The sequence below is a fragment of the Nocardia rosealba genome, assembly GCF_020216065.1.
Classification (GTDB): Bacteria; Actinomycetota; Actinomycetes; order Mycobacteriales; family Mycobacteriaceae; genus Nocardia; species Nocardia rosealba.
In genome coordinates this window covers 55,609-170,494 of record NZ_JAIWNA010000002.1, presented here as the reverse complement: position 1 = coordinate 170,494, position 114,886 = coordinate 55,609, and the positions used below count along the sequence as shown (strand labels likewise).

Genomic DNA, 114,886 nt, shown 5'->3' with positions numbered 1-114,886 from the left:
GCTGATCGGTGCCCATATTGCGCTTGAAGAACATCGCGGGCGGTGAACCGGGATGGCGCGCTTTGCGTTTCGCGAGCGCACCGACCAGCACGGTGCCGTCCGGTGAGATCCAGATCGCCGACGGTGTGGTCAGCGACAGGTCGGGATTGGCGACGATCAGCGCTGACCCGAACTGCCGCAACCGGCGGCGGTCGATCAGCGCTTGTTTGTTCGGGATGTCGGCATCGGCCGGAATGGCCACGCAGCAGTTCGTCGTGCCGAGGTCGATTCCGGCGACCAGCGTCATTCGGTGTTCTCCTGTTTCAGCGCAGTGCGTGCAGTTCGGGGCCGAGAGCGGGTGGCAGCAGCTTGGGCAGGACCTGGTAGTTCAGCCCCGGCACGGCGCCGGGTACCGCCTCGGCTGCGGCCTCGGCCTCACGGGCGACCGCTGCGTCCAGTTCGTCCGCGAGCTGCTGTAGTTCGGCGAGCTCGGCCACCTCGGATTCGGCGGGCACGGGCCGGTGGGTGAGCAATTCCGCCGCCAGCCGGGTTTCCGGCAACCCCAGTTGCTCATCGGCGGCATTGACCTGCGCCACGGTGAGCACCGTGCCGAACAGGGGAAACCTGCCCGCGTCGAAGGCGATCCGCTTGCGCCGCGCCGCGATACGGGCACGGGCCGCCGACGGGCCCGCTGTGGGGTCGAGATCCAGGATCTGAAAAGCCGTGGAGTAGTAGGGGTTCGACCCGGTCCATTGCCATGGATTCGTCATTGCCGTCGCTCTCCGGTGAGTTCCATCGTCAACGCTCCCCGATCGACGCGGTCGCCAGCAGTTCACGCACCGAGTCGTAGGGCGGTAGGTCGGGCAGCCCGAGGCCGATAGCCCACCGGAAGTGCCCGGCCGCTTCACCGCACAGCCGAAGCGCCGACATCTGGTGGCGCTGGTCGAAGGCGATGAACATCAGGCAAGTGCCGAACCAGAATTCGTGTCGAGCCAGCTTCGCCGCGTAGGCCGAGCGGTCCGCCGCCGATACCGTCCCCGACCACTGCTGGGTGGTGGGGGTGGTCCGGGAACGGGTGAGTCCGAGCGTGTCGTTGATCGGGGCGGTCATCTCCGTGATCCGCTCCAGCAACAACCGAGCCGGGTACAGCTGCGACGACATGTTCTGTCTGGCTTGAATATGGTCGATACCGATATCGAGGGCGGCTTCGGCCAATTGGACGCTGTCCGGATCGACGCGCAACCACGCGGCGACCAGATCCAGGGCTTGCCCTTCACTTCCCGCCTTGGCCAGGCGCCGCACCGCCACCTCGGCCTCGTAGCCCACTCTCGATCGCGTGGCCGACTTGACCGTCTCCGGGAACGGCGCCGTGCGGATCGTCTGCATATGCGCTCGCGCCCGCGCAGGCTGCCGCTGCCACAGCGTTCGGATCCGCGTGGCATGCGGTTCGAGCAGCTGTTCGGGCAGGTCCGCGCGGACTCGATCGATTGCCCGCTCCAGTTCCTGCGGTGTCACATCCGACATCACCTCGCCGAGATGTCGGCGCATCGATTCCCAGAACTCGGCGCTGTCGTACAGCGTCGCCCAGTGCCGCAGCGCGGCGTCCCAATGGAGGAAGGCGGTGTGATCGCCCTCGAGTTCGAGGGAGTAGGCCTTGGCGTGCTCGGCGATCGCGCGATGATGGACCGATACCAGATCGCCGGGATCGTATTTCTCCCACAGTCGCATGGCAGGCTGCGTCCACGGCAGGATCCCGCCGTCCCCCCGTAAGGCGGTCAGCGCCAGCCGGACCGACGGCGGCGGTGCGGACGGGTCGCTGCCTGCCGCGATGTCGCCGATCCGGTCGGCGACGCGCGCCAACTCCGCGGCCTGCCCACCGCGGGCGACCCCGATGACCCGGCGGACCCGCTCGAGCGAAGCGTCTACTTCCTCCGCTCGCGAAATCAGTGCCGCCCGTGCGGCTTCGGCGAGATTCACGCAGGCGTGCCGGAGCTGGACAGGATCGAGGTCGGCGGCTTCGGGCGCGATCGTCTCCGCGGCCTCCCTCGCGGCGGCTCGGGCGCGCACGGTCGATATCGCCTCCTGATCGACCATCGACACGCTCACCCATCGGTCGCCGTGCCGATCGCGAAGCTGTCGTACCCCCGCCGCCAACAGCCGCGAATCCTGCAAGCGGAGCCCGAGTACGAGATGGGCGTTCGCGTGCATGTCCTCGTCGGTCGGTAATTCGGCGGGTTCGCGGATGATTTCGCGCAATTCGGCCTCGGCGGCGGCCTGGTCGCCCTCGCGCAGCCGGGACAACGCGGTGACGAACCGAACCGCCATCCGCAGCGGCTGCTCGACCGACTGCGGCGGGCTGTCAGCCAATCGTGGTGCGCCCGAACGGCCGTGCATGACATCCGACGCCGCCAGCAGGAGTTTCCTGCTCACGTCGACAGGGGTCTGGCGCGAGGGTGTCGGCGAAGCCGCGGGCTCAGGGGCGGGCGGTCGCGCGGAAGTCGGCGGTTCCTTGCGCGGCGGCGAGACCGTCACCGGAGCGGAACCCATCTCGAATCCGAGCCGCGCCGGTGTTGCCTGCGGCGGCTGGTGATCCACCCGCCGGGTCGGTGTCGAGTGCCCCGGACGGGTCTGCGACCGCGACGGCTGCGCAGCGCTGTCGCCACCGAACCGTTCCGCGAGCGCGTAGCGTCGTCGGGCACCTGCCTTGTCGCCACGCGCGGTGGCGCGATCACCGAATCGGCGATACCACTCCGCGCGCGTGCCCGGGCCGAGCGCGTACATCACCTGCCACTCCACGCTGGAACCACCGCTGAATGCGTACTTTTCGAACTGCGCGTCGACCAGTTCGGTCAGGTGCGCGGTGGCAAGGGCACGAAACTCCGGTGACACGTCGGGATCTTCGGCTCGCACAGCGTTTCCGAACCACACGCACAGCGACGACGGCTGCGACACTCCGGTGACTGCCTTCATCAATCCGGCGGCAACGGACCAGGTTTCGGCGAAGACATCGGCATCAGGTCGACGTAGCCAGGCACGGAATATCAGTTGCACCGTGTTGTCGGTGAGCCCGCAACGCTTCTCGACGGTAGGCAGCAGGCGGATCGTCGCATCGGGCAAGGTCGAGGCGGCTTCGACGAGGTCGTCATGCAGTCGCTGCCGCAGCTCCGGAGTGATGGGCGTGCCGGGGTGACCGAGGAATGTTTCGATCATCGTCAGCCGGGCTCGCGCCTGATCGGCGATGCTCAGTGGCTCGCCGACGGGCGGTTGTGCGGGGCCGGCCGGTTGTGCGGGGCCGGCCGGCGCGTGCTTGTCCGCGTTGCCGCGCTCCTTGTCACCCGACGACCAGGGCCATTTCACCGCGAAGCACTCCGGTCGGCCGCCCCTGATCGATCCGCAGCCACGGCGATCCCCTCTCCCGAACGAGCCCCGGCATCCTCCCGATACCGGGCAACTCGGAAGACAATGCTCAACCATGTTGCGGCCGAACAGCCTTCAGCTTTCACGATCGACGACGCGAGGAACTTCGTCAAGCCCGAGCCGGGCGCTGCCTCCGAAGAAAGAACGAAAGCCCCGGACGACGCGGTCTGATTCAGTGGGCGAGTTCGAGCCCGACGACACCCGTCACGATCATCGTGAGAAACACGAGCTTGAATATCGTCACCGGCTCTTCACCGGTGGCCATGGCGAAGGCGACGGTGAGGACCGCGCCGATACCTACCCAGACCGCGTACGCCGTACCTACCGGAAGTTCGCGCATCGCGATCGCCAATCCGGCCATACTCGCCAGCAGGGCGGTGAAGAACAGTAGCGACGGCACGAGCCGGGTGAAGCCTTCGGATTTGCCCAGTGCGGTCGCCCACACAGCTTCCAGGAATCCCGACACGACAAGCAGAATCCACGACATCGCAGCCCTCCTCGGGCCGTCTTGTCGCACTCCGGGTACGGCACCCCTCGTCCGGAAGCCCGATCGCCGGGCTCACTTCCACCATGGCACGCCGGCTATCGGCCGGCAAGCGATGGTGGTTCGCCTCACCAGCAATGATGTCGGTGGGTAGCCGTAAACTTCGGCGGGTGGGGAGGATTCGGGAAACGGCCGGTGGGCTTGCGCTGACGCTGCCGAGCGTGGGGCTCAACGTTGCCCTGGTCTACGTCGTGATCGTCGGCTTCGACCTTTGGGCGGCGATCATCGTGCTCGTGTTGTGGGCCGGGATCGGGTGCGGCCTGGCCAGTGCCTTGTGGTTCCATCCGAATCGGGGCAAAGCGGCGGCGGCCTACGGATTCCGCAAGCCCGTCGGAGCGGAACCCGATCTGCTCGCGACCGCCTGGGCCGACGTCACCCGGACGGCGGGGGTGGATGGTTGGCCCTACTCGCTGTGGGTGCAGCAGTCGGCCGCGCTCAACGCGTTCGCGGCGCCCGCCCGTATGGTCGCGGTGACGAGCTGGGCGATCGAATCGCTGCGCCCACGGCAGCTGGCCGCGGTGCTCGCCCACGAACTCGGCCACCACCTCATGCTCGATCCGCGTGTGCGATTACTCGACGCCTGGTTCTCGGTCCCGGCCCGCATGGTCCGGGGTATCGGCAAGGTCCCGGTCCGCCTGGCACGTGGTCCCGGCACTCTCCGATGTCTCGCGCGAGCGGCGATCGCGGCGGCACTCCTGGTGGCCGTGGCGTTCTTCCTGACACCACGAATCGGTGAGCCCGCTGTCGCGGTCTTGATCGCACTACTCGTCCTGGAACCCCTGACCGTAGCGGCGCGCGCACGGCGCGGAGAGTTCGCCGCGGACCGAATGGCTGTTCACCTCGGATACGGCCGCGATCTCCACGGCGCGCTACGCAGGTGGCTTCCGCACGAGACAGCTCACACCTCCGCACTGCTCGCGGCCCGCGCCCGATGGCTCGACACGCATCCGCCGATCAGGCAACGGCTGCAAGCTATTCGACGAACCGCCGCGACCTGATCGCTCCGAGCGCCGGGGCGCATTCACCAGAGGTATTCATCGCCGTGCCGCGATGCGGGCCCATACCTGCGGGTCGGTGCGGCGACCGCCCGGTGTGTCGGCGCTGTACCGCGCGATTTGGGCGTCGAGGTCCAAGGGTGCGGTCAGCGAGGTTCCGGGGGCGAGAGCGTCCTCGACGTGTTCGTCGGGCACCAGCCAGCACACCTCGAACTCGATGCCGTCGGGGTCGCGCGCGTAGAGCGCTTTGGTCGACCCGTGGTCGCTCGCACCGGTCAGTGCGTCCGCAGCGAGCAGGCGACCGCGGATATCGGCGAGCTCGCGCAACGTGTCGACCTCCCAGGCGACGTGGTAGAGCCCGACCGATCCCGGCGGTCCCGCCGCGGGCCGCCTGGCCTGGAACAGCCCGAGGTCGTGATCGTTGGCCGAGCCGGGGTGACGCAGGAAGGCGCCGCCCGGAAATCCCTCGGCGAGTGGCTCGAAGCCGAGGACGTCTTCGTAGAAGGCGATGCTGCGTTCCAGCTGCGCGACGAACAAGACGATGTGGTTGATTCCCCGCATGGCGATGACCTCCTGGCCTACGACTGTGGGCGGTCATCGGCGTCGACACGCAGATCCCGGCCCGTGACCTCCACCGTAGCGACCAGGGCGGCCAGACTGAGGGCGGCGGTGACCACGATGATCCCGCTCAGCGCGACGCTCGACCCGTCGAAGGCGACCAGCAGGCTGCTCGCGATCAGCGGGGTGAAGCCCGCGCCGACCAGCGCCGCGGTCTGATAGGCGATGGACACACCGGTGTATCGCACACCGGTGGGGAACATTTCCGACAGCATCGGGGTCAGCGGCGCGTACATCAGGTTCTGCAACAGCTGCGCGAACATCAGTGCGCCCGTCATGATCCACCACGAATCACTGTTGATCAGGCTGTACAGGGGGAAGGCGTAGATGATGGCGCCGATCGCGCCCGTCATCATCGTCCGCCGCCTGCCCAACCGATCCGACAGGGCCGCACTCGCGGGAATGGCGACGATCGAGACGACAACCACCAGCAGCAGCGATCGCATCACCTCGCCGACCGCGTAACCGATGCCGGTCGCGTAGGCGATGATGTGCGAACTCGTCAGGGCGGTCAGCGCGAACGGCGCGAGACCGGCGAACACGGCGGGGACGAGCAGGCGTGGGCGGCGCAGCACCTGCGCCGCGGGAATCGAGTCCCGCAGTGGCGCGGCGGCGGCGAAAACCGGACTCTCGGCGACCCGCAGCCGCACATACATCCCGAGCACCAGCAGGGCCGCGCTCAGCAGGAACGGCACCCGCCACCCCCAGGTCGAGAACTGTGGTTCGGGAAGCTGGGTCACCGCGGCCACCGCCCCGGTGGACAGGAGGAAACCGAGAGGTGTTCCCAGCTGCATGATTCCGGTCCAGCGACCGCGATTGCCCGCGTCGGCATGCTCGACGACCATCAGCGCGGCGCCACCCCATTCCCCGCCGACAGCCACCCCTTGCACCACGCGCAGCAGCACCAGCAGGATCGGCGCCGCGACGCCGATGGTGTGATAGGTCGGCAGCAGGCCGATCGCCGCGCTGGCGATACCCATCATCAGCATGGTGATCAGCAACATCGACTTGCGGCCCACACGGTCACCGAAATGGCCGAAGATCACGCCACCGAGCGGACGTGCGACATACCCGGCGGCGAGGGTGCCGAACGAGGCGATCGTGCTCAACGCCGGATTCGAGCCAGGAAAGAACAGCGGCCCGAACACCACCGCAGCCATCGTCCCGTACAGCAAGAAGTCGTAGTACTCGATCGTCGTACCGAGCAGGCTCGACAACGCCGTACGGCGGCGAGCCCTCGCGTCGGTCGGGGCGAACGCCTGTGGCGCAGACGGATTCGCCTTCTCGGGTGGCAGCGTGGTCACCGCGGCTCCTTCGGTTCGGCCGCGAGATCATCGTTCGACATCGCGGTCGCCGCGACGTTTCCAGCGCGACCCGACCCCGGCAATACCACCGACCGCTGAGCGGAATCTTCGACGACTCCGGCGGCGCAAAGGCATTGCGCGCGTTATCGTCCGACGCGCCCCTGCGGGAATTGTGCGACAGCCTCTTCGATCAACCCGCCGAGCTGGTCGGCCGTGATCATGCCGCAGTTGACCAGCCCTGCCAGCCCTTGCAGGGTGGCGAAGAAGATCAGTGCGGTCCGCTGCGGGCTCGTGTCCTCCAGTTCGTCGGCCAGGCCGCGTTCGAAAACCAGCAACATCGGCGCGAAGGCCGCCTCCGCAGCCGCACTTACGGCCTCGCCACCTTCGCCGTGTTTGTGGGCGAACATCAGCTCGGCCAGGTTCGCCTCGGACGTCACGAAGTCGAGGTAGGCCCGGGCGAGCGAGTGGATCTGCGCGCGGTAGTCGGGCGCGGCATCGACCGCGTCCCGCAGTCGTGTGCCGAGCAGTGCGAACCCTTCGACGGCCAGTGCGTCGTGAAGCTGCCGGCGGTCGGGGAAGTGCCGGCGCACAGCGGCGTGCGAAACGCCGACGGCGGCGGCGAGCTCGCGCAGCGACAGCTCCGAGGCTCCCCGGTCACGCACCACCGGCGTGGCTTGTTCCAGTACGGCCTGGCGCAGGTTGCCGTGGTGGTAGGGGCGGTCGGGCGTCATTCGGGCAGCCTATCAAGGATGTTTCCGTTGACTAGATTGTTTCCAGTGGATACATTCGCTTCATGATCACACTTTCCTCTCCTTCCCAGATTCCGGATCAGACCGGCCGCACTGTCGTAGTCACCGGCGCCACCAGCGGGATCGGCCGTGCCGCGGCGGCTGTCCTGGCCGCCAAGGGCGCACGGCTCATACTCGCTGTCCGCGACCAGGAAAAGGGCCGTGCCGTCGCCGCCGAGATGAGTGGCACGGTCGAAGTTCGTCCGCTCGACTTCAGCTCGCTGACATCGGTCCGGCAGTTCGCGGACGGCATCGACAGCACAGTGGACGTGCTCATCAACAACGCCGGGACGATGACCGCCTCGCTACAGCACACCGCCGACGGTTTCGAACTCCAGTTCGGGGTCAACCACCTGGCGCCCTTCGCGTTGACGAACCTGTTGCTCGACCGGATCACCGACCGCATCGTGTCCACCTCGTCGACCGCCTACCGCTCCGCACAGCTCGATTTCGACGACTTGCAGTGGGCACAACGCCCCTACAAGCCGTTCGGCGCCTACGGTGCGTCGAAGTTGTCGGTCCTGCTGTTCACCGCCGAACTACAACGCCGCCTGAGTGCGGCCGGATCGCCGGTCGTCGCGACCACCGCGCACCCCGGCTGGGCTTCCACCGGCTTCCGGATCACCAGCGGCAGCAAGCTCCTGGACGCCCTGTCTGCAGTGTTCACGCCCTTGCTCGCCCAAGGCCCCGATGCCGGTGCGCTGCCCACCCTGCTGGCTGCCGTCGGCAACGTCCCAGGCGGCAGTTTCGTCGGCCCGAGCCGCTTCGGCGGTGTTCGCGGTCCGGCAACAGTGGGCGAAATATCCCCCGTGGCCAAGGATCCGGACTCCGCCGCGCGGCTCTGGCGTGTCTCCGAACACCTCACCGGCACGCGCTTCCCCTTCACCTCCGCGTCGCCGGCACCCGCCCCGATCACAGACGTCTCTGGAGCATGACGATGGACAGTGCCCGCACGACGGTGTCTCGTGCCGGACGGGGGTGTCGGTGGGCCGGCGCTGTTACGGGCTCAGCGCCGCTGCAGGCGCACGAGGTTGCCGCGCTTGTGAGCAGCGATGAGCATGGGCACGGCGAGTAGCAGGCTCACGACGACGGGAATGATCGACCCCTCGATGCCGAACTGGCCGCCGGTCAGCAACTCCGGGCCGGTCGGTTCGGCAATCAGCAAACCCGGGGACGCATGCCCCGATACCGGGATGCCGAGCAGCCCGACGGTGGTGTTCCAGGCGAAGTGCAGGCCAACCGCCACCCAGATACTGCGCAGCCACAGGAAAGCGGCGCCCAACAGCACGCCGGCCTCGACGGCGATCGCGAACCCGGTCCACAGCGTGGCGCCGGGGTTGGCCATATGGATGGCACCGAACAGCGCGGCGGTGATCGCCAGCGCCGCCCAACTGCCACACAGCCGTTCCAGTCCTTGCAACAACAAGCCGCGGAAGAGTAGTTCTTCGGTCACCGCCGCACCGAGTTGCACGGCAACGATGCTCACGACCGTCGCGACGGCGCTACCGGACACCCGAGTGAACGAGAACTCGGTGATCACCATGAGCATCGACACGGCGATGAACGTGAAGCCGAGCCCGATGCCGAGCAACACCCGGATCCCGGCCCGTGCCCTCGCTATCTCCGGCGTGCTTCGCCGCGCGACGTAGCGCATGACCGCCCAGTAGACGGCAACCGCGGCAACCGCGCCAACGACCGCAGGCACCGGCGACCCACCCGAGGACAGCGCAGACACCCCACCGACACCGACTGTCCCGACCGACATCCACACGATCGGCAACCGCAAGATGCGGCCCGCTCGCCCGGATTCGTGATCCGTAGGTGCGATCGACCTTGTGTGCACAGTGACCTCCAGTTGACCACGGCCGCACCGCGGCCCGCTGGAACACACCAGCGAATTCACCAACGAGCGGGCGGTCCGATTAGTTCTCAGAGCACACTCGTAGTGCCGAGCATGCCGCAGGCATCACGAGGCAATCCATCCGGGCTCAGGCAGTGTGAGGGCTGTGTGGGCCGGTCGACCGGTAGTCGGGGGTGTCATGGTGAGGTCGCGGAGTCGATGGTTGCGGGCTTGCAGCGCTTCGTCCGTGGTGGGAAAGAGTGCCGCTTCGCCGGTGGAGATCTGCGATTGGTTGAGTTCGATGAATGGGCGGCTGGCACGTTCGTAGGCGGTGAAGGCCGTGGTGTGGTCGTCGTGCGCGGCCAGGGATTCGGCGAGCATGTAGGCGCCGACGAGCGCGAGGCTCGACCCCTGCCCGGTCAGGAACGACGGTGCGTAGGCGGCATCGCCGACGAGTGCCACGCGCCCGGTGGACCATTGCGGCATGTGGACCTGACTTACCGTGTCGAAGAAGGGATCTGGGGAATCGCACATGGCCTCGACGATTTCCGGCACCTTCCATCCGTCGTCGCCGAAGAGTGTGGATATCAGTGCACGTCGAGTCTCGCTGTCGCGGAGGGTTTCGTGGGATGGTTCGGGGTGGGCGAAGGTCAGGAGGGCGTGTACGTCGTTGCTGTTTCCCACGGCGTAGAGAGCGGCGGCTCGTCCGGGGGTGTTCCAGATGAGCGCTTCGTGTGAGAGCCCGAATGTGTTGGGCATGGTGCAGATCGAGAAGCAGTAGCCGAGGTAGCGCAGGTAGTTCTGTTCGGGGCCGAAGGCGAGAGTCCTGGTGCGTGAGTGCAATCCGTCGGCGCCGACGACAAGACCGAAACCGCGTTGGGCGCCGCTGTGGAAAGTGACGTCCACAGCGTGCTCGTGTTCGGCGAGCGCGTCGACGGAATCGTCGAAGACGAACTCCACGTCGTCACGGACTGCCGTGTACAGGACGTTCGTCAGCGTCTCCCTGGGGACTTCGAGGTCATGTCCGTCGACTCCCCCGACCACCGCCTGCGGATGAACGACAGCGGCCCGACTGCCGTCGGCTTCGAGGAAAGTGACCCGCTGTGTGTCGATATGGGCTCGCTGGAGCTGCGGCAGAATGCCCATCCGGTGCGCGACCTCGACGGCGGTGCCACGCAGGTCGATCGGGTAACCGCCGCCGCGCACACCGGCGGACTTCTCGACCACCGTCACCTCGAATCCATACTTGTGCAACCAGAACGCCAACGCGGGACCCGCGATACTCGCGCCGGAAATCAGCACAGTTCCTCTGGATTTCATGTCGACTCCTCTGTTTCCGATGGAAGGCTCACGCGTGCGTTTCGACAGCCTGGCGCTCGGGTTTCGGCGCGGGCATCCGACGCTGCGGGCGCGTGGTTCGAACAAGAAGGACGACCACGACGGCGGCGATCGCGAAGGCCGCGGTGGCAATCGCGATATAGCTGAATACGCCGGTCGCCGAGTTCACCGTCTCACCGTCCGCGACGACAGTGGTCGATGCGAGAACGGCCGCGCCGACGAAGTCGAACACCACGGCCCCGGTCGAGACCATCACCATGACCAGGCTGGACACGACGCCCTGCCGTTGCGCCGATGCCAAGTCGCCCGCCATGTTGAAGCCCGACGCACCCAACGCCGCGACCGTGACCCCGAGCAGGAATGCGAAGCACAGCGCCGCCACCAACTGGGACGCACCGAGGAACATTCCGATGGTGGCAACGGTTCCGAGCATGACCGCCCCGGCCAGAGTTCGGGCAGGCCCGATTCGCGTACCCAACCAGCCGGCCACCGGCCCGCCGAGCATGACGCCGACAGCGGGTGCCGCGAGAAGCAACGCCACCGACCCGCGTCCACCGAGTCCGTAGCCCAAGTTCTGGTCCGCCGAGATATCACTGATGAGCGGGATGAGTTGAAGCATGCTCTGGTAGGAACCCGCACCGAGGAAGACCACCAGAAGTGTGAGAAGCAGTGGCTTGCCGAGGTTTGCGATGTCGATCAGCGGATCAGCCTTTCGACTGGAGACTGTGAACCATCTGACCAACGCCACGACCCCGCCGAGGAGTAGGGCAAGCGGTCCGACAGCGGACCACCCGAGATCGGGACCCATGCTGATGTAACCGAGCACTCCGAGCAGACCGCCGCCGAGCAGCAACGCACCCGAGATGTCGAGCCGGCCCGGGGTCTTCACGAGCGATTCGGGAACCAGGAAACGCACGCAGACAGCCATCGCCACCGCGACAGCGGCCGAGATGAGAAACAGAATCTGAAAGCCGAACTCCGTCGCCAGCTTCTCGACGAGAAAACGGGAGGCGACATTGAGGATCGCAGTGCCGGTGGTCACGATGCCGACGATGATCATGGCCAGGCGTGGCGTGCAGACGGTTCGCACGATCGCGACCGAAAGGAACATGGCGGCCAACGCGGCTCCCTGCAGCATGCGACCGATCACGAATATCCACATCGTCGGGGCAACCGCGCAGATCAGCGCACCGACACAACTGATGAGCAGAGTCAGCACGAGGACTCGGCGTTTTCCGTATATGTCCGCGCTCTTACCGAGCAATGGGGCCCACATCACGCCCGCCAGCATCGCGGTGGCATTGAGCCACGCCGCCTGGTCGGTGCCGAAATGGTCGAGCATCTCGGGCAGGACGATCAGCGGTGCGCCGATCGCCGAATCCACCACGAAGTTCACCAGGGCCAGGATCGCCACGAGGCCGAGAAGTCGCCGACTCCACCTCGTGTGAAGACCGACGTTCGCACCGTCGGTTGTGTTCTGCTGCATCGACTTCGGCTCCTCACCAGACTTTGATTCCCCGACTCGGCGGGATTCGCGCCGGCCAGGGGCCTTCTGGTTACAACCGTTCCAGCGGAGCCGTCGGCGGGCATCGTCCCTCGTCACCGATTGCCGCTGGTGCTGTCGCACCAGCCGACTGCGCACTCCCTGGTGCGTAGGAACCGGGTCGAGCGCCTTGCGGTCGCGGGACGCTCGCCACGCGTATCTTGGGCGAGGTGTTGCCGAACCAGCAGCGTCCCCCGATCCGGTGATGGTCACCCAGCAGGTGGCACGACGACCGGTGTGGTGGCGCGAGGCGCTCGTCCTCGCGACGGCGTTCCTGCTGTGCCTGTCCGGCGGGATCTTTCACCCCGACAACACCTTCGGATGGCCGCCGATCGCCACCTATGTCGTCGCGGTTGTGTCGTGCGCGGCGCTGGTCGTGCGGCATCGGGCGCCGGTAGCCGTGGTCGCGGTAACCACCGCGTGCGGGATGCTGGTCGCCCCGTTGGGCCTGCTGTCGACCCCGCTGATCGTGGTGCCCGTCGCGATCGCCGCCTACGCGCTGGCGCTGCACACCGAGCTGAGGGTGACGATCGCGGTCCTGCTTCCCGCCGTGGCATTGCTGGTCGCGGCTACCCCGCTTCTCGACGGGCTGTCCTGGCAGGACGCCGGCAGGCTGCTGTCGGTGGCGGCGCTCCCGCTGATCGCCGGGGCGCTCGGCACTGCGACGCAGAGCAGGCGCGCCTACCTGGCCGCGATGGAAGAGCGGGCACTGCGTGCCGAGGAGAGCCGGGAGAGCGAAGCGCGGCGCAGCGTCGCCGAGGAACGGGTGCGCATCGCCCGCGAACTCCACGATGTCGTCGCACACCAGATCACCCTCGCCAATGCCCAGGCTGTTGTTGCCGCGCACGTGTTCGACTCCCAGCCGGAACAGACCCGCTCCAACCTGAACAACATCATCGAGACCACGAGAAACGCCCTCGACGACCTGCGCGCCACGGTCGGACTGCTGCGCCAGGCCGGGGACGCGAACACTCCCGCCGAACCGTCACCCGGCCTGGCCCAGCTCCCCCGGCTGCTCGAGTCGTTCGACCGTGCGGGGCTGCGAGTGACGATGGACAACGACGGCACGCCCAAACCGCTACCGCCAGGCGTGGATCTCACTGCCTTCCGGATCATCCAGGAGGCCCTGACCAACGTAGGCAAACACGCCGGAACCGGCCACGCTCGAATCCGCCTGTCCTGGAGCCACGACCTGCTCGGCATCACCGTCGCCGACGACGGACCCGATTCGCGAGCAGCGAAAAGGCCGAGCTTCACGAGGTCGGACCGGCCATCGGGCTACGGGCTCATCGGTATGCGAGAACGCGCCAAGGCGGTCGGGGGTCAGCTCTCCACCGAAAACAGCCCGGCGGGTGGCTTAATCGTCGCCGCCCACTTGCCAATCACATCGGCGAACCCAACCGGTGACACGGAGAACGGTAGTCCCCCATGACAATTCGAGTGCTACTTGCCGACGACCAGGCCCTGCTCCGACAAGCGTTCCGTACGCTCCTCGACACAGCCGACGACATCAGCGTGGTCGGCGAGGCCGCCGACGGCGCGCAAGCGGTGCGGCTCACCCGTGAACTGCGCCCCGATGTGATCATCATGGACATCCGGATGCCCGAGACCGACGGCATCACCGCCACCACACAGATCTGCGCGGACCCGCACTTGCGCGACAGCCGAGTCCTCGTCCTCACCACCTACGAGACCGACGAATATGTCGCGCAGGCACTACGCGCGGGCGCGAGCGGCTTCATCGGAAAGGGCATCGGCGCGGCGGATCTGCTCGCTGCCGTGCGCACCATCGCGGACGGCGAAACCCTCCTCTCCCCCGCCGCGACGCGAGCCTTGATCGCCCGCTTCCTCGCAACCCCATCCGGCGACGGTGCTACGCACGCCTCCGAGAAACTCGACGTACTCACCCCGCGCGAACGCGAAATGACGATGCTTGTCGCACAAGGCCTTTCCAACAAAGAGATCGCCGAACAACTGTTCGTCAGCCCGTTCACCGTCCGCGCCCACGTACAGCGCGCCATGAACAAACTGCACGCTCGCGATCGTGCACAACTCGTCGTCATAGCCCACCAGACCGGGCTGGTCAACCACGCCGACGACGGCACCCGCCCGCCGTGACCTCCCGGTTGCCGGGAGCTTCGAAGGATGGGTCGGGGCGTCAGCGCCGATCATCATCGCCAGCGAGTTCGCGGGAAACGCTGCTATGCGGTTCGACCGCCCAGCCCGAGTGTATGGGCGATCCGTGCCATCAGCTGAGACATCTTGGACGGGAACGAATTCGGTTCCGGCACCGTGACCGGGCGGACCCGGGCATTGTGAATTGCTGTTATTTTCCAGCCATTTTCGGTGCGCAGCAGCACGATGGTCTGCCGCGAGAGCCGCCGCTTCGGCAGGCGTGAGCGCCACGGCATCAATACCGAGGCGGTGCCGTACACGATCGCCACATCCGGGCTGATGTAGCGGATGGACTCCAGTTCACCGATCAGGGCTGATCCGGCCAGGACTCCCCGGAACAGTCGGTCGTGGTTGCGCTGATGCTGTTCACGGCCGATGGCACGGGTGCCGTCGTAGGAGACGTAATCGGAGTCCTCGGTGAAGAGTGCGCCGAAGGCTTCGGCGTCATTGGCGGTCCAGGTCCGCTGGAGTTGCCGGAACACCTCCCCGATGGCGATGTCGTCGGTGATGGGCCGGGTCTGGTTCATGGATCGAGCCTCTCGGTGCTATCATTTCGATCGTCGAAATAAACGATAACAGGAAGTTTCGAATGTCGAAAGATGCTGAATTCATCGCCGAGATCGGACAGCAGCTGCGGCTGCTACAGCGCAGCTTCGACACCTTCGACGAGGCGGTCGCCGCGCACTTGCGGCTCAATCGCACCGACATGCGGTGTCTCGACATCGTGTTGGGACGCGGCCCCCTCCCCGCGGGTGAGCTGAGTACCGCGCTGCGGCTCAGCCCGGCCGCCACCACCACGGTCATCGACCGGCTCGAACGGGCCGGATACGTCTCGCGCGCACAGGATCCGGACAATCGGCGGCGCGTGCTCATCGAGCCGACCGCGGACGCGCGGCGTATGGCGGAGCTCCTCTTCGAACCCGTGGGTCGGGCCGGAGCGACCGCGCTCGAACGCTACGACAGCGACCAACTGCGGCTGATTCTCGACTTCCTCGCCACGGCCCTGCGCGTCCACCAGGAGCAGACTGACCTGGTCGCAGAACGCACCCGGAACGAAGGATCCGCGCCCAGTTAGTGGCCGAAACCCTCAGTCAGGGCGGGGTGGATCCTCGGGCTGCGGATGGCCGGCCGTGGTGGCGAGGATGGTTCCCGCGACCAGTTCGGGATCGTCGATCATCGGGACGTGACCGACGCCTCGGAGGACCCGGAAGTGAGTTTGTTCGGGGAGGCGTAGCCGGGCGATGGGGGTGTTCACCGCGAGCGGCAGGAGGCGATCGTCCTCGGCCCAGGCCACCGTCATGGGGCACGGGAGATCCGGCAGAGGTGCGATGTACTCGTCGGTGCTGAGCAGGTCGGTGGTGACCGGGCATTCGGTCAGGTCATGGACGATATCGAGAGCTTGCGCACTGCTGATTCGGTCGCCACGAGTCGCGATGTTGCGCAGTGCGAGCCGCCGGATCAGGGGTGATCGCAAGCCGAGCGGCGCCAAGGGCCTGCCGAGACGAGCGGTTGCCGCCTCGCGAGCGATGATCGAGGTCCCGTGAGTTTGACTGGCGCGGCGCGGTTCCCAGAACCCGGCCGGAGACAGGGCACATACGCTGCGGGCCCGGCCTCGGCGTGCCAGTTCGATCGCGATCCATCCGCCGAGGGAGTTCCCGGCCAGATGCACCTGGTGAAGGCCGAGGGTATCCAGCAGCGCTTCGATGTCATCCACCAGATGACTCACCCGGGTCGGCCGCTGTGTCGGCTTCGGTCCGTCGCGATGGCCCAGCAGCGTAGGGGCGATGACGTGGTGGTGCGGCGCCAACAGCGGAACAACGTCGGCCCAGGCGCGTTCCGACATCGTGAGGCCGTGCAGCAAAACCAGCGGTGGTCGGTTTGCGTTCATGATCGTCCTTCGGGAAGCGTCGGCCCGTATCCGGCTGGTGCGGAATGTGGAGAGCGGCGAGCTGATTCAGCTGAGGATGAGGCAGGTCGTGGTGGCGTGCGCGACCAGATGCCCCTTGTCGTCGTGGACGCGTCCTTCGGCGGTGGCGGTCGTGCGTCCGGCGTGGATCACCGAACCGGTGGCAGTGAGGGGACCTGCGTCGGTGGACACGGTCCGCAGGTAGTTGACCTTGAGTTCGAGGGTTGTGTAGCCGACGCCGGGGGCCAGCATGGTGTGCACCGCGCATCCCATGACAGCGTCGAGAAGTGTCGCGCAGATCCCGCCGTGCACGGTTCCGAGGGCGTTGGCGAAATCCGGTTGGGGAGTGACCGATCCGGTGACTTCGCCGCTGTCGACGGTATGGATCGTGATGCCCATCAACCGGGCGATCGAGGGGCGTTCGTCGGTGACGGCAGCCAAGGCACGCACGACCTCGAGGCCGGTCATGGTGGACAGGTCGGTTGGGTGGCTCATCAGGTTCGATCCTTCATCGCGGCGGGACGTGTGTCGATCAGCGGGCTCGGTCAGCGGCGTCGGTCGGAGTATTCGAGGTAGGCGAGGCCGTCCACGCGGTGGTCGGCGATGTGGCCGTGGTAGCGGAATCCGCCGATATAGCCCATGCCCGCGTAGAGCCATTCGGTGTCGACGGTGCCGGTGATCTCGACGGCGGTGTTCCCTTTGCCGTCGGTGGCGGTCCACCGGAACGTGTCGGGCATGGTCATGGCCGGGGTGGCGTTGGCGACCTGCGGAACCGGCTGTGTCGACAAGACTTCGAATGTCACTTGATTGCCGAGTGCGCAGACTCCGCCCGCTTCGCTGCGCCAATAGGCGGCCAGCCAACCCGGTCGACCGGCTACGCCGGTGGCAACCAGGATCAGCCGAGTGTCTTCGTCTACAGGAATGATGTGGTAGGTGAAGAAGTCGAGGGGAATCTTGCGGGACGGCGGAAGCGGCTGGGCGCGCAGCATCTGGGGTGAGCGGATCACCGCGTACTCGTAGGTGCAGAGTCCGGAGACTCGCGTGGTTTGCCCGGCGTGCGTGATTGTGCCCGCGTAGTGGGCGAACAGGGCCACATGCCGGTAGAGCGGATTGTCGATGAACCAGAGCGTCTCGCCGGTGGCCGTCAGCTCCAGATCCACGGCCAGGTCATCGAACCGGGACCGCAGACGAAAGTTCGGGAAGGCATGGTGGTTCGATTTTCAAACCACACTAGGATCTTGTGGATGAGTGACGCAAGAGTCCCCCGCCCCGGAGTCGCGGTTCGGGGTTCTGCTACGGGCCAGCCCCTCATGGCCGCGTTCGATCTTCTCGGCCGCCGCTGGGCGATCCTGGTGCTGTGGCAACTGCGAACCGAGCCGCTCGGATTTCGCGACCTCCGCCGCGCGCTGCCCGACATTTCCTCGAGCGTGCTGAGCACCAGACTGCGCGAACTCGTCACCGTCGAAGTCGTGTACACCACCGAAGCGGGCAAATACGCTCTCACCCCGATCGGCGTGGAACTGCTCTACGCGCTCGCCCCACTGAAGGCATGGTCACACAGCTGGGCCCGTCGGCTCGGTGCCGAGGAATTCGAATTGGGCCAACCACCCAGCCACGACGGGTTGCTCTGATCGCTGTCGGCGGTGGCCACCGGCCGGGTCGAGCCCGGCGGTCAGGGGCGTGGTCGAGTGCGGCGCATCGCTTCGAGGCGGTCGAGTAGCGCCTCGAGAGCTTCTTCGAACTCATCGGCCGCGCGGTCGGCCGCCAGGTGACTCTGTAGGCGATGCACGTTCGGGTAGTCGGCCAGATCCGAGGATTCGTGCTGCCCGGGCTCGGCGGTGGTGACCGGGCTCAGCTCGACTCCCCTGGTCGCCACCTCGAGCAGGAGGTGGCCCAGCAGGAACGTGGCGAAGGAACGGTAGGCCTGAACCGCCTGACGGTCGTCGAACCCATAGCGGAGCATGGTGCCGAGGAAGGACTCCATCCAGTTCAGGCTGCGCAACGGCGGGCACAGCCAGGGCGCCTGCGGCGGGCTCGATGCCATCAACGGGAACACCTCGGGGTGCTCGATGGCGACGCGGCGCACGCCGTGCGCGAGGCGCTGCAGATAACCCTGCCAGCTGCCGCCCGCACCGTCGGGCTCCATCAGGTTCTGCTCGTAGAGCTGGTCGACGAGGTGATCGACCACCCCGGCCAGCAGATCGTCACGCCCGGACACGTATCGGTACAGGGCCATGGCTTCCACGCCGAGCCATGAACCGAGGCGGCGCATCGTGAGGTGGGCCAGGCCTTCCTCGTCGATCAGTGCGATCGCGGATTCCAGGATCAGCACCCGATCCAGTCGCGGGGCGCGACGGGTGCCTCCGTCGCGTGGACTGCTGTCGCGCAGCTCGGCGCCCGAGTCGATCGTGTCCTCGCTCAGGGCGGAGCTCCTGTCAAAATCCTCGGGCCCTGGTCTTCCAGCACGCCACCATAACCCCAGGATACCGGGATGTTCCGGCTGGACTCAACATACCCCGTCACACGGTCGTCAACACACAGGTTTACAAGATAAACGGCCATATGTTTATCTTGTAAACGGCGGCCGCCGAGCCCGGCCGATGCCGAGCAGGCACGGCTCGCGGCCTCGGCAGTCGAAACTCGCGCAGAGGTCGTGGTCACGGGCCACTCGGTTCGGGAAATTGAGGAGTGACGTGATGGACAAGCCCGTGATGCTGCGGATGGACAGTACTGCGCGGACGACGCCCGGTTACTCCGATCGGCAGTGGGCGGTGCGCGAGGCGGTGCTGAAATGGGCGCACAACGAAGAACTTTCCGACAACGCCGGCCGAGTCCTCGGCGCCTTCGCCGTCGGGGCGTCGGTCGGTTGGCCGGGCGAATCCCTCACCGAGAACGAAGTAGTCCGTGCGTCGCAGTGGTTGACGAGGATGGGACTGTTCGACTCCGTCGATCTCGACCCGGCATTCGGTCACCGGACAACCATCTATCGCCCTCGGATCACCACCGAAGGCATCCGCGTCGCTCGCGGCCCGGGTGGGGTACGCGGAATTTCCTGGCCGGGCATGGCAATTCGACCATCCACTCCACCGAGCGACCTCGCTCCTCCGCCGCAGCAGACCGGGTAGTCGATCCGGTTGTCAGGTCGGCGAGAGTCGGACCTTCGCCGTTGCTCGTCCGAAGATCTTCCGACCCCGACAGGTGGCGACGATTGCCACGACCGCTGTCCGCTGCTGCGGATCGACCGACCTCACGGTCCCCGAGAACTCGACACTCGCGCCGGCGCTGGTGACATAGACCGGGCTGGTGAACCGGACCGCATACTCGAGGACAGCGCCGGGATCGCCCAGCCACGAGGTGAGATAACCCGCGCCGAGGCCCACGGTCAGCATGCCGTGAGCAACCGGAGCGTCCAGGTTCACCGCTTGCGCGGCTTGCGGGTGCCAGTGGATCGGATTCGGGTCACCGGCCACACCGGCATAGTTGACCAGGTCCCCCAGGGTGAGAGAGAAGACCCGCCGGGGTAGTTGCTCGCCCTCCGTGACGGACTCGAAGCGACGCGTATGGCCACCGTGTGCGCCCGGCTCCGATCTCGGACGTGGATCTGATCCATTGCGAGCCCGTGGGCGGAGTCCAGCACCCGACGGCCAGTCGTGAAAACCGCGCATCACAAGGTGATCGGCCGAGTGAGACCTGGTGGCGCCGCCCTCCGCTCGACCGACGAAACTAGTCCGCGAAGTGATCAGCGGGCAATCGTGCTGGTCTGTGATCTCTGTTTTGAATTCGAAGAGTTCGCTCCCGAAAGCACCGCGAAACGACTCGAAGCCGACATCGCAGGTCAGTGCGTCACCAGGACGAATCGGCTTGTGGTAGTTGACAACCTGATCGGTTTGCATGATCCGACTCAGATCGTATCCACCGGCCACGGTGTCGAACATAGCTCTTTGCGCCCGAAACGCGGGGATCGCGAAGAAGGTGAGCGGCGCGATCAGCCCTCCGTAGCCGAACTCCACACCGGCAGATTCCGACCGGTGCACCGGATGACTGTCCTGGACCGCCCGCGCGAACTGACGGATCTCCTCTCGCCCCACGACATACCGGTCGTCGCAGCGATAGGTGCACCCCACCATGGTCGACGGGTGGAGGGCAACGACCGCCGCTCCCCCGATCTTCGTGCTGGTCATCGCCATAGCGAGCAAGAGTAGTGTCCGTTGCCGTGTCGGCGGTGTCACCGGAGCCCGGAGTGTCGAGAGCGAATGCCGAGTCCCGCTCACAGTCCGGCTTCGAGCTCCGCGATCCGTCGACGCGCATCACCGAGCTCCGCCCCACCGGTCCCGAGTCCTCTGGCGCGAGCCAGCAGTTCCCGCGCCAGAGCCGGATCGTCTTGGCGCACAGCTACATCCGCCCGAACCACCAACAGCTTGATCAACTGGACCGCCGTCGGCTCCTCATCGGTGCGACTGAGGGCCCGATCCAGGACCTTGACCGCCAGCTCCAGATCCTGCTTGGAATCGGCGAAGAGCGACCCCATGTGGACAGCCCGATCGAATGTCTCCTTCGGCAACGGCCGGTGCCGCTGATCCGGGCTGATCGGCTGCGCGACCTGGATCGTGTTCCCACCCGGATCGGTCACCAGGAACTCGCGCACCCCGTAGCTCCTGTCCGTCAACGCACCGACCCGCGGCACACCGTGTACGGGCACCGACCCGTACGCCTCGCGCAGCCCCTCGGTGAAAACCCCGTACAGGTAATCGACGTCGTCGGTGTCGACCAGGCAACCGTGCGTCGAGGAAGTCGGATCGAAATCCTTGTCTCCGTAGAAGTTCAGCTCGATCCCCCCACGTTTCACACTCAGAAACTGGTAGGGCGCCGTCTGTTCGAACGTGATCTCGAATCCGATTGCGGTATAGAACTCACCCACCGACTCGATCGACCGTGCCATCAATCTGGGAATCGTCTTTTCTGTCATGCCCTCGACGCTAGGAGTTGGGCTCGACCGGTCGCACATAGAAGTGAGAACCCCGACATTCGCTGGTCATCGAACGTCCGGATCTATCTCGATTCAAAATCCCTGTGGCGGAATTCGTTTCGGCCGGCATCCGTTTCGCAACGGCTCAGCCGGGTAGCCGTGCTGTAACAAGCCACGAGGCAGGAGGGAAGGGTCATGACGAGACCGATACTGGAAGCCCGGAGCCGCAACACGGTCCACAACGAGGGCATGGAGGTCGACTTGGACTCCCTCACGCCCGCGAGTACGCGGGTCATGGTGCGTGATTTCCTCGCCCCGTTGCCCGAAACCGCGGTCGCGGACACGATCCAGGTGTTCGACGAGCTCGCGAGCAACGCCCGCCGCCACGGGCTCCCACCACGAAGTGCCCGCATCTCGCTGAACCACGTCCGCGACCGGGTACGCATCGAAGTAGACGACACCGGCCCCGGTGAACCACACCCACGCGCCCCCGACCACACCGGCGGTCTCGGGCTGCTCGTGGTCGACAACCTCGCCAACACCTGGTCTTGTAGCCGGCACAACGGGCACAAAACCATCCAGGCCGAACTCACCTTCGCCCACGACGTCCGTCCCGCGGCGTGATCGGCACATCGAGCAGTTGCTCGTACAAGCCTCTCATCTGGGCAGCGGGATGTCGGCCTTGAAGCGGTCGCCGGGTGGCAGTCCGCGTAGTACGGCGCTGGTCCAGGCCACCGCCGGTGGCCAGCCGGCCGTGGCGTTGACGAGGTGTTCGGGGAGGGGCATGGTGTAGAACCGCAGGTCGGCGCCGCGGTTCCAGTAGTCCTGGACCGTCGGTAGAACGACGTCGGCGGGGATCAGTTCGTCCCAGATGCCGTGCCACCAGAAGATCGGGCTGTCCGGGATGTGGTGGCCGAGACTCTGTTCCGCGAGAATCCGCATGACGTCGGGGGTGGTTTCGAGCGATTTGCCCGGCTTGAAGTAGGCACTGATCGGCCGGTACGCGCCGGCCGCCGCGATCGTGTAGACACAGCGTTTGCCCATGTCCGCGACAATCGCCTGGCCTTCCGGGGTCAGCAGTTCCTCGGCGTCGAACTCGTCGGGGAATTCGCGTGACAGCGCGGCGAATCCGAGCCACATGGTGAAGTTGCTGATTCCGGTGAGCCCCGGCTGCGCGGCCACGGCGAAGCGGGCCTGGGCCTGCAGATCAGCGGGGAAACCGCCGACCGCGGTGCCGAGCAATCGCACGTCGGGCGCATAGGTCTGGCGCAGTTCGGCGGCGCGGATCGACCCCGAGCCGCCGCCGGAATAGCCGTAGAGTGCGATGCCGGAATCGACCAGCCCCAGCGCCGAATTCTTCATGGCGCGCAGGCTGTCGAGCACCATCTTGCCTTCGTCGTAGGTGTTGAAGGTGTTGAACTTGCCGTCGAAGTCCGCGACATTGATTGCGAAACCCTGGGCCAGCCAATAGACCGCGAGCGCGGCCTCTTTCATCGTTCCGGTCCGCAGGGTGTAGGACGGATTGCACGACGAGTCGGTCGAGTCGATCGCCTCCTGGAACGACACCACCGGCCGCGGGCTGCCCGACCAGGGGATGCCGGGAATGATCACCGAGGTCGCCGTGGCGATCGGATTGTCGTGCACATCGTTGCTGCGGTACAGCAGCTGTTCGGTGTGAACAGGGAAGGGTAGCCCGAGCAGCCGGGTCTGCACCGTGCGGGAACGGATGATCTGCCCGGGGGCGTAGGAACCCAGGTCGGCCGGGTCGTCGTACCACGGGTCCTCAGCGGGAACCGGAATCGGCAACAGATCGTAGAGCTGAGGCTCGGTGGGCAATTGCGGCAGTTGATTCTGATCCGGCGGAAAGCTCGGATACGGATCTGCCGCGGCGACCGTGGTGCCCGATATCGCCAGACACATCGCTGCCAGCGGGGCGAGCGCCCATCTCCGCGCAACTCTCGGGTTCTTCATCGAATCCTCACTTCGGTAGGTGACGCCGATTACAGCACGCCACCTTGTTGTTAACAAGAGCTCTTGTTGCTATTTCGTATTAGCTACGCTGATCTGCGTGACATCGATCGAAAAGCGCCCACGGCGAATCCAGGGCCTCGACGCCGAGCAGCGCCGAGCCCGTCGGCGCGAGCAGATCCTGCACGCCGCGTTCGAGCTGATCGCCGCCAACGGATACCCCAACACCTCCATCGAGCAGATCTGCCAGACCGCACTGGTCGGCAACAAGGCGTTCTACGAGTTGTTCGACAGCAAGGAGGCCTGCTACCTCGCCCTGTTGCAGCAGGTCAGCGAGCGATTGCAAGCCGACGTCGCCGCCGCGCTCGCGCGCGCACAGGGCGACCGCGATGCCGTCGTCGTCGAGACCCTCAGCGCCTTCGCACACGCCCTGGTCGACGACCCCCGCGTCGCCATCGTCACCTTCGGCGAGGCGAGCGCCATCTCGGCCACGGTCGAACAGCAGCGCCGCACCAACCGGAGATGGGCGGCCGAATTCCTTGAAACACTCTGGCGCGATTACGGATTCGTGCCCGCCACCGGTTCGCGCGTCGACCTGCACGCCCTGGCTGTCGCCACCATCGGCGGGCTGTTCGACACCGTCTCGGACTGGCTGCACCACACCACCCGCGGCACCTCGGGCGACATCGACACCCTCATCCGCGACCTCACGGCATTCACCCAGATCGTCCACCTCGGCCTGAGCGCAGCCGCGCGGACACCTGACCCGAGCAACTAAAAACAAGAGCCCTTGTTCAAAACAAGAGCTCATGTTGTAATCGGCTGCACCTACCGAAGGAGCAGCCATGCAGTGCCGCATGCATTCCGTTGCCACCACCGCACGTCAGATCGGTGCGCTCCAACGATCCGGGGTCATCGACCTTCGACGACCACTCCAGGTCGCGCGCACCGCACGCACGATGCGCACCTACGGCCCGATCGCCGGTGGCGTACGCAGCTCCGCACAACGGACGCCGGACCGGATCGCGCTCATCGACGGCGACCGGCGGATCACCTACCGCGAACTCGACGAACGCACCGACGCCATCGCCGCCCGCTGGTACCGGGACGGGTTCGGTACCGACCACACCATCGGCGTCCTCTACCCGGACGGCGCACCACTGGTCGAAACCATGGTCGCCGCAGGCAAACTCGGCGCGCGGCTGGTTCTGCTCAACACAGGTTTCGGCGCCACCCAGCTCACCGATGTACTGGCCCGCGAGCAAGTCGACGCACTCGTCCTCGACCCGAGCCTGCCCGTCGCGGCCACTCCCCTACCCGACACCATCACCGCGCTCACCCTCGATGGCAGCGGTTCCCAGCGGCCACCAACGCCGGCCCGGCAGGGCGGCTTCGTCCTGCTCACCGGCGGCACGACCGGAACACCGAAAGGTGCGCCACGCCGGGTCGAATCACCCTTGGCGGCAGCACAATTCGTCGACCGGGTACCGCTGCGACGCGAGCAGATCGTGCTGTTGTGCGCACCGTTGTTCCACGGAACGGCCCTGTCACAGTTCATCCTGGCGCTCAATCTCGGTTCCACGATCGTGCTGCACGGAAGATTCGACGCCGCCCGCGCGCTGGCCCAGATCGCCGAACACCGTGTCGAGATGGTCGTGCTGGTTCCGACCATGCTGCGGCGCATCCTCGATCTGAGCCCAGAAGTGTTGGCACACACCGACACCACCTCGCTGCGCATCGTGTTCACCGCAGGCGCGGCGCTACCCTCGGCGCTCGGCACCAAGGCGATCCAGACGTTCGGACCCGTGCTCTACAACTTCTACGGCTGCACCGAAACCGGCACCGCCACCATCGCGACCCCACAGAACTGGACAGCCGCACCCGGCACCGTCGGCAAGGCCCCGGTGGGCATCACCGTCGCGCTCTACCACGCCGACGGCACCCGCATCACCGAACCCGACGTCGTCGGGACCGTCTACGTCGGCAACTCGATCGCCTTCGCCGGATACTCCGGCGGCGGCTCCAAACAGACCCGCGACGGCCTGATGAGCACCGGCGACCTCGGCCACTTCGATTCCAGCGGAAGGCTTTTCATCGACGGCCGCGACGACGACATGATCGTCTCCGGCGGCGAGAACGTCTTCCCTGGCGAAATCGAAGATCTCCTCTACACCCACCCCGCGATCACCGAAGCAGCCGTCATCGGCGTCCCCGACGAAGAATTCGGCCAACGCCTCGCCGCCTTCATCGTCCCCACCGGCAACCTCGACGCCGACACCGTCCGCACCTACGTGAAAACCCACCTCGCCCGCTTCAAAGCCCCACGCGACGTCACCTTCGTCGACGACCTCCCCCGCACGCCCACCGGCAAGATAGACCGCCGGACCCTCCGCACCCTCCACTGACCGACGCTGCCGTTCAGGCCCCCAGGCCGGGAACCCTGTGCGTGCACCGATGCGGCGAGCACGTCACGTCATTCTCGCCGAAATCAGCGTGATTGCCGAGATCAGTGCTGATATGGCGAAAGCGACCAGGAGAACGATCGACAACGGCTCATACGTCATGCCGAAATCCCAAAACGCGGACAGCACAATGTAGGAGCCCACCGACGCGACGAGCAGGGCCACAGCACAGGCCGTTAGCAGAATCGCTCGACCGAGGGGGCGTCGCATGAGCAACAACACCACGCCGAGCAGCAGCCCCAAGCCGACAAGTCCCATGGCGACAGCGCCGAACCGCAAGAGACGAACAACCGATGGCTCGACCCATGGGTTGAGGGTTCCATCGGGGAAATACGGTACGACAACGGAGCTTTCGTACAGTCCGACCAGGAGGCCGGCCAACAGAACGAACGAAACCACCGCATCGAGTATCGCGAAGATCGCCGCCGCTGTCGTGGTGGTGCGCTTCGGAGACCGCTCCCTCTGATCCTGGAAACTGTCTCCTCTAGGCCCCTGCGCTGGCTGCGGATGCAGGCTTTTCCTTTGATGGTCCGCGTACGTCACCGCACTCCCCTTTTTTACCAAGCCATGCCGCCATAAAGCCGCGCAAATCTTGATCCGCCTGGATCACTTTGGACGACAACGCAAATCGTAGTCCGTATAACGACCAGTGCGCTCGGCAGCAGATTGCGTTCGGGCCGATGGACAGCTCGTAAGCGCCGCACCGACTGCCCTCCCCACCACAACTGCCGCGGGCGACGACCGTGCGGTCGGCCCGCGGCGTGGTCGGGTGTCAGCTTTCGATGGCGGCGTGGAAGGCGACGGTGTCGAAGATGTCTTCCATTCGGGTGGCTTTGCCGTCGCGCATGGTCCAGGAATGCAGGAAGGGCAAGGTGGTCGAGGTTCCGCTGCGGGCGATGACCTGGCGGGTGCCAAGGACGATGACGCGGTCGTTCTGTTCGATGAATTCGACCGGGTGAAGCACCATGCCGCCGAGCACCGACGGGACGCGAGCGAGGAACTCCTTGATCCCCTCGTGGCCGATCTTGGTTCCGCCCAGGCCGTATTTGTGCATGCCGTCGGGGTGCACCCACTCGACGTCGTCGTGCATGGCGGCGAGGATCTTGCCGACATCGCGGGTCGCGAAACCCTCGTACGCGGTGCGGATTGCCGCGATGTTCGGCGTCGTCACCTGAGTGTGGTTCATCGCGGCGTCACCTCACGGACGTGTGCGGGGTAGTGCGCGGCGAGGGTGCGCCGGATTCCCTCGCGCCAGTCGACGGTGCAGGGGCCGGTGATGGAGCGACGCGTTTCGGGGTCGAATTGGTAGGTCTCGCGGGTGATCTCGGACGGGACGAGTTTCGCCTCGATGCCACTGAGTTCTTCGAGGTAACGGACGCAATCGGTGATCCCGACCGACTCGTCACCACCCCAGTTGACCACCCGGGCGGGTACCGACGCCGCGTCCCACAGCGCGGGTACCTGGGCGACGAGGTCGTCGGTGTAGAGCAGCGAACACCAATTCTGGCCCTCGAGCGGAACCGGGATCGGCTCGCCGGCTAGCATCCGCTTGAAGTACAGCATGGGCACCCCGCCGTATCCGCCGGGGCCGTAGGCGATATTGAGGCGGGCGATCGTGGTCGGCAGTTCAAGGGTGTTCGCCAACGCTCGCACGGTGCCTTCAGCCGCGATCTTGCCGACCGGATAGGTGGGCAGCCAGTCGGCGACACCGTCGATCGGGTCGGATTCGCGATAGGCGTGGTCGAGGGTCTGCCGCTTGTACAGCGCGCCGGTCGACACGAACAGAAACGCCTCGGCGGTGCGGCAGTGGGTCATCAGCCGCGCGCACGCGGTGGAGTTGACGGTGAGCGCGTCTTCGAAATCGGTGCCGTCACCACGGTGAACCGCCGAGTGCAGCACATGGGTGAAATCGGTCGGCAGCTGCGCGTAACCCGCGGCCGTCGTCTCGTTCATGTCCCAGTGCTCGGTGATCACGCCGGAGGCGCGCAGTTCGTCCTCGACACCCGGCGTTCCGAAGCGGCCGAGGCACCAGACCTCGTTGTGGGCGGCGAGCGCCTCGGCGACCGGTCTGGCGACCTGCCCCGTGCCGCCGGTGATCAGAATCTTCTTGCCCTGCAACGTATTTCTCCCTATCGGTCGGCGTCGGCCTGTGCCAGCGCGCGGTCGAGTTCTTTGCGCAGAATGGACTGGAACGCGGTGACGTGCCGTGGTCCCATCAATGTGTAGTGCTCACCGGGCACATCGATGTAGCGGTTCGCCTCGGTGGTGAATTCGTCCCACCTGCGCAGTTCGTTGTCGATCCAGTCCTGTTTGGTGCCGCGCAACGGGACCGCGCAGAACACACTCATCGAGCGAACGGCGCCGCTCGGCGTGTACGTGCGGCCGAGGCCGGTGAGCCCGTCGGCGAGTTCGGCCCACGCCGTGAACTTCGTCAGATCCAGGTCGAGTTCGGCGACGCGGTCGGGCGGGGCGAGTTCGATCAGGCGCGCGAGCTGGTTCCCCTTGGACAGCGCTCGCAGTTCGGCGGGCAGTTCGACGGCCTGCCGCTTGGTGACCAGGTCGAGGAACATCGCGAGATTCGTCGCGGTCTCGGTGAAATCGAGCTCGTCCATGCGGTATTTGATGTGCGGTGGCAGGTTGAAGCTGCCGAGGAAATCGACCCGTTCCCCGTCGGCTTCGAGCCGCTTGGCGATCTCGAACGCTACCGCGGCGCCGAAGGAATAACCGGCCAGGGCATACGGACCGTGCGGTTGCCGCCGTCGAATGGCGCTCGTATAGACGTCGACCATCTCCTCGAACGTGTGGAACGGCTCCTCCCCCTTGTTGAAACCGCGGGCACGCAGCGCGTAGAACGGACGGTCTCCGACGAAGTACTTGGCAAGATTGACGAACACCAGCACCTCACCGACACCGGGGTGCACACAGAACAGCGGCGTCTTCGTACCACTGGTCTGCAACCCCACGATCGGATCGTAACGGCGCGGCCCGCCACCGCCCTCGTCCACGACAGCTGCCAGCTCCCGCACCGACGGTGCGGTCAGGATGGCGATGATCGGCAGGTCCGATACGCCGAAGCGGCGGGCGATCTGCTGCTGCAGCCGAAGAATGTCCAGCGAGGTGCCACCGAGGTCGAAAAAGCTGGCCGTGGCGCTGATTTCGGTTGCCGGAACATCGAAGAGCTCCGCGTAGACAGCGGTCAGGATCGACTCGGTACCCCCCTGCGGTGCCGAGTATCCGCCGAGCTGGCGGGTCGTGAGTGCCGCGGTGTCGGCGATGACGCGGTCGTAGCCGCCTGATTCGAGCTGTTGGCGCATGCGCGGCCGCAAGGTCTTGCCCAGGCTCGTCTTCGGGAAGTCCGCTTTGCTCAGGGGCAGAATGAATCCGGGGCGGAACCCGCACAGCAACACCACCGTGGAACGGACGGCCGTCAGTAGGCGATGCAGGTCGGCTTCGTCGGCGGTCTCGGCGTGCAGGGCGATCACGAGCTGTTCGGTGTCACTGCCGGGGCGACGCGTCGGGAACGCGGCCACATAGCCACGGGCGATGCCGTCGAGTTCTTCGACGGCCGTTTCGATCTCGTGGCTGAAGTAGTTCACGCCGTTGACGATGATGCTGTCCTTGCTGCGACCGACCAGCGTGAGCCGGCCGTCGGCCAACCGCCCGAGGTCGCCCGTGCGGAACCAGCCGTCGGCGGTGAACGCTGCGCGGGTGGCCTCGTCGTTATTGAAATAGCCGCCGGTGACCATGGGGCCGCGCAGCTGCACCTCCCCCGCGGCGCCCGCGGGCAGCGGTCGCCCGTCCTGGTCGGCCACCCGCAACTGTAATCCGGGCACCGGATGTCCGACGGCGGCGAACTCCTGCCCGGTGTCGGCCCCGGGGAAGTCGCGATTGTAGATACTTCCCGCACATGTCTCGGTCATCCCGAACGCCGGCCACAGCGCGGTCTCGCGTAGACCATAGGCGGCAAAGGTTTCGAGGAACCGTGTTCCGGTCGCGACCACATTGGCTTCGCCGCCGCTCACGATATGCCGCAAGCAGCTCAGGTCGAGACGGGCGCCGTCGACGTCGGGCTCGAACAACGTATTCAGTTGTCCGAGTAGGAAATTGGGTGTGAAAGTCATGGTCACCCGGTGGCGGGAGACGATCCGCAGGAATTCCATCGGATCGTCGGCCACGACCTCACTCGGCGCATGGATCTGTCGCGCACCGCAATACAGCGGCAGCAGATGCGTTTCGAGCAGGGCCGCGACGTGATCGAAAGAGATCCAGTTGAAGGTGATGTCGTCGGGATTCAGCTGCTGGACGGCGGCTTTGGCTGCCATGGAGCTGAGCAGATTGCCGTGGGTGAGTGCCACCGCTTTGGCGTTTCCGGTGGATCCGGAAGTGAGGACCAGCAGCGCGAGGTCGTCGGCGGAGGCGAGGTACGGGGTGGGCTCGTGTTCGCCGGTGCGCAACGATTCCACCGTCACCGTCGCCAACCCGGGAACCGCGGGCATGGTGTCGTCGATCGACTGCGACGTCACCACGAGTGGGCGTTCCAGCAATTCGTCGACATGACGCAACGCGCTCGCCCAGCGGGTCGGATCGGTGGGCTGGGCGACCATGGGACACGGCACGAACCCGCCGAGGAAACACGCCCACAGCACGGTGACGAAGTCTTCGTGATCATCGAGCAGGAGAGCGACTTTCGACTGTGGACGCAACCCGCGGTCGCGCAACGTGCCGGTGAGCGACAAGGCCTCGTCGAGCAGTTGGGGATATGAACGGTGCACCCGCACGGTCGGTCCGTCGCCGGTGCGCTGCAGGTAGGTCGTGCCGCTCGTGGGATGGTGCCGGGCGGCGTGCAGGAGAATCTGAGCCACCGACCCGGCGTCGTTGACCGCGTGGGGTACAGGAATGGTCGAAATATTCGATGTAGCAGTCATTGTGCCTATCCACTGATCAGAGTTGCGCCGCGGCGCGATATTCAGGCGGTGGCGAAGACCTCGTCGTACTCCAGCCGTGGCAGCCGTCCCATCCAGGCGTCCGGGCCCGGCTTGCCGATGTTGATGACGCACAGCGGGACATGCCTGCCGTCGGGGAAGAACTCGCGTCGCACGGCGTCGCCGTCGAAGCCGACCATCGGGCCCGCGGCCAGACCCGCCGCGCGAATGCCGACGATGAGGTAGGCCACCTGCAACGCGGCGTTGAACGTGGCCGAGGGCTCACGGACCGCCGGATCGGCGAAGACGTTCTGCGGGTTCTCCATGAACGGAACCAGTTTGGGCAGCTCGTCGTGGAAGTCGAGGTCGGCCGCGACCACGACCGTCAGCGGCGCCCGCGCGGTCTTGTCCTTGTTGCGGTCTGTCATCGCCTCGACCAGCTTCGACTTGGCTCCGTCCGACCGCACGAGGACACCGCGCAGCGGTTGCTGGTTCATCGAGGTCGGCCCGAACTTCACGAGTTCGTAGACAGCCCGGAATTGCTCGTCGGTCACCGGTTCGTCGGTGAACGTGTTGGCGGTGCGGGCAGTGCGGAACAACATGTCCTGCGCCGCCGCGTCGAGCGCCAGTAGATCGGTTGATGTCGCCGTCATGAATCCTCCGCGGCTCGAGTTACTTAGACTAGTCAGTCCAGTCCAGTAAATAGTAGATAGACTGGCTCGTCCACCCGTAATCTTGGTGACCCAGGCCACTCATCCGTGAAAGGCGCCGACGGACATGTCGACATCGGCAACGCGATCGACCGGACCCGGCGGCCGCCCCCCAGGGGGCGATCCGGGTAAGCGTCGAGCCATCCTCGACGCCGCGATCGACACATTCCTGCGCGACGGCTACGAGCGGGCAACCCTCGACGTGATCGCCGAACGGGCCGGCGTGGCAAAACAGACCGCCTACAACCACTTCGGCGACAAACAGACCCTGTTCCTGGCCGCGGTCGAGCACGAGCGCGCCCAGGTGGCAGCGACCTTCGGTACCGCGATCGCCGGGCCGGATCGCACCGACGTCACCGCCGCGCTCGTCGAGATCGGCCACCGCGTCCTGCGGGTGCTGCTCGACGAGCGGGCGTCCGCACTGCGCCGTCTCATCATCAGCGAGGTGGCCCGGATCCCGTCACTGCGCCCCGCCTGCGCCGACGGCGAACCGAAACAGCTGGTGGCCCAGATCGCCGACCTGCTGCGTTCCCGCAGCGAACTCGACGTCGAGGATCCCTCGACCGCGGCCCGTCAGTTCGTCTCGCTTCTCGTCCAGCAGGGTCTGCACGCGTCGATGTACGGCACGATCGCGCTCCCCCGCACCGAGGCCGACACCATCTGCACCGAGGCCGCCAACCTGATCGTGCGCGCTTTCCGCACCGATCTGTGACCCTCCCGATCCTCGCCGACAGCATGGTGACCCACGACGCGAAACGCGGCTGCCACGGCCGCCCCATTTCGAGCGCGTCGACCTGGTGTCGAGGAGTAGCGTATTCAATCGATACAGTCGTCGGATCCGCCTGAGTCGGTTCCGGAATCGGAAGTCGGTAAGCCCCATGGTCTCCGCATCGGAGTTGGAAGAACTGGCCCGCCAAGTCGAGGTCGACGGCACCGCTCCTAGAGTCGGTGTGATCATCGAACGCGACGGAACAGTCCTACTCCTGGAGCGTCACGACAGTGGTCCGGTCAAGGTCCCGCTGAAGCTTCCCGGGGCCACGGTGAAGCCGGGCGAAACCCTCGCCGCGGCGGTGACGCGTGGGGTGCGCGAGGAAACAGGGCTTGTCGTCACCGGGATCCGCCATCACGTCGGCGATTTCGACTACCTGTCCCCCGACGCACACCGCGTCCGCCGACTGCATTTCGCCGTGGATGTCGCGGCGTTCGAACCGATTCAGCTCACCGCCCATGCGCGGTACGCCTGGACGCCACTCGACGGCCACCTCCCGGTGACATCCTCCATCCGCGGCATCCTCGGTATGTACCGCGAACTCCGGGGACGCGCCGCAATGTCGTGAGATGGATCCCGACTCCGGCACCCAGCCCGGCACCGAATCCGCGGCCCCTCGTGGGACGCCCCTCGACGAATGGCTCCTACGTCCGCGCCGGTGTTCATCGCGGAATGGCAAAGCGACTGTGCCTGACCAGCGATTCGAATCGCCGGTCGGCACGAACCTCTCCCCACCGCACGACGCGCGACGCCCGTCCTGCGGTGATTAGGCCGCTGAAGCGTTCGGGGTGTGCCTGCCGGCGCGGGCCTGCAGGTCCTTGTCGATCTGCGCGAAGTCGCGATCCTTGGTCTCGGGGACCCGGCGGTAGACGAATATCAAGGCCACCAGGCAGATCACGGCGAAGATCAGGAAGACGGGTCCTGATCCGATCGCCCCGGTGAGGGGCAGGAAGGCCGTCGACATGATGAAGTTCGACAACCAGCTCACCGCTGAGCCCGCGCCCGAGCCCTGCGCCTGCACGTCGGGTGGGAAGACCTCCGCGAGGATCACCCAGAACACCGGGCCCATCCCGATGGCGAAGGACGACACGAACACCAGCATGCACACCAGCAGGATCACCGAACCGAGATCGACGATGAACGAGACACCGAGCAGTGCCACCGAGATTCCCATTCCGACCAGGGAGATCAGTAGCAGCGGTCGGCGTCCGAGCCGGTCGATCAAGCGCAGCGAGACGAATGTCATCGCGAGATTGACGATGCCGATGATGACCGAATACACGATCGAGTTCGAGGCGCTGAGACCGGTCTCCTCCATGATCGTCGGCGCGTAGTAGAGCACGGTGTTGATGCCGACGAACTGCTGCAGGACGGCGAGTCCGAGCGCGACGATCAGCGCGGGGCGGACCCGGGGCGCCAGCAGCACGCGCCAGCCCTTCTGCTCGGGACTGTTGTCCTGTTTCCGAAGCCGCTGGCGTTCGGCTTCCTGGTGGCGGTAGTGCTCGATCACCTTCTCGGCGCCCGCCGCACCGACGACCGAGCCGATGGTGGTTCGTGCTTCGTCGATACGCCCCTGCGCGATCAGCCAGGTGGGCGTTTCCGGCAGCCGTTTCACGATCAGCACCAGCAAGACCGCCGGAATCGCGCCGACCCAGAACATCGCACGCCAGTCGCCGCTACCGCTGAAGGCGAGGTTCACGAGGTAGGCGACCAGCATGCCGACCGTCTGCAGCAGCTGATTGAGCGTGAGCATTCGACCGCGGATCTGCGGCGGCGAGATCTCACCCAGATAGGTGGGAACCAGTGCCGAGGCGATGCCGACGCCGAAGCCCATGACCAGGCGGCCGAGGACGAGCAGGGGGAATCCCGTCGCCAGCGCCGACACGATGAAGCCGACCGCGAACAGCAGCCCGGCACCGCCGAGCACCATTTTGCGGCCGAATCGATCCGCGAGCCCGCCGGTGAACATGGCCGCGACCAGCGCGCCGAGCAGCAGAATACTTGTCACCAGGCCCTGTTGGGCGTCGTGGAGGTCGAGGTCGCCTCGGATGTAGAGCAACGCACCGGAAATGACGCCCGTGGCGTAGCCGATCATGAAGGTGGCGAGGTTGATCCACAGTCCCCACCGAGCGACCATGCGCAATCCCGCGCTGGGAACGTCGAGTTGCGAATTCTCCGAACTCGTCATCTCATTCCCCCTGGCCGGGGAGCCCGGTCGGAGCCCAGCCCTCGGGGCCGGTGCTGCCCGCCGCGTATTCCCCTATCGGCACCCGGTTTTCGCGCCAAGCCTGGCGGACCGGCTCGATGATGCGCCAGCACTGGACGGCCATGTCGCCACGGACCGACAGCGGTGGGATGCCCTCGATCACGCCCCGGAGAACTTGGCCGTAGGGCGGCAGCATGCCCGCGCCGAACTCTCCGGCCAAGCTCACCGGGTCGATCTCGAACGAGTCGCCCGGTCCACTGATGTTCACGTCGAGCCCGAAGGTGTTGGCGCCGAGGGGTATTCCGATGTGGAGCCGGTTGGGTTGCGGGCTGCCGGTCATGCCGACCGGTACTTGTTGCGGCGGCTTGAAGGTGACCGTCACCTCGGTGCGCGGTGAGCCGAGCGCTTTGCCCGAGCGCACCCGGAACGGCACCCCCGCCCAGCGCCAGGTATCGACCGCGAGCACCAGTTCGGCGAAGGTCTCGGTATTGCGGGAACCGTCGATGCCGTCCTCGTCCACGAAGGAGGGCACCTGACGGCCGTCGATCTCACCCGCGGTGTAGCGGGCGCGGCGGCTGTATTCGATCGGGTTGTCGTCCCAGACCCGGGTGGCCCGCAAGATTTGAGCCTTCCCGTCGCGTACGGCGTCTCCGTGCAGGGACGGCACGGGCTCCATCGCGAACAGCGACAGCACCTCGAGCAGGTGGCTCTGGATCATGTCCGCCAGCGCGCCGGTGCCGTCGTAGAAGGCGGCCCGGCCTTCCAGCGTCAGGCTCTCGTCGAAGACCACGTCCACGCTGTGCACGTGCTGGTTGTTGAGCAGGGGTTCGATCATGCGGTTGGCGAACCGCACGCCCAGGATATTGAGGACGGTCGACATGGCGACGAAGTGGTCGATCCGGTGCACATGGTCTTCCGGAACCAGCTGTGTCACCAGTTCGTTGAGCGCGGCGGCGCTCTCGGCGTCACTGCCGAACGGCTTCTCGATCGCCAGCCGGGTGCCTTCGGGCAGGTCCAATCCGGTGAGCACGCGGCAGACCTTCTCGGTGACGGCGGGCGGCAGCGCGAAATAGATGATCAGCTGACCCGAGCACGAGTCGAGCAACGCGCGCAGATCGTTCTCGTTGGTGGCATCGGCCCTGACATAGCGGGTGGTCGCGACGACGGCTTCCACCTGCGGCCCACGCGCGTCCACCGTCGCGAAGGACTCGGTGACCTGCGTCCGCCAGCGGTCGTCGTCCCAGCTTTCCACCGCGCTGCCGACGAGCTGAAGCTTGTCCACACTGCCGGTGGTCAACAGCGCACCGAGCCCCGGCAGCAGCAGCCGCGCGGTCAGATCGCCGCTCGCACCGAGAATCACCAGCGTCTGATCACGTGAACCGTTCGCACCAGTTGTCGAGTCCGAGGTCATAGTCCTTCGCTCCTGTCGTGCGTATTGCGACGAGCAACGCGGCCTGCAATGCCGATCCGACCCTGCGCCCACAGCGGAGCGCCTCCTGCTTGAACTTGCGCGGGACAACTCTATGTTGCCGATGGACCCGGCGCCGGGAGGTCGTGAGCAGCGCGTCACCGGGTGCACGAAACGGCGTGAAGCCGATCAGCGCGACCCGGGTTCCGTTGACCGCGACCATTCATACTCGCGTTCGACATGGCATATCCGCGCCCGATAGCCGAGATAGAACCGCTCGCGTCCCTGGCGCTGCACTGCGACATGTGCGACGTTCTCACGCCAGCTCCGTAGGGCATCCAGGTCACGCCAATACGACACGGTGATGCCACAGCCCGCGTCTCGGGCGAACTCCATGCCCAGGTAGCCGTCGACCTGTGCTGCGAGGTCCGCCATTTCCGCTGCTGCTTCGACGTATCCAGCCAAGTCCGCGGTATCGGTCGACAGGGCCGTGGTCAAAATTGCTGCATAGTAGGGCGGGGCGGTGGTGCGGACGAATGGCAAGTCGCCATGCCACGACGTCATGACCTCTTCCTTTCAACGGCTCTGCGCCGGTAGACAACACAACCGGTGGTCGCTGGGTGACGATCCACCCGCGACGGTGCAACGGCGACACGCGGCCATCTGCGGTGGGGGTGCGCCAGAATCGAAGACATGAGTACCGCATCGGCAGTTGCTGTCGCCGTCGTGTTCGTCTGGCTCGGCATGGTGCTGGCCATCTCGTTTCTCGAGGCGCCGCTCAAGTTTCGCGCACCGAACGTCACCCTCGCGATCGGGCTCGGTATCGGCAGGATCGTTTTCCGTGCGCTCAATATCGTCGAAACCTGTTGGGCGGCAGTTCTTGTGGTTACGTTGGCGCTCGGCCTTCCCGGCGTCGCGGCCGGTTGCGCTGTCGCTGTCGCGGTGATCGCCCTCGCCGTCCAGATGATCGCCGTCCGTCCGCGACTGAGCCGTCGCAGCGACGCGGTGCTGGCCGGGCTCGACGCACCTCGCTCACTCGGCCATTACGGCTATATCGCGCTGGAAGTGGTGAAGACGATCGCACTGGTCGTGGCGGGTATCACCCTGCTGATCTCCGCCTGACACCTCGCGGAGGGACCGCCTCGAAGCCGCGAGCACCTGCATTGGTTCCCGGCTACTTCTCGGGGGCCGAGGGCCACCAGACCTTGTCACCCAGGAGTTCGAACAGGGCCGGAACCACCAGGGTTCTGACCACGAAAGTGTCGAGCAGGATGCCGATGCCGACGACGATGCCGAGCTGGGTGAGGGTGATCAACGGAAGTACGCCCAGGACGCAGAACACCGCGGCCAGAACCGCGCCCGCGCTGGTGATCACCGCGCCGGTGGATGCGACGGCGCGGACCATGCCCTGGGTGGTGCCGTGGGCCGCTGCCTCCTCACGCGCTCTGGTCACCAGGAAGATCGTGTAGTCCACGCCGAGTGCGACCAGGAACAAGAAACCGAACAGTGGCACGTTGGTGTCCAAAGCCGGGAAGCCGAACACGGTGCCGCTGATCCAGCTGCCGGCACCGAGGGCGGCGAGCGCGCTCAGGACCGTGACGCCGACGAGCAGCACCGCCGCCGGAACCGCGCGCAAAAGGGCCAGCAACACCAGCAGAACGACGACCAGGATCAGCGGGATGACCAGTCCCTGGTCCCGGCGCGCGGCGTCGCGGATATCGAGGGCCTCGGCATCGGAGCCGCCGACGAGCGCTGCACCGTTGGGGATCGCGCCGAGTGCCGACCGCATCGCCTCGACGGTGGTGAACGCGTCGGCCGAGCCGGGCGGCGCATCGAGGACCACCGACCACCGCGTCGTACCGGTGTCGGAGTTTCCGGTTCGGGTCGCCCGTGAAATCCCTGGCACCGTATCGAGCTCGGCCTGCACCGACGGTGCGGCCGCCGTGCGGGCGATCACGACGGCGGGGTCGGCGGAGCCGGAGGGGAAGTGTTCGGCCAAGGTCTGTAGTCCATCGACGGATTCGGCTTCGACCCGGAACTGCTCGGTGCGTGACAGGCCGATGTCGGTGGTCGCGAGACCTGCGGCGAAGACCACAAGGACCGCCGACGCGACACCGGCGACGAGGGCCGGGCGGCGCACCACACGCATGGCGACGTTCGCCCAGATGCCGTGCTCGGCCGGGTCGCGACCGTCGGCGTGCGGCACGAACGGCCAGAAGATCTTTCGCCCGCACAGCGCCAAGGCCGGGGGCAGGGCGAAGAGGACGAAGATCAACGCGACGAAGAGTCCGGCCGCCGCGAACGCACCGAGGCTGCGCGTGTTCGGCAGCGCGGCCAGCAGCAGAGTCAGCAGTGCGAGCACAACGGTGACATTGCTGGCCAGGATGGCGGGCGCGGCATGGCGCACGGCGGCGCGCAGAGCGTCGCGATGGTCGTCGTGGCGATGCAGTTCGTCGCGGTACCGGGAGACGAGCAACAGTGCGTAGTTCGTGCCTGCGCCGAAGACCAGCACGCTGGTGATACCGGAGGTCGAGCCGTCGAAGGTGAGACCGGTGAGCTGGGCCAGTGCGGTGCCGACGCTGGTGGCGACGCGGTCGGCCAGGCCGACGACCGTCAACGGGACGAGCCAGAGCACCGGTGAGCGGTAGGTGAGGATCAGCAACACCATCACCACGAGCGCTGTGACGATCAGCAACAGGGTGTTGGCACCGGAGAAGGAGTCGGCGATGTCGGCGCCGAAGGCGGGACCGCCGGTCACTTGCACGCGCAGCGGTTCGGGCAAGTCCGTGGTGAGGGTAGTGCGCAGCTCGTCGACGCGATCGGTCAGCGCGAACCCGTTGAGGTCCGCAGGCACCGGGATCTGAGCGATGGCGGCGCGGCCGTCGGGCGCCGGGACGACGCGCGGACCGCCCGACGCGGAGACCTCGGCCCGAGTGAGCGCGGCCTCGAGTGCGGCAAGGTCGGTCGAGGTGAGCACGCCGTCATCGGTGCGGGTCGCCACCAAGATCGCGGCGGCTTCGTCCGCGCCAGGGAAGTCGTCGGCGGCAGCGGCGGCCCGAGCGGATTCCGCCGAGGACGGCAACGACACCGGCGCCTGCCCGGCGCTCTGGTTGCTGCCCGCCGACGCGATAACAGCCACCGCGGCCACGAACACCGCGAGTAGCAGCGCCCACGATCGCCGCCCGGTCACCATCCGGGCGAATCGATCCCATCCCTGCCCGTCGCTGAGTCGCATCACGCGGACAACTATTTCAGAAACTTAACTATCTGACAATGTCGGCCCGCGGAAGCGACTAAGCTCGCAACCGGATCGAGAGGAGACATGCGTTGGATGACCAGACCACCGAGGACACCGATCCGGCTCGCGACAGGTCGGAGCTGGAAACCGAGATCGCCCGCGATCTGCGCGCGCTGACCGCGGTCTCCGAACAGATCGGTCATGTCTTCGCGCGGTCGAACGATCTGCGCCCCAACGACTTCCGTGCCCTGATGCATGTGGCAACCGCACAGGCCGAAGGCGCACCGGTGACCGCGGGTCGGCTGAGCACACTGATGGGTATTTCCGCGCCCGCGGTCACCTACCTCGTCGAGCGGATGATCGAATCCGGCCATCTCGAGCGAGTACCCGACGCCACAGACCGCCGACGAGTGCACCTCGGCTACACCGACCACGGCATGTCCGTGGCGGCCGGATTCTTCGAGCCACTCAGCACCCGCACCCGAGCTGCGATGGCCGAGCTGCCCGCTGCCGATCTCGAGGCGGCCCACCGAGTGTTCGTCGCGATCACCGGCGCGCTGCGCGATTTCCACAGCGAGTTACCGGCGCAGACCGATCGCTGAGCCCGTCGCCGACGTCGGTCTCGGCTCGCCGACCGCGCCTCCACCGCTCGTCCGCCGCCCACAGCATCGTTGGGCTCGATCCGCGCACCGCCGTGCCACATGCCTGCCGTGGCCGATGTCGGTGGCAGACTCGAACGGTGGTGACAAAGCAGTGGGGTGACACCGAGAATCGGCAGTGGATTCTTCGGCGCAGGCCGGGAAACACGTTGAGCGACAACGACTTCGAATTGCGGCGTGCGCCAGTACCCGAACCCGGTCCCATGGAGGCGCTGGTGCGGGTGCGGTGGCTGGGGATCGACGCTACTCAGCGGGGTTGGCTCAACGAGGAAGCCGGGTATATCGAGCCGGTGCCGCTGGACACGGTGATGCGTGGCAGCGGTGCCGGTGAGGTTGTGGCCTCGAACAACCCTGACTATCCCGTCGGGTCCTGGGTGGTGGGAATGGTCGGGTGGCAGGACCACGTCATCGCCGGTGGGCAGGGATTGTTCGGCTTGAACGTGGTTCCCGACGGTATCGACCCGAAACTGATGCTGAGTGCGTTCGGGGTGAACGGGCTCACCGCCTACTTCGGGATGGTCGATATCGGCAAACCCGAAGTCGGCGATACCGTCGTGGTTTCCGCGGCTGCCGGTTCCACCGGGTCACTGGCCGGGCAGATCGCCAAGGCCCTGGGTTGTCGGGTGATCGGGATAGCCGGGGGTCCGGCCAAATGTGCCTGGCTGACCGAGACTGCGAAGCTCGACGTCGCCATCGACTACAAGCACGACAACGTGGCCGAGCGGCTGGCCGAGGCTGCGCCGGACGGTATCGATGTCTTCTTCGACGGTGTCGGCGGCACCATCCTGGAGGCCGGCCTGGCCAACCTGGCGAGGAATGCGCGGGTGGTGCTGTGTGGCGGCATCGCCTCCGGCTATACCGCGACCGCTCCGGCGGCCGGGCCCCGCAACTACATGGAGCTGGCCATGCGTCGCGCGCGCATGGAGGGCTTCATCTTCCTCGACTACGTCCAGCGTTTCCCCGAGGCGTTCGAGCGGCTGACGACCTGGCATGCCGACGGTGCGCTCGTGGTCGCCGAGAACATCGTCGACGGTCTCGAATCCGCGCCGAGCGCGCTGCGCGGCCTGTTCGGCGGAGCCAATATCGGCAAGCAACTCGTGCGCATCGATACATAGGGAGATCGCCGGAATCGGCAGGAACGAGGTGGCTATGCCGTCGGGTCCAAGGGTGAGTCGATGAGTGGCGGTACGACGCTGCGGTCCTGGTGGAAGGACCCGGTCGACTACCGCTGGCTGGTGCGCACCCTCGCCGCTCGCTCGGCGTTGCTGCCGCTGAAGGTGCTGATGGGCACCGCCGGTGCGGGGATCGCGGTCATGGGTCTGGTGATCGCGGGCACGCCCGCGGGGCCGCCCGTCGGGGCGTCCGTTGTCGGAGTTCTGGCGGGCGTGCTGTGGGCCGCGCGCTGGTGGCTGCTGCCCTGGCCCGGCAGAACGGAGTCGCTGGTCCTGATCGCCTGCGCCGATCTGCTGTTCACGATCGAGTTCCTCCAGGTGCACAACCGCCTGTTCGGCGCCATGGGTGCCGTACTACTGCTGGCGACCGGCAGTTATCTGAGTTTCTTCCACAGCGCACGGGCGGTGGCCGCGCATTCGGCCTGGTCGGTGCTGTCGGTGGTGGTGCTGTCCGTGCGGATCGCGACGGGCGGGGACGGCGTCACCCTCGCGGTCGCGGTGGGTCTGCTGCTGGCGACGGTGATCACCGCGGTGCCCGCGTTCCAGCTGCTCTACTGGCTGCTGCGCATCGAGTCGCTCTCGGACCCCCTCACCGAACTGCTCAACCGGCGGGGCCTCGAGAACCGGCTCCCCCGACTCGTCGAGGACCATCGCGCCGTCTGCGTCATCTCCTTCGACCTGGACCGGTTCAAGAGCGTCAACGACACCTGGGGTCACCGCATCGGCGACATCGTGCTGATGCGAACCGCCCGGCGTCTGCGCGAAGCCACCCCGGATTCGTCGGTGGTGGCGCGGACCGGCGGCGAGGAGTTCGTCGTGGCCGCCCCGATCGCGGCGGCCGACGCCCGCGAGGTCGCCGAACACCTCTGCCGGGTGGTCGCCGCGCCCTCGGGTAGCGAGGTGGGCGTGACGGCCAGCATCGGCGTCGCGGTCTTCGACGCGACGGCCTGCCCGCACTGCCCACGCCCCACCCCCGACCGCTTGCTGCAGTGCGCCGACGCGGCGATGTACCAGGCGAAACAGTCCGGTGGAAACCTGGTCGTGCTCGACGACCTCACCCGGCCGCCCGGGCACTCCCACACCCCGGACGGGGAATGAACCGGGAATTTCCGCACTGCCGAGGGCGGTGCGCACCACGGCGATCAGCCGGAAAGCGCTGGGATGCAGGCGATCTCGCGGCCGATCCGGGTGAGAAGTCGGCTGGTCAGGTCCGGGTCTTCGGCGGTGTTCGAGTCGGTGTAGTCGCCGAGAGAGTAGACGGCCGTGAAACCGGCTCGGTGCCAATGGTCGCGGGGCAGGCTGTTGCGGCCGGCGACCGCGACGACGGGGGTGGGGTAGGCGCGGCCGGCCAGAACCGCGGGGAGTTTTCCGTGGGCGGTCTGCTCATCGATGCTGCCCTCGCCGGTGATCACCAGGTCGACATCGGGCAGGTGGCGGTCGAATCCGAGCAGTTCGAGAAAGAACTCGGCACCGGAGACCATGGTGCCGCCGAGCAGCAGGGCGGCGAAGCCGATCCCGCCCGCGCTGCCCGCACCAGGCGCGACCGCGACAGCCGCCGCGTCCGGATAGCCGCTGCGGACGAAAGCGCGGACCAGGTTGCCCAGTCCGTCGTCGAGAAACCGGACGTCGGACTCGGTGGCGCCCTTCTGCGGGCCGTACACGGCGGCCGCACCGTCCGGTCCGAGCAATGGGTTGGTGACATCGCTCGCGACCACGATGTCCACCTCGCTCAACCGGACCGCCCGCGACGAGTCGACCGTGTGGACGCGAGCGAGACTCCGCCCACACGCGCGCAATCGCTGTCCACTCGCGTCGGCGAAGGTGAAGCCGAGCGCGGTGAGCATCCCCATCCCACCGTCGGTGCAGGCGCTGCCGCCGAGTGCGAGGACCAGGCGTTGCGGCCGGTGCCGCAGCGCCTGCGAGATCGCTTGTCCCACACCGAGACTGCTCGCGTCCAGCGGCAGCTTCCGGCCGTTCGGCAGGGTGGCGAGGCCGCAGGTGCTCGCGACCTCGACGACGGCGGTGCCGTCGCCGACGGCGATCCGCGCGTACGTCGGGGTTCCCGACGCCCCGGCCACCGTCACCGGATGCGGCGTGAAACCGGCCGCGACCGCCGCGTCGACGCTTCCGTCGCCGCCGTCGGCCATCGGCATCCGCAGGCTGTCGATCCCCGCCTCCGCCAAGCCGTCGGCCAGGCGGTCGGCGACCTCGGCCGCGGTGAGGCTGCCTTTGAATTTGTCCGGGGCGACCAGAACCCTCACGTGGTCGACGTCCTCTCTGCGGTCCGGATCTCAGTCCGCTTGCGCTACCGCGCCGAGCAGTTCCCGGACCCGGTTGGCGACGGTGATGAATTCCGGCGTCTCCATCGTCGTGGCGTAGTCGCGGTGCGCGGGCAGGTCGACATCGAGCAATTCGATGATCTTGCCCGGCCGTGGACTCATCACGACCACCCGATTGGCGAGATAGACGGCCTCGGCCACCGAATGCGTGACCAGCAGGACCGTGGTACCCGTCTCCCGCCAGATGCGGTGCAGTTCGACGTTCATCCGTTCCCGGGTGAGCGCGTCGAGTGCGCCGAACGGCTCGTCCATCAGCAGCACTTCCGGTCGGTGCAGCAGGGCTCGGCACAGCGAAACCCGTTGCTGCATACCACCGGAGAGTTCGTGCGGCAGGGCGTTCTCGAAGCCGCCGAGGCCGGTCATCTCGATGAGCCGATCACATTCGGCGGCCGCTGCCCGCTTGTCCATGCCGCGCATCTCTGCCTGCAGCAGGATGTTCTTGCGTACGGTTCGCCATTCCAGCAGCGCGGCACGCTGGAATACGTAACCGATATCGCGCTGCGGCCCCCGCACGGAGGCTCCGCCGAGTTCGACGCTGCCCCCGCTCGGGTCGGTGAGGCCCGCGACGACTTTCAGTAGCGTCGATTTGCCGCAACCGGACGGGCCGACGATCGACACGAATTCGCCGCGACGGACGTGGAGGTCGACATTGTGCAGGGCGGTGACCTCACCGCGGGTGGAGGAGAACCTTACGGTCAGCCCGTCTACGGCGACCGCGGTGCCGGTGCGGGTGTCGGTGGGTGTGCTCATTTCGTCACCTGTTCCGTCACGGCCGGCTGGTCGGGGTGAATTTGGAGTCCCAGTACTTGGCCGGGTCCTCGGCCTGCTCGAGGAGCTCGGCGTTGCTGAGCACCTCGACGGTGGCGCGCCAGTTCGCCTCGGCATTGGTTCCCGGCGCCTTGCCGACGGTTTCCGGGGTGGTGAGCAGCGGGATGGTCTGCTGCCACTGCTGCAGCAGCACCGGCTGCGGCGGCAGTTGCGGGTCCTTGCCTTCCATCGCGGCGACCGCGGCCTCGGGTTTTGCTGCCGCGGCGGCGAAGGCCTCGCTGGTCGCGTCGACCATGGCCTGCACCAGTTTGGGCGAGGAGTCGATGGTGGCCTGGTTCGCGATCAGGCCGTTGCTGAAGAAGTTGAGTCCCTGCTCCGAATACCGCAGGTAGCGCACCTCTTTGCCGCTCTTGTTCGCGATGGTGGGACCTTGGTCGTGCGCGAAGCCGATCAGCCCGTCGACGCGGCCCGAGAGCATCGCCGACATCTTGCCCGCGGAGTCGAGGCTCTGCTGGGTGACCTGATCGGCGGGTACGCCTGCCTTGTCGAGATAGACCGGGAAGGTGGTGGTCGGTGCGTCGCCCGCGGAGACGGCGATGGTCTTGCCCACCAGGTCGGCCGGCGTCCGGATATTCGAATCGGCGAACACCTGCACCGCCGACGGCGTGGTCTGCAGGAAGACGCCGACGCTCTTGACCTTGACGCCCTTGTCGATATTGCTGAGGACGGCGGGCGTATCGGCCCAGCCGAAATCGGTCTGCTCGGAACCGGTGGCCTGCGTGGTCTTCGTCGACCCCTGGCCGGCCGAGATCTTCAGATCGATGCCGTGCTTGGCGAAAATACCTTCCTGCACTCCGTAATAGAACGGGGCGTGCTCGCCGTAGGGGTACCAGTTGAGCATCAGCGACACCGGGGTGGTCTTGCCGTCGGTGCCGGGCTCCTTGGCTTCGGTGGCGCCGCCGCCGCAGCCGGTCAACACCAGCACCGATGCCACCGCGGCGGCCCCGATGGACGTGAGTGTGCGTGTTCGGAATTTCATGCGAGTTCTCCAGCTGTGGCGCGAATACGGTGGTTCGGCATGCTCAAGCCGCCCCGACGACCGAGGCCGTGGATCGACGGGAGGCGTGCCAGGGAATGAGGAACTGTTCGGCGATCTCGATGATCGCGAACAGGATGATGCCGAGCAGCGACATGATGATCAGGGCCGCGAACAGCATTGCGGTGTCGATGTTTCCGTTGGCCTGCAGAATCACATAGCCCAGACCTTCGTTGGCGCCGACGAATTCCCCGACGACGGCACCGGTGACGGCGAGGGTGGCGGCGATCTTGAGTCCGGACATCAATTGCGGCAGCGACGCCGGAAAACGCACTTTCACGAATGTCTTCCAATTGCTCGCGCCCATGGTGGAGGTGAGTTCGAGGATCTCCGGGTCGACCGAGCGCAGGCCGGCCATACCGGAGATGACGATCGGGAAGAACGCCATCAACACGGCGACGAGAATCTTGGGGCTGGTGCCGAAGCCGAGCCAGACGATGAACAGCGGGGCGATCGCGATTTTCGGGATGACCTGCGCGAAAAGGATGAGCGGGTACATCGTTCGCTCGACGCCACGCGAATAGATCATCACCAGGGCGACGGCTTCGCCGATCAGTGCGGCGATGATGAAGCCGACCACGGTTTCGTAGGTGGTGACCCAGGTGTTCTCGAGCAGGTACGCCGAGTTGTCGACGGTGGTGCGCCAGGTATCGGCGGGCGACGGCAGGATGTAGGGCTCGACGAGCTCGAATTTCGTGACGGCCCACCAGGCGACGACGAGCACCGCCACCAGGGCGAGTGGCCGCCAGACGGTCGACCAGAGACCGGCCGGGGATGGGAGCTTTCGGCGCCGGGGGCGAACAGGTTGCGCCGCTTTCGGTGCGGGGGAACCGGCCTCGACGGACGTGACTACCGCCATCTGGAGTCCTAAAGCTAGTAGTGGAGCGGGATTCGAACTGCACCCGCTGGGAATGCGCTTTCCGAAGCTGGATCCGAGGCTAGTGTGACCCGACCCACAGTGTCAAGGGTTTCGAATCGGACCAGGTCAGGGGCGGTGCAAAACGCTACTGTCGCGCAGGATCACCCGGCCGGGCACGAATTCGTGTGCACGCGAGGACGTTGCGGTGTCGTCGAGCGCGAGCGCGACGGCCCGTTCGCCGATGTCCACCAGCGACAGCGCCACCGTCGAGAGCCCTGGTACGTGGTCGCGCAGCGTGGGAATGTCGTCGAACCCGGCTACGCAGACATCGTCGGGTACCGCCAAGCCGAGCTCGCGCCAGGCCGCGATCGCCCCGATCGCCATCACGTCGCTCACGGCGAAGACGCAGGGCGGGACCGGCTGCCCGTGGCGCAGATCCAGGGCCGCGGCGAGGCGACGCGCCGCGCTGAAACCACCGTCGCGGGAGAAGTCTCCCGCGATCTCGACCAGCGGTGTCACACCCTGTGACGCGAGCGCCTCGACGAAGCCGTTGCGCCGGTCGACGGCGGTCCTGATGTGGCCGGGGCCGCCGATCACCGCGAAGTCGCGATGCCCCTGACCGAGGAGTGCGTGCGCCAATTCGGCTGACGCCACATAGTTTTCGGGCTCGACGGCGGCACCGAAGGACAGCGGCTGCCCGACGACGACCACCTTGCCGTTGTTGTCCAGATACCGCGCGCACTCCTGCTCGAGATCGCGGTCGAGATCGCCGCTCTGGCGCGATCCCGCGAGGATGATCGCGTCGGCGCGGTGCGAGATGAACGTGCTCACCGATTCGCGCTCGATGTCGAAATCGCGTTGTGTGCTGGCCAGCAGGACGAGCTTGCCCGCCCGGCGCGCCGCCGTCTGCACCCCCTGCACGATCGAGGAGAAGTAGGGGTCGGCGATGTCGTGCACGACGAGCCCGATCAGCCCGGTCGACGACCGCGCCAGGGCCTGGGCCTGGGCATTCGGCACATAGCCGAGCTCCGCGGCGGCGGCACGGACCCGGTCGGCCACGCCTTCGCCGGGCACCCGCGACGACCCGTTGAGCACGCGCGAGGCGGTCGCCTGGGAGACGCCCGCCCGGATCGCGACGTCTTGCAATCTCACAGCCGCCATGACTTCGTGCCTCGTTCCCTCGGTTCGGGGTGGGGTTGACCGGACTCGGTGACTTAGCATAGCTTGGAAAGCGCATTCCGAGCTGACTTGTCCATCGCCGTGTGCGGAGTTTCTCCGCACCGTCCGCGACCCATTCTGCGGGTCGTCAGCCACGCAAATCAGAAGAGGCACAGAACAATGCCCGATTCCACTCCCCCACGCACGCTCCGCATCGCCATGAACGGCGTCACCGGGCGCATGGGTTACCGCCAGCACCTCGTGCGCTCGATCCTGCCGATCCGCGACGCAGGCGGCCTCCTGCTCCCGGACGGCCGCCGCGTCCAGGTGGAGCCCATCCTCGTGGGCCGCAATGCCACCAAGCTGGCCGAACTCGCGGCACAGCACGGTATCGCCGAATGGAGCACCGATGCCGCCGCCGTCATCGCCGACCCGTCCGTCGACATCTATTTCGACGCACAGGTCACATCCCGGCGCGCCGAGGCGCTCGCGGCGGCGATGAAGGCGGGCAAGCACGTGTTCACCGAGAAACCGACCGCCGAAACACTCACCGAGGCCGTAGAACTCGCCAGGGTCGCCGCGAACGCGGGCGTCACCGCGGGTGTCGTGCACGACAAGCTCTATCTGCCCGGCCTGGTGAAATTGCGCAGGCTGGTCGACGAGGGCTTCTTCGGGCGGATCCTGTCGCTGCGTGGCGAATTCGGCTACTGGGTCTTCGAAGGTGACGGCCAACCCGCCCAGCGGCCCAGCTGGAACTACCGCGCCGAGGACGGCGGCGGCATCGTCGTCGACATGTTCTGCCATTGGAACTACGTGCTCGAGGGGCTACTCGGCAAGGTCGAGGCGGTCACCGCGAAGGCGACGACCCATATCCCCACCCGGTGGGACGAGCAGGGCAAGCCGTACGACGCCACCGCCGACGATGCCGCCTACGGCATCTTCGAGATGGCCAACGGCGTTGTCGCGCAGATCAATTCGTCGTGGGCGGTGCGGGTGTACCGCGACGAGCTCGTCGAGTTCCAGATCGACGGTACGCATGGTTCGGCCGTGGCCGGATTGCGCAAATGTGTCGCACAGCATCGCTCGCATACGCCCAAACCCGTGTGGAACCCGGATCTTCCGGTCACCGAACCGTTCCGCGATCAATGGCTCGAGGTGCCGGCGAACGCCGACCTGGACAACGGCTTCAAATTGCAGTGGGAGGAGTTCCTCGCCGACGTGGTGCACGAGCGGCCGCACCGCTACGGGCTGCTCTCCGCCGCCCGCGGTGTCCAGCTCGCCGAACTCGGCCTGCGCAGCTCCGCCGAAGGCCGCCGCATCGAGATTCCGGAGGTCACGCTGTGACCGCGGCCTCGACAGATGTGTCGGTGCTGCTGCCCGCGGGTGACCGGCTCGAACGGTACGTCCTCGGCGCTCCGGGTGCGTGGACGCGGCCGACCCGGCCGATCACCTCGCGGGTGGCTTTCGCAGCCGCGCATGTGATTCCGCGCGCCACGGCCGACAACACGCCGAGCGCGCCCGTGACGATCGACTGGGACGCGACGCTGGCCTACCGGCACGAGCTGTGGTCCTACGGACTCGGTGTCGCCGATGCCATGGACACCGCGCAGCGCGGGATGGGCCTCGACTGGCGGACCACCGCCGAATTGATCCGGCGCTCCGGCGGCGAGGCCGCCTCCACCGGTGGCAGGCTCGCATGCGGTGCGGGCACCGATCAGCTCGACCTCGACGGCCTGCCCGCCGGACCGGCCGGGCTCACCAGGATCGTCGACGCCTACCGTGAGCAGATCGATGTGGTGACCGAGGCGGGCGCGCAGGTGATCGTGATGGCATCGCGGGCTCTCGTGCGGGTCGCGGAGTCGGCGGCCGACTATGTGGACGTCTACGAGCGACTGCTGGCGGGTGTCGACCGGCCGGTGATCCTGCACTGGCTCGGCACCATGTTCGATCCCGCGCTGCACGGTTATTGGGGTAGCGACGACATCGCCACCGCCACCGAGACTTTCCGGACGCTCATCGAGAACAACAGGTCGAAGATCGACGGCGTCAAGGTCTCGCTGCTTGATGCCGGACACGAGATCGCGCTGCGGCGCGCCTTGCCCGCGGGGGTCCGGCTCTACACCGGTGACGATTTCAACTACCCCGAGCTCATCGTCGGTGATACGCAGGGACATTCGGACGCACTGCTCGGCATCTTCGCGGCGATCTATCCGGCCGCCTCCACCGCACTGCAGGAACTCGACAACGGCAACGTCGCACGCGCATCCGAAATACTCGCCGGCACACAGGAACTCGGACGGCATATCTTCGCGGCGCCGACCTACTACTACAAGACCGGGATCGCGTTCCTGTCGTGGCTCAACGGTCGTCAGCCCGGCTTCTCCATGGTCGGCGGGTTGTCCACGGGCCGTTCCGTCCCGCACCTGGCCGAGCTCTTCCGGCTCGCCGACCGGGCCGGGCTGCTGTCGGACCCCGAACTGGCCGCGCACCGTATGCGGCTGTACCTCGAACTGAACGGACTCGGATCATGACATCGGTTGTCGCGCAGCAGGTCCCGTACGACTCGGCAGCGCCGTACCGGTCGCTGTCGCTGAACACCGCGACGACCAAGCGGTGGACCCTGGCCGAGGCGGTGGACGGTGCGGCCAGGGCCGGGCTCGGCGCGATCGGGCTGTGGCGTGATCGGGTCGACGAGCTCGGGGCCACCACCGCGGCGAAGATCGTGGCCGACGCGGGTCTGCGCGTCTCCAGTCTGTGCCGCGGCGGCTTCCTGACCGGGCGGGAAGACGGACCGGCCGCGCTCGACGACAACCGCCGTGCGATCGACGACGCGGCGACACTCGGCACGCGGGAACTGGTGATGGTGATGGGCGGGATCCCCGATCGGGATCTCGCGGGCGCCCGAGCACGGGTCGAGGAGCGGCTCGCGCTCCTGGTCCCCTACGCCGCCGAACGCGGCGTACGCCTGGCGCTGGAACCGCTGCACCCCATGTTCTGTGCCGATCGTGCCGTGATTTCCACACTGGCACAGGCACTCTCGATGGCAGCGCCGCATCCGGCCGAGACGGTGGGTGTCGTGGTCGACACCTTCCATCTCTGGTGGGACCCGACCCTGGCGGAACAGATCGCGCAGGCCGGTGCGGCCGGGCGGATCAGCTCGTACCAGGTGTGCGACTGGCTGAACCCGATGACCGCCGACCCGCTGCTGTCCCGGGGCATGATGGGCGACGGCGTCATCGACTTCGCGACCATCGGACGCTGGGTCCGCGACGCCGGGTACCGCGGCGACGTGGAAGTCGAGATCTTCAACGCCACGGTGTGGTCGAGCGACGGCCACGAGGTGATCGAGACGATGAAGCGGCGGTATCGGGAGCTGGTACTGCCGTCCCTTGTCGGCTGAGGTCACCCGGCCGCGGTGCTGTCAGCGTTGACGGCTGCCCCATCGGATTATGCGCGAGAACTTCTTTCGAGCCCGCCGGCCACGGGCTACTGGCCCGTGGCCGTCGTGTCCGGACAGGTGACGGATGAGGTCGGCACGCTCGGCAGCGGAGATTGCCGGGTGTGCGAGGGCGCAGGCCACGGCGTCGTGTGCATAGTAGGGACGCCTCCTGTCGTAGGCACTTCGCGCCGCATCGAGGACCTGGGCGGGAGGGTAGTGCCCTGTCGACGCCAGGCATAGGCGGGCGAGTTTCGTGATGGTGCTGGGGAACAGGCCGTGCGAGACGGTGTCGCCCGGCTTGCCTTCGGCGAGGGTGATCAGACCGGCCAGGATCCGTGGGCTGTCCGGGGTAGGGATATCGACGGGGGGCGGAAAATCACGGGCCAGGTAGGTCAAGACGGCCCATGCACCGTCGGTGGAGTCGAATGCCGCATGCACCGCCTCGAGCAGGTCCGGTCGCATCAGCCGGGCCGTGCACAGCAATTGCGCATCGGGGACGTCGCGCAGGATGAGGCACAGTCGCCGCGTGTCCGTCACCGAGATTTTGTCCAGTGCCACGAGAGAATCGGTGGACCCGGCGAAGTCCACATCCCGAGGCCGGATACCGGAGAACACGGTGCGCAGGACGGAGTCCGACAGCCACTCCATCGGCACCGGCCCGAAGAACGCCACGAGCCGGACAACAGCTTCGTCCACCGGGATTCGGACGGCCGACTCCATCGGGAGACGGGCAATCACATCACCCAGGGCAGCCGTGAGCCGACTTCGCGAAAATTCCGGCAGGACTTCGTGAATCGTATATGCGTAGGCATACCGAGAGTGGACATAGCGGCTGATGCCGAGCAGGTCACCCACCAGCCGCTCGTGGTCGATGTGGCCACCGATCACGAGCTGTCGCCACGCCTGGTACGAGGCATACCGCCGGTGTTCGATGAAGTCCGGTGGGCGAGGATCGCTGCGGAAGAGCTCGGCTCCATGATCCGCTCGGCCGGTCATGATCATGGAGGATAAGCAAACTCCTCCGCTACCGCGAGCGACCGAGGCTTGCCAGTACCGCCTGCGCCGATCGTTCACCCGAGGTGGCCGCGTCGGCCAGGGACAGTACATCGAGCTGGTAGTCGCACGGCTGTCAGCGGATCCTCAGGTTTGCCTGGGAAGGTCGGTGACACCCCAGACAAAGGAGTCGTTCGTGTTCAACCGTTGGGGCGAGCTGGTACATCGATTTCGTTTCGCCGTCATCGCGGTTGTCGGTGCCGCGCTGCTCGGGCTCGGTGGGTACGGGCTCGGATTGTCCGATCACCTCACCTCGAGCGGCTGGGACGACCCCGGCTCCGAATCCTCGCAGGGCTCGCGGATCGCCGACGAGGCGTTCGGCCGCGACCACACCGCCGACGTCATCGTGCTCTACAACGCTCCCGACGGTAAGACGATCGACGATCCGGAGTTCAGCGGCACGGTTGTCGCAGGTCTGAGCAAGGTATTGGCCGAGCACCCCGACGCGATCGACAAGATCAACGGCGCCTATTGGCGGGTGGGCGACGCGGCCGCGGTGCCGTCGGTGTTCGGGTCGGCCGACAAGCGGCACGCGTTCGCCTCGGTCGCGCTCGTCGGCGACAACGACACCGACCTGCTGCGTAGCTACCGGGCGGTGAGCGACGCCTTCCACATCGACGGTGTGGACGTGGAGGTCTCGGGACTGCAGGCCATCGGCGGCACCCTCAACGACACCATCGCCACCGACGTCCACCGGATGGAACTGCTGGCCATTCCCGCTGTGGCGGTGCTCCTGTTCTTCATCTTCGGTGGCGTCGTCGCCGCCGCGCTGCCGCTGATCATCGGTGGGCTCACCATCTTCGGCGCCAACGGCATCGTGATGGCGATCACGAACTTCACCGACGTCAACTCGTTCGTCTCCGCCGTGGTGTCGATGATCGGCCTTGGCCTGGCCATCGACTTCGCCTTGTTCATCGTCAGCCGGTTCCGGGAAGAGCTGGCCGCCGGTTACGACACGCGCGCGGCAGTCCGGCGCACGGTGATGACCGCCGGACGCACCGTCATCTCCTCGGCGACGATGATCGTCGCCAGCCTCGGCGGCATCCTGCTGTTCCCCCAGGGCTTTCTCCGCTCGGTCGCCTACGGCACCATCGCGACGGTGTCGCTCGCCGCCCTGACCGCGGTGACGATCCTGCCCGCGATGCTGGCCGTGCTCGGACCACGGGTGGACATGCTCGGCATCAAACGCTTCCGCAAGACCAAGTCCGCCGAGGAGATCGAGAACGGCTTCTGGGGCAGGCTCCCCCGCTGGGTGATGCGACACCCCTTGAAGGTGGCCGTGGCGGTCGTCGTCGGGCTGCTGTTGCTGATCATCCCGATCAGGAACCTGGCCTTCGGCGGCATCAACGAGAAGTACCTCCCGCCCGACAACAGCACCCGGCTCGCCCTCGAGCACTTCTACGAGGTGTTCCCACTGAAGAAGACCGACCCGATCCAGCTGGTGTTCGTCGGCAAGGACACCACCGCCATCGGCGCGGTCTGGAAGCAGGCCATCCAGGCGCCCGGGCTCGTCGGCCAGTTCGGCGTGCCGAGCAACACCGGCTCCAACGATCCGGCGGTGTATCGCACCTCGGCCACCCTGGTCGATCCGACCGGCAACGCCGAGCCGACGATCGACTACCTGCGCGCCATCGACGTACCGGACGGGGTGGACATGTATGTCGCGGGGCAGCCCGCGATCATGGCCGACAGCATCGACAGCCTGCTCGACCGGATGCCGCTGATGATCGCGCTGGTCCTGTTCGTCACCACGCTGCTGATGTTCCTAACCTTCGGTTCACTGGTACTGCCGATCAAGGCGGCGCTGATGAACGCCCTCGGGCTCGGTTCCACACTCGGCATCCTGACCTGGATCTTCATCGACGGTCATGGCGCCGGAGTACTGAACTTCACGCCACAACCGATCAGCGCACCGGTACTCATGCTGATCATCGCGGTGATCTACGGCTTGTCGACCGATTACGAGGTCTTCCTGCTCTCGCGCATGGTCGAGGCCCGCGCCCATGGCGCGTCGACCACCGAAGCGATCCGCACCGGCACCGCACAGACGGGCCGCATCATCACCGCGGCCGCGCTCATCCTGCTCGTCGTCACCGGCGCGTTCGCGTTCTCCGATCTGGTGATGATGCAGTACATCGCCTACGGCATGATCGCGGCACTGTTCATCGACGCGACCATCCTGCGCATGCTGCTCGTCCCCGCCATCATGAAGCTCCTCGGCGACGACTGCTGGTGGGCGCCCAAGTGGGCCAAGCGAATTCAGGAGAGGATCGGCCTGTCCGAACCGGTCCTCGCCGACGACCGACCCGACCGGGACGCGATGGTCGACCTGGTGCGGACGACACCCGTCACCGACCCGCCGACCATGCGAATGGCCGCGGTCCCCGACAGCAAGCCGGCACGCACACCCCGCCGCCCACGCACCGTCGCCGAGATCGAAGCCGAAGCCCCGACCCATCGCCTCGGCAGAATCGTCGACCGGCCGTTTCGTTGAGAAGCCGCCGAAAATTCCGGAACCGGACGGAGGAACTCGCAGACACGGCGAGTCGAAGCGAACGGAGATCGACGGAATTGTCGTCGGATCTCGTCGGCTGGCACTACTGGCATTACAGCGCGTCCGGACGGGTAACTTCGGCGTCCCTTGACTTCACTACTGAGTGCGCTCATTATTGAGTGGACTCAGAAGCAGGGAAGGGCACCATGCGAGCATTCGTGATCGACCGGTACAAGGAGCCCCTGCGGGAGGCGGACGTCGCCGAGCCGGTGATGGGCGACCACGCTGTGCTGGTCCAGATCCGCGCCGCCGGGCTCAACAGCCTCGACGAGAAGATCCGGGCGGGCGAGTTCAAGCGGATCCTTCCGTACAAGCTGCCGCTGGTCCTCGGCAACGATCTCGCCGGAACGGTGATCGGCGTCGGACCCGAAGTGCGGGAGTTCAAGGCTGGTGACGAGGTGTTCGCCCGGCCCGACAAGGACCGGATCGGTACGTTCGCCGAACGCATCGCGGTCGCCGAAACCGACCTGGCGCGCAAGCCGTCCTCGGTCGGCTTCGAGGAAGCCGCCTCGCTGCCGCTGGTGGCCTTGACCGCATGGCAAGCGCTGGTGGAACGCGGTGATCTCGGTCCGGGGCAACGGGTCCTCATCCATGCCGGTGCGGGTGGAGTCGGGTCGATCGCGATCCAGCTCGCCAAGCACCTCGGCGCCACGGTCGCCACCACCGTCAGCACCGGCAATGTCGAATTCGCGCGGGAGCTTGGCGCCGACGTGGTGATCGACTACCGCGAGCAGGACTTCGAACAGGTAGTCAACGGATACGACCTGGTTCTCGACAGCCTCGGCGGCCAGAATTTGGAGAAGTCGCTGCGGGTGCTGCGCCCCGGCGGCACGGCGATCGGGATCGCCGGACCACCCGACCCGGCGTTCGCCCGCCGGCTGGGCGCGAACCTCGTACTCCGCCTGGCCGTCGCCGCACTCAGCAGCGGAATCCGCCGCCGGGCCGCGCGGCTCGGCGTGAATTACGAGTTCCTCTTCATGCGGGCCGACGGGGCACAGCTGCGTCACATCGCCGCCCTTGTCGACGACGGCGTCCTGCGCCCGGTCGTCACCAGGGTCTTCGACTTCGACCGCACCGAGCAAGCGCTGCGGTCCCTGCGAGACCGGGGCACTCGCGGCAAGTCCGTCATCACCATGCCCTGACCCGGATCACCGAACAGAAAGCGGCCACCGTCATGAGCACGCACGGGAACGTCATCACCTCCTACAAGGACGCACCGACCCGCACCGTCACCGCGGGCGGCGTGACCTACGCCTACCGTGAGCTCGGGCCGAAAGGCGGTGTGCCCGTTGTCTTCTTCGTCCATCTCGCGGCGAACCTCGACAACTGGGACCCCAGGATCATCGATCCGCTGGCTCGGCAGCACCACGTCGTCACCTTCGACAATCGTGGTGTCGGGGCGTCCTCCGGCCGGGTGCCCGACAGCGTCGAGGCGATGGCCGACGACGCCTACTCCTTCGTCACCGCGCTCGGCTTCGACGAGATCGACGTCTTCGCCTTCTCGCTCGGGGGTTTCGTCGCCCAGGACCTGGTGATGAAACACCCCGCGCGGGTGCGCAAACTCGTCCTCACCGGCACCGGACCCAAGGGCGGCAAAGGCATCGACAAGGTCGTAGGCGTCACCTACCGCGACATCCTGCGTGCCACCGCGACCCGCGCCGATCCCAAAGAGTTCCTGTTCTTCAACCGCGACGCCGACGGCAAGGCGGCCGGGCGTGCGTTCATCCAGCGGCTCGCGGAACGCACCACCGACCGCGATGAACCCGTCAGCGTGCCGACACTGCGCACGCAGTTGAAGGCGATCAAGAAGTGGGGGCTGTCCTCCCCCGATAACCTCGCCACGATCACCCAGCCGACCCTGATCGCCAACGGCGACAACGACCGGATGGTGCCCTCGGTCCTGTCCGAGGACCTGCACCGGCGCATCCCCGACAGCGAGCTGATCATCTACCCCGGCTCCGGGCACGGCGGAATCTTCCAGTTCCACGACGAGTTCGCCACCGCCGCAGCCGAATTCCTTGCTCGGTAGTTTCCCCAGCACCCGATGGAGTGGCGCCGGAGCCGCTCGCAGGATGGGCACGATAGCCTCGTCGTGAGTCGATTCACCCAGCAACGAAGGACCGAAGGTGTCACCCCAAGCCGGCAGGCGCGAGCGAAACAAACAGCAGAAGCTCGAGCGGATCACGGCCGCCGCTCGTGAGCTGTTCGCCGAGCGCGGTGTCGACGAGGTCACCACCCAGGAGATCGCCGACAAGGCCGACATCGGCGCGGGCACCCTGTTCCTCTACGTCAAGAACAAGGGCGAACTCCTGCTGCTCGTGCAGAACGCCGGCTACGCCGAGGCTCTCGCACGCGGCGTCGCGGCGGCCGAAAACCTCCCCGACACCCTCGACGCGATCATGGCGATCATCCACAGCATCGTCGAGTGCAACCGTACACAAATCGACAATGGACGAACCTACCTGCGCGAGATGGTCTTCGGCGACTCCGCGGAACCCCATCATCGCGACGCGCTCGCACTGACACTGCAGACCGAAGCAGCGGTTGCCGACGTACTCCAGCGTGAACAGCGCATCACCCCCACCGACGCCGCCGCCCTCGCCCACATCGTCTCCGCGATCATGTTTCTCAGCATGGCGGCGACCGGCAACATCACCACCTCGACCGGCGACATCGTGCAGCAGATCAGGGACCAGGTCCGGGTCCTGCTACGGCGGTGAGGCCGAGCCGACCCGCCGGGTCAGGCCTTCATCTCGTAGGTTCCGGCCAGCCCGCGCGCCTTGGCGAGCACACGCTCGAAGCGAGCCTTGTCGAAGGCGGGGCGGCGAACCAGGTCGAGGGTCCGGCGTTGCTGGACGGCGGTGGCGGTCGGCTTGTTGTGCAAGGCGAGGGCGTTCGTGGAGAGGCCGCGAACGAAGCCGTCGAAGATCTGGTCGATGACCGCGGGGTCGGTGCCCTCGATCACCGCCTGCTCCAGCACCAACTGCGCGTAGGGCACAGCGGTGAACAGCTCACCGAAGGCGAACAGGAAGTCGACGTCCTGCTGCTGTGACGGCGTCGGAGCGGCGACGGCGAGCAGTGCTTGCAGCGCGAGCACCTGCTCGAGGAACACCGCGACATTCGGCACGTCACGGAAACTCTCGAAGACCGGACGCCAATCGGCGAAGCGAATCCGGCCGAGGCCACTGCTCGGTCCCTGCCGGAACAGGAACTCGTCGTCGGCGGTGTCGTGCCGAGTCGGTACCGGTTCGTAAGCGGCGCAAGCCAATTCGGCGCCGAGCGGTTTCACGATCGAGCCGAGACGCGGAGCGAGCTTGCGACTCGTCCAGGACAGCGCACCGGCCGCGGCGCGGGTGGCCGCCTGGGGCGCCACCGCGACACCGGGCAGCGATCGCAGCGCGGCCAGACCGGCATCGGCCGGGTGGAACATGTAGTTGGCCATGAACTTCAGCGACAGTGCCATGTTGACGTGGACGGTGCCCTCCAGCCTCGGGAGCCCGAACATGGCCGTCATCGCGACGGGGAAGTACATGTCGTTCTCGAACCCGCGCGCGGCGATCACATCGGCGAGGTCTTCGATCACGCGCTGCCCCTGGCGGGTCACCGACATCTTCTCGATGGCGTTGAACAGCAGGTAGCGCCGATCCTCCGGTGCGGCCGAACGCATGTAGTCGACCGCGCGAGCACTGTAGAGCTTCATCGCGGCGATTCGTGCGTAGGAATCGGTGATCAGGGCTCGGACCTGTGGGAACTCGGTGACTCGGTGCCCGAACAGAATCCGGTTCTCCGCGTGGTCGATCGCCTCGTAGAAGGAGTGCTCGCAGGCGCCGATCGCGCCGAAGCCGAGGTTGAACTTGCCGACATTGACCGTGTTCATCGCCGCGTGGAACGCATCCTCGCCGCGGTGCAGGATGTCCTCCTCGGCGACGGGATAGTTCTCGAGCTCGAACGCGGCGACATAGATCTGGTTGTTGACGACGTTCTTGCGCAGCTTGTATGCCTCGTGCTGGGAGTCCGCGACGAAGAAGAGGTACCCCTCGTAATCCTCCTGCGTCGGTTTACCCCGCATCGCCGCCGCGCTGTCGATGATCGGCTTGTCCGAGCGACGCCCGAATACCGAGACCATCGAGGCCAGGTTGCCGTTGCCGATGTAGTACTTGCCGCCGGTCGCGGTGTATCCACCGTCGGGCTGGGGGTCGACGATCATGTCGGTGGAGTACACGTCGGCGCCGTGTTCCTTCTCCGACAAGCCGAAAGCGAAGATCTCACCGGCCTCGAGTTGGGCGGCCGCCTTCTGTTTGGCCACGGTGTTGTCGCTCTGCCAGATCGGCCCGAGACCCAGGATGGTGACCTGCCAGATGTACCAGTAGGTCATGCCGTAGAAGCCGAAGATCTGGCTCAGCATGGCGTTGCGCGAGGTGTCCCAGCGCTTGTTCGGGTCACCGCCCGCCTCCGCGGCGGGAGTGAGGAAGGTCGCGAACAAGCGCTCCTTCTTCACGAACTCGAGGAACTCCGACGGCCAGACACGAGTGCGATCGTCGTCGAGCAGCCTGGTCTTGCCCCGCGACTCGAACCAGTCGACCGTCGCGCGCAGCAACCTGCGCGTCTCCGGGTCGAACTGCGCGAAGTCGGCGGTGTTCGGGTTGAAGAGATCTTGGGGCATCACGGCTCCTCCTGCGGGCGTCCGGCGCGATCGGACGGTTCATTCAGCACTGTAGCATTTTCATACAGGCATGTAGGAACAGTGGACGGGTTGCTATTGTGTGCGCATGGGTAGCGAGACGGCAGTGCAGCGGCGAGGGCGGGCCGCGCATCTCGGCCCCGAGCGGCGCAGACCCCAGGTGCTCGACGCGGCGCTGGCCATCGCCGCCGACCACGGCGTCGCGGCGGTCACGATGGGCGCGGTCGCCGATTACATGAAGGTGACCCGCCCGGTGGTCTACGCCTGCTTCCCGGATCGGGTCGAACTGATCGACGCACTGATCCAGCGCGAAGAGACCTTCCTGATCTCCGGCGTGCTCGACCTACTGCCGCCGCGCACCACCAACGCCGACGAGACGGTCTTCGTGGAGGGGTTCCGCGCCCTGTTGCACAAGGCATCCGAACGGCCCGACGCCTGGCGGCTGATCTACGGCAATCCCGATCCCGCGGTCGCCGGTTCCTTCGGGCGCGGCCGGCGGCTGGCCGTCGAACGCTGCACGGCGCTGCTGCGCCCGACCTTGCACGCCTGGGGAATCGATGACGCCGAGCGCAAACTCCCCGCGCTCGTGGAGTTGTGGGTCTCGGCGGCGGAAAGCGCGGTCCGGACCCTGTTCACCGATCCGGACGAGTGGAACCCGGATGATCTCGGCGCCTTCGTCGGCTCGGCGGTCTACCGCGCGATGCGTAGCGCATAAGGCCGCCAAGACCCTCCCGCGCCGGCCCGGCGTACCGGTTGCCGGTACCGGCGTTACCGGATACCCTGAGCATGTCGGTGCACAACTGTTCACTCAAAATATGACAGGCAGGGCGGACCATGGGGTCTCGTTACACAGATTCGGTCAGTGCGTGGCGCGAGCAGGTGCGCAAGGAACTGCGCACGGTCACCGAGTTCGCCCAGGAAGCCCGGGCGGCCGCCACCGTTCGCGGGCGAGGAATCGGCCGCGTCGCCGACGGAGCCCGGCGCGACGTGACCGCGGAGGCACGAGCGTTCGCCGACGATCTCGCCGATCTCGCCGATGCCGCCCTGCGTTCACGCACGGACGGCCGGAAGTCGCTGGGCAACCTCTTCGGGAGCCGTGCGCGCAGACGCCGTTGAACCCAGCGTCGGCCGCGAGGCGTACGCGCGATCCAGACCTCACCGCCGGCCCGGCTAGCCTGTGAGCAAGGCCGGGTGCACGCGGATGTCGTCCGGCCATGGTGGCAACGACGACGACAAGGAGTCCACGGGTGGCTGTCCTGGACGCGAAGCTGAGCGGCATCTACGACGAGGTATTGCGCCGCAATCCCGGGGAATCCGAGTTCCACCAGGCGGTACACGAGGTTCTCGACAGTCTCGGCCCCGTCGTCGCCAAACACCCGCAGTACGCGGACGCCGCGGTGATCCGACGCTTGTGCGAGCCCGAACGGCAGATCATCTTCCGGGTGCCGTGGGTCGACGATTCCGGCACCGTGCAGATCAATCGTGGCTTCCGGGTGGAGTTCAATTCCGCGCTCGGCCCGTACAAGGGCGGGCTCCGCTTCCATCCCTCGGTCTATCTGGGCATCGTGAAGTTCCTGGGATTCGAGCAGATCTTCAAGAACTCGCTGACCGGACTCCCGATCGGTGGCGGTAAGGGCGGTTCGGACTTCGACCCGAAGGGCCGCTCGGAGGGTGAGGTGATGCGGTTCTGTCAGGCGTTCATGACCGAGCTCTACCGGCATCTCGGTGAACACACCGACGTACCGGCAGGCGACACCGGGGTGGGCGGCCGGGAGATCGGCTACCTGTTCGGCCAGTACAAGCGCATCACCAACCGCTACGAGTCCGGGGTACTCACCGGCAAGGGCCTGACCTGGGGCGGTTCGCAGGTGCGCCGGGAAGCCACCGGCTACGGAGCGGTCTTCTTCGTCGACGAAATCCTTTCCGCCGCAGGCCGATCCATGGAAGGCCAGAAAGTCGTGGTGTCGGGTTCGGGCAACGTCGCGATCTACGCGATCGAGAAGGTCCACCAGCTCGGCGGCACCGTGGTTGCCTGCTCGGATTCCAGCGGTTACGTCGTCGACGAGCAGGGCATCGATCTCGAGCTGCTCAAGGAGATCAAGGAAGTCCAGCGCGGCCGGATCGACGATTATGCCGAGAAACGTGGTGGTGCCGCGCAATTCGTCGCGGGCGGTTCGCTGTGGGAGGTGCCCTGCGATATCGCGCTGCCGTGCGCGACCCAGAACGAACTCGACGGCACCGCCGCGGGCAAACTCATCGCGAACGGCTGCCGGATCGTCGCCGAGGGCGCCAATATGCCGTGCAGGCCGGAGGCGGTGCGGTTGTTCAACGAGGCGGGGGTGATCTTCGCGCCCGGTAAGGCGGCCAACGCGGGAGGCGTCGCGACCAGCGCGCTCGAGATGCAGCAGAACGCCTCGCGCGACTCGTGGAGCTTCGAGCACACCGAGGAGCGCCTGGCCGAGATCATGCGCGGCATCCACGATCGCTGCCTGGCCACCGCCGACGAATACGGCGTACCGGGCAACTATCAGGCAGGCGCCAATATCGGTGGGTTCATCCAGGTCGCCGACGCGATGCTGGCTCTCGGCGTCATCTGAGCGCTGCCTCGCCGGCGAACTGCGCATCGCCCCCAATTGTGGGGGCTGGTGCCAATTCTCGGAATCTGCTCGAGGTGAATGCCTCGCGGCGCTACCTTCTGTCTGCTCGCCGCTCAACGAGCAGATCGGAGTCGATTGATGTTCGCCTTGTCCCTGTCGCACCGCCTTCGGGTGGCCGCGATCGCTGTTGTCACGACCGCCGCCGCGTTCTGTGCGGTAGCGCCACCCGCCGCCGCCGCGCCCGCACGAGATCCGATCCTCTTCGTCCACGGGTGGCGGGGTTCGGCCGCGAACTGGGACTACATGTGGGGACGGTTCCTGAACGACGGGTACTCCACCGATCGGCTGGCACGGTTCACCTACGACAGCACCCAGTCGAACAAGGACATCGCGGCGCAGGTGAAGGCTCAGGCCGACGCGTTGCGGGCGCGGACCGGCGCCGCGAAGGTCGACATCGTCACGCACTCGATGGGTGGCCTCAACAGCCGCTGGTACCTGAGGAATCTGGGCGGCCTCGACCTCGTCGACGACTGGGTCTCCCTCGGCGGACCCAACCACGGCACGGACACCAGCAACAGCTGTTACGACGTCTCCTGTGTGGAGATGCGGGCCGGGTCGACCTTCCTCACCGACCTCAACAGCGGCGACGAAACGCCGGGCCGGGTGAACTACGGGACCTGGTGGTCACCGTGCGACGAGATCATCAACCCGGATGAGAGCACAATCCTCAACGGCGCCACCAACACCCGCACGGCCTGCCTCGGCCATCTCCCCCTGCTGTCCTCGGCGCAGGTATACGAAGGGGTACGTGATTTCGTGAGGTAACGGCCCGCCCCGCCCCTTCCAGGCCACCGACGGTCGTTTGTCTTTCGCAGGCTGGGTAGTCCCGTGCAGTAAGGACAAAAGGGGCGGGATGCGAGGAGTAGACCCATGAGCACCACCAGTTGGATCGTGACAATCATCGTCGCGGTTCTGATAGTCGCCGTGCTGGCCACCGTCGTCGCGGCATTCCTACGTAAGCGTCGTGAACACCACCGGGTCGAAGCGGCCGGGATCCGGGAACGAGTGGCGGGGCAGGAACTCGAGGTCGGGCAGCGGGAGGCGCGGGCGGAGGAGCTCGCCGCCAGGAGCCGCGCGGCGCAGGCCGAAGCGGACGCCAAAGCCGCGCAGGCCGAACAGCTCGCTCAGCAGGCCCAGGTGCACCACAGCGACGCCGCGGATTCACGAGCCGAGCTGGACAAGGAACGGGAGCGCGCGGACCGGCTCGACCCGGACCGCAAGCGGGCGCGGACCACGGCCGACCAACCCGAGCAAACGCCGAACACCTGACAAAGCCGAACTCCTGAGGAGGTTGCCATGACGTCGGCCGACGCCGATTCCACCCGCCTGCGTGAAGAACGCGCGGAGCTCATCGACAGACGAGCGAAGTTGAGCGAGTCGATCGAACGCGTCCAGCACGTCGGAAGTGCCGCTGACGGTGAGGAATACGTCGAGGCGCGGGAAGAGAAGGCCCTCATCCAAACCCGTCTCGACGAGATCGACGAAATACTGGCCGGGGATCGGCGGTCCTGACGCGTCATCCGCCCCCGTCGTCCGGCAAGTATCGTTCACTTACGCCGAACGTGTGCTGGACGAGGGGGCTGACCACAGATGAACGATGTGCCGCACATCCTCACCCCCGGCGAGACCTGCTGGCAGATCGCCCGAGCCGACCGCCTGGCCTGCATCATCGACGCGGCCGACTACTTCCGCTATGCCAAATCCGCGATGCTGCGGGCGCGCAAACGCATCGTGCTGATCGGCTGGGACTTCGACACCCGGATCAAGTTCGAACCGCAGAAGAAGACCCTTGACGGGCCGGACCGGCTGGGCAAATTCCTGTCGTGGCTGCCGAAACAACGGCCGGACCTCGACATCTATCTGCTGAAGTGGAATGTCGGTGCGTTCGCCGCGATCGGCAGGGGGATGACACCGATCTTCGTCGCCAACTGGTTGACCGACCGGCGGCTGCACTTCGAAATGGACGGCGCGCACCCGATCGGCTCGGCGCACCATCAGAAGATCATCGTGATCGATGACCAGCTCGCGTTCTGCGGCGGCATCGACATGACCGTCGACCGCTGGGACACCAGCGACCACCGCGACGACAACGCCTACCGAACCGCGCCGAACGGCCGCCGCTACGGCCCGTGGCACGACGCGACCACCGCCGTGGACGGCGCCGCCGCGAAGGCGATCGGCGAACTGGCCAGAGCCAGGTGGAAGGCGGCGACCGGGCAGGAACTGGGGCCGGTGGACGAGATCGCCGGGGACACCCCGTGGCCGGAGGGGCTGGAGCCGACGATGCGATCCGTCGACGTGGGGATCGCCCGGACCCTTCCCGAGCTCGCCGACCGCGCCGAGGTCCGTGAGATCGAGGCGCTGTATCTCGCGGCGATCGCGGGCGCGACCCGTTCGCTGTACATCGAGAGCCAGTACCTGGCTTCGCGCACCCTCGCCGAGGCGATCGCCGCCCGCCTGCGTGAACCGAACGGTCCGGAGATCGTGTTGGTCCTCCCCCGGCATGCCGACGGCTGGCTCGAGCAACTGGCCATGGACGGTGCCCGCCGACGCCTGCTGCATCTGCTGTGGAAAGCCGACACCGAGCAGCGGCTCGGTGTGTACTACCCGGTCACCGCCGACGGTGCGCCCATCTATGTCCATGCCAAGGTGCTGGTGGTGGACGACCGCCTGCTTCGCGTCGGGTCGTCGAACCTCAACAATCGGTCGATGGGTTTCGACACCGAGTGCGACCTCGCCGTCGAGGTCACGCCCGCCACCCCCGACGGTGAGCTTCTGCGCGAAACCATTCTCGGCATCCGCCGCCGCCTCCTCTGCGAACACCTCGACGCCGACCCCGCCAAGTTCGACGCCACCCTCGCCGAAACGTCCTCGCTCGTTCGCACCGTCGAAGCGCTGCGCGGCGAAGGCCGGACCCTGATCCGGTTCGAGCCCGAAACGGTCGCCGACGAGGACAGCCCGCTGGCCGAAAGCGAACTGATGGATCCCGAACGCACCCCGGCGAGGTTGTGGGACAGTCTTTTTCCGAGAGGCGTTCGCCGCCCGGGGCCCCCTCGATAAGCGCGTGGCGGTTCGACTCAGGGGAACCGGGCGGTGAGACCGGTCGAGATCTCGTAGTGGCGTACCAGGAACGACCGTTCGTCGAGCTTCTTGCGGCGCAGCCAGCCGGTCACCTCGGCATTGCATTTGCTGGCATTGCACGACGCACACGCGGGTACGACATTGGCGAGCGTGTAGCGCCCACCGCGTGAGATCGCCCGCACACAGTCCTTCTGCGGCGACGCGACCGCAGAGCCGCAGTAGGCGCAACCGCCCCAGGACGCCTTGAGCGCATCCCACTGCGCGTCGGTGAGGTCGTGGGCGACGAGCCCCATCCGTTTCTTGCGCTTACGCGCCGCGCGAACCTGTTTGCTACCGCCAGTCGGCACGACGGTGAGAATACGCGGTCCGGCGATGGTCACGCGCCATTCCACTGTTACCGGGTCTTGATTGCTTCCTCGGTTCACACGGAGCAGAGTTGGGTTGCACAGCGCGAAACACCCCTCCCGAGCACACGCTGATCGGAGAATCATGGGTCACCGGACGAGTTTCGCAGTGTTTGTCGCGACCGTGAGTTTGTTCATCGCCACGGCCTGTGGAACGTCGTCCGATTCCGTCGGCGATACCACCGGCACATCGGCCGGTGCACAGGCCGAACCCGCCTACGCGGCCACCCTGCGGCCGATGATCACCCAGCTCATGAAGGACAATGTCATTCCCGGCGCTGTCGTTGTCGTCAGATCGCCGAAGGAAGGCGACTGGACCGAGACGTTCGGCACCCGTGTCATCGGTGCCGACGATCCCCTGTCGGCGGACGACTACTTCCGGATCGGCAGCAACACCAAAACCATGACCTCGACGGTCATCCTGCAGCTGGTGCAGGAGGGAAAGCTCGCGCTCGAGGACCCGATCGATAAATATCGGCCGGGCGTGCCGAACGGAGACCAGATCACCATCGCCCAGCTCTCCGAAATGCGCAGCGGGCTATACAGTTACACCTTCGACCCGGAATTCAATGCCACACTCGACAGCGACCCGGACAAGGTGTGGACGCCCGAGGAGATGCTCGCGATCGCCTTCTCCCATCCGGTGAATTTCGCGCCGGGGGAGAAATTCGAGTACAGCAATACCAATACGATCCTGCTCGGCCTCGTCATCGAGAAAGTCACGCAGATGTCGGCCGCCGAGAATTTCCAGAAGCGGATCTTCGAACCGCTCGGCCTGAAGCACACCTCGATGCCCGCCGCGACGGACACCTCGATCCCCGACCCGCACCCGCAGGGGTACGCGTTCGGCACCAATGTCTCCACCATCGACACCTTCGCCCTGCCACCCGAGCAGCAGGCCGCCGCCCTCGCGGGCACGCTGCAACCCGGCAACGCCACCGACGCGAGCCCGTCGTGGACGTGGACCGCCGGTGCCGCGATCGCGACGGCCGGCGATATGGCGACGTACGTACGGGCGCTCGTCGAGGGCGACATGCTCGACGAGCAGCAGCAGCGAATCCGGATGGACAGCATCCAACCCATCGACCCCGCCGCCCCCGACGTCGCCGGCTACGGACTCGGCATCGTCCGATTCGGCAAGCATCTGTTCGGCCACGACGGTCAGATCCCCGGATACATGACCTTCATGGGACACGACCCGGCCTCGGACCTCACGATCGTCGTCGCCACAAACCTCGCGACAGTGCCGTCGGGCGAGGGTTCGGCCCTGGTACTGGCCAAAGCCATGCTGCCGGTCTTCTACGGCAACGAACCGTCGCCGGACAGCCCGGCCGCACCGGACGCCCCAACCACAACTCCTCGTTGACAGGCCGACTCGTATCAGCGGAGGTGTCAGGAGGGCGTCAGGCTCGTGTCAGGGGCGGGCGACAGAGTGTGTTCATCGAAGAAAGCGGGCCCGCCGAAAAGGGCGGGGCCACAAGCGAAACGAGGGACACGACATGATCACCACCGCTTCTCTGACCGACCAGGACAAGGCCACCCTGCGCACCGCCGCGTACGGCGCTGTCTCGCTCATCGCCGCTGCGGGCGCGCCGCACAAGTCCGTCTCCCAGGGCACCACCGCGCTGACCTCGGCGACCGGGCTGGTCGGGCATGTGCTCTCGGCCAAGTCGCGCGATATCCACCTGCCGGGTAAGACTGTCGCCGAGTTCGCCGATCATGTCCTGCCCGCTCTGACCGGGGCGATGAAACTGCTCGACGCCCACGACCCCGCCGAGGCCGAGAATTTCCGCGACACCGTCCTCGTCGCCGTCCAGGCCGCCACCCACACCAAGAAGGACCCCTCTCCCGCGGTGACCGCGATGGCTGCCAAGATCACCGCCGCCCTGGCCTGACAACGGCAGAAACCGTAAAGGGCTGTGCGCAGATTCCCGGATCTGCGCACAGCCCTCGACGGCTGCCCGTCAGTCCTGTTATGGTCACTATGACCATAACGAAGGAGAAGGCGATGGCCGACATCAGCAGCTACCCCGGACTGCGGCACCTCAGGGGCGCCCCGACAGTGCACGTCAGACACGTCCGCAAGGGCAAACTCCTGCACGACGGCACGGGGCTGAGCTTCTGGTTCCGCCCGAGCACGGCGGTGCTCAGCGAGGTTCCGGTGGACGACCGCGAGCTGCCGATGCTCTTCCACGCCCGCACACACGACCACCAGGACGTCACGGTCCAGCTGACGGTCACCTACCGCTGCACCGATCCCGCGACGACGACGAGCCGGATCGACTTCTCGATAGACCCCGATACGGGCACCTGGCGCCAGGATCCGCTGAGCCAGATCGCGAACACCCTCACCGAGAACACCCAGCAACACGCCCTCGAGGTCCTGGCCACGCTCGATCTCGAGACCGCCATCCGCACCGGCGTCGAAAAGGTCAAGGAAGCTACGGGAAATCTGACCGCGGCTCACATCGGGCTGGAGATCATCGACGTCCGCGTGGTCGCTATCCGCCCCGACGCGGAGATGGAGAAGGCGCTTCAGACCACGGTCCGCGAGAAGGTCCAGCAGGAAGCGGACCGGGCGACCTACGAGCGACGCGCGCTCGCCGTCGAACGCGAGCGTGCGATCAGCGAGAACGAACTGCAGAACCAGATCGAACTGGCGAAGCGGGAGGAGCTCCTGGTGGTCCAGCGCGGCGCGAACGCATTGGAGAAGGCCGAGGGCCAGGCCAGAGCCGACCGGATCGCCGTCGACGCCAAGGCCGACGGGATCCGCAAGCTCGCCGAGGCCGAGGCCGCCGGAGAGAAGGCGCGCCTGGATGCCTACCGGGACGTCCCCCAGGAAACGCTGTACGCGTTGGCGGCGAAGGAACTCGCGGGCAACCTGCCGGAGATCGGCAGCCTCACCCTGACCCCGGACATGATCGCCCCGATCCTGCAACGGTTCACCCGATGAGCCTGGCCCCACGAATTGTGCTGGTGCACAGGCGAACCGAGCTCTCGGAGCTGCTGGCGCGGCACGGCACGCGCGGGCAGGTGGAGTTCTTCCTGAACTCGCGCGGCAGGTCACTCGACGAGGTGGTGGAGCGCGACCGGCGGACCCGCGCGGCGATCGGCGAGGTCAGCGCGGCCATTCCGCTCGACTGGCGGCGCGGCACGGTCGAGCGGGAAGACCTGTCGCGGTTCCTGTTCGGCCCCGAGGACATCGTGGTGATCGTCGGGCAGGACGGCCTGGTCGCCAATGTTGCCAAGTACCTCGACGGCCAGCCCGTCATCGGCATCAGCCCGGAACCGGGCGTGCTCGCCGAGCACTCCCCCGCCGACGCGACGGAACTCCTGCACAGCACCGGTAACACCGAGGACCGCACGATGGTCGAGGCGAGAACGGACGACGGCGCGACCCTACGCGCGCTCAACGAGATCTACATCGGCCATCCGAGCCACCAGACCAGCCGGTACCGCATCCGTGACGAGCGCCAGGCATCGTCGGGCGTCCTCGTCGGCAGCGGGACGGGTGCGACAGGCTGGTGCCTGTCGGCCCACCGCGAACGGAAAAGCCCTGTCCCCCTGCCCCATCCCACCGAGCGCAGACTCGTCTGGTTCGTCCGGGAGGCGTGGCCGTCACCGGCCACCGGGATCGTGCACACCGAAGGCGAGATCACCGGCGAAAGCCTGCACATCGACGTGGAGTCCGACGGACTGGTGGCCTTCGGCGACGGCATCGAGCACGACGCACTACGCCTCGGCTGGGGCCAACGGCTCAGCGTCGGCCTCGCCACCACCAGTCTGCGCCTGGTGCGTTGAAGTAGGACAGTCAGTCGCCTACCGGGCAGACCCGAACCAGATCGGTTCGCAGGCAACGATGTCGCAGCCGATGCGCGGGTCGTAGATGGCTCTGCCCAGTTCCGCCGATCCCGTGACGCTGAGCAGCGTGTACAGCAGGTCCCCGACCACATTCGCACTGCCGGTGTCGACGATCGCTTCGGCTTGGCGCACCGGCACCGGCTCGGTCCCCGGTGCGGCCACGGCTACCCCGGCACCGAGCAGTGTAACGGCGGCACCGGCCACCAGGCTCTGCGTCATCGCGAATTTCATCGTTCTCCTTCGATCGAACCGACCCGATCGTCACACTGCCGTTCGGCGCTGCGGCCCGACAGACGGAAGAATCAGGGGCTGCGTGGGGACCTGCCCCCGGACGAGCATGTCAAGACACAATCCCGGCCATTGATTGTGGCGCGTGGTGGGGGCGGGGAAATACATACCGTTTTCGATGTGAAAGCAATTCGCACGAAACGCATCATCGTCTCCGTGATGACCACCGCCATGGCCTCCCTCGCGCTCGTGAGCACGGCCGTATTGCCGTCGCCACCCGCTGTGGCGGCTCCGAGTTCGGGCGGGCAGATCTCCCTGCAGGGGGCGGTCAATGTTCGCGATATCGGCGGTTACCGCACCTATGACGGAGCGACTGTCAAGTCCGGCAAGGCGATTCGCGCCGACGCCTTACCGAAGCTGACCGATGGTGATGTGGCCACCCTGGCCGGGCGCAACCTGAAATCCGTGGTCGACCTCCGCACCCCCGGGGAGGTGCAATTCATGGGGGCCGACCGGTTGCCCGCCGGGGTGCCGCTGGTTGCCCGACCCATCGACGACACCGGATTGTTCGTCCAGATGATGCAGATCATCCAGTCCAAGGATCCACAGCGTCAGCAGGAAGTACTGGGTAACGGTGGTGCCGAGCGGATCATGAGCGGTGTCTACGCCAGTTTCCTCACCGACGCGTCGCGTGCCGCGTTCGGGGCCACCGTTCGCGAACTCGCCGCCACCGATGGTGCCCTGCTCTATCACTGCACATCCGGGAAGGACCGAACCGGATTCCTCACCTATGTGGTGTTGCGCGCGGTCGGCGTCCCCGAGCAGACCGCACGTCAGGATTATCTGCGCTCCAACGAATTCCGTTCCGCCGCCGACGCGAAACTGCGGGAGCAGGTGAAACAGGCCGGGTATATGCAGAACCCCGATCTGCTCATCCCGCTGCAGGAAGTCCGCACCGAATATCTCGACACCGCGGTGCGGAAATTGGAACAGGATTACGGCAGCTTCGGCAAATTCCTCACCGACGGCCTCGGCATCGACGGGATGACGCTGGTGAAATTGCGGAAGAACCTCGTCGGCTGACCGAAATAGCGAACCGTACCCGCTTGGTGGGTCAGGGCCGCACGAGCCGTGACCCACCACCTATTCGTGCCGGGGGGCGATCGCTCGCGCGGCTTCGGCGGCGACGTCGACCAGGATCCGGGCGAGCCGGGCCGTGCCCGGCGGATGCTGCCCACCGATCCGTCCGGACAGCGACAGCGCGGCGATCCCCTCGTCGGCCCTGATCGGCACCCCCACGCACACGATGCCGGTTATCGACTCCTCACGATCGAGGGCGACTCCCTGATGATTCCGCACGCGGTCCAGTTCGCGGTGCAGTCCGCTGCGGAGGGCGATGGTGCGGGAGGTGAGGCGCGAAAGGTGCTGCGGGAAGGCCAATTCGATGACACTCGGCTGGAGGGTGGCCAGCAGCGCCTTCCCGATTGCGGTGCAGTGCGCGGGGATGCGGCCGCCGAGGCGGGTCGGGATATCGGCACCGCTGCGGCCGACCACCTTGTCGATGATGAGCACCTCTGGGCCGTCGAGCACGCCGAGGTGCGCGATCATGCCGGTGGTTCGGCACAATTCGTGCAGCAGCGGCCCCATCGCATCGCGAATCTCGTTGTGCTCGATGGCGAGTCCGCCGAGTTCCAGTGCCCGGGTGCCCAGACGGTAGCCGCCGGGTGCGTGTGCGAGCCAGCGCAGCCGGATCATCTGATCGATGATGCGGTGCACACTCGAACGGGGCAGACCGGTGCGTTCGGCGACGTCGATCAGGGTGCGCATCGGCACGGGTCCGTCGAAGCTGTCCAGGATCAGGGTCATCCGCTCGATCATCGAGACCGGTGCGCGGCCGGTGCGCGCCGTTGTCCGGGGCGCGACGCGTTCGTCGACGGTCATGCCTCACCTCACTGCTGTTGGCTGTGGGCATCACTGTGCCGGTCCGGCGGCGCGCGGGAATCGCGGAAACTACGGAAGTCGTGCGCGCGGACTACGGAGATCGCCTCCCCGGAGCTCGATTTCGCGACGTCACGCGGTGAGTCGGCTGACCCAGGCGGCGATCTGGGTGCGGGAGGTGAAACCCAGTTTGGTGAGGATGTGGTCGACATGGCTCTCGGCGGTGCGGACCGAGATCACCAGTTCCTGCGCGATCCGGCGGTTGCCGTAGCCGCGCGCGATCAACATCGCCACGTCGCGTTCCCTTCGGGTCAGCACCTCCAGTCCCGTGTCGGCGACGGCGACCGTCGACGGTTCGCTGCCCGTCGCGTAGTCGACGGCGTCCTCGGCGGTGAGTCCGGCGCCCGCGTCGAAGCAGGCGGCGAACTCCCGGGCACCGAGTGCGTGCTCGACCTGTTCGCGGATCCGCCGACCGATGAGCTGGGTCATCGCGTGCGCGAGGCGTTGCGAACTGCCCCGGCGGACGGCCGTCGCCGCACCCATCAGCCGTGCCGCGCGCTCGAGGTCGCCGTCGGCGGCGGCCGTCCAGGCCAGGCCGTCGACGCTGGTGGCGATCCAGGCGCACCGGTCGAAGAGCCGGAACAACTCGATCGATCGGCGCAGGGCGGCGACCGCGCCGCGCTGATCGCCGTCGCGCTGTCGCTGGGTGCCGACCGCCCAATGGGCGAGTCCGCCGAGCAGGTGGGAGCCGTGTTCGCTGGTCACGGCCAGGAGTTGCTCGGTGAGGGCGGCGGCGTGCGGGTCGTCGAGGGCCAGCGCGCAGACAGCGGCGAATGCCAGGCTTTCCATCTCCACGCGTGGGTGCGTGCACTCGCGCGCGCAGACCGATACCGCCAGGGCGATGTCGAGTGCGCCTCGTGGATCGCCCGCACCGAAAACCAGCACGGCTCTGGCCATTTCGGTCTCGGAACGCACCTGGGCCGACCCGGTTTCGGCGGCGATCGCGGCACCGGCGCCGGCGAATTCCGCCGCCTTCTCGGACTCACCGCGCATCGCGGCGATCACCGCGCAAGCAGCCAGCGCCCTGGCCCGGACGACAGTGCGCTCGGTGTTCTTCGCCAGCGCCTCCGACAGCCAGCGGTAACCCTCCAGCAGCAGGTGGCAGTGCTCCCAGAACGGCCACAGCTCGGTCGCGATCTCGAGCGCGCGCCGGGCACCGGCCGGATCGTCGAGGCAGAACTGCAGCGCGGCACGCAGATTGGCGTGTTCGCGGGCGACATCGCCGAACCAGGTGGTGTCCGCGGAGCTCCAGTACTCGTCGCGACCGCGGCGCGCGAGGCGGTAGTAGAACTCGCGATGGGCGATCCGGGCGGCGTATTCGGCGCCGCGCGCCCGCAAACGATCACCGGCGAACTGGCGCAGCGGCTCGAGCATCGTGTACCGCCCCGCGCCGTCGACGCCCGGGCCGTAGCTCAGCACGGACTTGTCGACCAGCCCGGTGAGCGCGTCGAGCAGGGTCTGCGGTGCGCCGACGTGGCAGGCCGCTTCGGCGGCGGCGAGGTCGACACCGCCCGCGAAGACCGACAGCTGTTCCCACAGCTTTTGCTCGTCCGGTGTACACAGGTCGTAGCTCCAGCGAATCGCCGACGCCAACGTCTGCTGGCGTTCCGGTGCGGCGCGCGGGCCGGTGGTGAGCAGCCCCATCGCGTCGTCGAGTCGGGCCAGGACCTGCTCGGGGGTGAACATCCGCATCCGCAGCGCCGCCAATTCGAGGGCGAGCGGGATGCCGTCGAGGCGGCGGCAGATCGCGATCAGTGTCGCCGGATCAGCGGCGCGTCGTGCGAAATTCGGGTCCGCGGCGGTGGCGCGGTCGATCAGCAGGCAGATCGCCGGGTTGTCGAGGCCGGCCTGATCGGAGCCGGGTACCGGCAGCGGGGCCACGGGCAGAATCTGCTCGCCGGGGACGCCGAGCGGTTCGCGGCTGGTCGCGAGGATCCGCAGGCCGGTTGTGGCCGGGATCAGCCGGTCTGCGAGCGCGGCGCACGCGTCGATCATGTGCTCGCAGTTGTCCAGAATCAGCAGGAGATCGGCGTCGGCCAGGTGCGCGATGAGGGCGGTGAGCGGGGCACTGATGTCGTCACGCAATCCGAGTTCGCGTGCCACTGTCGACGCGACCAGGTCCGGATCGTTCAGATGAGCCAGCTCCACCAGCCACACGCCGTCGGGAAACGCCCGCCGAGCCACCTCCCCCACCCGCCTGCTCAACCGCGTCTTGCCGACCCCACCCACCCCGGTCAACGTGAGCAACCGCGTGCCACCGAGCAGCTTCCTGGCCGCGGCGACATCATCGTCGCGCCCCACAAAGCTGGTCACCTCCGCCGGAAGATTCCCCGACACCCGCCTACCCACACCCCACTGTCGCACAGGAAGTTCCAGCACACAGGCGGACCGCGACGCTGATCGGAAGGCCATCGGTACGCTCACGGGATGGGTGGGGACTTGTCAGATCGAGCCGGCCGAAGCACGGGGCAACCAGGTGAGCGGGGCGAGCACCCGAACATGTCGCGCCCGGCCCGTCTCGACGCTCACAGCGCTGTCGCTACGGCCCTCGCCCTGCACAGCGATCACGCCTTGCGCGAACTCGTCGACGCGGCCACGCCGGTCGGCACCGGGATCGGCGGGAAGTCAGCGCTGCTCGAGGTTTGCGGGACACCGGTTTTCGTGAAGCGAGTGCCACTCACCGACCTGGAACGGCAGCCGGAGCACGTCCGATACACGGCGAATCTGTTCGAGCTGCCGCAGTTCTACCACTACGGCGTCGGCCTCATCGGTGGGGCGGGGTTCGGGGCCTGGCGCGAACTCGCCGTGCACATCATGACGACGAACTGGGTGCTGGCCGCCGAACACGAGGGCTTCCCGTTGATGTACCACTGGCGCGTACTGCCCGACACCAACCCACTGCCGGACGAGCTCGCCGACATCGATCGCGTCGTCGCCTATTGGGATGACAGGCCGCAGGTGCGTCGGCGGATCGAGGCTGTCCGGGACTCTTCGGCGAGCATCGCGCTGTTCCTGGAGTACATCCCGCACACCCTGCACGAGTGGCTCGACGCCCGGGTCGCGGCCGGCGACGACGCCACCGATCGGGCCTGTGCCATGGTGGAACGGGAACTGGCCGCCGGCACCGCGTTCATGAACAGCCGTGGACTGCTGCACCTCGACGCGCACTTCCACAACATCCTGACCGACGGTCGACGCCTCTACTTCGCCGACTACGGTCTCGCGCTCGCCTCCGGGTTCGACCTCTCGCCGCAGGAAGCCGCGTTCTTCGACCGGAACCAGAGCTACGACCGCGGTTTCACCGCGACCTACCTGGTGAACTGGCTGCTCACCGCGCTGTACGGGCTCCGACGGGAAGACCGGGAGAAGCGCCTCGCGATGGTGCGCGGCATCGCCGACGGCGAACCTGCGACGGGAATTCCGGACGGAGCCGCCACAATCATCACCCGGCACGCGCCGGTTGCCGCCGCCATGTCGGCGTTCATGCGCGCGTTCCAGCAGACGACTCGGCGCACGCCGTATCCGGACGAGGAGATCGGACGACTGTGCCGCGGATGAGTGCCTCAGGTGGATTTGTCGGCGGCGCTGTTCCTTTTCGCCGGGAGCGGGCCGCCGATGAGGACGTCGGCCCAGCGGGTGGACGGGTCGATGTCGAGCAGGAGGGCTTTCACCAGGAGCGTGAGAGGGATGGCGAGGATGGCGCCGAGGCCACCCAGTACCCAGGACCAGAACACCAGGGAAAGGAACGTGATGGTGACACTGAGTCCTACGGCGTCACCGACGAACTTGGGTTGGATGATCGACTGGATCACGAAATTGATCGCGCTGTAGACCACGATCACCCACACCATCAGAACCGGTCCGCTGTCGAGCAGAGCCAGCAGCGCGGGTGGGATCACGCCGATGATGAAGCCGATGTTCGGGATGTAGTTGGTGATGAACGACAGCAGCGCCCACAGCAGCGGTAACGGCACTCCGAGCAACCACAGTGCACCGCCGTCGATCACCGCCACGATCGCACCGAACACTGTCGAAACGACCAGATATTTGCGGGTGCCCGCCGCGAAACTGCCGAGTGCCTGGGCGATGGCGGGCCGTTCGGCGGCGACCACGGCCATTCTCGGCCGCATGCTCATCCCGTCGACCGCCATGAACAGCAACAGCGCGGCCACGAAGAACAGATTCGAGAACACCCCGACGACACCGCCGAGCAGGTTGTCGAGCAACCCGACGAGTTTGCCGAGGTCGATGTCCTGCAAGGCCTTCTGGGTCTGGTCGTGACTCAATCCAGCGGCGTCGAGCCAGCCACGAACGGTGTCGAGCAGATTGTCGAGACTGCCGGTGTACTGCGGTAGCCGCGAAGCCAATTGCGCGGCCGAAAGCGCTAGCGCCCCACCGAAACCCACCAGAATGAGCAACACCGCGCCGAAGGCGAGCAGCATGCCGAGCCAGGCCGGACCACCACGCTGCTGCACCCTGGTCTGGATCGGTTGCACGGCGATGGTGAGCATCAAGGCCAGAAATGTCGGACCCACCACACCGGCGAAGGCTTTCAACCCGGTGACGCAGATGATGATCGCGGCTATCGACAACAGCACGACGAGACCGCGGGGAATGGACCACCCACCCGCGCCGGGAGACTGCCGGACCGTGTCCGTGGTGTGCATGCGACGACGCTAATCCCGTGCGCCCTGCCTCCGGATCACCCGTTCGGGGTGAATTCGCCGCGCGGTCGGTGCGGAATTCATCCATTACGGGTGATTTCGTGGGTGCAGCCACTTTCTACGCTTGGCCGGACATGGCGAAAGGATCGCGATGCTCGGCTTTCTCGTCCCCGCCGATCAGCGCCGCACCCTCGACGAACTGACCGACAAACTCGACCTGTCGGTGGGCGCGGTGGCGGCGAAGCGCTCGGCGTTCTGGATCATGCTCGTGCTCTCGGCGGTCATCGCGATCTCGGGTGTGATCGGTGATTCCACGGCCACCGTGATCGGCGCGATGATCGTCGCCCCGCTGTCGATCCCGATCCTCGGGGTCGCTCTCGGTGTGGCGACCGGGCGCGCGGCGCTGGTGGGCCGCAGCGCGCTGCTGGTGGTCGCCGGTATCGCGGTGGTGGTCGTGCTCGGTTTCCTGTTCGCGCAGCTGCTGCCGAATCCGGTGAATGTGCTGGCGAACGCGCAGGTCGTCGGGCGGACCTCACCCAAACTGATGGATCTGACCGCAGCGCTGGCCACCGGTCTCGTCGCGGCGGTGGCGATCACTCGCCGTGATGTGGGTGACGTGCTGCCCGGTGTCGCCATCGCGATTTCACTGGTGCCGCCGCTGGGCGTGGTCGGGGTGTGCCTCGGTTCGCAGGCGCCCGCCCTGGCACTGGGTGCGTTCGTGCTGTTCGCCTCCAACATGCTGGCGATGATCATCACCACCACCACGGTGCTGCTGCTGGCCGGTTACGGGCGCGACGCCGAGGCGCCGACCGGTGGTCGCGGTCGCGCCTATGTGGTGCTCGGCGCGGCGCTGATCCTGGTGGCGGTGCCGATGGTGATCAATTCGCTGTCGACGCTGTGGGCCGGGCAGATCTCCGACGTCGCCCGCGACTGGCTGCGCGAGCAGCCCGGCGCCCAGGTGGTGGACGTGACTCTGCACAGCGACACCGCCACCATCACCGTCCTCGGTCCGCAACAGCTGCCCGACCTGGCCGAATTGCAGCGCCGGGTCGACGATCTCGTGCCCTGGCACCCCGACGTCGTGGTCGTGCACAACGTCGGGGGCCGGGTGCGACCACGGTGACACCGACGTCGCCGCGACACCCGACGTGTTCACCGACCCGGTGGGCGCTCAGCACGAAAGTGAGGGATCAACAATGGATTTCTGGGATGTCATCTGGGCCATTGTCGTAAGTTTCGCGTTCATCGCCTATCTGCTGCTGATCTTCGTCATCCTGACCGATCTCTTCCGGGACCGGAAAACCTCGGGCTGGGTGAAGGCGATCTGGGTGCTGTGCCTGTTCCTCTTCCCGTTGATCACCGGGCTGGTGTATTTGATCGTGCGCGGTGACGGAATGGGCGAACGCACCGCCGAAGCCGAACAGCAGGCCAAAGCGGCGACCGACCAATACATCAGGGAGACCGCCGGTACCAGTTCGGCCGCCGAGATCGCGGACGCCAAGAAGCTGCTGGACTCGGGCGCTATTACCGAGGGCGAATTCCAGCAGCTCAAGGCCAAAGCGCTGGCCTGATTTCCGTGCCATGCGCGTGCGGTGCGCGAATCTCATCCGTCACGTGTGAGGCGGGGCGCCTACCTGTGCGCCTACGGTCGCGCTATGGGTCCGGTCATCGGAGATCTGCTTCCGCTCGCCGTCGGTGTCGCGCTGTCGCCGATACCGATCGTGGCGACGATTCTCATGATTCTGTCGGCGCGTGGAAAGGGCGCGGCGATCGGATTCGCCACCGGGTGGGTGCTCGGCATCCTGGTGGTCACCGGGGTGGTGACGCTGTTCGCCGGCAACCTGGGCGGGTCCGACGACAGCGAACCCGGTGCCGCGGCGGCGTGGATCAAGATCGTCCTCGGGGTGCTGCTCGTGGGATTGGCGGTGAAACAGTGGCAGGCGCGCTCGCAGACCGAGGTGCCGGGCTGGATGCGCGCGATCGACACCCTCACCCCGGTGAAGGCGACCGGGCTCGGGGCACTGCTGTCCGGGGTCAACCCGAAGAATCTGCTGCTGTGCGTCTCGGCGGGTGTCGCGATCGGGGCGGCAGGCCTCGACACCGGTGGCACGCTCGGCGCAATCGTGGTGTTCACGGTGCTCGCGTCGGCCACGGTCCTGACCGTAGTGCTGGGCTATCTCGTGGCGGCCGAACGGCTCGGCCCGGCACTCGACCGGCTCCGGATGTGGTTGCAGGACAACAATCACGCCGTCATGGCCATCGTGCTGCTGGTCATGGGCGCGGTGGTCCTCGGTAAGGGGCTGGGCGGATTGGGGTGAGGCGGATGTCGGTACCGGTGTTCACCTCCCTGCGTGGCTACCGCGGCGACTGGGTGCGTCCCGATGTGATCGCCGGGCTCACGGTGTGGGCGGTGCTGGTACCCGAGGCGCTGGCCTACGCCTCCATCGCCGGGGTGCCGCCGGTGGTCGGCCTGTACGCGGCCGTGCCCGCCCTGGTGCTCTACGCGCTGGCAGGCAGTTCCCGGCACCTGGTGGTCGGTCCGATGTCGGCGACCGCGGCGCTGTCGGCGGCGATCGTCACCCCGCTGGCCGGCGCCGACGGCGGCCGCTACCTCGCCCTGACTGCAGCTCTGGCCATCTGCACCGGTGTCGTCGGCCTGCTGGCCGGGTTGATCCGGCTGGGATTCATCGCGAGCTTCATCTCCGAACCGGTTCTGAAGGGGTTCATCGTCGGGTTGGCCCTCGTCATCATCATCGGCCAGGTGCCCAAGCTGCTCGGGCTGCACAAGCACGAGGGCAACTTCTTCGAACAGGCCTGGGGCATTCTGCGCGATCTCGGTGAGATCGATTGGCGCACAATGGTTGTCGGTTTGGTCAGCTTGGCCCTCGTACTGGTGTTCCGACGTTGGTTGCCGATGGTGCCAGGTGCCCTGCTGGCTGTGGTGGTCGGCATCGCCGCCGTGCACGTTCTCGGTCTCGGCGACAAGGGTGTCGCGATCGTCGGGCACATCGACGCGGGTCTCCCCCGCCTCGGCCTACCCGGCGGACTCGACTTCGGCGACTATCTCGACCTGCTCGGTCCCGCGGTCGGCGTGGTACTGATCGGCTTCGCCGAAGGTCTCGGCGCCGCCAAGACCTATGCCGCCAAAGCCGGGTACAAGGTCGATCCCGATCGGGAGCTACTCGGACTCGGCGCCGCCGATATCGGGTCGGGGCTCAGCGCGGGGATGGTGGTCAACGGCAGCCTGTCCAAGACCGCGGTCAACGGCGGCGCTGGAGCGAAAACGCAGCTCAGCGGCCTGGTAGTGGCCGCACTGACCGTCGTCACGCTGCTGTTTCTCACCGGCCTGTTCGAAAAGCTGCCCGAGGCCACCCTCGCGGCTGTGGTGATCGCCGCGGTGCTCGAACTCGTCGACTTCGCCGCGCTGCGCAGGCTCTACGGAGTGTGGAACAGTCTGCTCGGCAGCATCTACGGGCACGCTGCCCGGGCCGATTTCGTCGGTGCGATGGCCGCCCTGCTCGGCGTGCTGGTCTTCGACACGCTGCCCGGACTGCTCATCGGCATCGGGGCCGCGGTGCTGCTGCTGGTCTACCGCACCTCCCAACCGCACGTCGCCGAGCTCGGCAAGGACGGTTCGCTCTGGGTGGACAAAGCACGACACCCCGACGTGCCGACGCGCCCCGACTTGGTGGTGGTTCGCGTCGAAGCCGGGCTGTTCTTCGGCAACGCCGACTTCGTCCGCGAACGCATCGAAGCCCTGTGTACCGAGAACATCCGGCTGGTGGTTCTGGACGCGGAAACCTCGCCGTCGCTGGACGTGACCGCCGCCGACATGCTGCTCGACCTGCGAAAAGAACTGGCCCGCAAACACGTCGACTTCCGCATCGCCCGCTCGGTGGCGCAGTTCGGGGCCGAACTGGGTTCCGCTGTGGTGGGCGCGACCCCCATCCAGGTGTATCCGACGGTCACCGCGGCCGCCGCCGACCTACCCGATTCCGGAAAGGAACACCCATGAACGGCATCATCGTCGCGCTGGTCGGTGCCCTGCTGTGCTTCTATGGAGTCCGCTCGGTGCACCTCGGCATCCTCGCCATCGGGTTCGGCCTCGGCTGGCTCATCGCCGACCTGTGCAACGCCTCCTTCTGGTGGTTGCTGCTGATCGCACTGATCGGCGCGGTATCTGCCTGGGTGGTGACCTCGCTGATCTTCCGCTTCGCGGCCTATTTCGTCGGCGGCCTCACCGGCGCGATGATCGGCACCAAACTCGCCACGGTGCTGCAACCGGGCGACAAGAACTGGGCACTGAGCATGATCGTCGCCGCCGCGGTCTGTGTGGCCGGTGCCTTCCTGGCCGACAAGTTCCGGGCGCGCGCACTGCTGTGGCTGACTTCGATCGGCGGCGCGAGCATGATCCTGTCGGGCCTGGGCCGGATGGGTGACCTCGAGTTCCTGCGCGATCCCGAACCGGGTTGGCAGCAGATCTCCGCGACCCTGGCCTGGGTCGGGTTGTCGGTCTGTGGGTGGCTCGTTCAACGTCGGCTGTTCGCCGAGCGGCTCGGCATCGAACCGGAAGCGGACGAACCGCCGTCGCGCAATATCGGCGGCAAATGGCCGAGCCGGTGACGACAGGAATTTCACCCGGAGCGGGTGAGGCGCCGTCACCTCGTCCGATGTGATGCTGCGGGAGCGGGCCGTCCGGCACGGTCGCCGCGGGGTAACCGAGCACAGTGGAAAGGGATTCGATGACCAGTCCGCAGGAAGCTTCCGAGACAATCGAGGCAGGCAATGCCGAGGTGCTGCGCACGATGCCCTTCGGCGACGACCAGGATTTCGCGGACGCCGACCGCGGGTTCATCGCCGCGCTCACCCCGCCCGTGGTGCGCAGTGCCGACGGCGACGTGGTGTGGGACAGCGGGTCGTTCTCCTTCCTCGACGACGAGTGCCCCGCCACGGTGAACCCGAGCCTGTGGCGGCAGTCGAAACTGACCGTGAAGCAAGGGCTGTACGAGGTCACCGACGGCATCTACCAGATCCGCGGGCTAGACCTGTCGAACATGACGGTCATCGAGGGCGACACCGGGGTGATCGTGATCGACCCCCTGATCTCGGTGGAAACCGCGGCCGCCGGGCTCGCCCTGTATCGCGAACATCGTGGTGATCGTCCGGTCGTCGCGGTCATCTACTCGCACTCCCATATCGACCACTTCGGTGGGGTGAAGGGGGTGACGACCCAGGAAGACGTCGACGCGCAACGCTGTGTGATCATCGCACCCGCCGGCTTCACCGAGCACGCCGTCGAGGAGAACGTCTACGCGGGCACCGCCATGGCCCGGCGCGCGGCCTACATGTACGGCGCCGCACTGCCGCGCGGGCCCCTCGGCGCCGTCGGCGCGGGACTCGGACCGACCACCTCGATCGGTCAGCCGAGTCTGATCACTCCCACCGTGTCGATCGACCACACCGGTCAGGCCGTCACCGTCGACGGTGTGGCGATCGAGTTCCAGATGACCCCCGGCACCGAGGCGCCCTCGGAGATGAACTTCTACTTCCCCGCCCGGCGCGCGCTGTGCATGGCCGAGAACGCCACCCACACCCTGCACAACCTGCTCACTCTGCGCGGCGCCCTGGTGCGTGACCCGCACGTGTGGTCGAAGTACCTCACCGAGGCGATCAACCGCTACGCCGCGCGAACCGACGTGGTGTTCGCCTCGCACCACTGGCCCACCTGGGGCACCGAGCGGCTCACCGAGTACCTGTCGATCCAGCGCGACCTCTACGGCTACCTGCACGACCAGACACTGCGCTGGATCAACAAGGGCGCCACCGGAACCGAAATCGCCGAGGACTTCCCGATACCGCCCGCGCTGGCGGACAACTGGTCGGCCCACGGGTACTACGGTTCGATCAGCCACAACGTCAAAGCCATCTATCAGCGCTACATGGGCTGGTTCGACGGCAACCCGGCGAATCTGTGGCAGCACCGCACCGCCGACGTCGCCGTCCGGCACGTGGAGTTCATGGGCGGCGCCGACGAAGTCGTCGCCAAGGCACGAAAGTCCTTCGCCGACGGCGACTTCCGGTGGGTCGCGCAGGTCTTGAACTACGTGATCTTCGCCGACCCGGACCATGCCGAAGCCAAGGCACTGCAGGCCGACACCCTCGAACAGCTCGGCTACGGTTGCGAGAACGGGACCTGGCGCAACTTCTTCCTGATGGGCGCCTACGAATTACGCAACGGCACGATCGGCACCCCGACCGTGGCGGCGGCACCGGACATCATGAGTCAGCTGACGGTCGAGCAGGTCTTCGACGCGATCGCACTGCGGATCGACGGACCGCGAGCCTGGTCGGCCGACATCGTGATCGACTGGCGGATCAGCGACACCGCCGTGGTGCACCGCACCCATTTACGCAACGGCCTGCTGGTCCACTTCGACGTCGACGGGGACCTCCCACCCGCTACGACCACCTTCACGCTCAGTGCCGCCGATCTGCGCTCGGCGCTCCTCGCCGGCGGCGATCTCGCGGCGATGATCGCAGCCGGCCGAGTAACTGTCGAAGGCGACGCGGGCAAGCTGACCGAATTGGTCGGCTACCTCGACGCCCCGGACCCCGACTTCGCCATCGTCACCCCCTGACCCGCGATCCGTCGGTGCGGCCCGGGTCCGAGCGAGCTCAGGCCTGGGGCGGGTCGACGAAGATGTCGTATTCGAGATCGTCGCTGCCGCCGTAGGCGGAGAAGTCGGTCCGGCCTTCGGCTCGCAGGACTTCTACGTCGAGGAAGGTGTTGCCGGTGACCGTCCGGGCGTCCTTCTCGAGGATCGCGATCGCGGCGTCGGCCACGATCTGCGGGGTGCGGGCCTTCGCGGTCGCCTCGTCGCCGCCGAGCAGGTTCTGCACCGCGGCGGTCGCGATGAGCGTCTCGGGCCACAGGCAGTTGGCGGCGACACCGTGCTCGGCGTACTCGGCGGCCCAGCCGAGCGTCAACAGGGACATCCCGTACTTCGCCACCATGTAGGCGGGGTGGACCCCCAGCCACGCGGGCGCGAGGTTCAGCGGGGGCGACAGGCTCAGGATGTGGGCGTTGTCGCTGCGGCGCAGGTGCGGCAGGCAGGTGCTGGTGAGCAGATAGGTACCGCGCAGCTGGATCTGCTGCATGAGATCGAACCGTTTGACGGGCAGCTCCTCGGTCGGGGCGAGCGCGATGGCCGACGCGTTGTTGACGCAGTAGTCGATGCCACCGAACCGTTCGACGGTCCGGCGCACAGCCTCGATGACCGATGCCTCGTCGCGGACGTCGCCGACCACCGCCAGCGCCTGACCACCCGCGGCCTCGATCTCGGCGGCGGCCGTGTGGATGGTGCCGGGCAGCCGTGGGTCGGGAACATCGGTCTTGGCCAGCAGCGCGATATTGGCGCCCTGACGCGCGGCGGCGAGCGCGATGGCCAGCCCGATGCCGCGGCTGCCGCCCGACATGATCATCGTGCGCCCGGCCAGCGGTGAGGTAGATGTCGTCATGCCCGGCGACATTACAGATATTGAACAGCCGTAGCAATAGTGAAATATGTACACTCGACCCGTGAAGTCCACGGTCACCGGTTCCGGCGTGATGGTGCGTCCGGTGTCGGCGCGGTCGGCGCTGATCCGCATCCTCATCGCGGCCGACTCGCCGACGATGACGTCACAGCAGATCTGCGCCGCCACGACCGCGGCGGGTTACCCCGAGGCCACCGTGCGCGTCGCGGTGTCGCGGATGGTCGCGGCCGGTGAGCTCGTGCGCGCGCGTCGCGTCTACACCCTCGCCCCACACCTGCGTGCCCGCCGCCGAGACCTCCTCGCGCCCCACACGCTGCCTTGGCAAGGGGATTGGGAACAGGTCGTCATCATCGCGACGGGACGACCCGCCGCCGACCGCGCGGCCCTGCGCGCAACACTGCTCTCGCTGCGCCTGGCCGAACTCCGTGAAGGTGTGTGGATGCGCCCGGCCAACCTGGCACGCGATCTGCCCGACGACCTCGATGACACCACGATCGCCCTGCGCACCCGTGCCGTGGACGACCCGCTCGCCCTGTGCGCTCGGCTGTGGCCGCTCACCGAAATCGACCACCGCGCACGCGGATTGCTCGAAGCCATCGAAACCGCCGACCCCGCTGCCCGGTTCACGGCGGTGTGCGCGGGTCTCGACCTGCTCACCACCGACCCCGCGCTACCCACCGAACTGCTGCCCGCCGACTGGGCGATCGACGCACTGCGCGAGACGACGACGGCCTATCTCGGCTGGTTCCAGGAACTGAGCCGCGATACCGAGGACTGACAACGACCGCACCGGCGAGGTCTTCGTGCTCTGCCACGACGGCATTGGTGATGCCGCACAAGTCCGGGCCGGTCGGCCTGTGAATACGGCAACGCAGGCCGAGAATGCCCATGAGCGCATCGCGGGAAAGAGGCACCCATGGCAGACAAGCAGGTACCGACCGGACGGCTGTCACGCAGCGCACGGCTCGGCCGGTTGGCCGCGGGACAGGCGGCCCGCGGACTCGGTACCAGGCTGGCGATGATCGGGCGAACCGAACAGGCGCGCCGCACACTCGCCGAACGCTCGACACTGCAAGCCGCACAGCAGATCGTCACCGTGCTCGGTGGGATGAAGGGCGCGGCCATGAAATTGGGGCAGATGGCCTCGGTGCTGGATCTGGACATGATCCCGGAGGAGCACCGCGAGATGTTCCGCACGAAACTGGCGAAGCTGCGCGACAGCGCACCCGAAGTGCCGTTCGCGCAGATGCGCGCGGTGATCGAACAGGATCTCGGGCGCATGAGCCGGGTGTTCGGCGACTTCGACCCGGAACCGGTGGCGGCGGCCTCGATCGGCCAGGTGTATCGCGCCCGGTTGCGCGACGGGCGGGTGGTCGCGGTGAAGGTGAAGTATCCCGGCGTGGATCGGGCGGTGCACGCCGACATGCGCAATCTCGAATTCTTCAGTGGCCTGTGGAAATCGTTTCTGCCCTCGGCGGCCGATACCGAGGTGCTCGCCGAGATCTCCGGCAATATCGTCGCCGAACTGGACTACCGGCGCGAAGCGGCCAACCAGCATCGGGTCGCCGCACGCTACCGAGGCCACCCGTTCATCCTGGTCCCCGATGCCGTCGGGGAGTTCTGCGCCGACAACGTACTGGTCACCGAATTCGTCGAAGGCATCTCGTTCGACGACATCCGCCGCCTGCCCGCCGCGCGCCGCGATCACATCGGTGAGCTGGTGTACCGCTTCTACATCACCGGCATGTTCCGCGACGGCGAGTACTGCGCCGACCCGCATCCGGGCAATGTGCTGCTCGCCGACGACGGCCGGGTCGGTTTCGTCGATTTCGGGCTGTACAACACGATCGAGCGCGCCGACCTGGATTTCGAACGGCAGGTGATCCGCGCGGCCCACCGCTTCGACAGTGACGAGGTGTTCCGCCGCTGGTTCGAGCGCGGCATCATCACCCCCGACTCACCGGTGACGCCCCGGTCGGTGCTCGAATACGTGTGGGCCGCCTCGGGCTGGCATCTGCTCGACGAGGAGATCACCCTCACCCCGGAGATCGCCACCAGCGCGGTCGTGCTCGCCACCGACCCGCGTGCGGCGCAGCGGCGCGAGGTCCGCCACCTGCTGCTGCCGCCCGAGCACGTCTTCTCCCGCCGCGCCGACCTTTTCACCCTCACCGCGCTCGGCCAGCTCGAGGCGACCCGGAACTGGCACGACCTGGCCCGCGAATGGCTCTACGACGAACCGCCGGTGACCGAGATCGGCCGGGAGATCGAGGCCTGGCGGCACACGGTCACCAATGCCTGAGGTGTTTCGTGAACTACCACAGTGCGGATGGGATTCCGGCACAAAAAGCGGAACATAGGCCGTACCGGGTGCGGGGCGCGCGCCTACGTTCGCTCGATGTTCCCGGCACGGCTCGGCGTTCGCACCAGAATTCTCGCGATCGCGCTCATTCCCAGTCTCACCCTGCTCGGTCTCGGCATGTTCACCGCGGGCGACCTGGTGCGCGACAGCGCTCAGGTCCGGCAGTGGATCGACGACCTGGAGCAGATCCGGCCCGCCGCATCCGAACTCGGCGCCGCCGCCCAGGTCGAGCGGATGCTCTCGCTGCGCAAGCTCACCACCGGCGAGATCGTGCCGGAGCTGGTCTCGGCGCGGGCGCGGGTCGACCGCGGGTTCGAGGCACTGGTGCGCGCGGATGCGCGCAGGCACGAACCGTCACCGTACATCCCGGCCGCGCACGCGAAGTTCCAGGAGACCATCACGAAGGTGCGGGCCGGTATCGATGGGCGCGCGCTCAGCCCGGTCGAGGTGTACCAGTACTTCAACGGCCCGTTCGCGTTGTTCCACACCGGTTTCCGGCGCGCACAGCAGGTGGCGCCGGACCCGCTGTTCGCCACGCGGATCGCCGAGGCCGTGCGGTTGCTCGCCGCGACCGAGGCGATGTCGCGAGGCAATGCGATCGGAGTCGCGCTCTGGGGTTCGGACGGGCGGGCATTCCCGCTCGAGGACTTCACCACCCAGGTGGGCTTCTACAAGGCCGAGATCACCAACCTGATCGCCGAATTCGGCGAGCCACGCAACCGGCTGCTCGCCGAGATCGTGGCTTCCGGGGCGTGGCAACAGATTTCGACGATGGAGGCGGCGCTCGCCGAACGGCTCGCGTCCCACGAGCGGACCCGGACACCGGACCTGCCGCTCTCGCTGCAACAGTGGCAGGATGCCGCCGCCGAGGTGAATACGAAACTCTTCGCCGCCTACTCCGAACATCTCGACCGCGCCCGTGGCAGTGCCATCGAGGCCGCCCGACGCACCGAACGGTCCGCGTGGGTGGCGGGGGCCGTCGTGCTGGTGGGCAGTGTGGTCGCCATGCTGATCGCGGTGGTACTGGCCGACCGCATCATCCGCAGATTGCGGCGGCTGCGCGACGCCACGCTCGAGGTGGCCGACACCGAACTGCCCAAGGCCATCCGGCGGGCGAAAGCCGGAGAGCGCACCGAACTCGCCCCGATCCTCGACTTCGGCACCGACGAGATCGGTGAAGTCGCAACCGCTTTCGAACAGGCGGCGACCGTAGCGGTCGGGGCGGCGGTCGAGGAGGCACGCACCAGGGAGGGGGTGCGCTCGGTATTCGTCAATATCGCCCATCGCAGTCAGGTGGTGGTACACCGCCAGCTCGAGATCCTCGACGAGGCCGAAAGCAAGCAACAGGACCCGGCCCTGCTCGAGGTGTACTTTCAGCTCGATCACCTGGCGACCCGCGCACGACGCAATGCCGAGAATCTGCTGATCCTCGGTGGCAGCAGGCCCGGGCGGCGGTGGAGCACACCGGTGCCGCTGGTGGACGTGCTGCGCAGCGCGGTGGGTGAGACGAAAGAGTATGTGCGCGTGCGGGTCGGCGGCGTGCCCGACGCGCGGCTGTACGGAGCGGCGGTGGCCGACCTGATCCACCTGATCGCCGAATTCGTCGACAACGCCACCGCCTTCTCCCCGCCCGCGACGATGGTCGAGGTGAGCGCGGGTGTCGTCGGCAAGGGCCTGGCGGTCGAGGTCGCCGATCAGGGGATCGGCCTCACCGAAGCCGAATTCGAGCGGTACAACTCCCTGCTCGCCGCTCCACCGGATTTCGGGTTCGCGGCACTGTCGCACGATTCGCGCATGGGTTTGTTCGTGGTGGCCCAGCTCGCGAGCACCCACGCGGTGTCGGTGCGGTTGGCCGAGTCACCGTACGGCGGAGTGCGCGCCATCGTGGTCATTCCCGGCACCCTCATCGACGGCCCCGAAGCCGCGGTCGCCGGCGAACGGAAGGTCTCCCGGTGAACCCCGTCGATTCGTGGGCGGAGCCGAATACGCACCCCGTTGCGCAGAGATACGCAGTTCTACCGATGTCCCGGCGTGCTCCACCCGGCACGCTCGACGAATGCCACATCGGACACCCTCCGGAACCGCCGTCCTGAGCAGATCGGCACCGGCGCACACCGCGGCGGAATCGACGATCGACCGCCTGGTACGGACGGCCTTCACCGATGGCCGCACAGGACGGAATATGTTGCGCCCACAGCAGATCCGGAACATCGGGCTGGTGTGCCTCGATCTGATCGCGGCCACGAGCTCCGGATCGGCCACGACCGTCCCACTCGCTCGCCTCGAACACTCCACCGTCGAATGGGCACGCGACGGCATCGGGGTGGAGGCGATCCTGCACGCCGTGCACCGCTGTGCGCGCATCGCCGTCGATCTGACCGGAGCGCAGGTCGACGTGGTCGACCTGCTCGAGCACACCGCCACGACGGTCGCGAGCGCCTACGTGCGGTACACCCTGGAACTGGCGGGCCGCTCCGAACACGCCAAAGACGCACTGGCCAACCAGGTCATCGCGGGTACCCACTCGCGTGCCGTGGCCCGCGACTGCGGCGTCGAACTGGCCGACGAGTACTGGGTGCTGGCGCTGAGTATCGCGGGCGAACCGACGGACGGGCCCGCCGACGGGGTCGACGAGCGGGTGCGCGCCCGGCGCGCCATCACCCGCATGCGCGCCGAACTCGACCGCCGATGCGACGGTGAGTGCCTGGTCGCGCTGTCCACGCGTGGGGGCACCGCCTTGGTGCCGGGCCACATCGACGCCGACATCGACGTCGTGGCGGCCGCGCTCACCCGCGCCGCCGGTCGTCAGGTCACCGTGGCGGTCGTGCTGTCCGACCTCGACGAGGTTGCCGACGCGACCGAGTGCGCGCACGAACTGCTCGAGATCGTCCGGCGGCTCGGCCGCAGGGGCGGCGTGCACCGGTTCAGCGACTACGCGCTCGAATACCAGCTCACCCGGCCCGGTCCGGCCCGCGACCACCTCGCGACCGTGCTCGAGCCGCTGACCGGACACCCCGAACTCCTCGAAACGCTGCGCTGCCACGTCGCCAACAACCTGAACCGGCGCCGCACCGCAACCATGCTGCACCTGCACACCAACTCGATCGACTACCGCATCAAGCGCATCGCCGAACTCACCGGCTACGACGCCACCCGGTGCGCCGATCTGTGGTACCTGCGCTCCGCGCTCGTGGTGTCGGGGTTGCACGATCCGGCCGCGTAGTACCGCGGCACCGTAGGAAAGGACAACGATGTTTTTCCGATGCACAACCCTGGCGGCGGTCGCGGTGACCGGCCTGCTGGCGGCCGCGCCCGCTGTGGCGAGCCCTCCGTCGGCCGGGTCGGCCGGTTCGTCACAGGTGGCCGACCCGGTGGGCGCCGTGACGGTCGACAAGTGGGCCGACCACACGGTGTACCGTCCCGCCGATCTCGGCACGACCCGCCATCCGGTGGTGCTCTGGGGCACCGGCGCCGGGCCGGGCGTCTACGCCGACACGCTGCTGAAACCCTGGGCCGCAGCGGGTTTCATCGTCGTCGCCGCGAACACCACGATGGCGAACTCGGGCGCGGAGATGCTGGCCGGCGGACGGGAACTGCTGCGGCGCAACGACACACCGGGCAACGCGTACACGGGCAAGGTGGCCACCGACCAGGTGGCGGCCGCGGGTCATTCCCAGGGCGGCGCGGGCGCGATCAACGCGGGCGCCGACACGATGGTGCGCACCGTGCTCGCCCTGCAACCCGGCCCGCTGGCGGCTCCGGGGAAGATGGTCGGGCCCGCGCTGTTCCTGGCCGGAGAGGCCGACCGTATCGTCGACGCCGACGGCATCGTCATGCCCCTGTTCGAGAAGGCCGACCAGGTACCCGCGATCTTCGCCGAACTCGGTGGTGCCGGCCACCTGGTCTGGGGACGATACGCCGAGGTGATGGCCGACTGGCTGAAGTACCAACTGCTCGGTGACACCGCCGCGAAGGCCCGGTTCCTCGGTGCCGACTGCGGCCTGTGCACCGACGCCGCGTGGACGAGGGTTCTGCACAACGCGAAGGCGCAAGCGCTGAGCTGAGTGCGGACATCGGTGAATTCGTGCCGCTCCCGGGACGACGGCTGAGTACGATCGCCGAAACCGATCACACTCGTGAGCCGGATCGACAGCACGTGTCGTCCGGTACGACCCGGAACGGCAGATGGTTCGAAGCACGCTCGACCCGGCGGCGACCAGCTACCTCGGCCGCGATGCCGAGGTAGCCGCGGTGCGTGCCCTGCTCGACGACGGCTGCCTGGTCTCCATCACCGGCCAGGGCGGACTCGGCAAGACCCGCCTGGCCCGCAAGGTCGCCGGGCAGCTCGCCGCCGATTACGACGACGGTGTCTACTTCGTGGAACTGTCCGGGCTGCGCCACGACGACGAGGTCGGCACAGCGGTGGCGGCCGCACTCAGGTTGCGGATCAAGACCGGCGAGTCGGCGACCGAACGGGTACTCGACCATCTGGTTCGCCGGGCACCGCTGCTGGTCCTCGACAACTGCGAACATCTGCTCGACGGCTGCGCCGACCTCGTCATCCAGGTGCTCGCGACCTGCCCCGGGGTGACCCTGCTCGTCACCAGCAGGCAGACACTCAGCGTGGCGGGCGAGCAGGTCTACCGGCTGCCGCCGCTGCCCGTGCCGCCACCGGGGCTCGACGATCCCGCCCGGATCGCCGCGTACCCGGCGGCGGCCCTGCTGGTTGACCGGGCCAGAGCGGTGCGCGCCGATTTCCGGATCACCGAGTCGAACGCCGCCGACATCGCCCACCTGTGCCGACTGCTCGACGGGATCCCCCTGGCCATCGAACTGGCGGCGGCCCGGCATCGCTCGCTCTCGCCCGCGCAGGTCATCGCCCGCTGGTCGTGTGGGTTGACGCTGCCGACGGCCTGGACACACGGGATGCCCGACCGGCACCAGACGCTGCGCAACACGGTCGACTGGAGCTACCGGTTGTGCACCGACGACGAGAAGCAGGTGTGGGCGCGGCTGTCGATCTTCCAGGACTGGTTCGAGCTGGAAGCCGCCGAATACGTCTGCGCCGACACGCGTTCGGCCGCGCCCGTGGTTTCCGTCGTCGATTCGCTGGTCGACAAGTCGATCCTGGAACGGCGCGGCGACGACATCACGCACTACCGTCTGCTGCGGCCGGTGCGCGAGTTCGGCGCCGAGAAGCTGACCGAGGAAGGTACGACCGAGGTCGTCGCCCGTCGGCACCGGGACTGGTTCCGGGACGTGATCCTGCTGGCCGACCGGGAATTCTTCAGCAAGAAGCAGTACGAACACGTGCGTCGGTTGCAGGTCTGCCAACTCGATCTGCGATTGGCGCTGGAATGGTCGCTCGAGACGCCGGGCGAGGCCGAGACCGCGCTCGAGATGGCGGCCTGCCTGGACGAGTTCTGGCGGATGGCGGGCTCGGATCAGCTCGTGAAGGTCTGGTTGCAGCGTGCGTTGCACGCGGCGCCGCATTCGCCGCACGCGGGACGCGGCTGGGCGGTGCTCGCCCTGCATTCGATCTGGATGACCGACCGCGACAGCGCCTATCGCGAACTCGATCAGGCCGATCGGGAGGCGGCGCGCTCCGGCGATCCGGTCGTGATCGCCCTCGCGAAGGCCGCCCGGTCCGCCGCGGCCAAGATCGACCTGGACAACGAGCAGGCGGCCGCCCTCGCCTCGGAGGCCACTCACACCCTGCGCAGCCACGGACACCTGCGTGAGTCGATGGGGGCGTGGAACATCTACGCGCTGGCGACTGCCGCCGCCGACCCCGCCGGTCGCCTCCAGGAGCTACGCGAGGCAGTGCGGCTCTGCGAGGAGCACGGCGATTACTACTATCGCGGGCTCTACCTGTTCGCCATTTCGCTGATCGAGGTGATGCTCGGCAATCCCGACGCGGCCGAGCGAGCCGGCCACACCGCCCTGCGGATCTCGCGCCGGTGGGGCAGCAGATTCGGCGACGCCTATCACGTGGAAACGCTGGCGTGGGTGGCCTCGGCACGCAATCAGCATCTGCGCGCCGCCACCCTGTTCGGTGTCGCCGCGGCCGCGTGGGAGCAGTTGGGTTCCGACCCCGACGTCATCCTCGTGCGCCCGCACACCCTCTTTCGCGACGCGTCGATCCGGGCACTCGGCGACGACCGTTTCGAAACCGCGTTCCTGGCCGGGCAGGCCATGCCGGTCGCCGATGCCTTCGAGTTCGCGCTGACCCCGCACCGTGAACCCGCGACTCGGCATCCTGTCGACATCGCGCCGCTGACCCCGCGTGAGTACGAGGTGGCGACCCTGATCGCCGCCGGGCTGACGAACAAGGAGATCGCCGCCCGGCTCGTCATCGCACCCCGCACCGCCGACACGCACGTGGGCAACATTCTCACCAAGCTCGGCTCGTCGAACCGAGCCCAGATCGCCACCTGGGTCGCCACCCGCGGCGCCGACGCCGACTGAGGTCCCCTACTTCCGGAAGACCTCTGACAGCAGGGCAGACAGCGTCCGGCGTTGTTCCGCGTCGAGCCGCTCGAGACCAGCCCGCGTGAGGTGCATCTTCGCGCGGATCGCGTCGGTGACCTGCTCGCCCTCCGGGGTGATGACGAGGTGGGTGACGCGCCGATCGGCGGCGTTGGTCTCCCGGCGCACGAGCCCACGCTTCTCGAGCCGGTTGATGATGCCGGTGATGTTGGAGGCATCGCAGTACATGGTCTCGGCCAGCCTTCGCATGGCGATGGGCCCACGGCGCAGCACGGTGAGGGTCTTGGCCTGGATGGCGGTGAGCTGCTCGCTGGCCGCGGCTGCGGTGAAGTCTCCGTAATACGCGCCGAGCGACACCGACAACAGCTCCATGAGCTGGTCGGGGTCGTCGCGGGAAACGTCTGACATAAGTCGAGCCTAGCGCCAGAAACTTGACGACCTCAAATATCTCCGCCTACGGTGGCGACATTGCTTGAAGTTCTCAACCTTCGACCTTCTCAAGTAAGCAGGAGCATTCATGACCGTCACCGCGTCCGACGCCGCCCGTGCGACGCAGGCCCTGTCACGACCCGTCACCCTGAACGGCCTGACCGTCCCCAACCGGATCGCCATGGCCCCGATGACCCGGATGTTCTCCCCCGGCGGCATCCCCGGCGACGACGTGGCCTCCTACTACGCTCGCCGGGCCGCGGCAGGGGTCGGCCTGATCGTCACCGAAGGCACCTACGTCGGTCACGAGTCGGCCGGACAGAGCGATCGCGTCCCGCGCTTCCACGGCGAGGCCCAGCTGGCCGGATGGGCGAAGGTCGCCGCCGACGTGCACGCGGCAGGCGGCACCATCGTCCCGCAGCTGTGGCATATCGGCATGGTGCGCAACCACGGTGAAGCGCCCTACCCCGACGCCCCGGCCATGGGCCCCTCCGGCATTCGCGTCGACGGCACCGAGGGCGCGGGCCACGCCATGACCCAGCGCGACCTCGACAACGTGATCGCCGCGTTCGCCGACGCCGCCGCGGCCGCCGAACGCCTCGGATTCGACGGGGTGGAACTCCACGGCGCCCACGGCTATCTCCTCGACCAGTTCCTGTGGTCACGCACGAATCGCCGCACCGACGCCTACGGCGGAGACGCGGTGGCCAGGACCAGGTTCGTCGCCGAGGTCGTCCGGGCCGTGCGCGCTGTCGTCTCGCCGACCTTCCCGGTGATCCTGCGCTATTCGCAGTGGAAGCAGGACGCCTACGACGGGCGCCTGGCGCAGACACCCCAGGAGCTGGAGGCGATCCTCGCCCCGCTCACCGAGGCAGGCGTCGATGTCTTCCACGCCTCGACCCGCCGCTACTGGCTCCCCGAATTCGACGGCTCCGACCTGAATCTGGCCGGTTGGACCAAGAAGCTCACCGGCAAGCCGGTGATCACCGTCGGCTCGGTCGGCCTCGACGGCGACTTCCTGAACGCCTTCCGTGGGCACGGCGCCGAACTGGGCAGCCTCGACAATCTGCTCGAACGAATGGAACGCGACGAGGTCGACATGGTCGCCGTCGGACGTGCGCTGCTCCAGGATCCCGAGTGGGCCCGCAAGGTCCTCGACGGACGCTTCGACGAGCTGAAGCCCTTCGACCCCGCCGCCCAGCAGACCCTCAGCTGAGCGGTCACAGCACCTGCGCCAGGTAGGGGGCGGTTCGGCTGTCCGGCGCGGCCGCGACGTGCTCCGGGGTGCCCTCGGCGACGACCCGGCCGCCGCGGGCGCCGCCGTCGGGGCCCATGTCGATCACGTGATCGGACTGTGCGACCACGATCATGTCGTGTTCGGCGACTACCACGGTCGCGCCGGAGTCGACGAGCGAATCGAGTTGGGCGAGCAGCACTTCGGTGTCGGCGGGGTGCAGCCCGGTGGTCGGCTCGTCCAGCAGGTACAGCGTGCCCGCGCGCCGGGTGCGTTGCAGCTCGGTCGCCAGCTTCACCCGCTGGGCTTCGCCACCGGACAGTTCGGTGGCGGGCTGGCCGAGCCGCAGGTAGCCGAGCCCGACATCGAGGAGCGTGTGCAGCGCGCGGTGCACCGCGGGCACGTCGGCGAAGAACGGCTCGGCCTGCTCGACGGTCATGTCGAGCACTCCGGCGATCGTCGTGTCGCGGTAGGTGATCTCGAGGGTTTCGGGGTTGTAGCGGGCGCCGTGGCAGTCCGGGCACGGGGTGTAGGTGCTGGGCAGGAAGAGCAGTTCCACGGTGATGTATCCCTCGCCCTGACAGGTGGGGCAGCGTCCTTCGGCGACGTTGAAGGAGAAGCGGCCGATGCCGTAACCACGTGCTCGCGCCGCAGGCGTATCGGCGAAGAGGGCCCGGACAGTGTCGAACAGACCGGTGTAGGTGGCCAGGTTCGAACGCGGGGTGCGCCCGATCGGCGCCTGATCCACCTCGACCATCCGGTTGACGGCCGAGTCTGCTTCGGCACCCGCCGAAATCGCCCGCAGCAGACTGGTTTTGCCCGCACCCGACACCCCCGTCACGGCGGTGAAGACCCCGAGCGGCAGGTCGACATCGACACCGCGCACGTTGTTGATCTCGATCCCACGCAACTCCAGCGTGCCACTGCGCACGCGCGGCACCCGCGGTTCACGCGACACCTCGTCGAACAGGTAGCGCCGGGTCACCGAATCGGGCACCGCGCGCAGACCGGCCACCTCCCCGCTGTAGAGCACCTGTCCCCCGTTGACGCCGGCCCCCGGACCGACATCCACCACCCAGTCCGCGTGGCGCACCACATCCATGTCGTGTTCGACGAGAAGGACACTGTTGCCGGACTTTTCGAGTCTGCGCAGGACCGTGGTGAGAGCGGCGGTGTCGGCGGGGTGCAACCCGGCCGAGGGTTCGTCCAGCACATAGACGACGCCGAACAGCCCCGACCGCAACTGCCCTGCCAACCGCAGGCGCTGCAGTTCGCCACCCGAGAGGGTGGGACTTTCCCGGTCGATGCCGAGGTAGCCGAGGCCGAGTTCGATCAACACGTCCAGCCGGGAGGTGAGGTCCTGGGTGAGTACGGCCACCGCGCCGGTGCCGGTGGTGTAGGGCCGGAGTACCTCGGCCAGTTCGTGCAACGGCAATTCACCGAGTTCGGCGATGTTGTAACCGGCGAAGGTCACCGCAAGCGATTCGGGCTTGAGCCGGTGTCCGTGGCACAACGGGCACACGGTGGTGTGCAGGAATTCAGCGGCCTTGGCCCGGGTCTTGTCGCTCTTGGATTCGGCGTGCGCTTTGAGCAGCAGCCGACGGGCGCTGCTGAAGGTGCCCTGGTAGGGGCGGTGGATACGGTGGGCCTCACGCTCTGGATGCACGGTGACGACGGGCTGTTCGTCGCTGAACAGGATCCACTCACGGTCGGCCGCATCGAGTTCGCGCCAGGGGCGGTCGATGTCGTAACCGAGCGCGGCGACCACATCGCGCAGATTCTTGCCCTGCCAGGCGCCGGGCCACGACGCGATCGCCCCCTCCCTGATGCTCAGCGACGGGTCGGGCACCATCGATTCCTCGGTGGCTTCGTGGATCACGCCCTGCCCGTGGCAGCGCGGACACGCGCCCTCGACGGTGTTGGGCGAGAAGGCATCCGAGTACAGTCGATTGGTTCCCGCCGGATAGTGCCCGGGCCCGGTCCGCGCGGGCCCCTCCGGGTAGTCGCCTTCGCGCGACATCAACAGCCGCAGCGTGTTCGACAGGGCGCTCACCGTGCCGACGGTGGACCGGGACGACGGCGTGGACCGGCGCTGGGCCAGCGCCACCGTCGGCGGCATCCCCGAAACCTCGTCCACGTCGGGCGCTTCGACCTGATTCAGCAACCGACGGGCATACGGTGCGACCGACTCCAGGTACCGGCGCTGCGATTCGGCATAGAGCGTCCCGAAGGCCAGCGAGGACTTCCCCGAGCCCGACACACCGGTGAACGCGACCAAGGCATTACGCGGCAGGTCGACATCGACATCGCGCAGATTGTGGACCCGGGCGCCACGCACCCGAACCGAAGAATCGATCTCACGCGAATCCACAGCTATCGACCCTACTCCCTGCGATGCGGTGCTACCCGCCGTTGGCGGGTAGCCGAGCCCTGCTGTCTCATCGCCCTTCTCGTCACGGCCCCCGCCGCACGACCGACAGCGCCTCGGCGCGGGAGACGATCATCGGCAGCGAACGCAACCACCAGGTGGCACCCGCGCGTTCGTAGGCATCGCGGTTCTCGTTCGCGGCCACCGCCACGTCGAAGCCGGTCAAGTCGCCGCGGTGTTCGGCGATGATGTCCAGCATGTCGGCCAGTTGCGCCGGGCTCGCCTCCGGGCACAGACCGTCGTATCTCGCGGCGCGACGCAGGGGCGCTTGTCGCACCGACTGCGCGGCCACCCAGATCGGTATGCGGGGCTGTTGCACCGGTCGCGGCAGGAACTGCAGGCCGTCCACCTCGTAGGCGGGTCCGTGGTGGTGCACGGGCTCCCCGGACCACAGCGCGGTGATCACCGCGAGCGATTCGTCGAGCAACCGCGCGCGTTCACGTGCGCCACCGACCTCACCGAGACGGGAGAATTCGCCGGTCGCGTCGGAGCCGAGTCCGACCCCGAGCACCAGTCGACCACCGCTGAGCAAGTCGAGTGCGACGCTCTCTCGGGCGACATCGTGGGGTCGCCTGCGCGAGAGCGGCGTGACCCTTGGCCCGAACACCACCCTGGTCGTCGCGGCCGCGACGGCGGCCAGACCGATCCAGCAGTCGCCCACGGCGAGGTCGGGTTCATCGGCCCGCGCCACGTGGTCCCAGACGAAGACGCCGTCGAATCCCGCCGACTCCGCTTCGGCAGCGATTTCCGCCAGCACCCGCGGATCGGCGAGCTCACCGAACGGCGGCAGGTACACCCCATGGCGCAGCACCATATCCGCAGCATAGAGCGCCGGATCCGGTTCCGCCCCGACTCGCCGACAGATCTGGTGCAGCCGCGATCCCGTCCTGGGGATGCCACCCCCCGCTATACAGTGACCGGCAGCTTCCGCCTACATCGTCCGGCGAAAGAGAGCACATGACGAAGCCTCGGAATGTTCGCGTGCGCAGGATCTACGAAGACCCCGAACCGGCCGACGGTCGACGCGTTCTCGTCGACATGAGCGAGGCGACGGTACTCGCCGACATTCTCGACGGGAAGCAGACCACGTAACCGGTGTCCGGGGACGATAAGTCACGGTTGTCGACCGATCGGAGAGGCGACTTTGACGCGGATCGCCCGGCACCCTTGACTGTCGGTGAGCAGTGCCTGCGATCCGACCAGAGAAGCGGAGAACACAGTGGGACGAGTGACCGTGCGACGACCTGTGCTGCGCATCAGGGACGGCGTCCACAGCGAACGTCCCGACACCCTGGTGAGCGAGGAACCCCTCGAGATCCGGGTGGGCGGCCGCCCGCTGACCGTGACCATGCGGACGCCGGGAAACGATTTCGACCTCGCGGCAGGCTTTCTGGTGAGCGAGGGGGTCGTTCGATCGCCGGATCAGATCGCCGGAATCCGCTACTGCGCGGGCGCGACCGCCGAGGGCACCAACACCTACAACATCGTCGACGTGGTCCTGGCACCCGGTGTCGCCGCCCCTGACCCGTCGCTGGAACGCAACTTCTACACCACGTCCTCCTGCGGACTGTGCGGCAAAGCCAGCCTGGATGCGGTGCGCACCGCTGCGACCTGGTCGGTGGCAGACGATCCCGTGCGCTGCCCGCCCGAACTCCTGGCGACCCTGCCGGACCGGCTTCGCGACGCGCAGAAGGTGTTCGACACCACCGGCGGATTGCACGCGGCCGGACTGTTCACCGCCGACGGATCGATGCTGTACCTGCGTGAGGACGTCGGCAGACACAACGCGGTCGACAAGGTGATCGGCGCCGCCGTGCGGGCCGCACTGCTGCCGTTGCGCGAAACCGTTCTGATGGTGAGCGGACGGGCATCCTTCGAACTGGTACAGAAGGCGCTCATGGCGGGCATTCCGGTATTGGCGGCGGTATCCGCACCGTCGTCGCTGGCGGTTGACCTCGCTGCCGACAACGGGTTGACCCTGGTCGGGTTCCTGCGCGGCGATTCGATGAACGTCTACGCCGGTGCGCAGCGATTGGCGACGGACCACCGCCATCGGATGCTCATTCGCTGACGATGCCCGCGACCAGGTTGATCGTCGTCGCGAGGATGACGGTGCCGAAGGCGTAGGACAGCAGACAGTGCCGGAGCACGATGGAGCGGATCCCTGCCTTCGTGACGTTGGTGTCGGAGACCTGATAGGTCATGCCGAGGTTGTAACTGAAATAGAAGAAGTCCCGGTAGGCAGGCGGTGCGTCGGAATTGAAATCGATTCCGCCCGTTGGCGTTTCGTAGTAGAGATATGCATAGCGGGCGACGTACATCAGGTGCACGGCCGCCCATGCCGCGAACACTCCGCCCAGGGCCGTCGCGGCCGCGATATGGCCTTGCGCGGATCTGCCGAGCACGAGGATGAGGACGATGGCGACGAGCCCGCTGAGCGCGGCGACGACGACCGACGTCTCCTCGATCAACGGCTGGAAGTCCTCGCGCCGGGCATTGGATCTGGTCCGCTCGGCATCCATCGGCCAGAGCACGAACCAGCCGGCCACGACGAAAATCGTCGCGGCAGTGGCGATACCGGTCAGCACACCGAGTGCCGGTCCGCTGCCGATACCGACGGCCGCTCCCGCCGCGGCACCGAGCACGACAGAACCGAGCAGGCGGGTGACCGCCGACAACAGCAACGGACTGCTCATGGCGGTGCAGCGTACCCAACGGTCCTCGACGATCGCGTGATCGTCGGTCAGCCCGGTGCGGGCTCGCCGAGCACAGCGTCCAGGTCGGCGGCGCCAGCGGTCGTGACCAGCGCCCTGGCCAGTACCGAGCCGGGCTCCCCCGCCGCCGTGACCAGCACGATCTCGGCGGAGACGACCGGGTCGGCGAGAGCGAGTGCCCGAACTCCGGCGGGCGCGGGCAAGGTTCGCAGCCAGGGCTGCGGCACGACACACGCCCAGCGACCGGTGCTCACATGCGCGAGCAACGCGACCACGGAATCGGTCTCGACCTGCGGCGTAGCGCGCAGTCCGTGCCCGGCGAGCGCCTCGTCGAGGAGCTGTCGTCCCCGCATTTCCTTGTGCAGCAGGCACATCGGCATTTCCAGCGCCTCGGCCCAGGCGATCGTTCCGGTGCGTCCCGCCAGGAGTTCGGTGCCTGCGAGCAGCACGTGCCGTTCGGTGTAGAGCGGGGTGCGGGTGAGCCCGCCGGTTTCGATCCCTTGCGCGTAGATGATGCCCGCGTCGAGTTCGTACCGGCGGATGCGCTCGACGATGTCGAGTGAGCGCAGTTTGGTTTCCAGCCGCACCCGAACCAGCGGATGTTCGACACAGAACGGGTCGGTGAGCAGGGCGACGGTGCTCGATGCCGCCGGAATCACGCCGATCCGCAGTTCCCCGGTCAAACCGGTTTGCAGGGCGGCGACTTCGTGTTCGAGCGCGTCGCGGTCGGCCAGGATCCGCCGGGCCCACAGGACCAGCCGCTCCCCTTCCGGGGTGAGCCCCTCGAAGGTATGTCCCCGCCGGACCAGCGGCACGCCGAGCTCGTGCTCGAGTTTGCGCAGCGCTTCGGACAGCGCGGGTTGGGATACGTAGCAGGACTTGGCCGCACGGGCGAAGTGACGTTCCCTGGCGAGCGCCACGAAGTATTCGAGCTGACGGAAGAGCACGTCTGCCTAGTTGTCTCGGGCGTCGGCCGCCGCATTACGCGCCGGGGCGATCTCGAGCGCGTTGTCCGGGTACGGTCCCATGACGACAGTATGCGGGGCCGGATCCCGGATCAGCAATGCGACAGCTAATCCCACGGCCACGCCGATCACCGTGTCGAGACCGCGCTCGGTGAGCATGGTGAGCGGATCGGTCGGGTCGGCGAGCTCGGTCATCGCCATGATCAGCGGGGTGAAGAAGCCGAGCGCCAGCGCGTAGTGGCGGGCCATGAACAGCTCGGTCGGATACAGCAGCGCGATGATCGCGAGCCCGAGCACCGCCGGGCTCGGTCCCGGGATCAGCAGCGGTGTCGCCACGAGCAGGCCGAGGAAGGTGCCGATCACCCGGTGCATCCCCCGGGTCATCCGGTCGCGCGAGGTCGCCGCCGCCAACGGCACGGCCGCACCGGCCATGGCCCAGTTGGCATGCCCGACACCGAGCAGCAGACCGATGCCGCCGGACACCGAGATCGCCAGTGCGTAGCGGCCCGCCTGGGTCGTCGAGTCGATGCCACGGCGGTGGGGTGGACACCGGGTCGGCACGTCGGTGGCCGTACCGCGCCGCACCCTGCGGGTGGATTCCAGGTATCCGACGGCGACGCACAGGATCGCGGTGCCGGCGCAGACCAGCAGCGCGGTGACCGGATGACGCTGGGTGTCGGCCACCATCGCGATCGCGCCGAAAGCGAAGATCCCGAAGAACGGGCCCTCCGGTCGCAACCCGAGCCGGTCGGTGACCGGCGAAGCCACCGCGGCGAACACGGCGACGGCCGCGACCAGCACCGCGGGCGGAGCGTGCAGCCGACCGAGCAGAATGCCCGCCCCCACCGCGCCGACCAGCATCACGGCGGCCTCGCACTGGTGGGCGAGTCGTTGCCGCGGCGCTTCGGCGAACCCGTACATGCCGGTGAAGGAACCGAATACCGCGTAGATGAGCAGGTCGGTGCGTCCGGCGGCGACGAGCATCAGGCCGGGGATGGCCAAGCCGACGAAGACGCGGGCGGCGGGCAGATGATCGATCTCGGTGACGAATCGCCGAAACACCGGGCGCGCCTGGTTCAGCATGGTGCGCAAGATTCCTCCGAGGGTCGGTCGCGGGCACGCCCGTCGGACCACGGTGCATGAATCGCTCCGGGGGCGTCAACCGGCCGAAATCGGGCACATCGGGCGAATTCACGGCGTACGCGGCGACGATAAGCCACACCTATCGAGCAGTCGAAAGTCGATCTTGGCCATGGCCGCGCGCAACGGCGACGATAGTGACGGCCCGCCTACCTCGAATCGTGGCTCTCCGGGGAGAGAATTCCGGCGGACGGGAAGACCGGCTTCGCAATCGTCGAAGGGACTGTCATGACCGATGCGTTTGGAGAGTTCGACCCCGACGACGGCCCGAGCGGTGCTCGCGACCGCGCGGCGACCCCGGAATTCAAGCCGTACCATCATCCGGCCGCCGGGTGGGGCGCAGCGAAAGCGGTCACCGAATTCATGATCGGCCAGGAGAAAGAGCCGCTGCTCGGCACCCGCGCCATCATGAAGATGAATCACGAGAACGGTGGTTTCGACTGCCCGGGATGCGCGTGGCCCGATTCGATCAAGGGCATTCATCTCGACATCTGCGAGAACGGCATCAAACATGTCACGTGGGAGATGACGCACAAACGGGTGACGCGGGAATTCTTCGCCGAGCATTCGGTGGCAGAACTGTCCACCTGGAGCGACCACGACCTCGAGAATCAGGGCAGGCTCACCGAGCCGATGCGCTACGACCCGGTCACCGACCATTACGTCCCGATCAGCTGGGACGACGCGTTCGAGATGGCGGGCAAGGCCTTACGCGAACTCGACGACCCGAATCTGGCGGCCTACTACACCTCGGGCCGGCTCGGCAACGAGGCGACGTTCCTCTATCAGCTGATGGCCCGGGAGCTCGGCACGAACAATCTGCCCGACTGCTCGAACATGTGTCACGAGGCGAGTGGACGTGCGCTGCAGGCCGCGCTCGGGACCGGTAAGGGCACCTGCGATCTCGAGGACTGGGAAACCACCGACGCGCTGTTCATCCTCGGCGTCAACGCCGCCTCCAACGCACCACGCATGCTGACCGCCCTCGCCGAGGCCGACCGGCGGGGCGCGCAGATCGTGCATATCAACCCACTCGTCGAAGCCGGTGCGACCCGCACGATCATCCCGCACGAGATCCTACGGATGGCGACGTTCCGCACGACCGATACCTCGACACTGAACCTGCAGCCGCGCATCGGCGGTGACTTCGCCCTGATGCGTGGCATCGCCAAGGCCGTGTTCGAGGAATCCGAATCCGATCCCAAGGCGCTCGATCACCAGTTCATCGAGCGCCACACCCACGGCTTCGAGGAATACCGCGCCGTCGTCGAGGCCACGCCCTGGTCGACGATCGAGGAACAGTCCGGGCTCACCGAGGACGATGTCCGTAAGGCCGCGCGCGTGTACTGCGAGGCCGATCGAAGCATCATCAGCTGGTGCCTCGGGGTAACCCAGCACGAGCACGGCGTCGACACCGTTCGCGAGATCGTGAACGTGCTGCTGTTGCGCGGCAATCTGGGGCGCGAGGGTGCCGGTCCGTCGCCGGTGCGCGGGCACAGCAATGTGCAGGGCAACCGCACCTGCGGCATCGCCAACAAGCCGGCGGCACAGTTCCTCGATCGGCTCGACGCGGCCTGCGGCATCACCTCACCGCGCGCCGACGGTTACGACGTCGTCGCCACCATCGAGGCGATGCAGGCCGGGAAACTGAAGGTGTTCATGGCGATGGGCGGCAATTTCGCGCTCGCCGCACCCGACACCGCCTACACCTACGAAGCCCTGCGCAAATGCGACCTCACCATCCAGGTGAGCACCAAACTCAACCGCAGCCACCTCGTGCACGGCACCGAAGCCCTGATCCTGCCGTGCCTGGGGCGCACGGAAAAAGACATCCAGCGCGGCGGGGAACAGCGGACTTCGGTCGAGGACTCGATGGCGATGGTCCACCTGTCCAAGGGCATGAAGAAGCCTGCCTCCCGGCATCTGCTGTCCGAACCGGCCATCATCGCCGGAATCGCGAAAGCCGCGCTGCCACAGAGCAAGACGCCGTGGGACTACTATGTCGCCGACTACGACCGCATCCGCGACACCATGTCGCAGGTGCTCGACGGATTCGAGGATTTCAACCGGCGAGTGCGTCTGCCGCTCGGCTTTCGCATCAAGCAACCGGCCCGGGAACTGATCTTCCTCACGCCCTCGGGCAAAGCCGAGTTCTCCTTCGCCGATCTGCCCGACCTGACCCAGGAGCCCGGCATTCTGCGCCTGGCGACGCTGCGTTCACACGACCAGTGGAACACCACCATCTATTCCGACAACGACCGCTACCGCGGCATCAAGAATCTGCGCACCCTCGTTTTCATGAACGACGACGACATGCGCGAACGCGGCCTGTCGCAATTCGACGACGTGGATATCACCAGCATCGCCCGCGACGGCAGCACCCGGTCGGTCCACAACTACAAGGTCATCCCCTACGACATCCCCCGCGGTTGCGCAGCCGGATACATGCCCGAACTCAATGTGTTGTGCGCGATCGGCGACATCAGCACCCAAAGCGATCAGCCGATCATGAAGAACGTGAAGGTCACCATCACCCGCTCGGCCTGAAGCCCGTCACCGACGAAATTCAGCGACCGATTCGGACGATGCCGGTGGTTACTCCCTGGAGTACCTCGCCGTTGCGCAGGATCAACGGCGAGGTTTGCAGCGGGTCGGCGAGCATGGTGGGTGGCAGGTCGTTTCGGCTCACCACTGCGCCGTTCTCGGGATCGATGACGGTGAAGGAGTAGGCGTCGAGGGGTGTCGTGTTCGGTGTTCCGTCGCGGGTGACCGTGTAGATCAGTCCGTCAGCTGTCGAGATGTGCGGTACCGCTGCACTGCGCACCGTGTTCTCCCAAACCGTTCGGCAGCCGTCGCGGTCCACGTCGACGCGCGTCATGCCGCCGGTGAACGGCGCTGTTGCAGGTTGCGCCGGACCCGCTCCCTCCGGCACCGCCGGGTACGGATAACCGTAGGTGGAGGCCACGAAGACCGAGCCGCCGATGCCGATCGGCGAATTCTCGCTGCCCGCACCGCCTTCGGTGAGTACCGGCCGAGTGCAGACGAGTTCGCCACTGCCGGAACGGAATACGAGCACCTTCACCTGATCGGCGGCGTTGTCGACGATGGTGAGATAGTCGGCGCCGGTATCCGGGCCGAAATATGTCGGCGTCGACCCGGTGCCCCACGACAGCTGCCCCGGTTTGCGGGCCGGGCCCCGGTCGTAGGCCGCGCGCCACAGCCGCACCGGCTTGTCCGAAGCATCGGTGCCGAATTCGTAGAGCGCGTGCGTGGTCGCGACCGCTACCCGGCCGCTCGGCGCGGAGGAGATGCTGTTGGCCACCTTCTCCTCGGTAGGCAGAGTCAGCGTGGCGATCACGCCTGCCGCGGTGACTGTTCCGACGATGCCGTTCTCCGTCGCGAACCACACGGTGCCCGACCAGTCGGGCACCAGGCCGGTGACACCGTCGTCCGCCGGAATGGCCGTGGTCAGGTCGACGGCTTCCACCACCCGCAATTCCCATCCCCTGGCGCCGCGTTCGTGGGCGATCCGCAGGAGCATGCGGTTGCCGTCGACCACGACCAGCCGGTCGGCGTGGTCGAGATAGGCGTACACACCGCCGAGCAGTCCACCTTTGGCCAAAGTCAACTGTGCGAGCGACCCGGACATCGCCGACCCGGTATCCGGAATTCCCCCGGCGGACGGGTCGATCAAGTGCACTACCGGCGCACGATCGGCCACCGCCGTACACAGCGCCACGACGAGCCCGTCGGCGCCCTGCAGCAGGGTCGGGCAGGCCGCCCCGAGTGGGTACCCGCCGATACCTCGCGCGCCCGGCCCGGGTCCCGCGTGCGGCACCGCGTCCGACGATCCCGCGTCGCCGTGCATGGTCGCCGTACCCGTCGGTCCGAGAAACGGATTCGGCCCGGCGAGCGGCCCCCAGCCGGGCCCGGCCGTGCCGGTGCCCAAGGACAACACAGCGATCGCGCCGAGCACGAGCAGAACTGATCGGCTGGTATGACGAGCGAACATGGGGCAGATATTGCCGTATTCCGGCGAAGGGGACACACTGCCTGACACGCACCGATGAAGCACATCCCGAACATCGGTGGGCCGTAGGCTGACCGCCATGGGTGAGCCACAGCGGGTCCTCGTTCCACTCACACAGGCAGCGATCTTTCTCGTCGCCACCATCGATGAGGGCGGTGAGGCTGCGGTCCGCGAGCTCCTGGCCGAGGTCGACGACCTGCGCAAGTCGGTCGGTTTCCGCACCCCGGATCAGAACCTCAGCTGTGTCATCGGTATCGGACACCGCGCCTGGGGCCGGTTGTTCACCGGTCCCGAACCCGCCGAGCTGCACGAATTCCCCGGCTATGCCGGACCGGTGCACTCCTGCCCTGCCACCCCGGGCGACCTGCTGTTCCACATCAGGAGCGAGATGACGGGCACCTGTTACGAATTGGCGATGGCGATCGCGACCAGGCTGCGCGACGCGGCGACCGTTGTCGACGAGACATCGGGGTTCCGCTACTTCGAACAGCGCGACCTGCTCGGCTTCGTCGACGGGACCGCGAATCCGGAGGGCGGCGCGGCCGAGGCGGCAGTTCTCGTCGGCGACGAGGATCCGGCCTTCGCCGGTGGCAGTTACGTGATCGTGCAGAAATACCTGCACCCACTCGACGAATGGAATGCCCTGACGATCGAGGAGCAGGAGCTCATCATCGGGCGGACCAAACTCAGCGATTACGAATTGCCCGACGATGTGAAGCCACCCAGCTCCCATGTCACCATGAACACGATCGTCGATGCCGACGGGGTTGAGCACGATATCGTGCGCGCGAATATGCCGTTCGGCACCGTCGGAGACGGCCAACTGGGCACGTATTACATCGCCTATTGCGCCACGCCGTCCGTACCGGAGAAGATGCTCGAGCGCATGTTCCTCGGCACCGACGAAGCCCCCTACGACCGTATTCTCGACTTCTCGACCGCTGTCACCGGCAGTCTGTTCTTCGCTCCGTCCGCCGATTTCCTCGGCGATCTGCCTGATGCACCCGCATCCGTCGCCGACGAAGACGCCGATATCGACGTTCCCGAGTTCGCTCCGGTCATTGCCGCCGAGGCGGCCCCGGTGGTCTCGGACGGTTCGCTCTCCATCGGGTCCATGAAAGGGAGTAACTGAATGAACAACCTGCATCGCGAACTCGCGCCGATCACCGACGAGGCCTGGACACAGATCGAAGAAGAAGCCACCCGCACGTTCAAGCGCAATATCGCCGGACGCCGGGTCGTCGACGTGTCCGGCCCCCGAGGTGTGGCCTATTCGGCGCTCAACCGGGGCAGGCTCACCCCGGCCGACTCCCCCGACGACGGTGTGCAGGCACACCAGCGCGTGGTGCAGCCGCTCGTGGAACTGCGGGTGCCCTTCACCCTGCAACGCTCCGAACTCGACGACATCGAACGCGGCGCCCCCGACGCCGACCTCGACAACCTCAAAGACGCCGCCCAGAAAATCGCCTTCGCCGAAGACCGCGCGATCTTCGAAGGCTATGCCGCCGCGGGCATCACCGGCATCCGCGCCGCCGCCTCCAACTCCCCCGTCGCCCTGCCCGGCAATGTCGTCGACATCCCCGACGCCGTTTCCCATGCCCTCACCGAGTTGCGCCTGGCCGGCGTCCAGGGACCGTATTCGGTACTGCTCAGCGCCGACCTCTACACCAAGGTCAGCGAAACCTCCGACCACGGCCACCCCATCCGCACCCACATCGAACGCCTCATCGACGGCGAGATCATCTGGGCACCGGCCATCACCGGCGGATTCGCCCTCACCACCCGCGGCGGCGACTTCGAACTCGCCATCGGCCAAGACCTCTCCATCGGCTACCTCAGCCACGACGCCGAAACGGTGCGGCTGTACTTCCAGGAGACCTTCACCTTCCTGGTCGAGACCTCCGAAGCAGCGGTATCGCTCGGGTCCTGAACCCCGCCCGCCGAGAACACCACGTTCGACGCTCCTCTGGACAACGGCGCACAGGCGTCTGCTTCGGCGACAGTTCATAACGACGGCAGGAGACCGACGATGAGTACGCTGGCGATGAGCACCGTCGATATCTCGAGGTGGCAATTCGGTATCACCACGGTGTATCACTTCATCTTCGTACCGCTCACCATCGGTCTTGCTCCCATCGTCGCGGGAATGCAGACCGCGTGGGTCGTCACCGGCGACGAGAAATGGTATCGGCTCACCAAATTCTTCGGCAGATTGTTCCTGATCAATTTCGCGATCGGCGTGGCCACCGGCATCGTGCAGGAGTTCCAGTTCGGGATGAACTGGAGCGAGTACTCCCGTTTCGTCGGCGATATCTTCGGCGCCCCTTTGGCTTTGGAAGCATTGGTCGCCTTCTTCCTCGAATCGACCTTCATCGGACTGTGGATCTTCGGCTGGTCCCGGCTGCCCAAACTCGTTCACCTGGCCACGATCTGGCTGGTGGCCATCGGGGTGAACGCGTCGGCCTATTTCATCATCGCGGCCAACTCGTTCATGCAGCATCCGGTCGGTGCGCGATTCAATCCCGAGACCGGCCGGGCCGAACTGGACAGCATCTGGACGTTGCTCACCAACAACACGACGCTGGCGGCGTTCCCGCATGTGGTCGCCGGTGCGTTCCTCACCGCGTCGGTGTTCGTGGCCGGTATCTGCGGCTGGTTCATGGTGCGCAATATGCGCAGCGGTGACGCGGTGAAACAGTCCGAAGCCACCACGCTCTGGCGTCCCGCGGCCCGCGGTTCGCTGTATGTGGTGGCGGCGTCGATCGTGGTGGTGGCACTCACGGGCGATATCCAGGGCAAGATCATGTTCGATCAGCAGCCGATGAAGATGGCCTCGGCGGAATCGCTGTGTCACACGGCGACGGACCCGAAGTTCTCGGTGCTCACCGTCGGCACACACAACAACTGCGACAGCGTGGAGCACCTGATCGAGGTTCCGTATGTGCTGTCGTTCCTTGCCAAGGATCAGTTCACCGGCGTGACCTTGCAGGGCGTCGAGGATCTGCAACGTTCCTATGTCGAGCAATACGGGCCGGGCACTTACCGGCCGAATCTGTTCGTCACCTACTGGTCGTTCCGCACCATGGTCGGCCTGCTCGCCGGCCCGATGGTGCTGCTGCTCGCCGGTTTCTGGGCGACCCGAGGTGGTCGCGCCCCCGACCGGCGCTGGTTCGCCTGGCTGAGCCTGCTCGCCATCCCGACGCCGTTCCTGGCCAACAGTGCGGGCTGGGTGTTCACCGAGATGGGGCGCCAGCCCTGGGTGGTCGTTCCCGACCTCGCGGGCGACCTCACCATCCGCATGACCGTGGACCAGGGTGTCTCGGACCACGCACCGGGCACCGTGCTGTTCTCACTGATCGTGTTCACGGCGCTCTACGGTGCGCTCGCGGTGGTCTGGTATTACCTCATGCATCGGTACACCGTCGCGGGCCCGGCGCCGGATTCGACCACGTCGCAGCACGACGATTCCGGCCCCGACGACGGCAGCGGTGGCGGCAAACACCGCGCCGAACCTGTCGAACCGCTGTCTTTCGCCTACTAGCGCGCCGATGGTCCGACGCCCGTTCGGCGGCGTCGACGATCGTCGGCTCGGGAGCGATCGACGGTCGGAGCAGTAACGCCAGGCCCTCTGAATCCGACCGCAATGGTGTGTGGTGGGCTTTGGGCGACGGGACGGAGGGCAAGTGGCAGCCGGTCGGATGAGACGAACCGCGGTGGCAGCCGGGGCCGCGGGTGTTCTCGGGCTCCTCGGCTACTGCGGGCTCGCGGCTGCCCAGCCCACACCGTCGCCCGGGGGCCAGGTCGCCGTCGCGGGGCTCGGCCCTACGGACACCTCGCGATTTCCCGACAGCCCCGCGATCCGGTTCGTCGCCGAACCCGGAGACCACGGGAACGGCGGAGGCAACGGGAACTCGGACCCGGGAAGCGGCAACGGTAACCAGGGCAACGGCGGCGGCAACCAGGGCAACTCCGACCCTGGTAACGGTAATCAAGGCAACGAGGGCGGGAACCAAGGCAACAACGGCAACCCGGACCCCGGTAGCGGAAACGGCAATCAAGGCAACGGCGGCGGCAACCAAGGCAACAACGGCAACCCGAACCCCGGCAACGGGAACGGCAACCAAGGCAACGGCGGCGGCAACCAAGGCAACAACCCCGAGAATCCGCCTGAACCACAAGCCCCTGCCCCGCAATCCGCCCCTGCGGCCCCTGCCCCGGACGCTCCCGCACCTGCCCAGCCGGAGGCTCCTGAGCCGAACGCGGGCGAATCCGGCGGCGCTCCCGGCGCCGGCGGGCCCGGTGGTGGCGCACCAGGCGGTGGTGGCACACCACCTGCCGGATCAGGTTCCGGCGGTGACTCGGCCCCCGCACCCGCCCCCGGTGGAGCAGCCGATCCTCCCGCTGCTCCCGCACCCGGCGGCAGTCCGGCGGTCCCCGCCCACGACGTCACACCCACCAGCGACACCGGTCTCCTCCCCGACCCGAACCTTCTCTCGGTGATCGGCGGTCTGCTGGCCCTCGGGCTAGCAGGCGGCGGTTCGGCCGCGGTCAGTTTCCAGGGCGCCGCCCAGGCACAGGCACGTGTCGACGCCGCGAGAGCGGAGTTCTTCGGCTCACGTGCGTAGTACCCGGTTTCCACCCGGAATCGGGCGGGTCGTTTAGACGGTCCTTCGCGTGGAATGACCGCAAGTAGCTCGCGTGCCGGCACACCGACGCCGGCATTCCGCTGCTCAGGAGGTCACATGCCGGGTCATCGGTTGAAAGGTGTCCGCGCGGCGGCGACGCTGGCGGACCTGGGGTTCGCCGGATTCGCCGCGGGCGTCATCGCCCGTCGCCGCCGGATGATGGGGATACTGGAACGCACGCAGGCGGACAGTCGTGCCGTCCGGCGGATGTATTCGCTGCGTGACGAATTCGGTTCGGGGCCGGTGGAATTGGTATTGCCCGGTCGACGGGTGGTCGTGGTGACCGATCCCGCCGATGTGGGCAGGGTGCTGGCGCAAGCACCGTCACCGTTCGATCCGGCGAATCGGGAGAAGCGCGCCGCATTGCGCCAATTCCAGCCGCACGGTGTCCTGATCTCGGAGGGCCCGATCCGCGAGGAGCGCCGGGCGGTGAACGAAGCCGCGCTCGAGACCGGCCGTCCGCTGCACCGGCTGGCGACCCCGTTTGCCGAGGTCGTCGCCGACGAAGCGGCCCGGATGCTGACGGCGGCCTCCTCGACCGGCACGCTGGACGCCGCACAGTTCACCACCGCGTGGTGGCGGCTGGTCCGTCGGCTGATCCTCGGCTCCTCTGCGCGCGAGGACCACGAAATCACCGATCGGCTGTGGCAGCTGCGTTCGGCGGCCAACTGGTCATTTCTCGTGCCACAACGCCGTCGCTCGGGCGAGAAGTTTTCCGAGAGCCTCTACCGCTATGCCGAATCCGCGGAGGAAGACAGCCTCCTCGGCGCGCTCACCGATGTATCCGCCTCCGGTGCAACGGATCCCGTCGGCCAGGTACCGCATTGGCTGTTCGCCTTCGACGCGGCGGGGATGGCACTGAGTCGCGCGGTGGCATTGCTGGCCACCCATCCCGAACAGCGCGCCGCGGCCGTCGCCGAGGCACAGAACGCCACGACTCCGGCGACACTCCCCTACCTCCGGGCGTGTGTCCTGGAATCGGTGCGGCTGTGGCCGACGACGCCGCTCATCCTGCGCGACGTCACCGAGGACACCGTCTGGCACGACGGCGAGGAGCGTTTCACCACCGAGGCCGGTGCGGCGCTGCTGATCGCCGCCGTCGCGTTCCACCGTGACCAGCGGTCGCTTCCGTTCGCCGACGATTTCGTTCCCGACATCTGGTTGGACGGCCGTGCGAAGGACTACCCGCAGTTGGTCCCATTCAGCGCCGGACCCGCCGCCTGCCCCGGGCAGGACCTGGTGCTGTTCGTCACCAGTACGTTGCTCGGGGAAATGCTGCGCGCGGCGCGGTTCGAGCTGACCTCGACCCCACGTCTCGATCCGTCGACACCCTTGCCGTTCACCCTCGACAACTTCGGCCTCGAATTCCGCGTGGAATCCCGGCCCGACGCGCCGATCCTTAACACGTCGATGTCCTGACCCGCCCGGTGGCAGCGAACAGGAGGTTTCGTGCGCTTACGGCGAAGCACTCCCTACGGCCCCGGGATCCGGCGAGTCACCCGGGGTCGTGGTTTCTCCTACCTGACCACCGACGGTGAACAAGTCTCGGACGAAGACCTGCTCGAGCGGATCAACGGCCTGGTGATTCCGCCCGCATGGCGCAAGGTGTGGATCTGCCCGCATGCCAACGGTCATATCCAGGCGGTCGGTGTCGATGCCGCCGGCCGCCGCCAATACCTGTATCACGAGCAGTGGCGTCGGGAGCGCGACGAGGAGAAGTTCGATCGCGTCCTCGATCTGGCCGGTCGTCTGCCTCCGCTGCGCGACCGGCTGACCGCCGATGTGCGCCGCTCCGGCCTGCACCGGCACCGGGTGGAGGCCGTGGCCATCGGGTTGATCGACCTCGGCGTGTTCCGGGTCGGCGGCGAGGAGTACGCCGAGGAGAACGGCACCCGTGGCGTCGCCACCCTGCTGCGCGAACAGGTGCGCGTCGAGGGCGAGCAGATGCTGTTCGACTATGTCGCCAAGGGCGGCTTGCGTCGTCGCGTCCGGATTCACGACGCTGATCTGACCCGCGCGGTCGCTTCCCTGCGGCGTAGTCGCGCGGATTCGCCCCGGCTACTGGTCTACCGCGACAAGAACGGCTACCGAGAACTGCATGCCGACGACATCAACGCCCGTTTCAAAGCACTCACCGAAACGGACTGCACCGTCAAGGACCTACGGACCTGGCAGGCCACCGTGCTGGCCGCCGAGGGTTTCGCACACGCCGAACCCCCGACCTCCGAGCGTGCGCGCAAGCGGGCCGAACGCGCCGTGATCGCCGAAGTCGCTGCGGCGCTGGGCAATACGCCCGCCGTGGCCCGAGCCTCCTATATCGACCCGAGGGTCGGTGAATCGTATGCCGACGGAGTCACGATCTCCCGAGCGCTGGACAGAGCCGCCCGCGTGGGCACCGACAGCGAGCGCCGAGCAATCGTGGAACGGGCAGTACTCCGGCTACTCCGGCGCGCCGCCCACCGTGAGTCATGATCCGGTACTCCGGCCACCGACGCCGGCGTTCCCAGGATCGATCGGGAATGCACACCGGGGCCGCGAACAGGCAGCCACCGGCCGCGGATATAGTTGCGCCATGCAACACCAGTCGGGTGGATGGTCGCCCGAGCTCGTCGCGGTGCACGACGCGCTCACGCAGATCGTCCGCGAAGCCATCGCGGCGCGGCCCGCGTCGGAGGGGATACCGTCGTTCGCACAGCGGTCGGCGTTGTCCTACATCGAACGGAATCCGGGCTGTCGTGCCACCGAGCTGGCCGAAGCGTTCGGCGTGCACCGCTCGACGGTGTCACGACAGCTGCGGACCTGCGTCGACGCGGGCTGGGTGGCGGCGGGCGACGGAAATTCCCGTGCGGGCTACCCGCTGACGCTCACCGCGTCGGGCCGCCGGGCACATCGAGCCGCGATCGAACACGACCTCATGCTGCTCGAGGAGCGGATGAGCGACTGGACTGCCGACGACATCACCGACTTCGCGCACGCCTTGCGGCGATTCCAGCGACCCGACCAGCCCCTTGGAGGCGAGCATGCGTGAGTTCACCACGCCGGCCACGTTCACCATCGCCGAGAACGAGACCATCGTCGGCTCGGTCTACACCCAGGCCGACCAGTTCCCGCGGCGGGTGCTGTTCTCCCGTCCCGTCGGGGATCACTGGGTCGACGTCACCGCGGACGAGTTCGCGCGGCTGGTGTCCGCCGTCGCGAAAGGCTTGATCGCCAACGGTATTCGGGCCGGTGACCGGGTGGTCCTCGCGTCGGCGACGCGCTTCGAGTGGACCCTGTTCGATTTCGCGATCTGGGCCGCCGGTGCGGTGACCGTTCCCGTCTACGACTCGTCTTCGGCCGAGCAGGTGCGGTGGATCCTCGAGGATTCCGGTGCGGCGCTCGCCATCGTGGAGACCGGCAGGCACAAAGATCTGCTCGCGAACGCACCGGCAACGCTGCGCCGGTCCCTGGTCATCGACGACGGCGCCGAAACCCTGCTGATCGCCGAGGGCTCCGACCGCTCCGACGACTGCCTGCGGGAACGGCTCGACGGGCTGCGCGCCGACGGCCTCGCCTCCCTGGTGTACACATCCGGCACCACCGGTCGCCCCAAAGGTTGCATGCTCACCCATCGCAACTTCCTGTCGGAGGTGCGCGGCATCCTGACCGCGAGTATCGGTGAGGTGGCCCGCCCGGGGCAGCGGATGCTCACTTTCCTGCCGCTCGCGCACGTGCTGGCCAGGGCGGTGTCGCTGGCCGCGTTCGAGGGCGGGATGACCCAGGCGCACTGGGCGGACTTCAAGACCATCACCGGGCAGTTCACCCGCTTCCGCCCGCACACCATCCTCGGCGTGCCTCGGGTTTTCGAGAAGGTGCGCGACGGCGCGGAGAAGAAGGCCCGCGACGGCGGCAAGGTCAAGGCGGCCGTGTTCCGGTTCGCCGAGCAGACCGCGGTGCGGTGGAGTGAAAACCTCGACCACACCGGCGGATTCGCGCGCGGACCATCGCTGCTGCTGCGTGCCGAGTACGCACTGTGCGACCGGCTGGTGTACACCCCGCTGCGAGCCGCCCTCGGTGGTGACTGCGAGTTCGTCATCTCCGGCGGCGGCGCGTTGACGCCCAGGCTCGGGCATTTCTTCCGGGGCGTCGGTGTCCCGGTCTACGAGGGCTACGGCCTCACCGAATCCACCGCCGCGCACTGTGTGAACGTGCCGGGCGCGGTGAAGATCGGCACGGTGGGACAACCGTTGGGCGGCAACGCCGTTCGCATCGCCGAGGACGGGGAGATCGAGGTGTCCGGTGGCGTCGTGTTCGCCGGGTACTGGCGCGGCGAGGAAGCTACCGCCGCCGCGCTGCCCGACGGGTGGTTGCGCACCGGCGACCTCGGCGCCATCGACGACGACGGGTTCCTGTCGATCACCGGGCGTAAGAAGGACCTCCTCGTCACGGCGGGCGGCAAGAACGTCTCCCCCGGCCCGATGGAGGACCGCATCCGTTCGCACGCGTTGATCTCGCAGGCCGTAGTGGTCGGCGACGGTCGCTCGTTCATCACCGCGCTCATCACCATCGACCCGGAGACGTTCACCGGATGGAAGCAAGCGGCCGATCGGCCGGCCGAGGCGACCGTCGCCGATCTGCGGACGGATCCGGCGCTGCTCGCCGAGGTGCAGCAGGCGATCGACGATGCCAACAGCACCGTCTCCCACGCCGAATCCATCAAGAAGTTCGTCGTCCTCGACCGCGACCTGACCGAGGAGTCGGGCGAACTCACCGCCACGCTCAAGGTGAAGCGGCACGTGGTCGCCGAGCGATTCGCCGATGAGATCGACGGCATGTACCGGGCCTGAGAACCGATCCGCCGGGCACCGGCGCCGCGCGGGCGAGGACCAGATCCCCGGCGTCCGTCGACAGCGATCAGGCGCCCAGCAGGCGGACTTCGCTGTCCAGCAGGGCGGCCTGTTCGGTCAGTGCGGTCGGGTCCGGGTGCGCGCCGAGCCGCCGCTGAACCTCCGCCCGGCTGACGACGACCATCCCGCTCTGCTGGTCCTCCGATCCCGGGGCGACCCGCACCCGTCCACCTTCGAGAACCAGGCAGGCTTGCGCGTCGTCGGCGCCGAGCAGATCCCGCACC

The 114,886-nt window shown here is 67.1% G+C and carries 107 protein-coding genes, 1 pseudogene and 1 riboswitch (2 of these 109 running past the window's edge); of the genes and pseudogenes, 60 read left to right on the top strand and 48 right to left on the bottom strand.

Features of this window, described 5'->3' with window-relative positions:
- The 4 genes from LDL21_RS07580 to LDL21_RS07565 form a co-directional block, all read right to left on the bottom strand.
- Positions 1–286, bottom strand: the beginning of a protein-coding gene (locus LDL21_RS07580) for an Hsp70 family protein (RefSeq protein WP_225279387.1). It extends 2,285 nt beyond the left edge of the window; 286 of the gene's 2,571 nt are visible here — the first part of the coding sequence; the start codon lies at positions 284–286; its stop codon lies beyond the left edge, outside the window.
- 16 nt (positions 287–302) lie between these two features.
- Complete coding sequence (locus LDL21_RS07575; RefSeq protein WP_181698297.1) at positions 303–749, bottom strand: hypothetical protein; 447 nt, start codon at positions 747–749, stop codon at positions 303–305.
- Positions 750–777: 28 nt separating this feature from the next.
- Positions 778–3,336 (bottom strand): hypothetical protein, encoded by a 2,559-nt coding sequence (locus LDL21_RS07570; RefSeq protein ID WP_225279386.1) that lies wholly within the window; start codon positions 3,334–3,336, stop codon positions 778–780.
- A 232-nt stretch (positions 3,337–3,568) separates the two neighbouring features.
- Positions 3,569–3,883, bottom strand: coding sequence for a DMT family transporter (locus LDL21_RS07565; RefSeq protein WP_225279385.1), 315 nt, complete (start codon positions 3,881–3,883; stop codon positions 3,569–3,571).
- A 10-nt stretch (positions 3,884–3,893) separates the two neighbouring features.
- A riboswitch (guanidine-III (ykkC-III) riboswitch) is annotated at positions 3,894–3,960 on the bottom strand.
- 90 nt (positions 3,961–4,050) lie between these two features.
- Here LDL21_RS07565 and LDL21_RS07560 point away from each other — a divergent pair.
- Complete coding sequence (locus LDL21_RS07560) at positions 4,051–4,938, top strand: M48 family metalloprotease (protein WP_225279384.1); 888 nt, start codon at positions 4,051–4,053, stop codon at positions 4,936–4,938.
- A 36-nt stretch (positions 4,939–4,974) separates the two neighbouring features.
- Here the strand turns inward: LDL21_RS07560 and LDL21_RS07555 are convergent, their stop codons facing one another.
- From LDL21_RS07555 to LDL21_RS07545, 3 genes are all read right to left on the bottom strand, one after another.
- Positions 4,975–5,496 (bottom strand): VOC family protein, encoded by a 522-nt coding sequence (locus tag LDL21_RS07555; RefSeq protein WP_225279383.1) that lies wholly within the window; start codon positions 5,494–5,496, stop codon positions 4,975–4,977.
- A gap of 17 nt (positions 5,497–5,513) precedes the next feature.
- A complete protein-coding gene (locus tag LDL21_RS07550) occupies positions 5,514–6,857 on the bottom strand; it encodes an MFS transporter (RefSeq protein ID WP_372462153.1) in 1,344 nt (447 codons plus the stop codon).
- A 143-nt stretch (positions 6,858–7,000) separates the two neighbouring features.
- Positions 7,001–7,588 (bottom strand): TetR/AcrR family transcriptional regulator, encoded by a 588-nt coding sequence (locus tag LDL21_RS07545; protein WP_225279382.1) that lies wholly within the window; start codon positions 7,586–7,588, stop codon positions 7,001–7,003.
- Positions 7,589–7,653: 65 nt separating this feature from the next.
- Here LDL21_RS07545 and LDL21_RS07540 point away from each other — a divergent pair, with 65 nt between their 5' ends.
- Entirely contained in the window at positions 7,654–8,580 is a 927-nt protein-coding gene (locus LDL21_RS07540; RefSeq protein WP_372462169.1) for an oxidoreductase, read from the top strand.
- Between the two features lie 71 nt (positions 8,581–8,651).
- On the opposite strand, the gene LDL21_RS07535 is transcribed toward LDL21_RS07540, so the two are convergent.
- The 3 genes from LDL21_RS07535 to LDL21_RS07525 form a co-directional block, all read right to left on the bottom strand.
- Complete coding sequence (locus tag LDL21_RS07535; RefSeq protein ID WP_225279380.1) at positions 8,652–9,239, bottom strand: CPBP family intramembrane glutamic endopeptidase; 588 nt, start codon at positions 9,237–9,239, stop codon at positions 8,652–8,654.
- Positions 9,240–9,611: 372 nt separating this feature from the next.
- Positions 9,612–10,805 carry an FAD-dependent monooxygenase gene (locus tag LDL21_RS07530; protein WP_225279379.1) on the bottom strand — a complete coding sequence of 398 codons (1,194 nt, stop codon included), beginning with the start codon at positions 10,803–10,805 and terminating at the stop codon, positions 9,612–9,614.
- Between the two features lie 28 nt (positions 10,806–10,833).
- On the bottom strand, positions 10,834–12,309 hold the full coding sequence (locus LDL21_RS07525) for an MFS transporter (RefSeq protein WP_225279378.1): 1,476 nt from the start codon (positions 12,307–12,309) through the stop codon (positions 10,834–10,836).
- A 262-nt stretch (positions 12,310–12,571) separates the two neighbouring features.
- On the opposite strand from LDL21_RS07525, the gene LDL21_RS07520 reads away from it, so the two are divergent.
- Entirely contained in the window at positions 12,572–13,798 is a 1,227-nt protein-coding gene (locus LDL21_RS07520) for a sensor histidine kinase (protein WP_225279377.1), read from the top strand.
- The gene (locus tag LDL21_RS07515) at positions 13,795–14,484 is read left to right on the top strand and encodes a response regulator transcription factor (RefSeq protein ID WP_225279376.1); all 690 of its coding nucleotides are present in this window, start codon (positions 13,795–13,797) and stop codon (positions 14,482–14,484) included. Before LDL21_RS07520 ends, LDL21_RS07515 begins: the two co-directional genes overlap by 4 nt.
- Positions 14,485–14,567: 83 nt before the next feature.
- Here the strand turns inward: LDL21_RS07515 and LDL21_RS07510 are convergent, their stop codons facing one another.
- Positions 14,568–15,068 carry an SgcJ/EcaC family oxidoreductase gene (locus LDL21_RS07510; RefSeq protein WP_225279375.1) on the bottom strand — a complete coding sequence of 167 codons (501 nt, stop codon included), beginning with the start codon at positions 15,066–15,068 and terminating at the stop codon, positions 14,568–14,570.
- A gap of 62 nt (positions 15,069–15,130) precedes the next feature.
- On the opposite strand from LDL21_RS07510, the gene LDL21_RS07505 reads away from it, so the two are divergent.
- On the top strand, positions 15,131–15,616 hold the full coding sequence (locus tag LDL21_RS07505) for a MarR family winged helix-turn-helix transcriptional regulator (RefSeq protein WP_225279374.1): 486 nt from the start codon (positions 15,131–15,133) through the stop codon (positions 15,614–15,616).
- 12 nt (positions 15,617–15,628) lie between these two features.
- On the opposite strand, the gene LDL21_RS07500 is transcribed toward LDL21_RS07505, so the two are convergent.
- The 3 genes and pseudogenes from LDL21_RS07500 to LDL21_RS07490 form a co-directional block, all read right to left on the bottom strand.
- A complete protein-coding gene (locus tag LDL21_RS07500) occupies positions 15,629–16,429 on the bottom strand; it encodes an alpha/beta fold hydrolase (RefSeq protein ID WP_225279373.1) in 801 nt (266 codons plus the stop codon).
- A gap of 66 nt (positions 16,430–16,495) precedes the next feature.
- The gene (locus tag LDL21_RS07495) at positions 16,496–16,942 is read right to left on the bottom strand and encodes a PaaI family thioesterase (RefSeq protein ID WP_181698282.1); all 447 of its coding nucleotides are present in this window, start codon (positions 16,940–16,942) and stop codon (positions 16,496–16,498) included.
- A gap of 50 nt (positions 16,943–16,992) precedes the next feature.
- Positions 16,993–17,640 (bottom strand): annotated as a pseudogene (locus LDL21_RS07490) (DUF6670 family protein); the annotation flags it as partial.
- A gap of 51 nt (positions 17,641–17,691) precedes the next feature.
- Here LDL21_RS07490 and LDL21_RS07485 point away from each other — a divergent pair.
- On the top strand, positions 17,692–18,078 hold the full coding sequence (locus tag LDL21_RS07485; RefSeq protein ID WP_225279371.1) for a winged helix-turn-helix transcriptional regulator: 387 nt from the start codon (positions 17,692–17,694) through the stop codon (positions 18,076–18,078).
- 41 nt (positions 18,079–18,119) lie between these two features.
- Here the strand turns inward: LDL21_RS07485 and LDL21_RS07480 are convergent, their stop codons facing one another.
- Positions 18,120–18,854, bottom strand: coding sequence for a TetR/AcrR family transcriptional regulator (locus tag LDL21_RS07480; protein ID WP_372462168.1), 735 nt, complete (start codon positions 18,852–18,854; stop codon positions 18,120–18,122).
- Between the two features lie 289 nt (positions 18,855–19,143).
- On the opposite strand from LDL21_RS07480, the gene LDL21_RS07475 reads away from it, so the two are divergent.
- A complete protein-coding gene (locus tag LDL21_RS07475; RefSeq protein ID WP_181698279.1) occupies positions 19,144–19,572 on the top strand; it encodes a hypothetical protein in 429 nt (142 codons plus the stop codon).
- 12 nt (positions 19,573–19,584) lie between these two features.
- Here the strand turns inward: LDL21_RS07475 and LDL21_RS07470 are convergent, their stop codons facing one another.
- Together LDL21_RS07470 and LDL21_RS07465 are read right to left on the bottom strand one after the other, a co-directional pair.
- A complete protein-coding gene (locus LDL21_RS07470) occupies positions 19,585–20,634 on the bottom strand; it encodes a fused (3R)-hydroxyacyl-ACP dehydratase subunits HadA/HadB (protein WP_225279370.1) in 1,050 nt (349 codons plus the stop codon).
- Between the two features lie 80 nt (positions 20,635–20,714).
- On the bottom strand, positions 20,715–21,452 hold the full coding sequence (locus LDL21_RS07465; RefSeq protein ID WP_225279369.1) for a DUF8817 family protein: 738 nt from the start codon (positions 21,450–21,452) through the stop codon (positions 20,715–20,717).
- 156 nt (positions 21,453–21,608) lie between these two features.
- On the opposite strand from LDL21_RS07465, the gene LDL21_RS07460 reads away from it, so the two are divergent.
- Positions 21,609–22,037 carry an ATP-binding protein gene (locus tag LDL21_RS07460; protein ID WP_225279368.1) on the top strand — a complete coding sequence of 143 codons (429 nt, stop codon included), beginning with the start codon at positions 21,609–21,611 and terminating at the stop codon, positions 22,035–22,037.
- Positions 22,038–22,070: 33 nt separating this feature from the next.
- On the opposite strand, the gene LDL21_RS07455 is transcribed toward LDL21_RS07460, so the two are convergent.
- On the bottom strand, positions 22,071–23,384 hold the full coding sequence (locus LDL21_RS07455) for a lipase family protein (RefSeq protein ID WP_225279367.1): 1,314 nt from the start codon (positions 23,382–23,384) through the stop codon (positions 22,071–22,073).
- A gap of 97 nt (positions 23,385–23,481) precedes the next feature.
- On the opposite strand from LDL21_RS07455, the gene LDL21_RS07450 reads away from it, so the two are divergent.
- Positions 23,482–24,159, top strand: coding sequence for a TetR/AcrR family transcriptional regulator (locus LDL21_RS07450; protein ID WP_225279366.1), 678 nt, complete (start codon positions 23,482–23,484; stop codon positions 24,157–24,159).
- 67 nt (positions 24,160–24,226) lie between these two features.
- Complete coding sequence (locus LDL21_RS07445) at positions 24,227–25,786, top strand: AMP-binding protein (RefSeq protein WP_225279365.1); 1,560 nt, start codon at positions 24,227–24,229, stop codon at positions 25,784–25,786.
- Between the two features lie 63 nt (positions 25,787–25,849).
- On the opposite strand, the gene LDL21_RS07440 is transcribed toward LDL21_RS07445, so the two are convergent.
- The 5 genes from LDL21_RS07440 to LDL21_RS07420 form a co-directional block, all read right to left on the bottom strand.
- Positions 25,850–26,386 carry a hypothetical protein gene (locus LDL21_RS07440; RefSeq protein WP_225279364.1) on the bottom strand — a complete coding sequence of 179 codons (537 nt, stop codon included), beginning with the start codon at positions 26,384–26,386 and terminating at the stop codon, positions 25,850–25,852.
- A 229-nt stretch (positions 26,387–26,615) separates the two neighbouring features.
- Complete coding sequence (locus LDL21_RS07435; protein ID WP_225279363.1) at positions 26,616–27,029, bottom strand: nuclear transport factor 2 family protein; 414 nt, start codon at positions 27,027–27,029, stop codon at positions 26,616–26,618.
- A complete protein-coding gene (locus tag LDL21_RS07430; protein WP_225279362.1) occupies positions 27,026–27,961 on the bottom strand; it encodes an NAD-dependent epimerase/dehydratase family protein in 936 nt (311 codons plus the stop codon). The genes LDL21_RS07435 and LDL21_RS07430 overlap by 4 nt, the downstream gene beginning before the upstream one ends.
- A gap of 11 nt (positions 27,962–27,972) precedes the next feature.
- On the bottom strand, positions 27,973–30,768 hold the full coding sequence (locus LDL21_RS07425; protein ID WP_225279361.1) for a non-ribosomal peptide synthetase: 2,796 nt from the start codon (positions 30,766–30,768) through the stop codon (positions 27,973–27,975).
- A 41-nt stretch (positions 30,769–30,809) separates the two neighbouring features.
- Positions 30,810–31,418 carry a malonic semialdehyde reductase gene (locus tag LDL21_RS07420; protein ID WP_225279360.1) on the bottom strand — a complete coding sequence of 203 codons (609 nt, stop codon included), beginning with the start codon at positions 31,416–31,418 and terminating at the stop codon, positions 30,810–30,812.
- Positions 31,419–31,542: 124 nt separating this feature from the next.
- Here LDL21_RS07420 and LDL21_RS07415 point away from each other — a divergent pair, with 124 nt between their 5' ends.
- Entirely contained in the window at positions 31,543–32,187 is a 645-nt protein-coding gene (locus LDL21_RS07415) for a TetR/AcrR family transcriptional regulator (protein ID WP_225279359.1), read from the top strand.
- 166 nt (positions 32,188–32,353) lie between these two features.
- Positions 32,354–32,812, top strand: coding sequence for an NUDIX hydrolase (locus LDL21_RS07410; RefSeq protein ID WP_225279358.1), 459 nt, complete (start codon positions 32,354–32,356; stop codon positions 32,810–32,812).
- 198 nt (positions 32,813–33,010) lie between these two features.
- On the opposite strand, the gene LDL21_RS07405 is transcribed toward LDL21_RS07410, so the two are convergent.
- The 3 genes from LDL21_RS07405 to LDL21_RS07395 form a co-directional block, all read right to left on the bottom strand.
- Complete coding sequence (locus LDL21_RS07405; protein ID WP_225279357.1) at positions 33,011–34,432, bottom strand: sugar porter family MFS transporter; 1,422 nt, start codon at positions 34,430–34,432, stop codon at positions 33,011–33,013.
- A gap of 1 nt (position 34,433) precedes the next feature.
- Entirely contained in the window at positions 34,434–35,861 is a 1,428-nt protein-coding gene (locus tag LDL21_RS07400; protein ID WP_225279356.1) for a glucose-6-phosphate dehydrogenase, read from the bottom strand.
- A 186-nt stretch (positions 35,862–36,047) separates the two neighbouring features.
- Positions 36,048–36,422, bottom strand: a complete 375-nt coding sequence (locus LDL21_RS07395) for an antibiotic biosynthesis monooxygenase family protein (protein ID WP_225279355.1) — start codon at positions 36,420–36,422, stop codon at positions 36,048–36,050.
- A 129-nt stretch (positions 36,423–36,551) separates the two neighbouring features.
- On the opposite strand from LDL21_RS07395, the gene LDL21_RS07390 reads away from it, so the two are divergent.
- A complete protein-coding gene (locus tag LDL21_RS07390; RefSeq protein WP_225279354.1) occupies positions 36,552–36,980 on the top strand; it encodes a hypothetical protein in 429 nt (142 codons plus the stop codon).
- Positions 36,981–37,032: 52 nt separating this feature from the next.
- Here LDL21_RS07390 and LDL21_RS07385 read toward each other — a convergent pair whose 3' ends face one another.
- Positions 37,033–39,093: an MMPL family transporter gene (locus LDL21_RS07385; protein WP_225280305.1), complete on the bottom strand. Its 2,061-nt coding sequence runs from the start codon at positions 39,091–39,093 to the stop codon at positions 37,033–37,035.
- Positions 39,094–39,185: 92 nt separating this feature from the next.
- On the opposite strand from LDL21_RS07385, the gene LDL21_RS07380 reads away from it, so the two are divergent.
- From LDL21_RS07380 to LDL21_RS07370, 3 genes are all read left to right on the top strand, one after another.
- Positions 39,186–39,698 carry a MarR family winged helix-turn-helix transcriptional regulator gene (locus LDL21_RS07380; protein WP_225279353.1) on the top strand — a complete coding sequence of 171 codons (513 nt, stop codon included), beginning with the start codon at positions 39,186–39,188 and terminating at the stop codon, positions 39,696–39,698.
- A gap of 137 nt (positions 39,699–39,835) precedes the next feature.
- Positions 39,836–40,870, top strand: coding sequence for an NADP-dependent oxidoreductase (locus LDL21_RS07375; RefSeq protein WP_225279352.1), 1,035 nt, complete (start codon positions 39,836–39,838; stop codon positions 40,868–40,870).
- Positions 40,871–40,930: 60 nt separating this feature from the next.
- Positions 40,931–42,025 (top strand): GGDEF domain-containing protein, encoded by a 1,095-nt coding sequence (locus LDL21_RS07370; RefSeq protein ID WP_225279351.1) that lies wholly within the window; start codon positions 40,931–40,933, stop codon positions 42,023–42,025.
- A gap of 44 nt (positions 42,026–42,069) precedes the next feature.
- On the opposite strand, the gene LDL21_RS07365 is transcribed toward LDL21_RS07370, so the two are convergent.
- From LDL21_RS07365 to LDL21_RS07345, 5 genes are all read right to left on the bottom strand, one after another.
- Positions 42,070–43,188, bottom strand: coding sequence for a glycerate kinase (locus LDL21_RS07365; RefSeq protein WP_225279350.1), 1,119 nt, complete (start codon positions 43,186–43,188; stop codon positions 42,070–42,072).
- 30 nt (positions 43,189–43,218) lie between these two features.
- Positions 43,219–44,016: an ABC transporter ATP-binding protein gene (locus LDL21_RS07360; RefSeq protein ID WP_225279349.1), complete on the bottom strand. Its 798-nt coding sequence runs from the start codon at positions 44,014–44,016 to the stop codon at positions 43,219–43,221.
- A 16-nt stretch (positions 44,017–44,032) separates the two neighbouring features.
- Positions 44,033–45,073: an ABC transporter substrate-binding protein gene (locus LDL21_RS07355; protein ID WP_225279348.1), complete on the bottom strand. Its 1,041-nt coding sequence runs from the start codon at positions 45,071–45,073 to the stop codon at positions 44,033–44,035.
- Positions 45,074–45,116: 43 nt separating this feature from the next.
- A complete protein-coding gene (locus LDL21_RS07350; protein ID WP_067494334.1) occupies positions 45,117–45,989 on the bottom strand; it encodes an ABC transporter permease in 873 nt (290 codons plus the stop codon).
- A 126-nt stretch (positions 45,990–46,115) separates the two neighbouring features.
- Positions 46,116–47,150, bottom strand: coding sequence for a LacI family DNA-binding transcriptional regulator (locus LDL21_RS07345; protein ID WP_225279347.1), 1,035 nt, complete (start codon positions 47,148–47,150; stop codon positions 46,116–46,118).
- Positions 47,151–47,327: 177 nt separating this feature from the next.
- Between LDL21_RS07345 and LDL21_RS07340 the strand changes: the two genes are divergently transcribed.
- Genes LDL21_RS07340 through LDL21_RS07330 form a run of 3 tightly spaced genes read left to right on the top strand, consistent with a single transcriptional unit; the run spans position 47,328 to position 50,547 of the window.
- Positions 47,328–48,491, top strand: a complete 1,164-nt coding sequence (locus tag LDL21_RS07340) for a Gfo/Idh/MocA family protein (protein WP_225279346.1) — start codon at positions 47,328–47,330, stop codon at positions 48,489–48,491.
- On the top strand, positions 48,488–49,678 hold the full coding sequence (locus LDL21_RS07335; RefSeq protein ID WP_225279345.1) for a dihydrodipicolinate synthase family protein: 1,191 nt from the start codon (positions 48,488–48,490) through the stop codon (positions 49,676–49,678). Before LDL21_RS07340 ends, LDL21_RS07335 begins: the two co-directional genes overlap by 4 nt.
- Positions 49,675–50,547 (top strand): sugar phosphate isomerase/epimerase family protein, encoded by an 873-nt coding sequence (locus LDL21_RS07330; RefSeq protein WP_225279344.1) that lies wholly within the window; start codon positions 49,675–49,677, stop codon positions 50,545–50,547. Before LDL21_RS07335 ends, LDL21_RS07330 begins: the two co-directional genes overlap by 4 nt.
- Positions 50,548–50,568: 21 nt before the next feature.
- On the opposite strand, the gene LDL21_RS07325 is transcribed toward LDL21_RS07330, so the two are convergent.
- A complete protein-coding gene (locus tag LDL21_RS07325) occupies positions 50,569–51,582 on the bottom strand; it encodes a hypothetical protein (RefSeq protein ID WP_225279343.1) in 1,014 nt (337 codons plus the stop codon).
- Positions 51,583–51,775: 193 nt separating this feature from the next.
- Here LDL21_RS07325 and LDL21_RS07320 point away from each other — a divergent pair, with 193 nt between their 5' ends.
- The 4 genes from LDL21_RS07320 (at position 51,776) to LDL21_RS07305 (ending at position 56,913) form a co-directional block, all read left to right on the top strand.
- Positions 51,776–54,133, top strand: coding sequence for an MMPL family transporter (locus tag LDL21_RS07320; RefSeq protein ID WP_372462152.1), 2,358 nt, complete (start codon positions 51,776–51,778; stop codon positions 54,131–54,133).
- A 206-nt stretch (positions 54,134–54,339) separates the two neighbouring features.
- Positions 54,340–55,335 (top strand): NADP-dependent oxidoreductase, encoded by a 996-nt coding sequence (locus LDL21_RS07315; protein ID WP_225279342.1) that lies wholly within the window; start codon positions 54,340–54,342, stop codon positions 55,333–55,335.
- A 32-nt stretch (positions 55,336–55,367) separates the two neighbouring features.
- Positions 55,368–56,222: an alpha/beta fold hydrolase gene (locus LDL21_RS07310; RefSeq protein WP_225279341.1), complete on the top strand. Its 855-nt coding sequence runs from the start codon at positions 55,368–55,370 to the stop codon at positions 56,220–56,222.
- A 97-nt stretch (positions 56,223–56,319) separates the two neighbouring features.
- The gene (locus LDL21_RS07305; RefSeq protein ID WP_225279340.1) at positions 56,320–56,913 is read left to right on the top strand and encodes a TetR/AcrR family transcriptional regulator; all 594 of its coding nucleotides are present in this window, start codon (positions 56,320–56,322) and stop codon (positions 56,911–56,913) included.
- A gap of 20 nt (positions 56,914–56,933) precedes the next feature.
- Here LDL21_RS07305 and LDL21_RS07300 read toward each other — a convergent pair whose 3' ends face one another.
- Entirely contained in the window at positions 56,934–58,856 is a 1,923-nt protein-coding gene (locus LDL21_RS07300; RefSeq protein ID WP_225279339.1) for an acyl-CoA dehydrogenase family protein, read from the bottom strand.
- A gap of 106 nt (positions 58,857–58,962) precedes the next feature.
- Here LDL21_RS07300 and LDL21_RS07295 point away from each other — a divergent pair, with 106 nt between their 5' ends.
- The 7 genes from LDL21_RS07295 (at position 58,963) to LDL21_RS07265 (ending at position 64,591) form a co-directional block, all read left to right on the top strand.
- Entirely contained in the window at positions 58,963–59,589 is a 627-nt protein-coding gene (locus LDL21_RS07295; protein ID WP_225279338.1) for a TetR/AcrR family transcriptional regulator, read from the top strand.
- A 119-nt stretch (positions 59,590–59,708) separates the two neighbouring features.
- Positions 59,709–59,990 (top strand): hypothetical protein, encoded by a 282-nt coding sequence (locus tag LDL21_RS07290; protein WP_181698249.1) that lies wholly within the window; start codon positions 59,709–59,711, stop codon positions 59,988–59,990.
- Between the two features lie 98 nt (positions 59,991–60,088).
- Positions 60,089–61,471, top strand: a complete 1,383-nt coding sequence (gene gdhA / locus LDL21_RS07285) for an NADP-specific glutamate dehydrogenase (protein WP_255674476.1) — start codon at positions 60,089–60,091, stop codon at positions 61,469–61,471.
- Between the two features lie 138 nt (positions 61,472–61,609).
- Positions 61,610–62,296: an esterase/lipase family protein gene (locus tag LDL21_RS07280; RefSeq protein ID WP_225279336.1), complete on the top strand. Its 687-nt coding sequence runs from the start codon at positions 61,610–61,612 to the stop codon at positions 62,294–62,296.
- 105 nt (positions 62,297–62,401) lie between these two features.
- Positions 62,402–62,800 (top strand): hypothetical protein, encoded by a 399-nt coding sequence (locus LDL21_RS07275; RefSeq protein WP_225279335.1) that lies wholly within the window; start codon positions 62,402–62,404, stop codon positions 62,798–62,800.
- A 27-nt stretch (positions 62,801–62,827) separates the two neighbouring features.
- Positions 62,828–63,043, top strand: coding sequence for a hypothetical protein (locus tag LDL21_RS07270; RefSeq protein WP_181698245.1), 216 nt, complete (start codon positions 62,828–62,830; stop codon positions 63,041–63,043).
- Positions 63,044–63,121: 78 nt separating this feature from the next.
- On the top strand, positions 63,122–64,591 hold the full coding sequence (locus LDL21_RS07265) for a phospholipase D-like domain-containing protein (RefSeq protein ID WP_225279334.1): 1,470 nt from the start codon (positions 63,122–63,124) through the stop codon (positions 64,589–64,591).
- Positions 64,592–64,608: 17 nt separating this feature from the next.
- Here the strand turns inward: LDL21_RS07265 and LDL21_RS07260 are convergent, their stop codons facing one another.
- Positions 64,609–64,959, bottom strand: coding sequence for an HNH endonuclease (locus LDL21_RS07260; RefSeq protein ID WP_225279333.1), 351 nt, complete (start codon positions 64,957–64,959; stop codon positions 64,609–64,611).
- 181 nt (positions 64,960–65,140) lie between these two features.
- On the opposite strand from LDL21_RS07260, the gene LDL21_RS07255 reads away from it, so the two are divergent.
- From LDL21_RS07255 to LDL21_RS07240, 4 genes are all read left to right on the top strand, one after another.
- Positions 65,141–66,382 carry a serine hydrolase domain-containing protein gene (locus LDL21_RS07255; protein ID WP_225279332.1) on the top strand — a complete coding sequence of 414 codons (1,242 nt, stop codon included), beginning with the start codon at positions 65,141–65,143 and terminating at the stop codon, positions 66,380–66,382.
- 133 nt (positions 66,383–66,515) lie between these two features.
- Positions 66,516–66,911 (top strand): hypothetical protein, encoded by a 396-nt coding sequence (locus LDL21_RS07250; RefSeq protein WP_225279331.1) that lies wholly within the window; start codon positions 66,516–66,518, stop codon positions 66,909–66,911.
- An 89-nt stretch (positions 66,912–67,000) separates the two neighbouring features.
- On the top strand, positions 67,001–67,969 hold the full coding sequence (locus tag LDL21_RS07245; RefSeq protein ID WP_225279330.1) for an SPFH domain-containing protein: 969 nt from the start codon (positions 67,001–67,003) through the stop codon (positions 67,967–67,969).
- Positions 67,966–68,817: a diacylglycerol kinase catalytic domain-containing protein gene (locus LDL21_RS07240; protein WP_225279329.1), complete on the top strand. Its 852-nt coding sequence runs from the start codon at positions 67,966–67,968 to the stop codon at positions 68,815–68,817. The genes LDL21_RS07245 and LDL21_RS07240 overlap by 4 nt, the downstream gene beginning before the upstream one ends.
- A gap of 18 nt (positions 68,818–68,835) precedes the next feature.
- Here the strand turns inward: LDL21_RS07240 and LDL21_RS07235 are convergent, their stop codons facing one another.
- A complete protein-coding gene (locus LDL21_RS07235; protein WP_225279328.1) occupies positions 68,836–69,108 on the bottom strand; it encodes a hypothetical protein in 273 nt (90 codons plus the stop codon).
- Between the two features lie 177 nt (positions 69,109–69,285).
- Here LDL21_RS07235 and LDL21_RS07230 point away from each other — a divergent pair, with 177 nt between their 5' ends.
- A complete protein-coding gene (locus tag LDL21_RS07230; protein ID WP_225279327.1) occupies positions 69,286–70,188 on the top strand; it encodes a tyrosine-protein phosphatase in 903 nt (300 codons plus the stop codon).
- A gap of 60 nt (positions 70,189–70,248) precedes the next feature.
- On the opposite strand, the gene LDL21_RS07225 is transcribed toward LDL21_RS07230, so the two are convergent.
- Entirely contained in the window at positions 70,249–71,046 is a 798-nt protein-coding gene (locus LDL21_RS07225) for an IclR family transcriptional regulator (protein WP_225279326.1), read from the bottom strand.
- Between the two features lie 129 nt (positions 71,047–71,175).
- The gene (locus LDL21_RS07220) at positions 71,176–73,404 is read right to left on the bottom strand and encodes an ATP-binding protein (RefSeq protein ID WP_225279325.1); all 2,229 of its coding nucleotides are present in this window, start codon (positions 73,402–73,404) and stop codon (positions 71,176–71,178) included.
- 198 nt (positions 73,405–73,602) lie between these two features.
- On the opposite strand from LDL21_RS07220, the gene LDL21_RS07215 reads away from it, so the two are divergent.
- Positions 73,603–74,661, top strand: a complete 1,059-nt coding sequence (locus LDL21_RS07215) for a protein kinase family protein (protein ID WP_225279324.1) — start codon at positions 73,603–73,605, stop codon at positions 74,659–74,661.
- A gap of 5 nt (positions 74,662–74,666) precedes the next feature.
- Here the strand turns inward: LDL21_RS07215 and LDL21_RS07210 are convergent, their stop codons facing one another.
- A complete protein-coding gene (locus tag LDL21_RS07210; protein ID WP_225279323.1) occupies positions 74,667–75,770 on the bottom strand; it encodes an AI-2E family transporter in 1,104 nt (367 codons plus the stop codon).
- Positions 75,771–75,918: 148 nt separating this feature from the next.
- Here LDL21_RS07210 and LDL21_RS07205 point away from each other — a divergent pair, with 148 nt between their 5' ends.
- The 6 genes from LDL21_RS07205 (at position 75,919) to LDL21_RS07180 (ending at position 82,405) form a co-directional block, all read left to right on the top strand.
- Positions 75,919–76,890 (top strand): DUF389 domain-containing protein, encoded by a 972-nt coding sequence (locus tag LDL21_RS07205; RefSeq protein ID WP_225279322.1) that lies wholly within the window; start codon positions 75,919–75,921, stop codon positions 76,888–76,890.
- Positions 76,891–76,963: 73 nt separating this feature from the next.
- On the top strand, positions 76,964–77,338 hold the full coding sequence (locus LDL21_RS07200) for an SHOCT domain-containing protein (protein ID WP_225279321.1): 375 nt from the start codon (positions 76,964–76,966) through the stop codon (positions 77,336–77,338).
- Between the two features lie 84 nt (positions 77,339–77,422).
- Entirely contained in the window at positions 77,423–78,085 is a 663-nt protein-coding gene (locus tag LDL21_RS07195) for a GAP family protein (protein WP_225279320.1), read from the top strand.
- A 5-nt stretch (positions 78,086–78,090) separates the two neighbouring features.
- Entirely contained in the window at positions 78,091–79,782 is a 1,692-nt protein-coding gene (locus tag LDL21_RS07190) for a SulP family inorganic anion transporter (RefSeq protein WP_225279319.1), read from the top strand.
- A complete protein-coding gene (locus LDL21_RS07185; protein WP_225279318.1) occupies positions 79,779–80,390 on the top strand; it encodes a DUF4203 domain-containing protein in 612 nt (203 codons plus the stop codon). The genes LDL21_RS07190 and LDL21_RS07185 overlap by 4 nt, the downstream gene beginning before the upstream one ends.
- 119 nt (positions 80,391–80,509) lie before the next feature.
- Positions 80,510–82,405, top strand: coding sequence for an alkyl/aryl-sulfatase (locus LDL21_RS07180; RefSeq protein ID WP_225279317.1), 1,896 nt, complete (start codon positions 80,510–80,512; stop codon positions 82,403–82,405).
- A 37-nt stretch (positions 82,406–82,442) separates the two neighbouring features.
- On the opposite strand, the gene LDL21_RS07175 is transcribed toward LDL21_RS07180, so the two are convergent.
- Positions 82,443–83,285: an SDR family oxidoreductase gene (locus LDL21_RS07175; RefSeq protein WP_225279316.1), complete on the bottom strand. Its 843-nt coding sequence runs from the start codon at positions 83,283–83,285 to the stop codon at positions 82,443–82,445.
- Between the two features lie 61 nt (positions 83,286–83,346).
- Between LDL21_RS07175 and LDL21_RS07170 the strand changes: the two genes are divergently transcribed.
- The 6 genes from LDL21_RS07170 (at position 83,347) to LDL21_RS07145 (ending at position 92,130) form a co-directional block, all read left to right on the top strand.
- Complete coding sequence (locus LDL21_RS07170; RefSeq protein WP_225279315.1) at positions 83,347–84,081, top strand: PaaX domain-containing protein, C- domain protein; 735 nt, start codon at positions 83,347–83,349, stop codon at positions 84,079–84,081.
- 138 nt (positions 84,082–84,219) lie between these two features.
- Positions 84,220–85,602, top strand: a complete 1,383-nt coding sequence (locus LDL21_RS07165) for an ABC1 kinase family protein (protein WP_225279314.1) — start codon at positions 84,220–84,222, stop codon at positions 85,600–85,602.
- A gap of 96 nt (positions 85,603–85,698) precedes the next feature.
- Positions 85,699–87,618 (top strand): sensor histidine kinase, encoded by a 1,920-nt coding sequence (locus LDL21_RS07160; RefSeq protein ID WP_225279313.1) that lies wholly within the window; start codon positions 85,699–85,701, stop codon positions 87,616–87,618.
- A 226-nt stretch (positions 87,619–87,844) separates the two neighbouring features.
- On the top strand, positions 87,845–88,885 hold the full coding sequence (locus LDL21_RS07155) for a PucR family transcriptional regulator (RefSeq protein ID WP_225279312.1): 1,041 nt from the start codon (positions 87,845–87,847) through the stop codon (positions 88,883–88,885).
- A gap of 28 nt (positions 88,886–88,913) precedes the next feature.
- Positions 88,914–89,726, top strand: a complete 813-nt coding sequence (locus LDL21_RS07150) for a poly(ethylene terephthalate) hydrolase family protein (protein WP_225279311.1) — start codon at positions 88,914–88,916, stop codon at positions 89,724–89,726.
- Positions 89,727–89,847: 121 nt separating this feature from the next.
- Positions 89,848–92,130 (top strand): ATP-binding protein, encoded by a 2,283-nt coding sequence (locus LDL21_RS07145; RefSeq protein WP_225279310.1) that lies wholly within the window; start codon positions 89,848–89,850, stop codon positions 92,128–92,130.
- A gap of 6 nt (positions 92,131–92,136) precedes the next feature.
- Here the strand turns inward: LDL21_RS07145 and LDL21_RS07140 are convergent, their stop codons facing one another.
- A complete protein-coding gene (locus LDL21_RS07140; RefSeq protein WP_225279309.1) occupies positions 92,137–92,559 on the bottom strand; it encodes a MarR family winged helix-turn-helix transcriptional regulator in 423 nt (140 codons plus the stop codon).
- 109 nt (positions 92,560–92,668) lie between these two features.
- Here LDL21_RS07140 and LDL21_RS07135 point away from each other — a divergent pair, with 109 nt between their 5' ends.
- Positions 92,669–93,796, top strand: a complete 1,128-nt coding sequence (locus tag LDL21_RS07135) for an NADH:flavin oxidoreductase (protein ID WP_225279308.1) — start codon at positions 92,669–92,671, stop codon at positions 93,794–93,796.
- 4 nt (positions 93,797–93,800) lie between these two features.
- Here the strand turns inward: LDL21_RS07135 and LDL21_RS07130 are convergent, their stop codons facing one another.
- Positions 93,801–96,185, bottom strand: a complete 2,385-nt coding sequence (locus tag LDL21_RS07130; protein WP_225279307.1) for an ATP-binding cassette domain-containing protein — start codon at positions 96,183–96,185, stop codon at positions 93,801–93,803.
- 82 nt (positions 96,186–96,267) lie between these two features.
- On the bottom strand, positions 96,268–97,056 hold the full coding sequence (locus tag LDL21_RS07125; protein ID WP_225279306.1) for an LLM class flavin-dependent oxidoreductase: 789 nt from the start codon (positions 97,054–97,056) through the stop codon (positions 96,268–96,270).
- Between the two features lie 143 nt (positions 97,057–97,199).
- On the opposite strand from LDL21_RS07125, the gene LDL21_RS29750 reads away from it, so the two are divergent.
- Positions 97,200–97,334 (top strand): hypothetical protein, encoded by a 135-nt coding sequence (locus LDL21_RS29750; RefSeq protein WP_255674474.1) that lies wholly within the window; start codon positions 97,200–97,202, stop codon positions 97,332–97,334.
- 127 nt (positions 97,335–97,461) lie between these two features.
- A complete protein-coding gene (gene fdhD / locus LDL21_RS07120) occupies positions 97,462–98,313 on the top strand; it encodes a formate dehydrogenase accessory sulfurtransferase FdhD (protein WP_181698675.1) in 852 nt (283 codons plus the stop codon).
- Here the strand turns inward: fdhD and LDL21_RS07115 are convergent.
- Genes LDL21_RS07115 through LDL21_RS07105 form a run of 3 tightly spaced genes read right to left on the bottom strand, consistent with a single transcriptional unit; the run spans position 98,303 to position 101,004 of the window.
- Positions 98,303–98,938, bottom strand: a complete 636-nt coding sequence (locus LDL21_RS07115) for a DUF1345 domain-containing protein (protein WP_225279305.1) — start codon at positions 98,936–98,938, stop codon at positions 98,303–98,305. The genes fdhD and LDL21_RS07115 overlap by 11 nt on opposite strands.
- Positions 98,939–98,985: 47 nt before the next feature.
- Positions 98,986–99,903 carry a LysR family transcriptional regulator gene (locus LDL21_RS07110; RefSeq protein ID WP_225279304.1) on the bottom strand — a complete coding sequence of 306 codons (918 nt, stop codon included), beginning with the start codon at positions 99,901–99,903 and terminating at the stop codon, positions 98,986–98,988.
- Positions 99,904–99,909: 6 nt separating this feature from the next.
- Positions 99,910–101,004, bottom strand: a complete 1,095-nt coding sequence (locus LDL21_RS07105; protein WP_225280304.1) for an FUSC family protein — start codon at positions 101,002–101,004, stop codon at positions 99,910–99,912.
- Positions 101,005–101,289: 285 nt separating this feature from the next.
- Here LDL21_RS07105 and LDL21_RS07100 point away from each other — a divergent pair, with 285 nt between their 5' ends.
- Positions 101,290–103,608 (top strand): FdhF/YdeP family oxidoreductase, encoded by a 2,319-nt coding sequence (locus tag LDL21_RS07100; protein WP_225279303.1) that lies wholly within the window; start codon positions 101,290–101,292, stop codon positions 103,606–103,608.
- Between the two features lie 19 nt (positions 103,609–103,627).
- Here the strand turns inward: LDL21_RS07100 and LDL21_RS07095 are convergent, their stop codons facing one another.
- The gene (locus tag LDL21_RS07095; RefSeq protein WP_225279302.1) at positions 103,628–105,073 is read right to left on the bottom strand and encodes a hypothetical protein; all 1,446 of its coding nucleotides are present in this window, start codon (positions 105,071–105,073) and stop codon (positions 103,628–103,630) included.
- A 97-nt stretch (positions 105,074–105,170) separates the two neighbouring features.
- Here LDL21_RS07095 and LDL21_RS07090 point away from each other — a divergent pair, with 97 nt between their 5' ends.
- The 8 genes from LDL21_RS07090 (at position 105,171) to LDL21_RS07055 (ending at position 114,602) form a co-directional block, all read left to right on the top strand.
- Positions 105,171–106,223: a Dyp-type peroxidase gene (locus LDL21_RS07090; protein WP_225279301.1), complete on the top strand. Its 1,053-nt coding sequence runs from the start codon at positions 105,171–105,173 to the stop codon at positions 106,221–106,223.
- Complete coding sequence (locus tag LDL21_RS07085) at positions 106,224–107,021, top strand: family 1 encapsulin nanocompartment shell protein (protein WP_225279300.1); 798 nt, start codon at positions 106,224–106,226, stop codon at positions 107,019–107,021.
- Between the two features lie 114 nt (positions 107,022–107,135).
- Entirely contained in the window at positions 107,136–108,632 is a 1,497-nt protein-coding gene (locus LDL21_RS07080) for a cytochrome ubiquinol oxidase subunit I (protein ID WP_225280303.1), read from the top strand.
- A 172-nt stretch (positions 108,633–108,804) separates the two neighbouring features.
- Positions 108,805–109,716: a hypothetical protein gene (locus LDL21_RS07075; protein WP_225279299.1), complete on the top strand. Its 912-nt coding sequence runs from the start codon at positions 108,805–108,807 to the stop codon at positions 109,714–109,716.
- A 117-nt stretch (positions 109,717–109,833) separates the two neighbouring features.
- Positions 109,834–111,195, top strand: a complete 1,362-nt coding sequence (locus tag LDL21_RS07070) for a cytochrome P450 (RefSeq protein WP_225279298.1) — start codon at positions 109,834–109,836, stop codon at positions 111,193–111,195.
- Positions 111,196–111,225: 30 nt separating this feature from the next.
- Positions 111,226–112,248 (top strand): DNA topoisomerase IB, encoded by a 1,023-nt coding sequence (locus tag LDL21_RS07065; RefSeq protein WP_225279297.1) that lies wholly within the window; start codon positions 111,226–111,228, stop codon positions 112,246–112,248.
- Between the two features lie 100 nt (positions 112,249–112,348).
- Complete coding sequence (locus LDL21_RS07060; protein WP_225279296.1) at positions 112,349–112,804, top strand: MarR family winged helix-turn-helix transcriptional regulator; 456 nt, start codon at positions 112,349–112,351, stop codon at positions 112,802–112,804.
- The gene (locus LDL21_RS07055) at positions 112,797–114,602 is read left to right on the top strand and encodes an AMP-dependent synthetase/ligase (RefSeq protein ID WP_225279295.1); all 1,806 of its coding nucleotides are present in this window, start codon (positions 112,797–112,799) and stop codon (positions 114,600–114,602) included. The genes LDL21_RS07060 and LDL21_RS07055 overlap by 8 nt, the downstream gene beginning before the upstream one ends.
- Positions 114,603–114,669: 67 nt before the next feature.
- Here LDL21_RS07055 and LDL21_RS07050 read toward each other — a convergent pair whose 3' ends face one another.
- Positions 114,670–114,886, bottom strand: partial view of a hypothetical protein gene (locus tag LDL21_RS07050; protein WP_181698664.1) — the 3' portion only. Its footprint extends 74 nt past the window's final position; 217 of the gene's 291 nt are visible here — the last part of the coding sequence; its start codon lies beyond the right edge, outside the window; it ends in the stop codon at positions 114,670–114,672.

Excerpts from the sequence above, each read along its gene's own strand:
- LDL21_RS07575 (WP_181698297.1), bottom strand. The coding sequence starts at position 749 with ATGACGAATCCATGGCAATGGACCGGGTCGAACCCCTACTACTCCACG.
- LDL21_RS07565 (WP_225279385.1), bottom strand. The coding sequence starts at position 3,883 with ATGTCGTGGATTCTGCTTGTCGTGTCGGGATTCCTGGAAGCTGTGTGG.
- LDL21_RS07555 (WP_225279383.1), bottom strand. The coding sequence starts at position 5,496 with ATGCGGGGAATCAACCACATCGTCTTGTTCGTCGCGCAGCTGGAACGC.
- LDL21_RS07545 (WP_225279382.1), bottom strand. The coding sequence starts at position 7,588 with ATGACGCCCGACCGCCCCTACCACCACGGCAACCTGCGCCAGGCCGTA.
- LDL21_RS07530 (WP_225279379.1), bottom strand. The coding sequence starts at position 10,805 with ATGAAATCCAGAGGAACTGTGCTGATTTCCGGCGCGAGTATCGCGGGT.
- LDL21_RS07525 (WP_225279378.1), bottom strand. The coding sequence starts at position 12,309 with ATGCAGCAGAACACAACCGACGGTGCGAACGTCGGTCTTCACACGAGG.
- LDL21_RS07520 (WP_225279377.1), top strand. The coding sequence starts at position 12,572 with ATGGTCACCCAGCAGGTGGCACGACGACCGGTGTGGTGGCGCGAGGCG.
- LDL21_RS07515 (WP_225279376.1), top strand. The coding sequence starts at position 13,795 with ATGACAATTCGAGTGCTACTTGCCGACGACCAGGCCCTGCTCCGACAA.
- LDL21_RS07510 (WP_225279375.1), bottom strand. The coding sequence starts at position 15,068 with ATGAACCAGACCCGGCCCATCACCGACGACATCGCCATCGGGGAGGTG.
- LDL21_RS07505 (WP_225279374.1), top strand. The coding sequence starts at position 15,131 with ATGTCGAAAGATGCTGAATTCATCGCCGAGATCGGACAGCAGCTGCGG.
- LDL21_RS07500 (WP_225279373.1), bottom strand. The coding sequence starts at position 16,429 with ATGAACGCAAACCGACCACCGCTGGTTTTGCTGCACGGCCTCACGATG.
- LDL21_RS07495 (WP_181698282.1), bottom strand. The coding sequence starts at position 16,942 with ATGAGCCACCCAACCGACCTGTCCACCATGACCGGCCTCGAGGTCGTG.
- LDL21_RS07485 (WP_225279371.1), top strand. The coding sequence starts at position 17,692 with ATGAGTGACGCAAGAGTCCCCCGCCCCGGAGTCGCGGTTCGGGGTTCT.
- LDL21_RS07475 (WP_181698279.1), top strand. The coding sequence starts at position 19,144 with ATGGACAAGCCCGTGATGCTGCGGATGGACAGTACTGCGCGGACGACG.
- LDL21_RS07470 (WP_225279370.1), bottom strand. The coding sequence starts at position 20,634 with ATGGCGATGACCAGCACGAAGATCGGGGGAGCGGCGGTCGTTGCCCTC.
- LDL21_RS07465 (WP_225279369.1), bottom strand. The coding sequence starts at position 21,452 with ATGTGCGACCGGTCGAGCCCAACTCCTAGCGTCGAGGGCATGACAGAA.
- LDL21_RS07460 (WP_225279368.1), top strand. The coding sequence starts at position 21,609 with ATGACGAGACCGATACTGGAAGCCCGGAGCCGCAACACGGTCCACAAC.
- LDL21_RS07455 (WP_225279367.1), bottom strand. The coding sequence starts at position 23,384 with ATGAAGAACCCGAGAGTTGCGCGGAGATGGGCGCTCGCCCCGCTGGCA.
- LDL21_RS07445 (WP_225279365.1), top strand. The coding sequence starts at position 24,227 with ATGCAGTGCCGCATGCATTCCGTTGCCACCACCGCACGTCAGATCGGT.
- LDL21_RS07435 (WP_225279363.1), bottom strand. The coding sequence starts at position 27,029 with ATGAACCACACTCAGGTGACGACGCCGAACATCGCGGCAATCCGCACC.
- LDL21_RS07425 (WP_225279361.1), bottom strand. The coding sequence starts at position 30,768 with ATGACTGCTACATCGAATATTTCGACCATTCCTGTACCCCACGCGGTC.
- LDL21_RS07420 (WP_225279360.1), bottom strand. The coding sequence starts at position 31,418 with ATGACGGCGACATCAACCGATCTACTGGCGCTCGACGCGGCGGCGCAG.
- LDL21_RS07415 (WP_225279359.1), top strand. The coding sequence starts at position 31,543 with ATGTCGACATCGGCAACGCGATCGACCGGACCCGGCGGCCGCCCCCCA.
- LDL21_RS07410 (WP_225279358.1), top strand. The coding sequence starts at position 32,354 with ATGGTCTCCGCATCGGAGTTGGAAGAACTGGCCCGCCAAGTCGAGGTC.
- LDL21_RS07405 (WP_225279357.1), bottom strand. The coding sequence starts at position 34,432 with ATGACGAGTTCGGAGAATTCGCAACTCGACGTTCCCAGCGCGGGATTG.
- LDL21_RS07400 (WP_225279356.1), bottom strand. The coding sequence starts at position 35,861 with ATGACCTCGGACTCGACAACTGGTGCGAACGGTTCACGTGATCAGACG.
- LDL21_RS07395 (WP_225279355.1), bottom strand. The coding sequence starts at position 36,422 with ATGACGTCGTGGCATGGCGACTTGCCATTCGTCCGCACCACCGCCCCG.
- LDL21_RS07390 (WP_225279354.1), top strand. The coding sequence starts at position 36,552 with ATGAGTACCGCATCGGCAGTTGCTGTCGCCGTCGTGTTCGTCTGGCTC.
- LDL21_RS07385 (WP_225280305.1), bottom strand. The coding sequence starts at position 39,093 with ATGCGACTCAGCGACGGGCAGGGATGGGATCGATTCGCCCGGATGGTG.
- LDL21_RS07370 (WP_225279351.1), top strand. The coding sequence starts at position 40,931 with ATGAGTGGCGGTACGACGCTGCGGTCCTGGTGGAAGGACCCGGTCGAC.
- LDL21_RS07360 (WP_225279349.1), bottom strand. The coding sequence starts at position 44,016 with ATGAGCACACCCACCGACACCCGCACCGGCACCGCGGTCGCCGTAGAC.
- LDL21_RS07355 (WP_225279348.1), bottom strand. The coding sequence starts at position 45,073 with ATGAAATTCCGAACACGCACACTCACGTCCATCGGGGCCGCCGCGGTG.
- LDL21_RS07350 (WP_067494334.1), bottom strand. The coding sequence starts at position 45,989 with ATGGCGGTAGTCACGTCCGTCGAGGCCGGTTCCCCCGCACCGAAAGCG.
- LDL21_RS07345 (WP_225279347.1), bottom strand. The coding sequence starts at position 47,150 with ATGGCGGCTGTGAGATTGCAAGACGTCGCGATCCGGGCGGGCGTCTCC.
- LDL21_RS07340 (WP_225279346.1), top strand. The coding sequence starts at position 47,328 with ATGCCCGATTCCACTCCCCCACGCACGCTCCGCATCGCCATGAACGGC.
- LDL21_RS07330 (WP_225279344.1), top strand. The coding sequence starts at position 49,675 with ATGACATCGGTTGTCGCGCAGCAGGTCCCGTACGACTCGGCAGCGCCG.
- LDL21_RS07325 (WP_225279343.1), bottom strand. The coding sequence starts at position 51,582 with ATGACCGGCCGAGCGGATCATGGAGCCGAGCTCTTCCGCAGCGATCCT.
- LDL21_RS07315 (WP_225279342.1), top strand. The coding sequence starts at position 54,340 with ATGCGAGCATTCGTGATCGACCGGTACAAGGAGCCCCTGCGGGAGGCG.
- LDL21_RS07310 (WP_225279341.1), top strand. The coding sequence starts at position 55,368 with ATGAGCACGCACGGGAACGTCATCACCTCCTACAAGGACGCACCGACC.
- LDL21_RS07300 (WP_225279339.1), bottom strand. The coding sequence starts at position 58,856 with ATGCCCCAAGATCTCTTCAACCCGAACACCGCCGACTTCGCGCAGTTC.
- LDL21_RS07295 (WP_225279338.1), top strand. The coding sequence starts at position 58,963 with ATGGGTAGCGAGACGGCAGTGCAGCGGCGAGGGCGGGCCGCGCATCTC.
- LDL21_RS07290 (WP_181698249.1), top strand. The coding sequence starts at position 59,709 with ATGGGGTCTCGTTACACAGATTCGGTCAGTGCGTGGCGCGAGCAGGTG.
- gdhA (WP_255674476.1), top strand. The coding sequence starts at position 60,089 with ATGGTGGCAACGACGACGACAAGGAGTCCACGGGTGGCTGTCCTGGAC.
- LDL21_RS07280 (WP_225279336.1), top strand. The coding sequence starts at position 61,610 with ATGTTCGCCTTGTCCCTGTCGCACCGCCTTCGGGTGGCCGCGATCGCT.
- LDL21_RS07275 (WP_225279335.1), top strand. The coding sequence starts at position 62,402 with ATGAGCACCACCAGTTGGATCGTGACAATCATCGTCGCGGTTCTGATA.
- LDL21_RS07270 (WP_181698245.1), top strand. The coding sequence starts at position 62,828 with ATGACGTCGGCCGACGCCGATTCCACCCGCCTGCGTGAAGAACGCGCG.
- LDL21_RS07265 (WP_225279334.1), top strand. The coding sequence starts at position 63,122 with ATGAACGATGTGCCGCACATCCTCACCCCCGGCGAGACCTGCTGGCAG.
- LDL21_RS07250 (WP_225279331.1), top strand. The coding sequence starts at position 66,516 with ATGATCACCACCGCTTCTCTGACCGACCAGGACAAGGCCACCCTGCGC.
- LDL21_RS07245 (WP_225279330.1), top strand. The coding sequence starts at position 67,001 with ATGACCATAACGAAGGAGAAGGCGATGGCCGACATCAGCAGCTACCCC.
- LDL21_RS07240 (WP_225279329.1), top strand. The coding sequence starts at position 67,966 with ATGAGCCTGGCCCCACGAATTGTGCTGGTGCACAGGCGAACCGAGCTC.
- LDL21_RS07235 (WP_225279328.1), bottom strand. The coding sequence starts at position 69,108 with ATGAAATTCGCGATGACGCAGAGCCTGGTGGCCGGTGCCGCCGTTACA.
- LDL21_RS07225 (WP_225279326.1), bottom strand. The coding sequence starts at position 71,046 with ATGACCGTCGACGAACGCGTCGCGCCCCGGACAACGGCGCGCACCGGC.
- LDL21_RS07215 (WP_225279324.1), top strand. The coding sequence starts at position 73,603 with ATGTCGCGCCCGGCCCGTCTCGACGCTCACAGCGCTGTCGCTACGGCC.
- LDL21_RS07210 (WP_225279323.1), bottom strand. The coding sequence starts at position 75,770 with ATGCACACCACGGACACGGTCCGGCAGTCTCCCGGCGCGGGTGGGTGG.
- LDL21_RS07205 (WP_225279322.1), top strand. The coding sequence starts at position 75,919 with ATGCTCGGCTTTCTCGTCCCCGCCGATCAGCGCCGCACCCTCGACGAA.
- LDL21_RS07200 (WP_225279321.1), top strand. The coding sequence starts at position 76,964 with ATGGATTTCTGGGATGTCATCTGGGCCATTGTCGTAAGTTTCGCGTTC.
- LDL21_RS07195 (WP_225279320.1), top strand. The coding sequence starts at position 77,423 with ATGGGTCCGGTCATCGGAGATCTGCTTCCGCTCGCCGTCGGTGTCGCG.
- LDL21_RS07190 (WP_225279319.1), top strand. The coding sequence starts at position 78,091 with ATGTCGGTACCGGTGTTCACCTCCCTGCGTGGCTACCGCGGCGACTGG.
- LDL21_RS07185 (WP_225279318.1), top strand. The coding sequence starts at position 79,779 with ATGAACGGCATCATCGTCGCGCTGGTCGGTGCCCTGCTGTGCTTCTAT.
- LDL21_RS07180 (WP_225279317.1), top strand. The coding sequence starts at position 80,510 with ATGACCAGTCCGCAGGAAGCTTCCGAGACAATCGAGGCAGGCAATGCC.
- LDL21_RS07175 (WP_225279316.1), bottom strand. The coding sequence starts at position 83,285 with ATGACGACATCTACCTCACCGCTGGCCGGGCGCACGATGATCATGTCG.
- LDL21_RS07165 (WP_225279314.1), top strand. The coding sequence starts at position 84,220 with ATGGCAGACAAGCAGGTACCGACCGGACGGCTGTCACGCAGCGCACGG.
- LDL21_RS07160 (WP_225279313.1), top strand. The coding sequence starts at position 85,699 with ATGTTCCCGGCACGGCTCGGCGTTCGCACCAGAATTCTCGCGATCGCG.
- LDL21_RS07155 (WP_225279312.1), top strand. The coding sequence starts at position 87,845 with ATGTTGCGCCCACAGCAGATCCGGAACATCGGGCTGGTGTGCCTCGAT.
- LDL21_RS07150 (WP_225279311.1), top strand. The coding sequence starts at position 88,914 with ATGTTTTTCCGATGCACAACCCTGGCGGCGGTCGCGGTGACCGGCCTG.
- LDL21_RS07145 (WP_225279310.1), top strand. The coding sequence starts at position 89,848 with ATGGTTCGAAGCACGCTCGACCCGGCGGCGACCAGCTACCTCGGCCGC.
- LDL21_RS07140 (WP_225279309.1), bottom strand. The coding sequence starts at position 92,559 with ATGTCAGACGTTTCCCGCGACGACCCCGACCAGCTCATGGAGCTGTTG.
- LDL21_RS07135 (WP_225279308.1), top strand. The coding sequence starts at position 92,669 with ATGACCGTCACCGCGTCCGACGCCGCCCGTGCGACGCAGGCCCTGTCA.
- LDL21_RS07125 (WP_225279306.1), bottom strand. The coding sequence starts at position 97,056 with ATGGTGCTGCGCCATGGGGTGTACCTGCCGCCGTTCGGTGAGCTCGCC.
- LDL21_RS29750 (WP_255674474.1), top strand. The coding sequence starts at position 97,200 with ATGACGAAGCCTCGGAATGTTCGCGTGCGCAGGATCTACGAAGACCCC.
- LDL21_RS07115 (WP_225279305.1), bottom strand. The coding sequence starts at position 98,938 with ATGAGCAGTCCGTTGCTGTTGTCGGCGGTCACCCGCCTGCTCGGTTCT.
- LDL21_RS07105 (WP_225280304.1), bottom strand. The coding sequence starts at position 101,004 with ATGCTGAACCAGGCGCGCCCGGTGTTTCGGCGATTCGTCACCGAGATC.
- LDL21_RS07100 (WP_225279303.1), top strand. The coding sequence starts at position 101,290 with ATGACCGATGCGTTTGGAGAGTTCGACCCCGACGACGGCCCGAGCGGT.
- LDL21_RS07095 (WP_225279302.1), bottom strand. The coding sequence starts at position 105,073 with ATGTTCGCTCGTCATACCAGCCGATCAGTTCTGCTCGTGCTCGGCGCG.
- LDL21_RS07090 (WP_225279301.1), top strand. The coding sequence starts at position 105,171 with ATGGGTGAGCCACAGCGGGTCCTCGTTCCACTCACACAGGCAGCGATC.
- LDL21_RS07085 (WP_225279300.1), top strand. The coding sequence starts at position 106,224 with ATGAACAACCTGCATCGCGAACTCGCGCCGATCACCGACGAGGCCTGG.
- LDL21_RS07080 (WP_225280303.1), top strand. The coding sequence starts at position 107,136 with ATGAGCACCGTCGATATCTCGAGGTGGCAATTCGGTATCACCACGGTG.
- LDL21_RS07070 (WP_225279298.1), top strand. The coding sequence starts at position 109,834 with ATGCCGGGTCATCGGTTGAAAGGTGTCCGCGCGGCGGCGACGCTGGCG.
- LDL21_RS07060 (WP_225279296.1), top strand. The coding sequence starts at position 112,349 with ATGCAACACCAGTCGGGTGGATGGTCGCCCGAGCTCGTCGCGGTGCAC.
- LDL21_RS07055 (WP_225279295.1), top strand. The coding sequence starts at position 112,797 with ATGCGTGAGTTCACCACGCCGGCCACGTTCACCATCGCCGAGAACGAG.